This window comes from Streptomyces sp. MST-110588, from assembly GCF_022695595.1.
In the GTDB taxonomy this organism is placed as follows: domain Bacteria; phylum Actinomycetota; class Actinomycetes; order Streptomycetales; family Streptomycetaceae; genus Streptomyces.
In genome coordinates, this window is record NZ_CP074380.1 from 1,193,754 (window position 1) to 1,309,096 (window position 115,343).

Annotated in this window: 86 protein-coding genes, 1 tRNA gene and 5 pseudogenes (2 of these 92 cut by a window edge); 44 read left to right on the top strand and 48 right to left on the bottom strand. The window is 72.0% G+C overall.

The features are described 5' to 3' along the window. Nucleotides 1-18 carry the beginning of a methionine synthase gene (gene metH, locus KGS77_RS05410; RefSeq protein WP_242579012.1) on the bottom strand. It extends 3,492 nt beyond the left edge of the window, so the window shows 18 of its 3,510 coding nt (coding positions 1-18); it begins with the start codon at nt 16-18; the stop codon falls past the left edge of the window. A gap of 346 nt (nt 19-364) precedes the next feature. On the opposite strand from metH, the gene KGS77_RS05415 reads away from it, so the two are divergent. From KGS77_RS05415 to KGS77_RS05435, 5 genes are all read left to right on the top strand, one after another. Then, on the top strand, nt 365-1,129 hold the full coding sequence (locus tag KGS77_RS05415) for an IclR family transcriptional regulator (protein ID WP_242579014.1): 765 nt from the start codon (nt 365-367) through the stop codon (nt 1,127-1,129). 227 nt (nt 1,130-1,356) lie between these two features. Beyond that, a complete protein-coding gene (locus KGS77_RS05420) occupies nt 1,357-2,145 on the top strand; it encodes an MIP/aquaporin family protein (RefSeq protein WP_242579016.1) in 789 nt (262 codons plus the stop codon). 50 nt (nt 2,146-2,195) lie between these two features. Next, nucleotides 2,196-3,758 (top strand): glycerol kinase GlpK, encoded by a 1,563-nt coding sequence (gene glpK / locus KGS77_RS05425; RefSeq protein ID WP_242579018.1) that lies wholly within the window; start codon nt 2,196-2,198, stop codon nt 3,756-3,758. Between the two features lie 14 nt (nt 3,759-3,772). Then, nucleotides 3,773-5,401 carry a glycerol-3-phosphate dehydrogenase/oxidase gene (locus KGS77_RS05430; protein WP_242579026.1) on the top strand — a complete coding sequence of 543 codons (1,629 nt, stop codon included), beginning with the start codon at nt 3,773-3,775 and terminating at the stop codon, nt 5,399-5,401. 831 nt (nt 5,402-6,232) lie between these two features. After that, entirely contained in the window at nt 6,233-7,471 is a 1,239-nt protein-coding gene (locus tag KGS77_RS05435; RefSeq protein ID WP_242587303.1) for a PAC2 family protein, read from the top strand. A gap of 125 nt (nt 7,472-7,596) precedes the next feature. Here KGS77_RS05435 and KGS77_RS05440 read toward each other — a convergent pair whose 3' ends face one another. From KGS77_RS05440 to KGS77_RS05460, 5 genes are all read right to left on the bottom strand, one after another. Further along, nucleotides 7,597-8,637 (bottom strand): superoxide dismutase, encoded by a 1,041-nt coding sequence (locus KGS77_RS05440; protein WP_242579028.1) that lies wholly within the window; start codon nt 8,635-8,637, stop codon nt 7,597-7,599. Nucleotides 8,638-8,930: 293 nt separating this feature from the next. Next, nucleotides 8,931-10,160, bottom strand: coding sequence for a cysteine--1-D-myo-inosityl 2-amino-2-deoxy-alpha-D-glucopyranoside ligase (gene mshC / locus KGS77_RS05445; RefSeq protein WP_242579030.1), 1,230 nt, complete (start codon nt 10,158-10,160; stop codon nt 8,931-8,933). 134 nt (nt 10,161-10,294) lie between these two features. Continuing rightward, the gene (locus KGS77_RS05450; RefSeq protein ID WP_347404440.1) at nt 10,295-11,206 is read right to left on the bottom strand and encodes an SCO1664 family protein; all 912 of its coding nucleotides are present in this window, start codon (nt 11,204-11,206) and stop codon (nt 10,295-10,297) included. Next, nucleotides 11,206-11,796: a DUF3090 domain-containing protein gene (locus KGS77_RS05455; protein ID WP_242579034.1), complete on the bottom strand. Its 591-nt coding sequence runs from the start codon at nt 11,794-11,796 to the stop codon at nt 11,206-11,208. The genes KGS77_RS05450 and KGS77_RS05455 overlap by 1 nt, the downstream gene beginning before the upstream one ends. 173 nt (nt 11,797-11,969) lie before the next feature. Further along, a complete protein-coding gene (locus tag KGS77_RS05460) occupies nt 11,970-12,668 on the bottom strand; it encodes a histidine phosphatase family protein (protein ID WP_242579036.1) in 699 nt (232 codons plus the stop codon). A gap of 97 nt (nt 12,669-12,765) precedes the next feature. Between KGS77_RS05460 and corA the strand changes: the two are divergent. Continuing rightward, a pseudogene (gene corA / locus KGS77_RS05465) lies at nt 12,766-13,778 on the top strand (magnesium/cobalt transporter CorA). A gap of 120 nt (nt 13,779-13,898) precedes the next feature. Here the strand turns inward: corA and KGS77_RS05470 are convergent. Both KGS77_RS05470 and KGS77_RS05475 read right to left on the bottom strand, forming a co-directional pair. Next, nucleotides 13,899-14,687, bottom strand: a complete 789-nt coding sequence (locus KGS77_RS05470) for a ferritin-like domain-containing protein (RefSeq protein WP_242579038.1) — start codon at nt 14,685-14,687, stop codon at nt 13,899-13,901. A 280-nt stretch (nt 14,688-14,967) separates the two neighbouring features. Then, nucleotides 14,968-16,017 carry an LLM class F420-dependent oxidoreductase gene (locus tag KGS77_RS05475; RefSeq protein WP_242579040.1) on the bottom strand — a complete coding sequence of 350 codons (1,050 nt, stop codon included), beginning with the start codon at nt 16,015-16,017 and terminating at the stop codon, nt 14,968-14,970. Nucleotides 16,018-16,144: 127 nt separating this feature from the next. Between KGS77_RS05475 and KGS77_RS05480 the strand changes: the two genes are divergently transcribed. After that, complete coding sequence (locus KGS77_RS05480; protein WP_242579042.1) at nt 16,145-17,128, top strand: aldo/keto reductase; 984 nt, start codon at nt 16,145-16,147, stop codon at nt 17,126-17,128. A 314-nt stretch (nt 17,129-17,442) separates the two neighbouring features. Further along, nucleotides 17,443-19,944 carry a helix-hairpin-helix domain-containing protein gene (locus tag KGS77_RS05485; RefSeq protein WP_242587304.1) on the top strand — a complete coding sequence of 834 codons (2,502 nt, stop codon included), beginning with the start codon at nt 17,443-17,445 and terminating at the stop codon, nt 19,942-19,944. Between the two features lie 187 nt (nt 19,945-20,131). Here KGS77_RS05485 and KGS77_RS05490 read toward each other — a convergent pair whose 3' ends face one another. Then, entirely contained in the window at nt 20,132-20,866 is a 735-nt protein-coding gene (locus KGS77_RS05490) for a hypothetical protein (RefSeq protein WP_242579044.1), read from the bottom strand. A 47-nt stretch (nt 20,867-20,913) separates the two neighbouring features. Between KGS77_RS05490 and KGS77_RS05495 the strand changes: the two genes are divergently transcribed. Continuing rightward, nucleotides 20,914-21,102, top strand: coding sequence for a DUF5703 family protein (locus KGS77_RS05495; protein WP_030252120.1), 189 nt, complete (start codon nt 20,914-20,916; stop codon nt 21,100-21,102). A 214-nt stretch (nt 21,103-21,316) separates the two neighbouring features. On the opposite strand, the gene KGS77_RS05500 is transcribed toward KGS77_RS05495, so the two are convergent. The 4 genes and pseudogenes from KGS77_RS05500 to KGS77_RS05510 form a co-directional block, all read right to left on the bottom strand. Beyond that, on the bottom strand, nt 21,317-21,988 hold the full coding sequence (locus KGS77_RS05500; protein WP_347404441.1) for a chaplin: 672 nt from the start codon (nt 21,986-21,988) through the stop codon (nt 21,317-21,319). A gap of 50 nt (nt 21,989-22,038) precedes the next feature. Then, nucleotides 22,039-22,215 (bottom strand): annotated as a pseudogene (locus KGS77_RS34890) (chaplin); the annotation flags it as partial. Between the two features lie 148 nt (nt 22,216-22,363). After that, complete coding sequence (locus KGS77_RS05505) at nt 22,364-22,597, bottom strand: chaplin (RefSeq protein WP_242579046.1); 234 nt, start codon at nt 22,595-22,597, stop codon at nt 22,364-22,366. 153 nt (nt 22,598-22,750) lie between these two features. Beyond that, entirely contained in the window at nt 22,751-24,085 is a 1,335-nt protein-coding gene (locus tag KGS77_RS05510) for a M20/M25/M40 family metallo-hydrolase (RefSeq protein ID WP_242579047.1), read from the bottom strand. Nucleotides 24,086-24,321: 236 nt separating this feature from the next. On the opposite strand from KGS77_RS05510, the gene KGS77_RS05515 reads away from it, so the two are divergent. Next, nucleotides 24,322-24,409: transfer RNA gene (locus KGS77_RS05515), tRNA-Leu, on the top strand. A gap of 845 nt (nt 24,410-25,254) precedes the next feature. On the opposite strand, the gene KGS77_RS05520 is transcribed toward KGS77_RS05515, so the two are convergent. The 3 genes from KGS77_RS05520 to KGS77_RS05530 all read right to left on the bottom strand — a co-directional run bounded on the left by KGS77_RS05520 (nt 25,255) and on the right by KGS77_RS05530 (nt 27,917). Then, a complete protein-coding gene (locus KGS77_RS05520) occupies nt 25,255-25,902 on the bottom strand; it encodes a hypothetical protein (RefSeq protein ID WP_242579049.1) in 648 nt (215 codons plus the stop codon). Continuing rightward, nucleotides 25,895-27,148: a hypothetical protein gene (locus tag KGS77_RS05525; RefSeq protein WP_242579051.1), complete on the bottom strand. Its 1,254-nt coding sequence runs from the start codon at nt 27,146-27,148 to the stop codon at nt 25,895-25,897. Before KGS77_RS05525 ends, KGS77_RS05520 begins: the two co-directional genes overlap by 8 nt. A gap of 64 nt (nt 27,149-27,212) precedes the next feature. Further along, nucleotides 27,213-27,917, bottom strand: coding sequence for an HAD-IA family hydrolase (locus KGS77_RS05530; protein ID WP_242579052.1), 705 nt, complete (start codon nt 27,915-27,917; stop codon nt 27,213-27,215). Nucleotides 27,918-28,517: 600 nt separating this feature from the next. On the opposite strand from KGS77_RS05530, the gene KGS77_RS05535 reads away from it, so the two are divergent. Further along, a complete protein-coding gene (locus KGS77_RS05535) occupies nt 28,518-29,267 on the top strand; it encodes an ROK family protein (protein ID WP_277994313.1) in 750 nt (249 codons plus the stop codon). Between the two features lie 206 nt (nt 29,268-29,473). On the opposite strand, the gene KGS77_RS05540 is transcribed toward KGS77_RS05535, so the two are convergent. The 8 genes from KGS77_RS05540 to KGS77_RS05575 all read right to left on the bottom strand — a co-directional run bounded on the left by KGS77_RS05540 (nt 29,474) and on the right by KGS77_RS05575 (nt 37,302). Further along, nucleotides 29,474-30,967 (bottom strand): glycoside hydrolase family 3 N-terminal domain-containing protein, encoded by a 1,494-nt coding sequence (locus KGS77_RS05540; protein WP_242579056.1) that lies wholly within the window; start codon nt 30,965-30,967, stop codon nt 29,474-29,476. Continuing rightward, a complete protein-coding gene (locus KGS77_RS05545) occupies nt 30,960-31,829 on the bottom strand; it encodes an HAD-IIB family hydrolase (RefSeq protein ID WP_242579058.1) in 870 nt (289 codons plus the stop codon). Before KGS77_RS05545 ends, KGS77_RS05540 begins: the two co-directional genes overlap by 8 nt. 127 nt (nt 31,830-31,956) lie before the next feature. Next, complete coding sequence (locus tag KGS77_RS05550) at nt 31,957-33,099, bottom strand: glycosyltransferase family 4 protein (RefSeq protein WP_242579060.1); 1,143 nt, start codon at nt 33,097-33,099, stop codon at nt 31,957-31,959. Continuing rightward, nucleotides 33,096-33,620: a deoxycytidine triphosphate deaminase gene (locus tag KGS77_RS05555; protein WP_242579062.1), complete on the bottom strand. Its 525-nt coding sequence runs from the start codon at nt 33,618-33,620 to the stop codon at nt 33,096-33,098. Before KGS77_RS05555 ends, KGS77_RS05550 begins: the two co-directional genes overlap by 4 nt. Then, nucleotides 33,617-34,144: a dCTP deaminase gene (dcd, locus tag KGS77_RS05560; protein ID WP_242579064.1), complete on the bottom strand. Its 528-nt coding sequence runs from the start codon at nt 34,142-34,144 to the stop codon at nt 33,617-33,619. The genes KGS77_RS05555 and dcd overlap by 4 nt, the downstream gene beginning before the upstream one ends. Then, nucleotides 34,141-35,145: a diiron oxygenase gene (locus KGS77_RS05565; protein WP_242579065.1), complete on the bottom strand. Its 1,005-nt coding sequence runs from the start codon at nt 35,143-35,145 to the stop codon at nt 34,141-34,143. Before KGS77_RS05565 ends, dcd begins: the two co-directional genes overlap by 4 nt. Nucleotides 35,146-35,260: 115 nt before the next feature. Continuing rightward, nucleotides 35,261-36,319: a polysaccharide deacetylase family protein gene (locus tag KGS77_RS05570; RefSeq protein ID WP_242579067.1), complete on the bottom strand. Its 1,059-nt coding sequence runs from the start codon at nt 36,317-36,319 to the stop codon at nt 35,261-35,263. A 467-nt stretch (nt 36,320-36,786) separates the two neighbouring features. Continuing rightward, complete coding sequence (locus tag KGS77_RS05575; RefSeq protein ID WP_242579076.1) at nt 36,787-37,302, bottom strand: HIT domain-containing protein; 516 nt, start codon at nt 37,300-37,302, stop codon at nt 36,787-36,789. Between the two features lie 110 nt (nt 37,303-37,412). Between KGS77_RS05575 and KGS77_RS05580 the strand changes: the two genes are divergently transcribed. The 7 genes from KGS77_RS05580 to KGS77_RS05610 all read left to right on the top strand — a co-directional run bounded on the left by KGS77_RS05580 (nt 37,413) and on the right by KGS77_RS05610 (nt 47,816). After that, on the top strand, nt 37,413-38,768 hold the full coding sequence (locus KGS77_RS05580) for an MFS transporter (RefSeq protein ID WP_277994187.1): 1,356 nt from the start codon (nt 37,413-37,415) through the stop codon (nt 38,766-38,768). A 331-nt stretch (nt 38,769-39,099) separates the two neighbouring features. Next, nucleotides 39,100-40,521, top strand: a complete 1,422-nt coding sequence (gene murC / locus KGS77_RS05585) for a UDP-N-acetylmuramate--L-alanine ligase (protein WP_242579080.1) — start codon at nt 39,100-39,102, stop codon at nt 40,519-40,521. A 79-nt stretch (nt 40,522-40,600) separates the two neighbouring features. Next, the gene (locus tag KGS77_RS05590; protein WP_242579082.1) at nt 40,601-41,815 is read left to right on the top strand and encodes an MFS transporter; all 1,215 of its coding nucleotides are present in this window, start codon (nt 40,601-40,603) and stop codon (nt 41,813-41,815) included. A gap of 529 nt (nt 41,816-42,344) precedes the next feature. Further along, nucleotides 42,345-44,363, top strand: coding sequence for a non-ribosomal peptide synthetase (locus KGS77_RS05595; RefSeq protein WP_242579084.1), 2,019 nt, complete (start codon nt 42,345-42,347; stop codon nt 44,361-44,363). A 74-nt stretch (nt 44,364-44,437) separates the two neighbouring features. Next, complete coding sequence (locus KGS77_RS05600; RefSeq protein WP_242579086.1) at nt 44,438-45,193, top strand: alpha/beta fold hydrolase; 756 nt, start codon at nt 44,438-44,440, stop codon at nt 45,191-45,193. Between the two features lie 118 nt (nt 45,194-45,311). Then, a complete protein-coding gene (locus tag KGS77_RS05605; protein ID WP_242579088.1) occupies nt 45,312-46,358 on the top strand; it encodes an alpha/beta hydrolase in 1,047 nt (348 codons plus the stop codon). Between the two features lie 273 nt (nt 46,359-46,631). Further along, entirely contained in the window at nt 46,632-47,816 is a 1,185-nt protein-coding gene (locus tag KGS77_RS05610; protein WP_242579090.1) for a glycosyltransferase family 2 protein, read from the top strand. Nucleotides 47,817-49,186: 1,370 nt separating this feature from the next. Here KGS77_RS05610 and KGS77_RS05615 read toward each other — a convergent pair. The 4 genes from KGS77_RS05615 to KGS77_RS05630 all read right to left on the bottom strand — a co-directional run bounded on the left by KGS77_RS05615 (nt 49,187) and on the right by KGS77_RS05630 (nt 57,217). Continuing rightward, complete coding sequence (locus KGS77_RS05615; RefSeq protein ID WP_242579092.1) at nt 49,187-50,983, bottom strand: ABC transporter ATP-binding protein; 1,797 nt, start codon at nt 50,981-50,983, stop codon at nt 49,187-49,189. Then, nucleotides 50,980-52,878 (bottom strand): ABC transporter ATP-binding protein, encoded by a 1,899-nt coding sequence (locus KGS77_RS05620; protein ID WP_242579100.1) that lies wholly within the window; start codon nt 52,876-52,878, stop codon nt 50,980-50,982. Before KGS77_RS05620 ends, KGS77_RS05615 begins: the two co-directional genes overlap by 4 nt. Before the next feature lie 161 nt (nt 52,879-53,039). Then, nucleotides 53,040-54,053 (bottom strand): hypothetical protein, encoded by a 1,014-nt coding sequence (locus KGS77_RS05625; RefSeq protein ID WP_242579102.1) that lies wholly within the window; start codon nt 54,051-54,053, stop codon nt 53,040-53,042. Nucleotides 54,054-54,133: 80 nt separating this feature from the next. Then, nucleotides 54,134-57,217 (bottom strand): type I polyketide synthase, encoded by a 3,084-nt coding sequence (locus tag KGS77_RS05630; RefSeq protein ID WP_242579104.1) that lies wholly within the window; start codon nt 57,215-57,217, stop codon nt 54,134-54,136. Nucleotides 57,218-57,413: 196 nt separating this feature from the next. Here KGS77_RS05630 and KGS77_RS05635 point away from each other — a divergent pair, with 196 nt between their 5' ends. The 4 genes and pseudogenes from KGS77_RS05635 (at nt 57,414) to KGS77_RS05650 (ending at nt 65,181) form a co-directional block, all read left to right on the top strand. Beyond that, nucleotides 57,414-60,578 carry an amino acid adenylation domain-containing protein gene (locus KGS77_RS05635; protein WP_242579106.1) on the top strand — a complete coding sequence of 1,055 codons (3,165 nt, stop codon included), beginning with the start codon at nt 57,414-57,416 and terminating at the stop codon, nt 60,576-60,578. Then, complete coding sequence (locus KGS77_RS05640; RefSeq protein ID WP_242579108.1) at nt 60,575-61,777, top strand: cytochrome P450; 1,203 nt, start codon at nt 60,575-60,577, stop codon at nt 61,775-61,777. Before KGS77_RS05635 ends, KGS77_RS05640 begins: the two co-directional genes overlap by 4 nt. Nucleotides 61,778-62,077: 300 nt before the next feature. Further along, on the top strand, nt 62,078-63,007 hold the full coding sequence (locus KGS77_RS05645) for a TauD/TfdA family dioxygenase (protein ID WP_242579110.1): 930 nt from the start codon (nt 62,078-62,080) through the stop codon (nt 63,005-63,007). A 163-nt stretch (nt 63,008-63,170) separates the two neighbouring features. Continuing rightward, nucleotides 63,171-65,181: pseudogene (locus KGS77_RS05650) on the top strand (prolyl oligopeptidase family serine peptidase). Nucleotides 65,182-65,349: 168 nt separating this feature from the next. Here KGS77_RS05650 and KGS77_RS05655 read toward each other — a convergent pair. Continuing rightward, nucleotides 65,350-66,525 carry a beta-L-arabinofuranosidase domain-containing protein gene (locus KGS77_RS05655; protein ID WP_242579112.1) on the bottom strand — a complete coding sequence of 392 codons (1,176 nt, stop codon included), beginning with the start codon at nt 66,523-66,525 and terminating at the stop codon, nt 65,350-65,352. A 941-nt stretch (nt 66,526-67,466) separates the two neighbouring features. On the opposite strand from KGS77_RS05655, the gene KGS77_RS05660 reads away from it, so the two are divergent. From KGS77_RS05660 to KGS77_RS05690, 7 genes and pseudogenes are all read left to right on the top strand, one after another. Continuing rightward, a complete protein-coding gene (locus KGS77_RS05660; protein WP_242579114.1) occupies nt 67,467-68,702 on the top strand; it encodes a helix-turn-helix domain-containing protein in 1,236 nt (411 codons plus the stop codon). Nucleotides 68,703-69,106: 404 nt separating this feature from the next. Then, nucleotides 69,107-69,897 (top strand): annotated as a pseudogene (locus KGS77_RS05665) (aminoglycoside phosphotransferase family protein). 597 nt (nt 69,898-70,494) lie between these two features. Next, entirely contained in the window at nt 70,495-71,337 is an 843-nt protein-coding gene (locus KGS77_RS05670) for a phytanoyl-CoA dioxygenase family protein (RefSeq protein WP_242579116.1), read from the top strand. Nucleotides 71,338-71,426: 89 nt separating this feature from the next. Next, nucleotides 71,427-72,461, top strand: coding sequence for a polysaccharide deacetylase family protein (locus KGS77_RS05675; RefSeq protein ID WP_242579119.1), 1,035 nt, complete (start codon nt 71,427-71,429; stop codon nt 72,459-72,461). Nucleotides 72,462-72,692: 231 nt separating this feature from the next. Next, entirely contained in the window at nt 72,693-73,967 is a 1,275-nt protein-coding gene (locus tag KGS77_RS05680; protein WP_242579121.1) for a D-arabinono-1,4-lactone oxidase, read from the top strand. A 148-nt stretch (nt 73,968-74,115) separates the two neighbouring features. After that, on the top strand, nt 74,116-75,144 hold the full coding sequence (locus KGS77_RS05685) for an aldo/keto reductase (RefSeq protein ID WP_242579123.1): 1,029 nt from the start codon (nt 74,116-74,118) through the stop codon (nt 75,142-75,144). 168 nt (nt 75,145-75,312) lie between these two features. Continuing rightward, nucleotides 75,313-76,104, top strand: coding sequence for an SDR family NAD(P)-dependent oxidoreductase (locus tag KGS77_RS05690; protein ID WP_242579125.1), 792 nt, complete (start codon nt 75,313-75,315; stop codon nt 76,102-76,104). Between the two features lie 16 nt (nt 76,105-76,120). On the opposite strand, the gene KGS77_RS05695 is transcribed toward KGS77_RS05690, so the two are convergent. Both KGS77_RS05695 and KGS77_RS05700 read right to left on the bottom strand, forming a co-directional pair. Then, the gene (locus KGS77_RS05695) at nt 76,121-77,050 is read right to left on the bottom strand and encodes a polysaccharide deacetylase family protein (RefSeq protein WP_242579127.1); all 930 of its coding nucleotides are present in this window, start codon (nt 77,048-77,050) and stop codon (nt 76,121-76,123) included. Between the two features lie 462 nt (nt 77,051-77,512). Continuing rightward, entirely contained in the window at nt 77,513-78,133 is a 621-nt protein-coding gene (locus KGS77_RS05700) for a DUF6314 family protein (protein ID WP_242579129.1), read from the bottom strand. Between the two features lie 232 nt (nt 78,134-78,365). Here KGS77_RS05700 and KGS77_RS05705 point away from each other — a divergent pair, with 232 nt between their 5' ends. After that, the gene (locus tag KGS77_RS05705; RefSeq protein ID WP_242579131.1) at nt 78,366-79,058 is read left to right on the top strand and encodes an HAD family hydrolase; all 693 of its coding nucleotides are present in this window, start codon (nt 78,366-78,368) and stop codon (nt 79,056-79,058) included. A gap of 250 nt (nt 79,059-79,308) precedes the next feature. Here KGS77_RS05705 and KGS77_RS05710 read toward each other — a convergent pair whose 3' ends face one another. The 3 genes from KGS77_RS05710 to KGS77_RS05720 form a co-directional block, all read right to left on the bottom strand. Further along, nucleotides 79,309-80,655, bottom strand: a complete 1,347-nt coding sequence (locus KGS77_RS05710) for a hypothetical protein (protein ID WP_242579133.1) — start codon at nt 80,653-80,655, stop codon at nt 79,309-79,311. Nucleotides 80,656-81,251: 596 nt separating this feature from the next. Continuing rightward, the gene (locus tag KGS77_RS05715) at nt 81,252-82,895 is read right to left on the bottom strand and encodes an ABC-F family ATP-binding cassette domain-containing protein (protein WP_242579136.1); all 1,644 of its coding nucleotides are present in this window, start codon (nt 82,893-82,895) and stop codon (nt 81,252-81,254) included. Nucleotides 82,896-83,401: 506 nt separating this feature from the next. Next, a complete protein-coding gene (locus KGS77_RS05720; RefSeq protein ID WP_277994314.1) occupies nt 83,402-84,808 on the bottom strand; it encodes a cytochrome P450 in 1,407 nt (468 codons plus the stop codon). A gap of 167 nt (nt 84,809-84,975) precedes the next feature. Here KGS77_RS05720 and KGS77_RS05725 point away from each other — a divergent pair, with 167 nt between their 5' ends. Genes KGS77_RS05725 through KGS77_RS05735 form a run of 3 tightly spaced genes read left to right on the top strand, consistent with a single transcriptional unit; the run spans nt 84,976 to nt 87,314 of the window. After that, nucleotides 84,976-85,377, top strand: a complete 402-nt coding sequence (locus tag KGS77_RS05725) for a (2Fe-2S) ferredoxin domain-containing protein (RefSeq protein WP_242579146.1) — start codon at nt 84,976-84,978, stop codon at nt 85,375-85,377. A gap of 55 nt (nt 85,378-85,432) precedes the next feature. Then, nucleotides 85,433-86,437, top strand: a complete 1,005-nt coding sequence (locus KGS77_RS34565) for an aminoglycoside phosphotransferase family protein (protein WP_277994190.1) — start codon at nt 85,433-85,435, stop codon at nt 86,435-86,437. A gap of 43 nt (nt 86,438-86,480) precedes the next feature. Further along, nucleotides 86,481-87,314, top strand: coding sequence for an aldo/keto reductase (locus KGS77_RS05735; RefSeq protein ID WP_277994191.1), 834 nt, complete (start codon nt 86,481-86,483; stop codon nt 87,312-87,314). 191 nt (nt 87,315-87,505) lie between these two features. Here the strand turns inward: KGS77_RS05735 and KGS77_RS05740 are convergent, their stop codons facing one another. The 5 genes from KGS77_RS05740 to KGS77_RS05760 all read right to left on the bottom strand — a co-directional run bounded on the left by KGS77_RS05740 (nt 87,506) and on the right by KGS77_RS05760 (nt 92,874). Then, nucleotides 87,506-88,657: a macrolide family glycosyltransferase gene (locus KGS77_RS05740; protein WP_242587306.1), complete on the bottom strand. Its 1,152-nt coding sequence runs from the start codon at nt 88,655-88,657 to the stop codon at nt 87,506-87,508. Nucleotides 88,658-88,969: 312 nt separating this feature from the next. Beyond that, the gene (locus tag KGS77_RS05745) at nt 88,970-89,755 is read right to left on the bottom strand and encodes an SDR family oxidoreductase (protein WP_242579147.1); all 786 of its coding nucleotides are present in this window, start codon (nt 89,753-89,755) and stop codon (nt 88,970-88,972) included. Nucleotides 89,756-89,993: 238 nt separating this feature from the next. After that, entirely contained in the window at nt 89,994-90,998 is a 1,005-nt protein-coding gene (locus tag KGS77_RS05750; protein ID WP_242579149.1) for a class I SAM-dependent methyltransferase, read from the bottom strand. Between the two features lie 127 nt (nt 90,999-91,125). Continuing rightward, complete coding sequence (locus KGS77_RS05755) at nt 91,126-91,767, bottom strand: NAD(P)H-binding protein (protein ID WP_242579151.1); 642 nt, start codon at nt 91,765-91,767, stop codon at nt 91,126-91,128. Nucleotides 91,768-91,890: 123 nt separating this feature from the next. After that, nucleotides 91,891-92,874, bottom strand: coding sequence for an EamA family transporter (locus tag KGS77_RS05760; RefSeq protein ID WP_242579152.1), 984 nt, complete (start codon nt 92,872-92,874; stop codon nt 91,891-91,893). A 142-nt stretch (nt 92,875-93,016) separates the two neighbouring features. On the opposite strand from KGS77_RS05760, the gene KGS77_RS05765 reads away from it, so the two are divergent. Then, nucleotides 93,017-93,517 carry a MarR family transcriptional regulator gene (locus KGS77_RS05765; RefSeq protein WP_242587307.1) on the top strand — a complete coding sequence of 167 codons (501 nt, stop codon included), beginning with the start codon at nt 93,017-93,019 and terminating at the stop codon, nt 93,515-93,517. Nucleotides 93,518-93,621: 104 nt separating this feature from the next. Here the strand turns inward: KGS77_RS05765 and KGS77_RS05770 are convergent, their stop codons facing one another. After that, the gene (locus KGS77_RS05770) at nt 93,622-94,260 is read right to left on the bottom strand and encodes a hypothetical protein (RefSeq protein ID WP_242579153.1); all 639 of its coding nucleotides are present in this window, start codon (nt 94,258-94,260) and stop codon (nt 93,622-93,624) included. A gap of 446 nt (nt 94,261-94,706) precedes the next feature. Here KGS77_RS05770 and KGS77_RS05775 point away from each other — a divergent pair, with 446 nt between their 5' ends. From KGS77_RS05775 to KGS77_RS05790, 4 genes are all read left to right on the top strand, one after another. Beyond that, on the top strand, nt 94,707-95,960 hold the full coding sequence (locus KGS77_RS05775; RefSeq protein ID WP_242579154.1) for a DUF1266 domain-containing protein: 1,254 nt from the start codon (nt 94,707-94,709) through the stop codon (nt 95,958-95,960). Nucleotides 95,961-96,094: 134 nt separating this feature from the next. Beyond that, a complete protein-coding gene (locus tag KGS77_RS05780) occupies nt 96,095-97,552 on the top strand; it encodes a deoxyribodipyrimidine photo-lyase (RefSeq protein WP_242579155.1) in 1,458 nt (485 codons plus the stop codon). Between the two features lie 525 nt (nt 97,553-98,077). After that, the gene (locus KGS77_RS05785) at nt 98,078-98,692 is read left to right on the top strand and encodes an Asp23/Gls24 family envelope stress response protein (protein WP_242579156.1); all 615 of its coding nucleotides are present in this window, start codon (nt 98,078-98,080) and stop codon (nt 98,690-98,692) included. Between the two features lie 1,457 nt (nt 98,693-100,149). Continuing rightward, on the top strand, nt 100,150-101,241 hold the full coding sequence (locus tag KGS77_RS05790; RefSeq protein ID WP_242579157.1) for a YhjD/YihY/BrkB family envelope integrity protein: 1,092 nt from the start codon (nt 100,150-100,152) through the stop codon (nt 101,239-101,241). A gap of 57 nt (nt 101,242-101,298) precedes the next feature. Here the strand turns inward: KGS77_RS05790 and KGS77_RS05795 are convergent, their stop codons facing one another. After that, nucleotides 101,299-101,610, bottom strand: coding sequence for a 4a-hydroxytetrahydrobiopterin dehydratase (locus KGS77_RS05795; RefSeq protein WP_242579158.1), 312 nt, complete (start codon nt 101,608-101,610; stop codon nt 101,299-101,301). A 582-nt stretch (nt 101,611-102,192) separates the two neighbouring features. Between KGS77_RS05795 and KGS77_RS05800 the strand changes: the two genes are divergently transcribed. Further along, nucleotides 102,193-103,848: an FAD-dependent oxidoreductase gene (locus KGS77_RS05800; protein ID WP_242579159.1), complete on the top strand. Its 1,656-nt coding sequence runs from the start codon at nt 102,193-102,195 to the stop codon at nt 103,846-103,848. Nucleotides 103,849-103,975: 127 nt separating this feature from the next. Beyond that, nucleotides 103,976-104,788, top strand: coding sequence for a helix-turn-helix transcriptional regulator (locus KGS77_RS05805; protein WP_242579161.1), 813 nt, complete (start codon nt 103,976-103,978; stop codon nt 104,786-104,788). Nucleotides 104,789-104,890: 102 nt separating this feature from the next. Here KGS77_RS05805 and KGS77_RS05810 read toward each other — a convergent pair whose 3' ends face one another. Beyond that, nucleotides 104,891-105,310, bottom strand: coding sequence for a nuclear transport factor 2 family protein (locus KGS77_RS05810; protein WP_242579163.1), 420 nt, complete (start codon nt 105,308-105,310; stop codon nt 104,891-104,893). 219 nt (nt 105,311-105,529) lie between these two features. Between KGS77_RS05810 and KGS77_RS05815 the strand changes: the two genes are divergently transcribed. After that, nucleotides 105,530-106,660, top strand: coding sequence for a DUF72 domain-containing protein (locus tag KGS77_RS05815; protein WP_347404442.1), 1,131 nt, complete (start codon nt 105,530-105,532; stop codon nt 106,658-106,660). Between the two features lie 153 nt (nt 106,661-106,813). Here the strand turns inward: KGS77_RS05815 and KGS77_RS05820 are convergent, their stop codons facing one another. Next, nucleotides 106,814-108,262, bottom strand: a complete 1,449-nt coding sequence (locus KGS77_RS05820; protein WP_242579164.1) for an amino acid permease — start codon at nt 108,260-108,262, stop codon at nt 106,814-106,816. A 323-nt stretch (nt 108,263-108,585) separates the two neighbouring features. Between KGS77_RS05820 and KGS77_RS05825 the strand changes: the two genes are divergently transcribed. Continuing rightward, nucleotides 108,586-109,029 (top strand): cupin domain-containing protein, encoded by a 444-nt coding sequence (locus KGS77_RS05825; protein ID WP_242579166.1) that lies wholly within the window; start codon nt 108,586-108,588, stop codon nt 109,027-109,029. A gap of 14 nt (nt 109,030-109,043) precedes the next feature. Here the strand turns inward: KGS77_RS05825 and KGS77_RS05830 are convergent, their stop codons facing one another. Beyond that, nucleotides 109,044-109,493: a DUF3224 domain-containing protein gene (locus KGS77_RS05830; protein ID WP_242579167.1), complete on the bottom strand. Its 450-nt coding sequence runs from the start codon at nt 109,491-109,493 to the stop codon at nt 109,044-109,046. Between the two features lie 141 nt (nt 109,494-109,634). Between KGS77_RS05830 and KGS77_RS05835 the strand changes: the two genes are divergently transcribed. After that, complete coding sequence (locus KGS77_RS05835; protein ID WP_242579168.1) at nt 109,635-110,702, top strand: WYL domain-containing protein; 1,068 nt, start codon at nt 109,635-109,637, stop codon at nt 110,700-110,702. Between the two features lie 108 nt (nt 110,703-110,810). Here KGS77_RS05835 and KGS77_RS05840 read toward each other — a convergent pair. From KGS77_RS05840 to KGS77_RS05850, 3 genes and pseudogenes are all read right to left on the bottom strand, one after another. Continuing rightward, nucleotides 110,811-111,099, bottom strand: a pseudogene (locus tag KGS77_RS05840) (MBL fold metallo-hydrolase); the annotation flags it as partial. A 21-nt stretch (nt 111,100-111,120) separates the two neighbouring features. Beyond that, nucleotides 111,121-112,455 carry an aminotransferase class I/II-fold pyridoxal phosphate-dependent enzyme gene (locus tag KGS77_RS05845; RefSeq protein WP_242579169.1) on the bottom strand — a complete coding sequence of 445 codons (1,335 nt, stop codon included), beginning with the start codon at nt 112,453-112,455 and terminating at the stop codon, nt 111,121-111,123. Between the two features lie 281 nt (nt 112,456-112,736). Beyond that, nucleotides 112,737-113,516 carry an ANTAR domain-containing protein gene (locus tag KGS77_RS05850; protein WP_242579170.1) on the bottom strand — a complete coding sequence of 260 codons (780 nt, stop codon included), beginning with the start codon at nt 113,514-113,516 and terminating at the stop codon, nt 112,737-112,739. Between the two features lie 307 nt (nt 113,517-113,823). Here KGS77_RS05850 and KGS77_RS05855 point away from each other — a divergent pair, with 307 nt between their 5' ends. Continuing rightward, a complete protein-coding gene (locus tag KGS77_RS05855; protein WP_242579171.1) occupies nt 113,824-115,221 on the top strand; it encodes a PAS domain-containing protein in 1,398 nt (465 codons plus the stop codon). Between the two features lie 111 nt (nt 115,222-115,332). Here the strand turns inward: KGS77_RS05855 and KGS77_RS05860 are convergent, their stop codons facing one another. Further along, nucleotides 115,333-115,343 carry the end of an RNA polymerase sigma factor SigF gene (locus KGS77_RS05860; protein ID WP_242587308.1) on the bottom strand. Its footprint extends 808 nt past the window's final position, so only the last 11 of its 819 coding nucleotides appear in the window; its start codon lies off the right edge, out of view; the stop codon is at nt 115,333-115,335.

Here is a 115,343-nt window from a genome sequence, read left to right on the forward strand (position 1 = left end):
TGGCGTGTACGAGGCCATGGAGGTGCTCCCCTGGTTGCGACGGCTGTCGGCTTTGCGTCTTCCGGCGGAAGGCGCACCGGGCCAGGGTAACCGGCGTCACTCGAGGACCGGTCGACGTTCCGGCGTGTGGACAGGCCGGGGCGGCGGGGACCGGCACGGGGCGCGGGTGGTGCGGCGGGAACGCGGGCGCGGGCACGTACGGGTACGAGCACAGGCACGCGCCCGGGTACGAGCACGGGCACGCGCCCGGGTACGAGCACGGGCACGCGTACAAGATCATTGACAGGCCCGGCCCACTCCCCCAGGGTCGGCATCGACCGATATCGTTCAGCATTGTCGAACCGCTCATTACGGAGGTTGCCCGATGGCACGGAACATCCAGTCGCTGGAGCGTGCCGCCGCGATGCTGCGGCTGCTCGCCGGCGGGGAGCGGCGGCTGGGGCTCTCCGACATCGCCTCCTCCCTGGGCCTGGCCAAGGGCACCGCGCACGGCATCCTGCGCACCCTCCAGCAGGAGGGCTTCGTGGAGCAGGACCCGGCGTCCGGCCGCTACCAGCTCGGCGCCGAGCTGCTGCGGCTGGGCAACAGCTATCTGGACGTGCACGAACTGCGGGCCCGCGCGCTGGTGTGGACGGACGACCTGGCCCGCTCCAGCGGGGAGAGCGTCTACCTCGGGGTCCTGCACCAGCAGGGCGTACTGATCGTCCACCACGTCTTCCGGCCCGACGACAGCCGCCAGGTGCTGGAGGTGGGCGCCATGCACCCGCTGCACAGCACGGCGCTGGGCAAGGTGCTGTGCGCGTACGACCCGGTGGCGCACAGCGAGGCGGCCGAGGCCGAGCGCACCGCGTTCACGCCGCGCACGCTGACCGGCATGGAGGACTTCGAGGGCGTGCTGGACCTGACGCGGGCCCGGGGCTGGGCGGCGGACGTGGAGGAGACCTGGGAGGGCGTGGCGTCGGTGGCCGCACCCATCCATGACCGGCGGCGGATGCCGGTGGGCGCGGTGGGCGTGACGGGCGCCGTGGAGCGGGTGTGCCAGGAGGGCGGGCTGCGGCCCGAAATCGTCGCCGCGGTACGGGATTGCGCCCGGGCCGTGTCCCGGGATCTCGGCGCCGGGCGATTCTGACCCCATTTGCACCATATGTTCACTTAGGTTTTCAGTCACAGAACCCTTGACGAGGTCTCGCGTGTAAAGAAAACTGCCGTTCGTCGGTCGGCATTGTCGAACACCAAACGACAATATTCGCTATGGTGGACACTGCCGCGGGCCGACCAACGCCCTCTCGGAGGGCGCGGACCACCGGAGGGACCCGGGGTTCGCCTTCCCCTGGACGAAGGACAAAGGAGTCGCGGGTGTCCAGCTCCGACATCTTCATCAGCGAGACCATCGGTACCGCTGTTCTGATCCTGCTGGGCGGCGGTGTCTGCGCCGCCGTCACACTCAAGCGCTCCAAGGCGCAGAACGCGGGATGGCTCGCCATCACCTTCGGGTGGGGCTTCGCGGTACTGACCGGCGCGTACATCGCCGCCAAGTCCGGCGCCCACCTGAATCCGGCGGTCACCGTCGGCATCGCCATCAAGGGCGGCATCCCCTGGAGCGACGTACCGGTCTACTTCGCCGGTGAGCTGCTGGGCGCGATGATCGGCGCGGTGCTCGTGTGGATCACGTACTACGGCCACTTCCGGGCCCATCTGACCGACCCGGAGATCGTCGGACAGCAGAGCGGCCAGGAAGGCATGGTCGACCAGTCCTCTGCGCCGAAGGCCGGCCCGGTCCTCGGCATCTTCTCCACCGGCCCGGAGATCCGCAACGTCGTACAGAACCTGGCCACCGAGATCATCGCCACCATCGTGCTCGTGCTGGCGATCCTCACCCTGGGCCTGAGCGACAACGGCAAGGGCGTCGGCCCCATAGGCACGCTGCTGGTCGCCCTGGTCGTCGTCGGCATCGGTCTGTCCCTGGGCGGCCCGACCGGATACGCCATCAACCCCGTCCGCGACCTGGGGCCCCGCATCGTCCACGCGCTGCTGCCGCTGCCCAACAAGGGCGGATCGGACTGGGGTTACGCCTGGATCCCGGTGGTCGGCCCGCTGATCGGCGGCGCCCTCGCCGGCGGTCTCTACCAGATCGCGTTCGCCTGACCCCGGTCATGTTCCCGTCCTCGCCCTCACAGACTTCCCAGGAGCACACCATGAGCGACACCCACAACACCTCCTCCCACGGACACGGTGCTTCCTCCCACGGGCACGGCCCGTTCATTGCCGCCATCGACCAGGGCACCACCTCCAGCCGCTGCATCGTCTTCGACAAGGACGGCCGGATCGTCTCGGTCGACCAGAAGGAGCACGAGCAGATCTTCCCCAAGCCCGGCTGGGTCGAGCACGACGCGGCCGAGATCTGGGAGAACGTCCAGCAGGTGGTGGCCGGCGCCGTCGAGAAGGCCGGCATCACCGCCAAGGACGTCAAGGCCATCGGCATCACCAACCAGCGCGAGACCACGCTCCTGTGGGACAAGAACACCGGTGAGCCCGTCCACAACGCCATCGTCTGGCAGGACACCCGTACCGACGCGCTCTGCCGGGAACTGGGCCGCAACGTCGGCCAGGACCGCTTCCGCCGCGAGACCGGCCTGCCGCTGGCCTCGTACTTCGCCGGTCCCAAGATCCGCTGGCTGCTGGACAACGTCGAGGGCCTGCGCGAGCGTGCCGAGGCCGGCGAGATCCTCTTCGGCACCATGGACTCCTGGGTCATCTGGAACCTCACCGGCGGTGTGAACGGCGGTGTGCACGTCACCGACGTCACCAACGCCTCCCGCACGATGCTGATGAACCTGCGCACGCTCCAGTGGGACGAGAAGATCCTGTCCTCCATGGGCGTGCCGGCCGCCGTCCTCCCGGAGATCCGCTCCTCCGCCGAGGTGTACGGCGACGCCAAGGGCGGCGCGCTGGACGGCGTGCCCGTCGCCTCCGCGCTCGGTGACCAGCAGGCGGCCCTGTTCGGCCAGACCTGCTTCTCCCAGGGCGAGGCGAAGTCCACGTACGGCACCGGAACGTTCATGCTGATGAACACCGGCGACGAGCCCGTCAACTCCTACAACGGCCTGCTGACCACGGTCGGCTACCGCATCGGCGACCAGAAGCCGGTCTACGCCCTGGAAGGCTCCATCGCCGTCACCGGCTCGCTGGTGCAGTGGATGCGCGACCAGATGGGCCTGATCAAGTCGGCGGCCGAGATCGAGACGCTGGCCAGCTCGGTGGAGGACAACGGCGGCGCGTACTTCGTCCCGGCCTTCTCCGGCCTGTTCGCCCCCTACTGGCGCTCGGACGCGCGCGGTGTGATCGCCGGCCTGACCCGGTACGTCACCAAGGCGCACATCGCCCGCGCCGTCCTTGAGGCCACCGCCTGGCAGACCCGCGAGATCACCGACGCCATGACCAAGGACTCCGGCGTCGACCTGACCGCTTTGAAGGTCGACGGCGGAATGACCTCCAACAACCTGCTGATGCAGACCATCTCGGACTTCCTGGACGCGCCGGTGGTGCGCCCCATGGTGGCCGAGACGACCTGCCTCGGCGCCGCCTACGCCGCCGGTCTCGCCGTCGGCTTCTGGCCGGACACCGACGCGCTGCGCGCCAACTGGCGCCGGGCCGCCGAGTGGACCCCCCGCATGGACGCGGACACCCGCGACCGCGAGTACAAGAACTGGCTCAAGGCCGTCGAGCGGACCATGGGCTGGATCGAAGACGAGAGCTGACGAGGAGCAAGACCATGAGCACCCTGCAGAGCGTCCCGGCCTCCGGGACGCACCCGGCCGACGGTTCCCGCACTTCGTACGGAGTGGCGAGCCGCGCCGAGACCCGGGAGCGGCTTTCCAAGGCGACGTACGACCTCCTGGTGATCGGCGGCGGCATCCTGGGCATCTCCACCGCCTGGCACGCCGCGCAGTCCGGGCTGCGGGTGGCCCTGGTGGACGCCGGCGACTTCGCCGGCGCCACCTCCTCCGCCTCCTCCAAGCTGCTCCACGGCGGTCTGCGCTACCTGCAGACCGGCGCGGTCAAGCTGGTGGCGGAGAACCACTTCGAGCGGCGCGCGGTCTCCCGCCAGGTGGCCCCCCACCTGTCCAACCCGCTCACCTTTTACCTGCCGGTCTACAAGGGCGGCCCGCACGGCGCCGCCAAACTCGGCGCGGGCGTCTTCGCCTACTCCGCGCTGTCCGCCTTCGGTGACGGCGTGGGCCACGTCATCAGCCCCGCCAAGGCGCAGCGGGACGTCCCCGAGCTGCGTACGGACAACCTCAAGGCCGTGGCCGTGTACGGCGACGACCAGATGAACGACTCCCGCATGGCGCTGATGACGGTCCGCGCGGCGGTCGCCGCGGGCGCCACCGTCCTGAACCACGCCGAGGTCACCGGCCTGCGCTTCACCCAGGGCCGGGTCACCGGCGCGGACCTCAGGGACCGCATGGACGGTACGGAGTTCGGCGTCGACGCCCGGCTGGTGCTCAACGCCACCGGCCCGTGGGTGGACCACCTGCGCAAGATGGAGGACCCGAACGCGGCGCCGTCCATCCGCCTGTCCAAGGGCGCCCACCTGGTCCTCAAGCGCACCTCCCCCTGGAAGGCCGCGCTGGCCACGCCGATCGACAAGTACCGCATCACCTTCGCCCTCCCCTGGGAGGACATGCTGCTGCTGGGCACCACGGACGAGGAGTACGAGGGCGACCCGGCCGACGTCGCCGTCAACGACAAGGACATCACGCAGATCCTGGACGAGGCCGCGTTCTCCATCCGCGACCAGCAGCTCTCCCGCGACCTGATCACGTACTCCTTCGCGGGCCTGCGGGTGCTGCCGGGCGGTCCCGGTGACACCTCCAAGGCCAAGCGTGAGACGGTCGTCACCGAGGGCAGCGGCGGCATGCTGTCGGTCGCCGGCGGCAAGTGGACGACGTTCCGGCACATCGGCCGTACGGTCATGAACAAGCTGGCGGCCCTCCCCGGCCACCCGCTGGGCCAGGACATGGAACCGATCTCCCAGTTGCCCAAGAAGCTCCCGCTGCCGGGCATCGCCAACCCCAACGCGGTCACCCACCGCCTGCTGAGCGACGGCGCCGCGCCGGGCGTGCCGATGGCGCCGGAGACCGCCCGTCACCTCGCCACCCACTACGGCTCGCTGTCCTTCGACATCGCCCGCCTGGCGGGCGAGGACGCGGCGCTGGCCGAGCGCATCCACCCGGACGCGCCGGAGATCTGGGCGCAGGTCGCCTACGCCCGTGACCACGAGTGGGCCCAGACGGTGGACGACGTGCTGCGCCGCCGTACGACGCTGACGATCCGCGGCCTGGACACCGAGGATGTCCGCGCCAAGGTGAAGGACATGCTGGAGAACCGGGGCCGGTAACCACTCCCCGTACCGCGGCCCGGCCCGCGCGCCCCGAGGGGGCGGCACCTGTACGAGCCACCCGAGCCGTACGTGGATGCCGCCCCCTCGGCGCGTGGACGGCGATGTCATGATGCCGGCTTCGGCCAGGACCGACGGGGGCCGACGGGAACGCACACGGTCTCGGCGGCCGTGACGGGCCACCGCAAGTGGATATCCCAGGAGTACTTCGGTCGGACAGCCCGCCGCGTCGACCAGATCGCGCTGATGTCCTACGACACGGCGCTGCCGACGGAGAGCCTGTACGGCGGCTGTCTCGCCCGGCAGACCCGACTGGCCCTGGAGGCGACCGGTCCGGAGACGGACCTGCTGATGGGGCTGCCCTTCTACCACACCGACGACATCGGGCACCATGCCGCGGCCGGGACGGTACGGGCCGCGGTACGCGGCATCCGGCTGGGGCTCTCCCGCGAGGACCGGCGGCGGCAGCGGTTCGGGACGGCCCTGTACATGGACTTCGCGGCCACGGAGGAGGACCGGGCCGCGTACCGGAGCCACTGGTGCGCGCCGGACGCGGAGATTCCGGCCGGGCGGGCGCCTCCACGAAAGGTCATGGAGGAGCATCGGACCTTTGGCGGTCATCCCGTGCACGGCGCCGCGCACGGGCCAACGTACAGGGCGCGTAGGGAAGTTGGACGGACAGGCGTCCCGGACAGATCGGATGAATGGGTACTCGTTCGTGCACAGGGGCTGCGGACGGGTGCCACGGACGCCGTAGGCTTGGCTCGCACGCAACGGAACTGCTGCCGGGGCGGCCCAAGCGGGGCCGTTCCGGTCGGAAGGAGGCGCTGGGTGATCGAGCTCGAGGGGGTTCCCGAGCTGGTCGACCCGGTCATGGTGGCCGCGTTCGAAGGCTGGAACGACGCCGGTGACGCCGCCTCCGCCGCGGTCGCGCACCTGGACCGGGAGTGGAAGGGCGAGGTCTTCGCCGCGCTGGACGCCGAGGACTACTACGACTTCCAGGTGAACCGGCCGACCGTCTGGCTGGACGGCGGGGTACGGAAGATCACCTGGCCCACGACCCGGCTCTCCGTCGTCCGCGTGGGCGGCGAGTCACCCCGTGACCTGGTCCTGGTGCGGGGAATCGAGCCCAGCATGCGCTGGCGGTCGTTCTGCAACGAGATCCTGGGTTTCGCCCACGAGCTGGGCGTGGAGATGCTGGTGATCCTGGGCTCGCTGCTCGGTGACACCCCGCACACCCGGCCGGTGCCGGTCAGCGGCGTCACCTCCGACCCGGACCTCGCCCGCACGATGGACCTGGAGGAGACCCGGTACGAAGGCCCCACCGGCATCGTCGGCATCCTCCAGGAGGCGTGTACCCACGCGGGGGTGCCGGCGGTGAGCCTGTGGGCGGCGGTGCCGCACTACGTCTCCCAGCCGCCCAACCCCAAGGCCACCCTCGCCCTCCTCAACCGCCTGGAGGACCTGCTCAACCTGCGGATTCCGCTGGGTGAGCTGAGCGAGGACGCCCGCGCCTGGCAGTTGGGCGTGGACCAGCTCGCGGCCGAGGACAGCGAGGTCGCCGAGTACGTGCAGTCCCTGGAGGAGGCGCGGGACACCGCGGAGCTTCCGGAGGCGTCCGGCGAGGCGATCGCCCGCGAGTTCGAGCGCTATCTGCGGCGCCGGGACCCGCAGGCCGGGCCGGGCGGCGCGGCCGAGGGGCAGATCGCCGACGGCCGCGACGGCTCGTACCTCCGTGACACCTCCAGCGGCCGTACGCGGCCTTCCAAGGCGACCTCCAAGGACGCGAAGGACGGCAAGGACGGCAAGGACGGCGGCAGGGACGGCAAGGGGCCGCACGACTCCCGGGAGTCCCGCGATGCGCGGGACGTCCCGGAAGCGTCCGCCGACGCCGCTGACGGCGGGCCGGAGGGCACGGCGGAACCACAGGAGCAGGCGGCGGAGCCGAAGGGCACCCGCAAGCCCCGGGGTGCCGCCAGGGAACCGAGGAAGAGCGGCGGCCACCCCCGGGGCAAGGACTCCGGCGGCACCGACGGCTCCGACGGCCCCCGGGACGCCGCCGAGGAGTGACCCGGCCGAATGGTCTGTCTGCCCCGGGAGGCGTGATCCGGGGCCTCGGCGGGGAGCCCGCGGGCCGGCGCCGTCCTGCTACTCGCCGCCCCGCCACTCGCCGCCCCGTCGCCCCGTCTACCCGCCTACGCGTCGCAGTACTGGGGCACCGACACCGCCGTGTACGTCGTCGTGGGCAGCGGCGGGTCCACGTCGAAGCGGGCGTTGGGCAGGTAGAGCCGGTCACCGAAGGCCGCCGCCGTGGTGGGTATCTGAAAGCGTGGGTCGGTGATCCTCGCGACGGCCCGGCCCCGCGTCCCCTGCCGGTCCAGCCGCAGCACGTCCACGGCGTTCTGCCACTGCTGCACCACGTACATCGTCCGGTCCAGCAGGAGCAGCCCGTCGCCGTTGACCAGCGCGGGGCCGGTGTGTGGCACCTTGCGGGCGTGCCCCGTCCGCGGATCGACCCGGAAGAGCGCCCCGGCCACCGTGTTGACCACCAGCAGGGCGCGGCCGTCCGGGGTGCGCTCGATGCCGTTGGCGGTGAAGTCGGGGCCCTGTACCCACTCCCCCGTCAGCGGGAGGGTGACGATCTCCCCGGGGCCGGGCAGGGCGCCGTCCGGGCCGAGCGGCAGCACGTACAGCCGCGGCGCGTAGGAGTCGGTGAAGTACGCCGCGGTGGGCGTCAGGATCACGTCGTTGACCATGGTCCGCGCGTCACCGACCGGGTACGTGGCCAGGATCCGGCCGTGGCGCGTACCGACGACCCGCAGTTCGCGGCTGTCGCCGCCGGCGATGAACAGCCGCCCGTGCCCGTCCGTCTTGAGCCCCACGGACGCCCGGCCGGTGCCCTCGCTGATGATCTCGCCCCGGCCGCTGACCAGGTTCGCGCGGTAGACCGCGCCGTTGGCGAGCGACCCGAAGTAGGCGACCGGGTAGGACGGCTCGATGGTGATGCCCTCGGGCCGGAACCCGTCAGGGAGGTGGATGGTGGTGGGCCAGGAGCGGGCGGTGGAGCGTGAACGGCCCCCGGCGCCGGAACGGGCCGTGGCCCCGGTCCGGGTGGCGGCGCCGGCCGTTTCGGCGCCGAGCGGTCCCAGCGCCGCGCCCGCGCCCAGCGCGGCTCCGGCGGCGAGCAGTCTTCGGCGGTTGACGGTACGGGACGGGGCGCAGCGGTCCGTGTCCATTGCAGGCGTCCTTCCGACGAGCGGTCAGCCGATCCCTTTACCCCAGCACGCCTGCGCCTCTCGCACACCGCACAACGACACGTCTTCACAAGCGAAACGGGGCGCTCCCACACCGTGGAGGGAGCGCCCCGCAGGACGGATGCGCAGCCGCAGGCCGCAGCGGCCGACGTCGCCCGGCCACCGTCACCCGGCTGCGGTCACCTGGCCGAAGCCGTACGTCCACGACCGCGGTCGCCCGGCCGAAGCCGTACGCCTACGGTCACGGTTGGCCGCCGCAGCCGTACGGCCGAAGCTCACAGCGCCACGCCGAGCAGCGCGTCCACCGCCCGGGAGACCAGGCCCGGCGCCCCCTCGTCCGTACCGCCGCCGGCCTGCTGCGCCGCGGCCCAGCGGTCGACCGCGGCGAGCGCGGAGGGCGAGTCCAGGTCGTCGGCCAGCGCCGCGCGGATCTCCTCCAGGAGGGCGTCGGCGGACGGGCCGTCGGGCCGGGAGACCGCGGCCCGCCAGCGGGCGAGCCGCTCGACCGCCTCCTCCAGCACCGCGTCGGTCCACTCCCAGTCGGCGCGGTAGTGGTGGGCGAGCAGGGCCAGGCGGATGGCGGCCGGGTCGGTGCCGTCGTGGCGCACCTTGGAGACGAAGACGAGGTTGCCCTTGGACTTGGACATCTTCTCGCCGTTCAGGGCGACCATCCCGGCGTGCACGTACGCCTTGGCGAAGGGGTGTTCGCCGGTGAGGGCCTGGGCGTGCGAGGCACCCATCTCGTGGTGCGGGAAGGCCAGGTCGGAGCCGCCGCCCTGCACGTCGAAGCCCATGCCCAGGTGTTCCAGGGCGATGGCGACGCACTCGATGTGCCAGCCGGGCCGGCCCCGGCCCAGCGTGCCGCCGTCCCAGCTCGGCTCGCCGTCGCGGGCGGCCATCCACAGCATCGGGTCGAGGGGGTTCTTCTTGCCCGGCCGCTCCGGGTCGCCGCCGCGCTCGGCGGACAGCAGCCGCATCGCCTCCGCGTCCAGGTGCGAGACCTCGCCGAAGTGGGGGTCGGACTCGACGGAGAAGTAGACGTCGCCGTCAAGTTCGTACGCCGCGCCCGCGTCCCGCAGCCGCTCCACCAGCGGCACGATCCCGGGTATGGCTTCGACGGCGCCGACGTACTGGCGCGGCGGGAGCATCCGCAGGGCGGTCATGTCCTCGCGGAAGAGGGCGGTTTCGCGTTCGGCGAGTGCCGTCCAGTCGTCCCCCGTGTCGTTGGCCCGCTTCAGGAGGGGGTCGTCGACGTCGGTGACGTTCTGCACGTAGTGCACCTGGCGCTTCGTGTCGAGCCACACGCGCTGAACCAGGTCGAACGCGTTGTAGGTCGCCGCGTGCCCCATATGGGTCGCGTCGTACGGCGTGATGCCGCAGACGTAGATGCGGGCGACGGGACCGGGGGCGAGGGTCACCCGTCCGCCGGTCGCGGTGTCGTGGATCCTCAGATCGCGGCCCTGGCCAGGCAGGGCGGGGACCTCAGAAGCGGGCCATGCATGCATGCCATGAGCCTAACCGGATGCATGTTCCGTATACGAACCGGATCGGGGATCTTGGCCGAAGAGACGGTCTTGCGCTGCTCGTAGGAGAGGTGTAAACGGCCGTTCCGATGCGGTCAGCCGTCACGGACGGTGGATCACACAGGGGGCCAGGGGATCGGCGGCCAGTCGCCGCCGGGCACCGGGTGGGTGCCGGTCCGTATCAGGCCGGCGACCCGCTCCCGCAGCGCGTCCAGCTCGGCCGCGGTGATCAGCTCGGCCAATCGGGCGGCGAGCGGCGCCCCGGCCGCCAGCTCCCGCGCCAGATGCCCCAGCACCTCCACGGCCTCCGAGGTCAGCGGCTCGCCCGCCCACCCCCACAGGAGCGTCCGCAGCTTGTCCTCGGCGTTGAAGGTGACGCCGTGGTCGATGGCGAAGAGCCGGCCGTCGGCGGTGGGCAGCAGGTGGCCGCCCTTGCGGTCACCGTTGTTGATCACCGCGTCGAGGACCGCCAGCCGCCGCAGCCGGGCGTCGTCGGCGTGCACGAGCAGCGCCGTACGGCCCTGGCCGACCTCGGCGAAACCGACCGCCTTCCAGCCGGGGGCGGGCTCCTCCTCGTCGGTCAGCGCCAGCAGCTCGGCGCCCTCGCCCGGGGGCGCGGCCTCGATCCACTCCTGGACCATGCCCTGCCCGTACGGGCCGTCCCGCAGCACCGTCGTGGGGATCAGCCCCCAGCCGGTGGCCCGGGAGACCTCGTACGCGGCGACCTCCCGCTGGGCCAGGGTGCCGTCGGGGAAGTCCCACAGGGGGCGCTCGCCGGCGACCGGCTTGTAGACGCAAGGGCCCGAGGCGCCCTCATGGGCGACCGTGCAGTACAGCACGGCGTTGGACGCCTCGCGCACCTGGCCGCGCACCGTCAGCTCGCCGTGCGCCAGCAGCTCGGCGGACAGCCCGCCGGCACCGTCGGAAAGGCTGCCGGCCGGCTGCTGCGCGGCCCGCTCCGTGGTCTGATCCGCTGTTTGGCCGGTGGCCTGGTCGGTGGCCTGGTCGGTGGCCTGGTCGGTGGACATCACGCGTCCCGGCGGTATCCGTTCTGGCGCGGACATACGTGTCCCTCCGGGTCGAGCGGCAGGCTGCACAGCGGGCACGGCGGGCGGCCGGCGTTGACGACTTCCAGGGCCCGCTTGGCGAACGCCCTGGCCATGGTGCCGGTGAGGCGGACCCGCAGCATCGGCGGGCCGTTCTCGTCGTCCTGGAGGAGCCGTTCCTCGGCCTCGGCGAGGTCCTCGTCCGTATCGGCGTCCAGTTCGACCAGCGCCTGGGCCTCGACGATCATGCGCTGCTCCTCGCCGTCCCAGGCGAGTGCCATCGTGCCGACCCGGAACTCCTCCTCGACCGGGGACTCCAGCGGCGCGGTGTCGGACAGTTCGGTGGGGGCGACGGCCGGGACGGGCGCGTTGCCGCCGCTGCGGCGCACCACCTCGTCCAGCAGCTCGTCGATGCGCTCGGCGAGCGCCGCGACCTGGGTCTTCTCCAGCGCGACGCTCGTCGTGCGACCGGAGGCGGTGGCCTGAAGGAAGAAGCTGCGACGGCCAGGCAACCCGACCGTACCGGCCACGAAGCGGTCCGGCGCGTCGTAAAAGAACACCTGACGGGACAACGTCCTGCTCCGTTTGCTCGACTGCGGGGTCACTGCGGGGATTGCTGTTGCAAAGACTGCTACTGCCTGCTACTGCGGGAACTGCTGCGGTCGCTGCGGCTCCTGCGAATGGTGCGCGGACCGCAGGGGGCGTGACGGGCAGCGCCGTCGCACCACCCTACTGCGCCCGCTGATCACGGTGCTCCCGCGCCACCGCCGACGGCCGCGTCGCGTGCGTCGGCCGCCGAGCTCCCGTCCTCGCGGGGCGCCAGGCCGGCGAAGTCGCCGGTGTCCCCGAGCCGCAGGAGATAGGGCCGCAGTCTGGTGTAACGGATCGCGGTGAGCGAGCAGGGCTCGACCGAGATCCGCTGGAAGTGGTCCAGGTGCAGCCCCAGGGCGTCGGCGACCAGCGACTTGATGACATCGCCGTGCGAGCAGATCACGTACACCGCCTCGGCGCCGTGCTCCTCCTCGATCCGGGCGTTCCAGTCGCGTACCGCGTCCACGGCCCGGGCCTGCATGCCCCGCATCGACTCGCCCCCGGGGAAGGCCGCCGCGGACGGATGCTGCTGGACGACCTCCATCAGCGGCTCGTCGTTCAGTTCGGTGAGCTTGCGGCCCGACCACAGACCGTAGTCGCACTCGTTGACGCGTTCCTCGATGTGCAGCGGCAGGCCCGGCCGGGAGTCCAGGAGCGGGCGGACCGTCTCCCGGCAGCGCTCCAGCGGGCTGCTGACCACGGCGGCCAGCGGCAGTTCCGCCAGCCGGCCGGGCAGCGCCCCGGCCTGGGTCAGGCCCCGCTCGTCGAGCGCCACATTGGGCATCCGGCCCGCCAGCAGGCCGGAGGTGTTCGCGGTGGAGCGGCCGTGCCGCACCAGGATCAGCGTGGGCATGGCTGCCACCCTACGTGTCCGGTACGCGTTCCCGGCGCCCGGATCCCCCGGCCCCGGCCGCACGCATTCCTGGCACGAGCCGGGGCAGCGGGTGAGAATGCGCAATGTGATCGTGGACTGTGCCATCTACCGCGACGGCCGCCGCACGGAGGGGCCGCACAACTTCTCGGCAGCGCTCCGCGAGGCGCGCGCGGAGGGCCACTCCTTCCTGTGGCTCGGTATGCACGAGCCGACGCGGGAGGAGTTCGACCGGGTCAGCAGCGAGTTCGGGCTGCACCCACTGGCGGTGGAGGACGCCCTGAAGGCCCACCAGCGGCCGAAGCTGGAGGTGTACGACGACTCGCTGTTCATGGTGCTCAAGCCCATCAGTTACGACGACGCGGCGGAGACCGTCACCGCCACCGAGCTGATGCTCTTCCTCGGCGACTCCTTCGTCGTCACGGTCCGGCACGGCGACGCCAGCCCGCTCACCGCCGTACGACAGCGCCTGGAGCACGAGCCGGAGGTGCTGCGGCACGGCCCGACGGCGGTGCTGTACGCGGTCAGCGACGCGGTCGTGGACCACTACATCGAGGTGGCCGCCGAACTCCAGGTGGACCTGGAGGAGTTGGAGACGGACGTGTTCGCCCCGGACCGCACGGACAGCAGGAACACCGCCGCCGAGATCTACGCCTTCAAGCGCGAGGTGCTGGCGTTCAGGCGGGCCACCGGGCCGCTGGTCGAGCCGATGGCGCGGCTGCAGAGCGCGGGGTGCCGTTCGTGCACGACCAGGCCCGGCCGTTCTTCCGGGACGTGGGTGATCACCTGGCGCGGGCGAACGACTCGGTGGAGGGGCTGGACCGGCTGCTCTCGGACATTCTCTCCGCCCACCTGGCGCAGATGGGGGTGCGCCAGAACGACGACATGCGCAAGATCTCCGCGTGGGCGGCGCTGGCGGCCGTACCGACGCTGATCGCCGGGGTCTACGGCATGAACTTCGAGAACATGCCGGAGCTGAAATGGCACTACGGCTATTTCGCGGTGCTGCTGGCGATGGTGGCCATCGAACTGGGGCTGTACCGGCTCTTCAAACGGCGGGGTGGCTGTGAAGGTGCGGCTGTGAAGCCGTAGCTGTGAAGGCTGGCCCGCTCGGGGTACGTGGCGGTTGAGGGCGGGCCATGGGGTACGCGTACGGCCTTCGATGCGCGCCCGACGCCGGCCGGCCTTACCCGCGCACTCCCCCTGCGGCCGTTACGCGAACTCCGCCGCCGATGTGGCCGGTCCGCCCAGCGCGTCCCGCCGTTGGGGCATCCGCAGTGTGACCAGCCGCCGCCAGCCGCCCAGCCGTTCGTAGACGTACATCGCGCGGATGCCGGCGGCGAGCACGGCGGACTTGGCGCGCGACCAGCCCAGGATCCGGCCCATCCGTTCCATCACGGCCAGACTCACGTCCCGGTAGACCTCGATCTCCACGAGCGCGCTCTCGCGCAGCGCGCCGCGTATCAGCGGACCGTGCCCCTGCGCGGACAGCCGCAGCAGTTCCTCGTGGCAGTAGGCGAGGTGGTTCTCCTCGTCCTGGGCGATCATCCGGATCGCCCTTCCCAGCTCGGGGTGGTCGCCGAAGTGGGCCTTGAGCATCCCCATCTGGGCGGCGGCCCGCTGCTCGGTGACCCGGCTGTGGGCGAGGTAGAGGACGATGTCCCGCTCGGTGAGCGGTTCGTCGCGGCGGAGTTTGTCGTGTGCCAGGCCGATGCCCCGGCGCTCCAGGAGCAGGGTGTAGTCGGTCGCTTCGGGGACCTCTGTCTCCTCCAGGCCGCGCTTGCGCAGCAGCGCGCGGAATATGCGGCCGTGCTTGTCCTCGTCGGCGCCGTGCCGTGCCACTTTGGGGGCCAGCGCGCGCTGGGACTCCGGCACCAGCGCGGCGATCCGGCCGTTCTCCCATCCGCCCTGTGCCTCGCCGCTGGCGGCGATGGAGCAGAAGAGCCGGTAGGACTCGTCATGTCCGACGATCTCCTGGAAGAGACCTCTGGCTGAGAGCATCCGCGCCACCTCACTTCCACACCCACACAGCCGCACCGATACAGCCATACGGAGACGGCCGCACCGAACAGCCGCAAAGAAAAAGTAAAGTGCGAGGGGGCGCCGAGGGCAACCGCTGGGTCGGCCAACTCCCTCGAACGGATGACGTACGGGCGTGCGTGGTACGTAACCCCATGGGCGGCCGGGGCGTTGTGCTGGACGACGGCCGTGGCGGGGAGACCCCCGAGCCCCCACCACGGCCGGAGACTTCGCCCGCCCGCGGCCCGTACGGCAGCCTGTATCACGCCAGACCGGCGCGCTCCAGGGCCTCGGTGCCGGCGCGCAGCGAGGCGAGCCGGTCCTCCAGCGTGAGCCCCGCGGGGGCCAGCGTCAGCGTGTTGACGCCGGCCGCCGCGTACGCCTGCATCCGCTCCGCGATCCGCTCGACCGGGCCCAGCAGGGTGGTGGAGTCGATCAGCTCGTGCGGGATCGCGGCAGCCGCGCCCTGCTTGTCGCCGGACAGGTACTTGTCCTGGATCTCGGCGGCTTCCTTCTCGTACCCCATGCGCCGCGCGAGCTGGTTGTAGAAGTTCTGCTTGCGGCTGCCCATACCGCCGACGTACAGGGCCGTGTACGGACGGAACATGTCGGCCAGCGCGCGCACGTCCTCCCCGACGGCCAGCGGCAGCGTCGGACAGACGTCGAAGCCGTCCATGGTCTTCCCGGCCTTCTCCCGGCCCGCCCGGATGTGGCGGACCGCCGTCTCCTCCAGGTGGTCGGCGGAGGGGAAGATCAGCAGCGCGCCGTCCGCGATCTCACCGGTCTGCTCCAGGTTCTTGGGGCCGATCGCGGCAATGTAGAGCGGGATGTGTTCGCGCTGGGGGTGAACAGTGAGCTTCAGCGGCTTGCCGGGACCGTCGGGCAGCGGCAGCGTCCAGTGCTGCCCCTGGTAGGACAGCCGCTCGCGGGTCATCGCCCGGCGGACGATCTCCACGTACTCACGGGTCCTGGCCAGCGGCTTGTCGAACTTCACGCCGTACCAGCCCTCGGACACCTGCGGCCCCGAGACGCCCAGGCCCAGCCGGAAGCGCCCGCCGGAGAGCGAGTCCAGGGTGGCCGCGGTCATCGCGGTCATCGCCGGCGTACGGGCCGGGATCTGGAAGATCGCCGAGCCGACGTCGATCCGCTCGGTGTGCGCGGCGACCCACGAAAGCACGGTCGCGGCGTCGGAGCCGTACGCCTCCGCGGCCCAGCAGACCGCGTAGCCGAGCCGGTCCGCCTCCTTCGCCACCGCGAGGTTGTCCGCGTCCATGCCGGCACCCCAGTAGCCGAGATTGATCCCGAGCCTCATGCCGCTCCCCTTACCGATCAGTAACGTCGCTGTCGCGGGGACTCTAGCGCGCGAGGTCGCGGGGCGTCACCGTCAAGTTGTCCACAGGCACCCTTCGCCCGGTGGCCCGGCCACTAATCTCGGGCGCATGGAGCAAAGGCACCTCGGCCGCACCGGCCTGCGCGTGTCCCGCATCGGCCTGGGCACGCTCACCTGGGCCCGGGACACCGACGAGCGTGACGCCGCCGACCAGCTCAAGACGTTCTGGGAGGCCGGCGGCACCCTCGTGGACACCGCGGACGTGTACGCCGACGGGGGCGCCGAATACCTCCTGGGCCGGCTGACCGAGGGGCTGGTCCCACGTCGCGACCTGGTCATCGCCACCAAGGCCGGCAGCGTCCTGGACGCCCGCCGGCGCTGCGACGGCTCCCGCCGCCATCTGCTCTCGGCCCTGGACGCCTCACTGGAGCGGCTGGGCACGGACTACGTCGACCTGTGGCAGCTCCACACCTTCGATCCGTACACACCGCTGGAAGAGACGCTGCAGGCCGTGGACACCGCCGTCGCCAGCGGGCGGGCCCGCTACGCGGGCGTGGCGGACTTCTCCGGGTGGCAGCTCGCCAAGGCCGCCACGTGGCAGCTCGCCGCTCCCGACATACGGACCCGGCTGGCCGGCACCCAGATGGAGTACTCCCTGCTCCAGCGCGGCATCGAGCGCGAGGTGCTGCCCGCCGCCCTCGACCTGGGCATCGGGGTGCTCCCCTGCTCGCCGCTGGGCCGCGGCGTCCTCACCGGCAAGTACCGCCACGCCACCCCCGCCGACTCCCGGGGCGCCTCCGAGGACCTCGCGCCATTCGTCGCCCCGTACCTGGACGAGGCGGCGAGGCGCATCGTGGACGCGGTGGCCATCGCCGCCGACGGCCTCGCCGTCACCCCGCTCCACGTCGCCCTCGCCTGGGTCCGCGACCGGCCGGGAGTCACCGCCCCGATCGTCGGCGCGCGCACGGCGCAGCAGCTCAGAGCCTCGTTGTCAGTGGAGACCCTTAGTCTTCCTGACGAGATCCGCCGGGCGCTGGACGATGTGTCGGCCCCGGTGCACCACTATCCCGATCACGACTGGAGCACGCTGTGAGTACCGACCGCCTCGCCGGCGAAGCCGCGCCCGACCATGAGGCCGGGGCCGGCGTTCCGCAGGACCGGTCCGCGGGCGAGCCGTCCGGCGCTCCGAACGGCACGGCGTCCGGCGCCGCGTCCGGCAGTCCGTCGTCGGCCGACGCCTCGGAGGTCAGCGGGCAGGGCGCGGCGCCGGACGCTTCGCAGGGAGCGGAAGCGGTTTCGCGGGAGACGGCTTCGGCGGGGACGGATTCGGCGGAGACAGATTCGGCGGGGACGGCTCCGGACGGGGAGACGGCTGACGCGACGGGTTCGGGGGAGGCAGCTTCGGACGTGGCGGCTTCGGGAGAGGGACCTTCGGACGTGGCGGCTTCGGGGGAAGCGCCTGACGCGCAGGCTTCCGAGGGGGCGGCTTCGGACGAGGCGGTTCCGGGCCAAGGTGCTCCGGAGCGGGCGGACGGCCAGAAGCCCGGGGCCGGGGCCGGTGCCGCGGCGACGGCGGCGCTGGTCGCCGCGGTACGGGCCGTGGAGCGCGGCGAGCGGTCGGCGGACTCCTTCTTCAACGACCGTGCACGGCCCGCCGCCCGGCGCCCGCGGGACCCCCAGGCCGCGCACGCCGCGCAGGCTCCGCACGCCGCGCAGACCCCGTACCCCCGACAGGCTGCGGACGCCCCGCAGGCTCCGGGCGGCGCCCCGGCGGGCCCCGCGCCGCACACCGTACGGCCGCGCGCGGAGGGCGGCGCTCCGGAGCAGGACCGCCCCGCGCCTCCCGCAGCCACCGGCGCCGGTGCCGCGGGCGCCACCGCCGCGTACGCGACCGGCCCCATGGGACAGGCCCCCGCGCACCCGGACGGGGCGGGGCCGCTGGCACCGGGCATCGACGGCGTACGGCAGGTCCTCGCGGCGGGCGGCGCGCCGGAGTCGCTGGCCGGGAAGACCGCCGAGGTGCTCGGTGAGCGGGCGGCGCAGGCGCTGCGCGAGGACCCCTGGCAGTTGCTGGCCGTGCCCGGCGTGCGTCCTGAACAGGCCGACGGGTTCGCCCGGGCGCTGCTCGGCCCCGCGTGCGGGCCCGCCGACGAGCGGCGCGCGCAGGCGCTGGTCGGCTGGCTGCTGGAGCAGGCCGCGGTGGCGGGCCACTCCGCCCTGGAGGCCCCCGCGTTGCGTGCCGCGCTCGCCCAGCGCTCCGTACCGGACCCGGACCAGGCCCTTCAGCTCGCCATCGCCGACGGCGCCGTACTGGTCTTCCAGGACGCCATCGAGACGCCCTCGGGAGCCCGGCCGGCGGCGCCGGAGGACACCGACGAGGCGGACGAGCCGCCGGTACGGGTCCTGCTCGGGCTGGACCGGTTCGCGATGGCCGAGGAGAGCGTCGCCGACGGCCTCGCACGGCTGCTGAACACCTTCGACGAGGCGGACGCCGGAGCGGCCCCGGCCACCGGGGCCAAGAGCGACGACGGGAGTGACGGTGGCGGAGCCGGGGACACGGCGGCTGACGGCGTCGATGCCGCGCCCGGCACCGCCTCCGGGCCCGCTCGTCCCGGCGCGGAGGACTGGGAAGCGGCGGCTGCCGCCGCTCCCTCCCCGTCCGCGGCCGAGCTGATCCGTGCGGCGGCCCGCGCCGGTCTCGTGACACACACCGGTGCGCAGGCGGCGCGCGCCGAGCCCGCGGCGCTGGTCGCCGCGGCGCGTGCGATGGGCCTGCGGGCCTACGGTGCCACGCACAGCGCGGACGGCCGCCGCCGGCTCGGCCGCCTGATCGCCGAGGCGGCGGGCCCCGAGGGCACCGGCCACACCGACACCGCCACCGACACCGACACCGACACCACCACTGATACCGACACCGATGCCGACGGGGCGGCCGTCACCCTCGCCGGGCTGCTGGCCGGACGCGAAGGGCCGGGACGGGATGCGGACGGGGCGCTCGCGCTCGACCTGCTGGTCGTGCTGGACGCGCCCCAGTTGGACCTGGAGACCGCGGCGGCCCTGGTGGAGTCGCTCGCGGACGGCACCCGGCTCGTACTCAGCGGCGACCCCGGTGTGCTGTGGTCGGCCGGGCCCGGCAAGCTGTTCGCGGATCTCCTGGCCGCGCGCTTCTGCCCGCACGTCGCCTCCCGTACGCCCGACTTCGGCCCGATCGGCGAGCTGGTGTCCGGCGTGGGGATCGGTGAGCTGAACCAGGTCGAGGCGCCCGGCAAGGAGGTGGTGATCGTCCCGGTGCGCGACGCGGGCGAGGCGGTGCACCGTACCGTCCAGCTCGTCGCCGACTCCGTGCCGCGCGCGATCGGCGTACCGCCGGAGCACACACGGGTCATCACGGTCGGGCACGGCGGCTCGGCGGGCACCCGGGCGCTCAACGCCGCCCTCAAGGAGCGGCTCAACCCCGGACCGGGCCGCTTCGGCGGCTTCGACCCGGGTGACCGGGTCGCGTACTCCCCCGCGCCCGGCCGCACCGTGGAGGCCACGGTCACCGGCGCGGACGCCGCCGGTCTGCACCTGGACTGCGGTGGCTCCGCGCTCGTCGTACCGCGCGAGCGGGTCACCGGCGGCGCGGTACGGCACGGCTGGGCGCTCACCGCCCACCAGGCGGCCGGGATGCGCTGGCCCGCCGTCGTGGCGGTGCTGCCCGGCGACGCCGCCAAGGGCCTGACCCGCGCCTGGGTCTACACCGCCTTCAGCCGTGCCGAGCGCCATCTGTCCGTCGTCCAGGGCGTGGACCAGGCACTGGCGCGCGCGGTCGCCGAGATTCCCGTCAAGGACCGTACGACCCGGCTGCGGACGCTCCTGAGCCTGCACGGCGACCAGCCCGCCGGGAGCCCCATGTCGGCCACCGGCTGAACCGTACGGAGCCGGGCCGCCCCGCGCGGCCCGGCTCCGCCCTTCACCACACCCACGGACACGCGGTCAGGCGGTCACGCGGTTCCCGCGGGCAGGACCACGTGACCACACCGGCGCCACGGCACCGACGCACCACCTGCCTGCTTCCGCGGTCCCGCCCGCGCCCTGCCGCCGGAACCCGGCGCTCTCAGCGCTCCCTGTCGAGGACCTCCAGCGCGTCCTCGTCCTCGACATCCTCCTCCTCGACATCGTCGTCCTCGTCGTCATCGTCCACGCCCAGCTCCTCGTCGAAGACGGAGCTGACGTCGAAGCGGCACACCACGCGCTGCGGATCGGCCTGGTCGAAGGGGGCGGACAGCCACTCCCCCGGCTCCGGGGGCTCGTCGGCCGCCGTCACCCAGAGCGTGGAATCACCCTCCTCCAGCCCGAATTCCTTGTGCCGGGAGGCGATCTCGTCGGGTTCGTACTCCCCGAAGAGCACACCCAGCGCGGCGTGCACGCTGCCACCCACCACTCCCGCCGCGGCCCCGTTGCCGACGCCGGTGTCCGGCGGGGCGCCGACGGCCGAGTCCGGGTCGAGGTCGGCGATGCGCTGCGCCTGCGTCAGCAGCCGCTGCGGTTCGACCACGGCGTAGTCGCGCCGGATCAGCACGCTCAGCGCACTCGGTTCCTCCGGCCCCGCGTACGCGGGCAGCGTGTCGTTCCCCGGGATCTCGAAGGGGGTGACCTCGTCATAGGTGTCGTACAGCAGCTCGTCGTACGCCTCTGCCGCCGCGGCGAGTTCGTCGAACGCGGCATAGACCGCCGGATCGTCCTGCCCTGAACGGCGTTCGACCGCATCGAGGTGACGGTCCAGCGCGGCTTTGACCGCCTCGGCGGCGGCACGTACCTCGGCAGCGGAGGGCTGCGCAGCATCAGACATAGTGCAGACGCTATCCGTACCGGGGCGTGTCCCGCACAATAGATGCGATGCCGGAATACGAATTCTGCGATGTGTACGTGCCTCGGGGGGTCTCCCGCAAGGCCGCCACACGCCTGCTGACCGACCATGCCGAGTACGGACACTGGGAGTTGGACCGACTTCGACTCAATCCCGACGGCAGCCGCAAGGTGCGGCTGCGCCGCCGGATCATCCGACAGATCCGCGCCACATGGTGACGGTGCACCGGCGCGCTCAAATGATCATGCCTGGAATCGGTCAGGGACCGATCAGGGCCGGACGGAGCGGGCCCGCGGTCGCGGGACCCGCTCCGCCTGTACCGAACCGGTCATGACGGCACCGGCTGCCGGATGACGGCACCGGGCGCCGACCCCTTCGACATCTTCAGGGATACGTCCGGTTCCTCAGGAATGCATCCTCGTACGCGCCGTCTCAGACGCCGGGCGTGCGGGCCGTACGAGACGTACGGGCGCGCCGGTAGAGCACCGCGCCGCCGAGCAGCAGGCCCGTGCCCGTCGACAGGGCGAGGCCGAGCTGTCCCGCGCCCGTCTGCGCGAGCTGTCCGATGCCGGTGAGCGGGGTCAGGCCGGAGCTGCCTGCCGCCTCGACATCATCGGCCGACGCATGCCGCCCCGGCCCGCTCCGCGCATCCGGCGAGCCCGGTGCGGCGCGATGCCGCCCCACACCTGCGTCATCGGTTGTGCCCGTGTGGCTCTTTTTGCCCGAGTCCTGAGCGTCCCCGGGCCCGCCCGGATGATCCGAGGCCGGCGGATGATGCGGCCCTGGCCCCTGCGGATGACTCGGACCGTCCGAGTGCCCCGGGCTGCCCGGCCCGTGCGGATGCTGTGGGCCGGACGGCGGTGTCGCCGAGCCGTTGGAGCAGTGGTTGCCGCTCGTGGAGTTGCCGGCCCCGATGACCGTGACGGTGTTCCCGCAGGCGTTGACCGGCGCGTCGACCGTCGCCTGGATGCTGTTGCCCGACAGGATGCCGGGCGAGTTCTGCGTCTGTCCCCCGGCCCGGGTGGAGCCGTGCCCGCCCCTGTCGGTGAACCGCCGCTGCCGCCCCCACTGCCGCCGTGCGACGCGCCGGACCCGTTGCCACACGAATTGCCCGTGGCGGGGTTGAACAGCCCGACGACGTCGACGGTGTTCCCGCAGGCGTTGACCGGTGCCTCGACGGGAATTTGTACCGTGTTTCCGGACAGCACTCCTGGTGAGTGCGCCGTGGCGCTCTGCGCGCCGGATTCTGCGTGCGCGTAGCCGCCTGCTATGGCAAACATACCGCTCGCGGCTGCCACTGTGAGCAGCCCTTTCTTCGCAACCTGTCGCATAGATCGCTCCCCTGCCTTCTACCTTCAGGAATGCGCGCGGGAAATTCTTTGGTCCCCCGCCCGCCAAAATACCCAGCGGCCCCGGAGCGAAAAGAAAAAACGCTCCGGAGCCGACCGGGGTTACACCCTCACGGGTTGAGACGCAACGTCAGTCGTTGACGCAGGTGTTGCCGAAGGCGGGGTTCAGCAGCCCGATGATGTCGATGGTGTTGCCGCACAGGTTGATCGGCACGTGAATCGGCACCTGGAGCATGTTGGCGGTGAGAACACCCGGGGAGTTGACGGCGGCAGCCTGGCCACCGGCGTCGGCCACAGCCAGTCCCGCACCGGCGAGCACAAGGCCCCCCGTGACTGCCGCAGCAGCGACGACCTTCTTGATCATTGTTCCTCCTCGTTGACAATGCGATCCCAGCCGCGAACCGCACTCCCTGCAACGAGAAGGGAGCGTTGAAGCTACGAGAGTATCGCTCCGTTCACTCCATTCAGTTAAATACGCACGCCCGAACGATTATCTCCCGGCATGTCGCTCGACACGTCAGCTCTGGTCGATGAAACGGTCCAACACCCGTGCGCCGAACTTCAGCCCTTCCACCGGAACCCGCTCGTCCACACCGTGGAACATGCCGGCGAAGTCCAGCTCCGGCGGCAGCTTGAGCGGCGCGAATCCGAAGCAGCGGATTCCCAGGTCGTCGAAGGACTTGGCGTCCGTACCACCGGAGAGCATGTACGGCACGGCCCGCGCGATCGGGTCCTCCGCCTGGAGCGCCGACTGCATCGCGTCCACCAGTGCCCCGTCGAAGCTGGTCTCCAGTGCCTTGTCGGCGTGGATGTCCTCCCGCTTGACGCGCGGCCCCAGAACGCGGTCCAGGTCGGCCAGGAACTCCTCCTCGTACCCCGGCAGGAAGCGCCCGTCCACGTGCGCGGTCGCCTGCCCCGGGATGACATTGACCTTGTAGCCCGCGCCCAGTTGCGTCGGCGCGGCGGTGTTCTGCAGCGTAGCCCCGATGATCTTCGCGATGCCGCCCAGCTTGGCGAGCGTCTCCTCCATGTTCTCGGGGTCCAGCTCGGTGCCCAGCGCATCGGACAGCTCGTCCAGGAAGGACCGTACGGTCTTGGTCACCCGCACCGGGAACTTGTGCCGCCCCAGCCGCCCGACCGCCTCGCACAGCTCCGTGATCGCGTTGTCGTCGTTCGTCATCGAGCCGTGGCCGGCGGTGCCGTCGACCGTCAGCCTCATCCAGTGCATGCCCTTCTGGGCCGTCTCCACCAGATAGAGCCGCAGTTTCTCGTTGACGGTGAAGGAGAACCCGCCGACCTCACCGATGGCCTCCGTCACCCCCTCGAAGAGACCGGGATGCTTGTCGACGAGGTGACGGGCGCCATACGTACCCCCCGCCTCCTCGTCGGCCAGGAAGGCCAGCACGATGTCGCGCGGGGGTTTGCGCCCGGAGCGCATGCGGTCACGTACGACCGCCAGCGTCATGGCGTCCATGTCCTTCATGTCGACCGCCCCGCGCCCCCACACGCACCCGTCGGCGATCTCCCCGGAGAACGGGTGGTGCGTCCAGTCCTCGGCGTTCGCCGGTACGACATCGGTGTGCCCGTGGATGAGCAGCGCGGGCCGCGAGGGATCGGCGCCCTCGATACGGGCCACCGTCGACGCCCGTCCTTTGTGGGACTCGAAGATCTGCGGCTCCAGCCCCACCTCGGCGAGCTTCTCCGCCACGTATTCGGCGGCGGCCCGCTCCCCCGGGCCCGAGTGGTCGCCGTAATTGCTGGTGTCGATCCGGATCAGGTCGCGGCACAGATCCACGACCTCGTCCTCGCCACCGACCGTACGGCCCGGCTGGCCCGGCTGTGACTCGCTCACACTGCCTCCTCATGGTTCACGGCCGCGCCGCACCCCCGAAAGGGCACGGTCCACGGCGGGGTCCACCGCCATCCTCCACCCCGCCGCCGCCGCACCCAAGGCCGTAATCCCCCCGACACACGCAGGCCACAGCCCCGCACCCCCTCCCCCGCCGCACCCCGCCGTGATCGACCACCCCCGAACGTTTGCTATTGTTTTCCTCGTCGGAACGGCCCAGGCCGCGAAGACAACACCTGGTCCGGGTGGCGGAATGGCAGACGCGCTAGCTTGAGGTGCTAGTGCCCTTTATCGGGCGTGGGGGTTCAAGTCCCCCCTCGGACACCAGCAGAGACCCCACTTCGTGTGGGGTTTTTCTTTGTCCCGGTCTGTGGCGTGACCGGCCACGTGACCAACAGCCGAGCGATTCTCCTGGTCAGACCAGTAATGCGTGCCGTCGCCGGCGGGCGGAGACCTTCTCCAGGTCCTGGGGGCCGCCTGCCTCGCCCGTACCCGCCCGAACAGCACGAAGCCAGTTCGCGGAGGAGCCACCCGTTCGGAACCGACACGAATGGGCCCGCAGAGGGAGAGCCTGTCCGCAAGAAAGAGGGCTGCCCGCCCGCAAGGACCTCGCACTGCCCGCTCTCAGACAGTGCTGCCGACGTCGATTCCTGAGCAATCGTTCAGCGGCGATCAATTTCGTTGTTTGCGGTGACGAGCGCTATGTGGCGAAGTCGTGCCGCCAGGGGCATTGCTTACCGGAGCACCCGCCGCTTCCTCCAAGACATCCGATGCCTCCCGGGCTTCAGCAGCTTCAGCAACTTCCGATGTGTCAATGCCGTGGCTGGTTTGGGGCGCGGCCACCGCTGGCGCCATCGGTGTCGGCGTGGTGACGGGGTACGGCGTGTTCCGCCGTCGCCGCGACACCGCACGCTGACCGATACCCCCAAGACCTCCGCAGACATCCCTCTCGGGCACCGGTTGGAGCCCTACGGTCTTTCGCGGACCGTAGGGATCTTTTTGGCATGCGGTGATTGCGGCGATGGTGGTGGTCCCGGTGTTCCGTGGCGTGTGCGGGCCGCGTGGTGGAGGCGTTCAGGTGTGGGCGTACAGGCTGTTGCGTACTTCGGATATCAGGGTTCGGCGGTAGAGGCGTTGCCAGGGGGACCAGTGGGGGTGGTCTCCGTGTGAGGTCAGGAAATGGGGTTCTTCGGTTCTGCGTGCGGTGTGGCCGGGGGTGCACAGGGGGTTTCGGCGGGTGGAGGCCGGGAGGATCGGGGTTGGTGGGTGGGGTCGTGGGGGTGGGGAGGGGCAGGGGGTGTGGGGTGGGGGGCTGGGAGGTTCAGGTTGGTGGCGGTCGATCGTTCGTCGTGGTCGATGCGGAGGATCAGATCGTCCGGTCGGAGGGCCGTGGCCGGCTGTTGCCGCGTTGTCAGTTCGGCGAGAGCGAGCGCGCGGGTCTTGATGTGGAGGGCGGAGCCGTTCTCGCGTCCGGCGAGGGCGGCACACAGGAAACCGCGGACGGACAGCACCTCGCAGCCGAGCATGCTCAGCACGTTGTCCCTGCCCTCGCCCGGCGGCTGCTCATCCCCGTGGAGCAGGGAGGCGAAGCGTCCGGGTACGGCGGGGGCGTACGCGCGCAGCGTCTCCTGATCCGCGCCGCAGTCCCGGCAGGGCACGGCCTTGAGAAAGAGGTGCGGGTGGCGGGGGCCGACGGGAGGGGCGGGCAGGAGCTGGGCGGCGGCCTCCCGGCGTGCCAGGCCGCGCAGCGCCGAGTCGACCGGCCCGGCCGACTGGGTGGGCCGATCCGGCCCGGGCGAGGGCAGTGAGTGGTCAGACATAGGATTCCTGCCTCGGTTGGGGGCGTTCGGCGTACTCGGCCCGGTACGGGGTCCGGTTCCGGGCGTACGAGATGCCTTGGTGTACCGCCGCCACGGCGATGTCGGTCAGGTGCCGGACGCCGTCGGCGCCGGGGGTGCCCGGACCGCGCGGCGGCAGGCCGGATCTGACCCAGGTGTCCAGACAGGCCCGGAGCATGGCCGGGGCGGCGGGGTGCGGCGGTACCTCGCCGTACGGCGGGTCGAAGAGGTGGGCCGCATCCGCTCCGAGGAGAAAACCGGCCGCCCAGGTCTCGAAGGCGAATTCGCGGTATGTGGCGTATGCGGCGTGGTTGGTGTGTTGGGCCTGTTCTCCCTGTTCTGTGCGCTTGGTGTGCGGCGGGAGCGTGGCATGCTGCCACGCTTCGGTGATCTCGGACGGGGCGATGCCGAGCAGTTCCAGCCAGTCCTGCCAGTACCAGCCGAACAAGTGGTCAATGGCCTCACCGGTCTCCGGCCGCTCGAACCGGATCAGACAGCCGGCCGGGGCGAGTTCGACCGAGAAATCCACAGGAAATCGCCGGTGCGGGGGCGGGGCATGCCGGTTCGCGGGTATGTCGGTCCGCCACTGTCCGGGCACCGGTTCGCATGTTCCGGCGAACAGGACGGAATTCCTGGCGCCGTGGCTGTCGTTGCCGGCCAGGCTCTGGTCGCCGCCGTGTTCCAGCAGGGTGGGGAGCGGAGCCCATACCTCGATTCCCCGTTCGCGGCAGAAACGCGTCACCAGTTCGTCGTCATCGACGAAGGAGTCCGGGAAGCCGGCGAGGAACGCGGCCAGTTCTTCGGCGTGCCGGGCGGGGAGCACCAGTCCGAGCGTCGGGGTGTACTCCCTGGACGAGAGCCGCACCCAGGAACCGCCCGCCACGATCGCGCGGCGGGCCAGGTAGGAATTGCGCGGACTGTTCCAGTTCACGTACAGGGCGATGGCGCAGTCGGGGCGGCTCGTCACGGCCTCGTGAAGGAGTGCGGCGAATTGCGGGCAGGGCAGTACGTCGTCCTGGAGGACCACGTGGTGGGTGGATCGCGCGTCCACGGCCGCCCAGGCCCTTTTCGCCGTACGCAAGGGGCTGGGCGGCCCGGTCGGGCGGGGGTCGCACACGACGTCGACAGCCAGCGGAGCACATCTCTCCACCAGGCCGGGAATCCGTTCTTTTCTTGACGGGTGGTGCATGACAGCCAGACCGATGCGCAGGGAACTGTCGCGTCCCATGAGCGTCCCCCTTCAATGGATGGTTTCGGGTGCTTCTGCTGATATGGGTGGTCGGCCGAATCAGTCATTCGGCGAACGAGAGGTGAAGAGGGGACCGGTATCTGGAAACGTTACCGATGTGAGCGCCGGGGACGGCGACCGGGCCGGTGTCCATTTCCGTACGGACGGGGCGGACGCCCAGGAAACTCGGGATGCGTGTGACGCCGTAGCCGGCCGGTTCCGCCATGCCCACCATGACGGCTTCCATGCCGGCCTTCACGGCGGCTCGCACGCCGGAGTCGGCGTCCTCGAACACCAGGCACCCTGACGGCGCGACCCCCAGCATGTCCGCCGCCAGGAGAAAGCCTTCCGGGTCGGGTTTGCCCTGGTCGACGTCTTCCGCCGCCACCAGGACCGCGGGGACCGGAAAGCCGGCGGCGGCCAGTCGCCGCTCGACCACGTCGCGTTCCCCGGAGGTGACCAGGCCCCATCTGCCGGGCGGGAGTTCCCTCACCAGTTCCAGGCTGCCGGGGGTGGCCGCGATGCCTTCGACGTCGGTCAGCGAGCGCTCCCGCATCCACGCCAATTCACCCTCGACCGCATCGCGGGACACCCACTCGGCGATGATGTCACTGTCCCGGCGGCCGTGCCAGGAATCCAGCACTTCGTCTTCCGGCAGGCCGTTGCGGACCGCCCATAACCGGGTGTGCCGCTCGATGACTCCCATCGAGTCGACCAGCGTTCCGTCGATGTCGAAGAGAATCGCATCGCCCCGCCAGGACCAACTCACAACAAACACCTTCTTCATGAGGGAATACCAGGAAACACGAAAGAACGGGGAAAATATTGCGACGGTGGGCACGGGCCCGTCCCACGTACCCGGCACCTGTAAAATGTCGTGACGTCACAGATGTCGTCGGGGAGGGTCCGCAGTGCTTGAAGTCGCACCGGATACACCAGATAAGGCGTCACCCGTCACCGGAACACCGCAATTGGCGCGTTCCGTCAATGACCGGGCCGTTTTGAAGCTCTTTCTCGCGCACGGCTCCCTCAACGGGGCCCAGCTCGCGAAGCTGACCGGCCTTTCCAAGCCGACCGTCTACCAGTCGATCGCCCGGCTGTCGGCGGCCGGACTGGTCGAGCAGACCGGTGTCAGGAAGGACCTTCCGGGTCCCAATTCCAAGACGTACTGCATCGTCCCGAACCTCTCGCACGTGGCCGGTTTCCATCTGACGCCGCAGCTCGCGCGGGTGCGGATCGCGGACATCACCGGCACCGTGGTGGCGGACCGTTCGGTTCCGCTGCCCGACCGGTCGGCTGTGGCCCTGCGTACGGCGGCGGGCGACGCGTTCGACGAGGCCCTGCGGGGGCCGGTCTGCACGCCTCGCACATCGACCGCTCGGTCGCCGGGGTTCCCAGCGTGGTCGACCCGCACACCGGCGGGCTCTCGCGCACCCCCGGCCTGCCCGGCTGGGAGGAGCCCGGTGTGCGCACGGCCCTGGCCGAGCGCCTGGGCACGGACATCTGCTTCCTCAACGACGCCAACCTCGCCGCCCACGCGGAGCTGCACCACGGAGCGGCCGTGGGCGTCGACAATTTCGTCCTCCTGTGGGTGGACGAGGGCGTGGGCGCCGCGATCGTCACCCAGGGCGTGGTGCACACGGGAGCCAGTGGCCAGGCGGGTGAGGTGTACGGGATCGCCATGCCCGGATCGCGTGGCGGGAAGCCGCTGCACTTCCATGAAACCGTGGACGCGGAAGCCCTGCTGGCGCTGGCCGCGGCCCATGGCATCACCGCGGATGACGCGGTGGCGGCGATGGGCGTCGCCCGCTCCGGCGCTGCCGGTGCCCCCGGTGTGCGGCTCCTGTCCGAGTACGCCGAGCGCCTGGCCGCCGGGCTGGCCGTCCTCGTCTCCGTACTGGACCCCGAACTGGTCGTGCTGTCCGGTGAGCTGCTCGCCGCCGGCGGCGAGCGGCTGCGGGCGCTGACCGGGGAAGCGCTGCCGCACCTGGTCCCGCGCCGACCGCGGCTGGCACTGTCCCACGTCCCCGATGACCCGGTGGTCGCGGGCGCGCTCTCCGTCGCCCTCCAGGACGTACGGTCCGCGGTCCTCCGGCTGGGGCATCCGGAGCACTGGTGACGTCCTGGATCCGGCGAGTCCGTCCAAGGCGCGGCGGGCGGCCGGATTCCGCACGGCCTTGGACCGTATGACCCGGTGTCGTACGGCTTGGATCCGTACGGCTTGAATCCGTACGAACGGCGTGCGCGCGGCCCGTGCCCGTACGGCTGGTGTCCGTACGGCCCGTGCCGCCACCGTCGCCCCCGTCGTCGTACGTACGGCGGCCGTCACCGGTCCTGTCCCCCGTGCCCCGCGAGCAGTTCAGCCGCCGCCCTGGTGTTCACCGCGCCGGCACCGTAGGCGCGGATGGCCGCGCCGGCGGTGAGCGGTACGTCGTCCGGCATGCCGACCGCCACCACGATCGCGTCGGGCCGGGCCGCGAGCGCCTCGGCCAGCCACTCCCGCTGCCACGGGGTGCGGCAGGCGTCCCGTACGGCCAGGACAAGGGGGCGGCCCGCGGCCTCGGCGAGGATCTGTACCGGTCTGCGCCCGGCGTCCTGAACCCGGACGGCCCGGGCGAGGAGGCCGAGTGCGGCCAGCGGCTCGGTCAGGCTCCAGTGGGCCGCGCCGGCCATCACGCCGGCCGGGGCACGGAGCTCGACGACGGTGGCCGGCGCGGTGAGCCGGACGGGCCCGGTGGCGCGTACCGCGCGGCGCGCCGCCTCCATGCCGACCGCGCGACTCCCTTCCACGGTGGTGGGGCGGGCGGCCCAGGTGCGCAGGGCGTGGACGCGCTCCGCGGCGGCTTCCAGCCCGGCGGTGTCCAGGTCGCCGACGCGGATCGCCTCGGCGACGGCGGCCCGGACCGCCGCGCACCGCGCAGCGCCGTCACCCGGCCCCAGGAGCAGCAGGTCGGCGCCCGCCCGCAGGGTGGCGACCGCGGTGCGTGCCAGGTGACCGGGCCCCGAGCCGGCTTCCATCGCCACCGCCGTACTGATCAGCACGCCGTCGTAGCCGAGTTCGGTGCGCAGCAGGTCGTGCAGCAGACGGCGGCTGAGCGTCGCCGGGCGCCGGGGATCGAGCGCGGGGAACATCACGTGTGCGGCCATGATGCTGCGGGCTCCGGCCTCGATGGCGGCCAGGAACGGAGCCAGTTCGCGGGCGCGGAACGTGGCCTCGTCGCAGTCGACGACCGGCAGCGCATGGTGGGAATCGGTGACCGTGGCCCCGTGCCCGGGGAAATGCTTGGCGGACGCGGCCACGCCGGCGCTCTGTAGCCCCCGGACGAAGGCCGCGCCGTGCCGGCTCACCTTCTCGGGGGTGGCGCCGAAGGACCGTACACCGATGACGGGATTCTCAGGGACGCTGTTGACGTCGACCGAAGGCGCCAGGTTGAGGTTGACGCCGGCGGCGGCCAGCTCGGCGCCGATCGAGCCGGCGAGCGTGGCGGTGAGATCCGGATCATCGATCTCCCCGAGCGCGAGGTTGCCCGGGTAGGCGCTGCCGGTCGCGAGGTCCAGCCGGGTGATGTCGCCGCCTTCCTCGTCCAGCGCCACGAGGGCGTCGGGGCGGGCCGACCGTACGGAGCGGGCGATCTCCGCGATCTTCCCGGCCCCGGACCTGGACCCGGCCCCGGACCCGGCCCCGGACATGAGGTTGTCCGGGAAGATCACCACGCCCGCGAGGTCCTGCTCCAGGGCGTCGAGCACCCATGGAGGTGTCTGTCCACCGGTGAATCCGGGGAGCAGGCACGCGTTCACCAGCCGGTCGAGTTCAGTCATGGTCCGCTGCCTCCTCGGAGAGGGACTCGGGAAGGATGTCGGGAAAGATCTCGGGAAAGATCTCCGGGAACAGCCGCTCGACGGTCTGCGCGACGCCGTCCTCGTCGTTGGCGGGGACGATGTGGTCGACGGCGTCCAGCACCGCCGGGTGGGCGTTGGCGACTCCGTAGGACGTGCCGGCCCAGGCCAGCATCGGCAGGTCGTTGGGCATGTCGCCGAAGGCCGCCACATCGGACTGCCGTACGTCCAGGCGCGCCGCGAGGTCCGCGAGGGCGGAGGCCTTGCTCACTCCGCTCGCGATGGCCTCGACCAGCCGTTCGCCGTTGGAGTGGTAGACGGTGACGAGTCCGTCCATGGCGGGTGCGGCCAGGCGGACGAGTTCGTCGGCCGACAGCCGGGGGTGGCGGCCGATGAGTTTGGGTGCCGGGCGCGACCACAGGCGGTCCTCCGGCAGGCGTTGTACGGTCACGTCCACATCCCAGGCGCCCGGCTCGTACAGTTCGTCCCCGGCCAGGGTGTCGGCGTACTCGATCGCGAGTCCGATGCCGGGGGCCGCTGCACGCAGCCGCCGGGCCGCCTCCGCCAGGGCGGCGGGCTCGATGGCCCGTTCCGCGCCGACGGTCCGGGAGTGCATGTCGAACAGCAGCGCTCCGTTGGAGCAGATCGCGATTCCCTGGCTGCCGAAGGCCGCGGTGATGTCCGCCATCAGCCGTGGCGGTCTGCCGGTGACGAAGACGACGTGCGTCCCGGCCTTTTCGACGCGGGTCAGGGCCGTGACCGTACGGGCGGAGACCGTCTTGTCAGCGCGGACGATCGTGCCGTCCAGGTCGGTGGCGATCAGGGCCGGGGGAAGGACTCTCATACGGGGGTTCTTTCGTGGGCCGGGGTGGGGGGCAGGGCCGGGGGCCGGGCACCGCGGGGCGTGGGAACGGGGCCGGGAGGTGTGGGAACGGAGCCGGGAGGTGTGGGCGCGGCGGCGCCTGGTGTTGTCACCGTGCCGTGGCGTGGGGGCCGTCCTGGATCGCCTCCGAGAGTTCGCGCAGGTGGCGCGCGGTCGCGGAGAGCGGGTGGCGCCTGGCGTTGGCGAGGCCGGCCGTACGCAGGTCCTCCAGCGCCGCGGGATCCTTGCGCAGCGTCAGCACACTGTCCACGAGGGTGTCCGGGAGGCCGTCCGCACCGATCCGTGCCGCGGATCCGCCCAGGACCTCGACCAGGCCCGACACCGGCTGGTAGAGCACGGGCAGGCCGCGGGCCTGTGCTTCCACGGCGACCAGTCCGAAGGCCTCGACCCGGTTGGAGGGGACGACGAGGAGATCGTGGTTGCCGAACTCCTCCCAGAGTTCCGGACGGCTCAGCCAGCCCAGGTAGCGCGGGTCCGCGCCGGGCATCCGCCGGGTCAGCGCGGCGAATTCGGCGGGCGGTGCCGCCACCGTGAGCCGTACGCCCTCCGCGCCGGCCAGGGACCGGATCAGTTCGTCCGCGCCCTTCTCCGCGGTGAGCCGGCCCGCGTACAGGACGCGGAACTCCCCGTCGTCGGGGCGGCGTTCCTTGAGCGGGGCGGTCAGCAGCTCGTCGGGGACGCCCCAGGGCAGGCGGATCACCCGGCGCGGGTCGGCGGGGGCCAGCCGGGTCAGCAGGTCGGCCATGGCGCTGGTGGGGACGACGATGGCCTGCGCCGCTCGGACGGCTTGGTGCAGCACGTCGGCCTGGGTGGGGTGGTCGGCGGCGAACAGCAGGTCGGTGCCGTGGACCAGGGCCAGCCGCGGGTGGTCGGGGAAGGCGCGCAGCAGGGCCGGGGTGGCACCGAAGGCGAGGTGCTGGAGGTGGAGGACTGCGTGGTCCGCCGCGCGGAACCGCCGTCGGATCGCGGCGGCCAGGTCGGTGACATAGGACCAGAAGCCGGGGCCGTCGAGCTGTTTTCCCGGTACGGAGAGCAGGGCGGGGCCGTAGGGGGTGGCGGGAGCGCCGGGGGTGGCAGGGCTGTGCGGGCCGGCATCCGGGCCGTCCGGTGGTGCCAGCATGAAGACGCCGCCGGGAAGGTGCGGAGCCGGCCCGAGGTAGAGGTCGTGGAGGAGTTCGACGCTGCCGCCCGGGCTGCCCACCGGCAGGTCGACTCCGGTCAGGGTGTTCACACCAGCTCCTCGTAAAGACGTGAGATGTCGATACCGCCGGTGCTTGTGTATTTCTGGCCCAGGTGCTGGTAGCTGGACTGCGATCCGAAGACGTCGAGGAATACGATCTTTCCGAACGTCATGTACGGGTAGATCCGGACGGTTCGCGCCACCCGGATCTCCAAGGTCCAGCGAATGGCGTGCCCTACATGCCCCAGAGGGGCGGAGACATGCACCCATATTCCGAGTCCGCCCACGGTGTGGTCACCGTTGATCATCTGCGCGTACCGCTCGGAATGTGTACGCTCGTGCGTCACACCCAAATACAGCACACCGGGCCGCAGAACCATCCCTTCGGCCGGGATCACCTTTTCCGTGAAAGGCGTCGGCGCCGCCGCGTCGAGATCGGTGTCGCACACCCGGATGCGGTCGCCGAGCCGCCAGTCGTAGGCGTTGGGCGAGATCCTGCCGGATTCGAAGGGCTCGATGACGATGTCGCCGTCGGCCACCGCCGAGGCGATCTTCTCCCCGGTGAGAATCATACGGCCGCCATCCGGTCCTGCCAGTAACGGGACTGCTGCGGGCCCACCGCCGCCTGGTATTTGCCGCGGTACAGGTCGACTTCGCCGCACGAGACGAAGAACATGATCTGGCCGATCTTCATGCCGGGATAAACGCGCAGGGGCCGCACCGGTGAGAGCATCAGCGTCCACTGGCCGTGAAAGCCTATGTCGCCGATGGGGGCGGTGATTTCGACGAAGAGGCCGAGCCGTCCGACCGACGACCGTCCGAAGAGCAGGGGCACGTAGGTGTCCGAGCCGACGCTCTCCTCGGTATGTCCGAGATAGAGCTCGTTCGGCTGGAGCACATATCCCTCCTCACCGATGACGATCTTCTCGGTCGGATTGGGCTCGTACGCGTCGATGACGTCGCCGGAGTAGACCAGGAGCGTGTCCCCCAGCCGTACGTTGTAGCTGTTGGGGTTGACCTGCCGGGTGTCGAAGTCGGAAATGACGATCCGCCCGTCCTCGACCGACCGGCTGATCTCCGGTCCGGTCAGGATCACCGGGACCCACCCGCCCGCAGCACCCGGAAGTCGAAGTCCACCCGGTCCTCGATCTCCAGTTCCTGCACCAGACGGTGCACGGTGCGGAAGTCGGTCAGCATCAGGTCACCGCCCGGTTGTCTCCGGGTGTCCTCGATGATCTCCGTCACCCGGGGGATGCCGGCGAAACGCAGGATCTGCGGCCAGAGTTCATAGTCCTCGGCTCCGAAAGTGGTCACCGCCGTGGGCAGGTGCTGTATGAAGAACTCCTGCTGCCGCTTGTTCAGACGGGGATAGATCTCTTTCATCAGTTCCGCCAGGATCGGCCCGTGGGCCGCCTCGTCGCGCGCGTGCAGCCTGGCGATGAGAGTGTGCAGGGGCTGGATGGTCCGGTCGTCGCCCAGCAGGTCGAGGAACGCGTTGATGCTGATTTCTCCGACGGCGGTCCACAGCAGGTACAGCAGGTCCTTTTCCCACTGTTCGCTCGCCTGCCCCGCCAGTTCGTAAAGGGCCCGGTTGGTCACCGGCTGTACATAGTCCGGCTCGCTCCCGATGGCGCGTGCCTCGCGGGTGCGCTGCATCGCGATCATGTGCATGTAGGTGTGCCACACCTCGTCCACGTGGGACTGCTGGACCGCTTCCTTGACCTCGTACCGGTCGACGCCGGGGAACACGCCGTGCGCGAGTTTCTCGAAGGTGGGGTTCGCGACGTATTCCTCGGCCGCGATCACCCGTTCGTTGTACGCGATCCACGCCAGGGTGTTCACCTGGCGGCGCTTCTCCTCGCTCGCGGCAAGGAAAGCGGGGTGTTCGGCGAACGGCAGTAAGTGCACCGGATAGTCCAGCAGTTCCGGATCGTACGCCTCGGGAGAGGAGACGCGGTTCATGTCCGTACGGATCGTGGCGCGCCGGGGCCAGGAGGCCGCCAGGCGCTTGAGCACGCCGGGGCCCACGCTCGGCTCCGCCGGCCCGGTCTCTTCCGTGGGACGTTCATCGGCGGCCTTCACCGGTGAGACGGTCATGTGTCTTCCTCCCGAGTCCTTGATGTCTGCTGGGATCTGCCGGAGTTCTCGCCCGTACGGTTCCGGCGCGTCATGGCGGCCCCTGCACGGCACGACGCGCTTGTCGCGACGGCTCTTATGCGGAATGCGGCAACCGGTGGCGGGCCGCGGTCAGTGCGTCGATCCGGACGAACCGGAATTCCCGCTCCAGCAGCCCTTCGATGATCGCGGGCAGTGCGGCGACGGTCTGGGAACGGTCCCCGCCACCGTCGTGCAGCAGGATCACGGAGCCGGGCCGGGCCTGTTCCAAGGTGATGCGCGCGATGGTGTCCGCACCGGGAAGCGCCCAGTCGAACGGCTCGACGTCCCACAGGACGACGGTGGACTGCCGCCGGCTCAGCCAGTCCATCACTTCGGGGGTCCGCGATCCGTACGGCGGTCTGAAGAGGCCGGGAGCCGGCAGACCGGTCGTCGCCGCGATGATCTCGTCGGTGCGTTCGAGCTGTTCCTCCAGCCTGCCCCGGGACAGATCCGGGAGATAGGCGTGGGACCAGGTGTGGTTGCCCAGTTGATGGCCCGCTTCGGCCATCCGCGCGAGGTCCTCCCGGTGGGCCCCGACGTGCAGGCCGACGCAGAAGAACGTCGCGGGGATCCCGTACCGGTCCAGGGTGTCCAGGACCTGGCCCGTGTACGGCGGATTCGGCCCGTCGTCGAAGGTCAGCGCGATCACGCGCTCGGCCGTGTCGACCCGGCCGATACAGCGCCCCGCCCGGCTCAGCTCCTGGACCGCCCGCTCACTGCTGCGGATCCCGGCGTCCAGTTCCTCCAGGCGTCCGGTCAGGGTGCCGGTCCGCACCTCCAGACGGGCCAGGCGTGCGGTGTCACGCCGGGCGCTGTGCGCCAGTTCCACCGCCGGTACGGAGCCGAACCCGGGTGGCGGCGGCAGCACCCAGGGGTCGGCGCGGTACATGTCCAGGCCGGCCACCATCATGCCGCCGTCGAGCATGCCGTTGGTGCTGTCGACGACGGTGACCAGCGGCGCGTCGGGGGAACGGGTCAGACCGGTCAGGTATGCGGTCATGGCGCCCACCTGGCCCGGCCCGAAGGTGACCGGCGCGGATATCAGGCCGCCACCCTCGTCGACCACGGCCACTTCGTAGCCGGCAGCCGTCCAGCCTATTCCCGAGTACAGCATGAGCGTCTTCCCCTCGTGTGCGGCGCGCTATCGGTTCGTCCTGCGGCACGGTGCGTGGCATGGCAATGGGGGTGGTGAAACGGTGGAGCCGTGAAAACGCGGTCGGTATGCGGGTCGTGCGGCCCGGCCGTTTCCCGGACGGTACGCGCGCACGTACGCCGGGGCCGTCAGGCGGGTCGGGTGGGTGATTCCGTACCGGCGGTGGAAAGAGATACCGACGGATACCGGCGAACTCATCGGAATTGCCGGGCCGCTCGTCCGGCCGGGCACCGGCCATGAAAAAACAGTCGGGAAACCGGAGGGTTCAGCAGAAGTGTCTGCCGACGCGGCGCCGTGGGCCGCGCACCCTCACCATTTTTCTTCCGTACGAACCGTATGGACAACAGCGAAGCTCTGTGGGGCCGCCGGGTGATCTCCGCCGGGCGACGCAAACGATTCCGGACGACATCCTCCGGCGTCAAGGGGTTTCAAGTGGAGCGCCATGTTCCGTACGGGCCCGTGGGCGTGTGCGCCGGGCCCGTCACCGCGAGCCGCTCGCGCATCTCCCGGAGCGATTCCAGGTCCACGGGGGATGCCGTCCACGGACGCGTCAAGTGGTCCCCGTCGCGTCGGGGAACGAGATGAACGTGCAGGTGGAACTGGTCCTGCCAGCCGGCTTCCCGGTTCGCCTGGAAGAGCGTCAGGCCGTCCGGCGCGAGCACGTCACGGATGCGCGCCGCCATCCGGTGTACGGTGCGCATCACCGCGGCGGCGTCCTCCTGCGGGATCTCCCAGAGGTCGGCCGCGTGCCGTTTCGGTATGACTAGAGTGTGTCCTCCCATCACCGCTGTGATGTCGAGAAAAGCGACCGTCGAGTCGTCTTCGTAGAGAACCGCCGCGGCAAGGCGCCCGGCGACTATCTTGCAGAAGTCGCATGCTTTTGATGCGCCGTTCAAATCCCCGTTGTCAACACCGCGTAAACCCGTGGGCATCGTCTCGTTCACGTGCCCGACGCTAGTCCTCCGGGCGCCACCGGGCAACGCCTTCCGGGCGCCGGATGCCCGCCGGACCGTTGCGCACATTCCGTATCCGACCGCCGAAAGCCGGGGTTCGCATGGCCTTTTCTCCAACAGCTTCGACGGGTCCGACGGTTCCGGCCGATACGGCCGGTTCTGCCGGTTGTACAGGTTTTACGGCGCCGTCGGTCCCACCGGCCGATCGGCGCCGGTACTTCCGTGCCGCCGTCGCGTCGTTCTTCTGCAGCGGATTGTTACTTTCTTCGTGGATGGCCAGGATTCCGGCCGTAAAAGAGAACACCGGCATACCGGCGGGCCTCTTCGGCACCGTACTCACCGTGTGCGTCGTGGGCACCCTGCTCTCGATGCAGGTCGCGGGGCCGCTCATCGCACGGCTGGGCAGCCGGACCGTCATCCGCTGGGGCGTCCCCCTGATGGCCGCCGGGCTGTGGGGCGTCTCATCGGCCAAGGGCGCGGTCCAACTCGGGGCGACACTGCTCCTCTTCGGGCTCGCCGACGGCCTGGTCACCGTGGGAATCAATGTGCAGGGCGTCACCGTGGAGAAGCTGACCGGGCGCCCGTGCCTGAATTCCTGTCATGCGTCCTGGAGCGTGGGGGCGCTGGTCGGCGCGCTGCTCGGCGGGGGTGCCACCTGGGCCGGCTGGGGAACGGGCGCACACTTCCTGGCGGTCGGCGCGCTGACCACGCTCGCCTCGTACCCGGTTCTGCGCGGCCTGGCGGCGCCCGGCGCCCCGGCCGCCGCTTCCATGCCGGCCTCCGGGCCCGTCTCCGCCCGTCGGGGCGGGTGGAGCGGGCGCGTCCTGGCGCTGGGCGGACTGGGACTGTGCTGCCTGGTCGCCCAAGGAGCGCTACAGGACTGGGGCGCGCTGTTCCTGCGGGAGGAGCGGGGCGCGTCCCCGTTCGCCGCGACACTGGGGTACCTCGCCTTCTGTACGACGCTCACCCTCGGCCGGATGGCCGGTGACCGGCTGCGGGCACGGTTCCGGCCCGCCACCGTGGTCCGCCTGTTCGCCCTCACTGCCGTACTCGGCCTCGCCGTCTCCCTCACCGCTTCGTCGCAGGCGTCCACGATCGGGGGCTTCGCGGTCTTCGGGTGGGGGCTGTCCATTCTCGACCCGGTCATCAACAGTGCCGCCGGTCACGGCGCGGGGGACGGCGGACGGGAGGAGACGACCAGCACGGCCATCGCACATGTGGCCACCCTCGGCCACGTCGGTCTGCTGCTCGGCCCGCCCTTGATCGGCTGGCTGACGGAGCTGGTGGGCATCGGGTGGGCGCTCGTCCTGCCGGGTGTGGCGGTGTGCGCCGTCGGCCTGGCCGCCGCCTACATCGCCCGGGCCTTCGCCCCGTCTGCGGTGGAAGGTTCCGCCTCCCTGGAGGATTCTGCTCGCGCGGATGGCACTCCTCCCGTGGGCGACTCTCCTTCCGTTTGACTCCGCGTGCCGCCCGTAACGGCCCGGGACGCCCGGAACGGTCCGAGCCGATCGCCCCGGACCGGCCGTTTGCCGGAACCGGTCGTTTGCCAGGATCGGCAGAACCGGAACAACACCGTTGCCACGTTCGGCAAACAGAGGCAAGATGCATTCACCGGCGACCGACGGCCCGCTCATGCGGGGCTCGGCGCAAGGGACGTGCCGGTTCACCGGCCACACACGCGCGGTTCCGGTACGTCGGCACCGGTACGTCAGCCGGCACACACGGTACTGCCCGGGACGGTCCGCGCCTTTGGGCCGGACGGCCAACGACAGACGCAGGGAGCGGATCATGAAGGAGTCCGTACCGACCACAGCCGGTGACGCCCCGCTCGACCGGGTGCACTTCATCGGTGCCGGCGGGATCGGCATGAGCGGCATCGCGCGCATCCTGCTCGCCCGTGGTGCCACAGTCTCCGGGAGCGACGCCAAGGAGAACGCCAACATCACCGCGTTACGCGCGCTCGGCGCCCGGGTGCACATCGGCCATGCCGCGGCGAACCTCGGCCAGGCGCGTACGGTCGTGGTTTCCAACGCCATTCCGGAGCACAATCCCGAGCTGCGCGAGGCCCGGCGGCGCGGGCTGGCGGTGGTTCACCGCGCCACGGCGCTGGCGTCCGTCATGGCGGGCCGGCGCGGTGTCGCGGTGGCCGGCACGGTCGGCAAGACCTCGACCACCTCGATGCTGACCGTCCTCGCGCGCGGCTGCGGTACGGATCCCTCGTACGTGATCGGCGGCAACCTCAACGAGTCGGAACCGTCCAACGCCCGCCAGGGCGGCGGGGAGCTGTTCATCGTCGAGGCGGACGAGAGCGACAGCTCGTTCCTGCGGCTCTCCCCGGACGCCGCGGTGGTCACCAACATCGGCGCCGAGGACCATCTCGACCTGCACGGCTCCGCCGAGAACTACGCCCGGGCGTTCGAGCGCTTCGCCGACCGGATCGCGGCCACGGGATTCCTGGTGGCCGGCGCCGACGATGCCGGTGCGAACCGGCTGGTCCGCTACGCCCGCGACAAGGTGCGGGTGCGGACCTTCGGCGAGTCCCCCACCGCCGACCTGCGGCTGTCCGATGTCGCCGTCACTCCCGACGGCACCACGTACAAGGCGTTCCTGGACGGTGTGCCGCTGCCGCCGGTACGGATCGGCGTACCGGGCCGGCACATGGCGCTGAACTCCGCCGCCGCGCTGCTGACCGCCCTCGAACTGGGGCTGCCCGCCGACCGTGCCGTCGAGGGCCTGGCGTCCTACCGCGGAGTGCACCGGCGCTTCGAGTACAAGGGGGAGGCCGGCGGTGTACGGGTCTACGACGACTACGCCAACTTCCCCACCAAGGTGCGCGAACAGCTCCGGGCCGCGCGCGTCGTGGCCGGCCCGGGACGGCTGATCGTGGCGTTCCAGCCCTCCTTGTTCAGCAGCACGCAGCGGTTCGCCGCCGAGTTCGGCGCCGCGCTGGGAGCCGCCGACGAGGTGCTGGTCCTGGACGTCTCCAGGGCCCGGGAGAAGCCGGTCCCCGGGGTGAGCGGTGCGCTGGTGGCCGATGCGGTACCGCTGCCCGCCGGACGGGTGCGCTACGTGCCCGCCACATCCGAAGTGGCGCCCGCGCTCGCGGAACTGGCCTTGCCCGACGACCTCGTACTGACGATGGGCAGCGGCGATGTCACCCTGGTGGGGCCCGAACTGCTCGCCCTGCTCGGCGGGCGCGGGCGCCCATGAGACCGGCCGGGCCGCGAGCGGCGGGCATGCGGTGACGAGCGGGACCAGCCGCGGTGGTACGCGGCCCGCCGACACCGCCGTGCCGGATCCCGGGGCCCCGTTGTGGGAGCGCGAGTTCGCACTCTTCTTCATCGCCCGGAGCGTGGCCAAGTTCGGTGACGGCATGGTGCCTGTCGCCCTGTCGGCCGGGCTGGTGCTGGCGGGGCGCGGGGCCACCTCCGTATCGTTCGCGCTGGGCGCCTGGACCGCCTGCTTCGGCGGCTTCGTGCTCTTCGGCGGGGTGCTGGCCGACCGCTTCTCGCCCCGCCGGATGATGGTCTTCGCCGATCTGATGAGGCTTGCCGCCATCGCGGTGCTCGCGGTGGCGTTCGCCGCCGGCGACCCGGCACTGTGGCTGGTGTACGCGCTGAGCGCGCTCAGCGGCGTCGGTGCCGCGCTGTTCCAGCCCGGTATAGCCAGCACGATCCCGGCGATCGTCGCCGATGTGCAGCGTGCCAATGCCGTCATAAGGGTCTCGGAGTCGCTGATGACCATGGCGGGGCCGGCCGCCGCCGGAGCACTCGTCGGCGTGATCGGTCCGGCCGGCCTGTACGGGGTCAACGCGGCCACCTTCGGGGTGAGCGGGCTGTGCCTGGCGCTGATGCGCCGGGGGCCCGCCGCCCTGGGCAGCCGCACGCAGTCGATGCTGGGCGACCTCGTCGAGGGCTGGCGGGAGTTCCGGTCCCGCGGCTGGCTGTGGGGCGTCATCGCGGTCTGGACGGGGTATTCGCTCCTGGTGCTGGGGCCGATGGTCCCGCTGCAGACCGTACTGATCACCGAGGAGCACGGCGCCACGGCGCTGGGCGTGATGATGGCGGTGTTCGGCGCGGGCAACGCGGCCGGCGCGCTGCTGGCGATGCGGATACGCCCCCGCCGCCCGCTGGCCTCCGGCGCCGTGGCGCTGTCCGGTGTGTCCGTCCATGTCTTCGCGCTGGCGGTGGGCGCGCCGCCGCCGCTGCTCGGCGCGGCGTTCTTCGCCGGGGGTGCGGCGGTGGCGTACTGGGTCGTGATGTGGTCCACCGCGGTCCAGACGCATCTGCCGCCGCGGGTGCTCAACCGGCTGCACGCCTATGACGTCGCCGGGTCCGTGCTCACCCTCGCCGCGGGCCGGACGCTGGCGGGCCCGGCGGCCGATTGGCTGTCCCCGCGCGCCCTCCTGCTGGGCGGTGCGGTGGTCAACGTCCTGGTCATCGCGGTGCTGCTGCTCGCGCCCGCGATCCGCCGGCTGCCGCGCGCGCAGGCGTCCGGAAGGTGAGGACGGCGCACAGAGAGCAGGGCGGGATACAAGGGGAGGGCTCGGCAGACACCGGCGGCAGCCGGCGTGCGGCGGGTGAAGGCGGCGTACGGCCACGCGCCTGAGAACGGCGTCCCGTGGCAGGGCACGGCGAACGAGGTGCTGCCCGAGCGCATCAGCTTGCCGGTCAGAGGGGTCACGGCGGGTCCGCCGCCGTCCGGTCGGTGCACTCGTCCGTCAAGGTTGCCTCTTGTACTCCGGAATATGGGTAACGACATTGCCAGCTCTGGCAACTTCAGGCAACAATGCATGCGAGAAATGGCCGTGCTGGTGCGTCCGTTGCCGCCGCCGAGTCGCCGTCCCTCACCGGAAACCGTTTCGCGGCAGGCCGGCGCGCCATTGCCTGCCCTTGCCACGCGCCTCACGGACCGGGCCGGCGCACCGGGTGATCCCGCGCGGTGCGGCCGGGTCGGCGGCTCGCCGGGGCGGCCCGGCCCCACGCCCGGCCCTCCCGGGCCGCCCAACAACCTACGGAGTCCTGATGTCCCTGATGTCATCGTCGACAGACGCCGGTACGCCGCCCGGCCGGCCGGCCATCGGTGACGGCGGCCCTGACGCGCTGCCGGCGTACGGGCGCGGCACGCCGCTGCCCCGTCCAGAGCCCGCGCCGGTGCACGAACTGGTGGCCCGCTTCGCCCGTACGACACCGGCCCGCACCGCCGTACGCGCCGGGAGCAGCGCGATCACCTACCGGGAACTGGACCTGTGGGCCGGGCGGATCGCGGCCCGGCTCACCGCGGCGGGGGTGTGCCGCGGCGACCGGGTCGGCATCCTGGTCAGGCCCTCGACCACCATGGTCGCCGCGGTGCTGGGCACGTTGCGGGCCCAGGCGGCATACGTACCGGTGGACCTCGCGCACCCGGACCGGCGGATCGCCGACGTCCTCGCCGACGCGCGAGTCACCGTGGCCCTGGCCGACGAGACGGCCCGCCCCCGGCTGCGCGGTGCCGCGGTGCCTCTCGTACGGGCCGAGGAGACCGCGGAAGAGGACGACGACCCCGGCCACCGGGCCGCCGCCGCGCCCGCGGACGGCGCGTCCCCGGCCCCCGTCGGCGCCGCCGACCCCGCCTACCTCATCTACACCTCGGGCAGCACCGGCGAGCCGAAGGGCGTCCTGGTCGAGCACGGGCAACTGACCGCCTCGACCCACGCCCGGCGTCTGGTGTACCCGGGAGTGCCGGTGTTCCTGCTGGTCTCACCGCTCGCCTTCGACTCCTCCGTGGCCGGCCTGTGGGGGACGCTCACCGCCGGGGGCCGGCTGATCGTGGCCTCGCCCGAGGAAGTACGCGACCCGGAGCGGCTGGTGGGGCTCGTGGAGCGGCACCGGGTGACGCGGCTGCTGTGCGTGCCCCCGCTCTACGGCGTGCTGCTCGACGCCGCCGAGCGGCTCGGCATGGAACGGCTGCGCACCCTGGAGTCCGTGACCGTGGCCGGGGAACCGCTGCCGCGGACCCTGATGGAGCGCCATTTCGCGCTGCATCCCCGGCAGGTCGCCCTGGTCAACGAGTACGGGCCCACCGAGGCCACCGTATGGGCCAGTTACCGCCGCTACGACACTCCGGGCCCGGTGTCCATCGGCGGACCCGTCCCCGGCACCCGGCTCCACGTGCTGGACGAGAACCTCCGGCCGGTGCCGCCCGGCACGGAGGGCGAGCTGTTCATCGGCGGTTCCGGGGTCGCACGCGGCTACTTCGGCCGCCCGGAAGCCACGGCCCAAGCCTTCCTGGACGATCCGTACGCGGACGAGGACGGCGCCCGCATGTACCGTACGGGCGACCGCGTGCGCTGGAACGCCGAAGGCACGCTGGACTACCTGGGCCGCCTCGATCACCAGGTCAAGATCCGCGGACACCGGGTGGAACTCGGCGCCGTGGAGGAAGAGCTGCGGGCCCTGGAGGGCGTCCGCGACGCCGTCGTCCTGCCCGACGGCTCCGGGGCCCGGCTGACCGGCTTCGTCCTCGCCCCGGTCGGCACCGACACCGAGTCCCTGCGCCGGCGCCTCGGCGAGAGGCTGCCGGCGGCCATGGTCCCCAGCCGGATCGATGTGCTCGACGGTTTCCCGGTCACCGTCAACGGCAAGGTGGACCGCGCCGGGCTGCGCCGTCGCGCGGACCTTGCGGCGACGGCCCCGGCCGTCCGTACGGACGGCGGCCCCGCCCCGGCGAACGGCGCCCCCGCCACCGACCGGGGGAACATCACCGCGCGGGTGGCCGCCGCCTGGGCGGAAGTCCTGACCACCCGCGACATCCCCCAGGACGTCAACTTCTTCGACCTCGGCGGCCACTCGCTCACCATGTTCCAGCTCCAGGACGCCCTGGAGCGCCACACCGGGTCACGGCCGTCGGTCGTCTCGCTCTTCCGGCACACCACCGTGCTGGCCCAGGCCGCCCTGATCAGCGGCGAGGGCGGTACGCAGGGAGCGCCGCGCGACCGGCGGCAGGCCGCCGCCCGGCAAGCCCAGGCGGTACGCGCCAGGCGCCGCCGTGAGACCCAGGAGCCCGCACAGTGACATCACACCGAACTCCCTCCGGCCAAGCGGCACCGCGGGAAGCGGCTGCGCACGAGATGACACCGCATGACGTCATGCCGCACGATGTCATGCCGCGCCCCGATCCCACGGTCTGGTTCCAGCGCCTCACCGCGCGGCCCGGCGGCCGGCAGCGGCTCATCTGCTTCCCGCACGCCGGCGGATCGGCCCCCTTCTTCCGTGACTGGGGGGAGCGGCTGCCCGGTACCGAGGTGCACAGCGTCCGCTACCCGGGGCGCGGCGAGCGGCTCGCCGAGCCTTCCCCCACCGACCTGGGCGAGCTGGGGCGGGAGATCGCCGAGGCGCTCACCCCTCTGGCGGACCTGCCGCTCGCCCTGTTCGGGCACAGCATGGGCGCGGTGGTGGCCCTGGAAACGGCCCGGGCCCTGGAGGAGCGCGGCATCCGCCCCGCCCACCTGTTCGCCTCCGGTTCGCGCAACGCGCCGCTGCCGGCCCCCGAGGAGCTGGACACGGAGGACGACGCCGACGCCGTGTGCGAACGGCTGGTCGCCCTGGGGGGCACCGACGCCGAAATGGCGGCGGACCCCGCCTTCCGGGAGCTGGTCCTCCCCTACATCCTCAGTGACAGCCGCATGTTCACCTCGTACGCCCATCGGCCCGGACCGGTCCTGCGGTGTCCGGTGACGACGATCGTCGGGGACCGGGACGAGGACGCCGACCGCCGGCCCTGGCCGGAGCTGACCGACGGCGGCTTCTGCGAGCACATCGTCCGGGGCGATCACTTCTACCTGATCCAGGAACCGCCCTTCGCGCTGCTGCGCACGGCCCTGGACGCCACGCCGATCCCGTAGCCCTCACCGGACGACGACACACAGGAGCCCTCACCGGGCGACGACGCACAGGAGAGTCATGACCAGCAGGCCCACCACCGATACGTCCCCTACCGATACGCCCGTCACCGGGAGACCCATGACCGGCGCATACGTGACCGGCGCCGGACGAAGCGACGGGGACGGCGAGAGGAGTGAGGGGGGTGAGGCCGTCCCGGCCGGCCCGCCGCCGCCCTTGGACCGCGAGCTGGCGGAGCCGCTGCGCGCCATCCTCGCCGGCCTGCCGGGACCGCTGACGTTGGAACTCGTGGCAGACCGCCGGGCCCGTACGGCCGCCGGCTCCCTGTCGGACGACGCGATCCGCCGCGGCGGGGCCTTCGAGCTGGAGGAGCGAGTGGTACCGGGGGCCGCCGGCTCCCCCGGGCTCCCGCTGCTCATCTGCCGGCCGACAGCCACGCCCGGCCCGCACCCGGTCATCTACAACACCCACGGCGGCGGCATGGTGGCGGGCGGCCCCCGCACCGCGGAGCTGTCGGGCGAGCTGGACCGGGCGCAGGAGCTGCAACTGGCCGTGGTGGCCGTGGACTACCGGCTCGCCCCCGAACACCCCGACCCGGCACCGGTGGAGGACTGCTACGCCGGTCTGCGCTGGGTGGCGGCGCACGCCGCCGGGCTGGGCCTGGACGGGGAACGGATCGTCATCAGCGGCAACAGCGCGGGCGGCTGCCTGGCCGCCGGCGTCTCGCTGCTCGCCCGGGACCGGGGCGGCCCCCGGCTACTGGGCCAGATGCTCCAGTGCCCCATGCTCGACGACCGGTGCGAGACGCCCTCGATGGCCCAGATGGCGCGGGTCGGGATGTGGGACGGGCTCTCCAACCGGGCGGGCTGGACCGCCCTGCTGGGTGACCGGCGGGGCACCGGCGAGGTGTCCTGCTACACGGCCCCTGGCCGGGCCACCGACCTGGCGGGCCTGCCGCCCGCGTTCATCGACGTCGGTTCCGTCGAGGCCCTGCGGGACGAGGCCATCGCCTTCGCGACCCGTATCTGGCAGGCCGGCGGCGAGGCCGAACTGCACGTCTGGTCAGGCGCCTTCCACAGCTTCGACGAATGGGTGCCGCAGGCCGTGGTCTCGCGCGGCGCGCAGCGCGCGCGGGCCGACTGGCTGCGCCGGCTGCTGCACCGCTGAGCCCGGGCCCCGGGCCCCGTACTTCACGGAGGTCGGCCACGTCCTGCCTGCCGGTCTGCCCGAGGACACCCGCCGTGCGATCGAGGAGCGGGTCACCGCGGCGCAGGCCCGTGAACCCGCCCTGGAGCGTGCCGCGTCGGTCGGCTTCGTCATCGAGTGATCCGTCTCCGATCCCGTACGAGACGTCAGTGATCCCGTACGTGACGTCAGTGATCCGAGTGATTCCAGTGGCTTGAGTGGTCCAAGTGATCAGAGTGACCTCAAGGAGCAGCAGTGAGCGACGACCTGAAGCTGAGCATCGTGATCCCGTACAAGCAGCGTCTGGACAACATCCGGGCCGTCTTCACCTCGCTGGTGGACCAGACGATGGACCGCGCACGGTTCGAAGTCGTGGTCGGCGTGATGGAGTACGCCCCGGAATACGTCGCGCTGTGCCGGGAGTTCACCGACCGGCTGAGCATCGTCTCGGTGCTCACCACCGGGGAGTGGAACACCAGCCGGGCCCGGAACCTGGGCATCCGGCACGCGTCCGGCCAGATCGTCATGGTGCTCGACGCGGATGTCGTGCTCGCCCCCGTGGCGCTGGAGAACCTCTACGAACGGCACTTCCGGCACGGGCAGAACGTCTGCGTCCTCGGGCAGGTCTTCGGGTACGACGAGGTCGTCGGCTCCGACGTGGAGACGGTCCAGGTCCAGCCGTACGACCACTACCGCAAGCTCCTGGCGGACCTGGAGACGGCGGACCGCGCGCGACTGGACCCCCGCTGGTCGGCGGAGTACGCCCCGGCGCTGGCCCGCTTCCCGTGGGCCTTCGCCCGCACCGGACTGATGGCCCTGCCGACGGCGACGGTCCGCGCGCACGGCCTGCTGCTGGACGAGGACTTCCCCGGGTGGGGGCCCGAGGACCAGGAATGGGGCCTGCGGATCTCCCGGACCGGCACGCCGCTGGTGCTGGGTCAGGACGTGTACGGGCTGCACCTGCCGCACCGGCGGGACTTCGCGGCCCAGGACCGGTCGGCGACCCTGAGCAACCGCTACTACCTGGCCAAGTGGCCGCGTCTGGACCTGGAACTGGCCCTGGCCTTCGGCGGCTGGCTGGAGGCGGACCGGCTCTGCCCGGACGCCGAACGCGAACTGGCCCGGGCGTCCGGGGGCCGCTCGCTGGGAGTGGTACGGGCCACCGTCGGCGAGCGGTCCGTCCTGTTCGTCGGGGCGGTTCTCGACGCGTCGGGCGAGGCCGCCGACCCCGAGGTCAGGGCGCTGCTCGGCGGCGGGGCCCGCGCCGAGGTGCTGCCGCTGGCCGGCTTCGCCCTGCCCTTCGCGGACCGCAGCGTGGACGAGTGCCGCGTCCTGGCGCCGGTCGCACGGCTGAGCGAGCGGTACCGGGACGCCGTCCACCGTGAGGCCGAGCGCGTCGCGTGCCGGCTCCTGGTGCCGGCCGGCGCCGCTGACCGCTGACCGCTGACCGGGGTCGGTGCCCGCCCCGACCGGGCCCCGTACTCCCCTGCCCGGGATTCCGCACGCCGTTCCCTCATCACCCGCCTCCGGAGCTGACTGTGACCTCATCTACCTCGATTGCCTCTGCGACCTCCCTTCCCTCTCCGATCTCGACAACCTCGCCGACCTCGCCGACTTCACCTTCCTTCCGGCTCTCCGCCGCTGTGATGTCCCACCCCAGACGGGCCGAGGCGGCCCACGCACTGGCCGGCCGCTTCCCGGAGCTCGACATGCGGGTCGTGCTCGACCCGGAGCCCGACGGCCCGCCGTCCGCACTGCGCAGCGCACGTCTGGCCTGGTCCGCGGTGGCCCCCGGCGCCACCCACCACCTGGTGATCCAGGACGACGCGCTGCCGGTCGAGGACTTCCCCGGCCGGCTCGACGCGCTGGTGGCGGCGCGGCCCGAGGCGGCCCTGAGCCTGTTCACCGAGTGGGGCTCGCGCACCTCCCATACGATCCGGCTCGCGGCGATGCACGGGCACACGCTGGCCCCGGTCGTCGACGACTACATCCCCTGCGTGGCGCTGGTACTGCCGGCGGAGGTGGCACGCGGCTTCGAGGAGTACGCGCGGACCAAGGTGGACCAGGGCGCGCCGGATGACATCGCGCTGCTCAACTACCTGGCCGACCGCGGCGTCCAGACGGTGATCCCGGTGGCCAACCTGGTCGACCACCACAATGAGAGGAGTCTGGTCGGCAACCACGTCATGGGCCACCGCTCGGCGGCCTGCCTCCCGCCGGCCGATGCCGTGCCGCGCGGCCCGCACTCGCTGCTCACCGGGCTGGACACCATCCCGTACTACGACTTCTGGGGGCAGTACGCCGACGCATGTCTGCCGGACGACTCCACGGTGGACGGCTGGGTGCGCACCTCGGCCCGTACCGCGCTGCTCGGCCGGGGCATCACCCAGGACGACCTCGTGAGCGCGTTGCGCGCGGCCCTGGCCAGGCGGCCGGAGAGCGAGTTCCTGCTCGACCGGCTCAGCGAGATCGTGCTCACCGACGTATGGATCGTCTCGTTCCTGCTCGGAGTCGTGGCCGCCGAACTGGACGAGCACCACGGCGAGTCGCTGGATCTGACCGGTCCGGTGGCCCGTGCGGCACTGGCGACGCTGGGGCCGGGCGCGGTGCGCCGGGTCGTGCCGGCCCGCTGGCTGCCGACGGTCGGCGCGCTGCTCACCCCCTGCTCCTGGACGGTGTACGGGCGGGTGTGGCGTCGGTGGCGGCCGGCCGCGGCTGACCCGTTCGCGTACGAGTACGAGGGCGCGGCAGGCCGGAGCGGACCTGCCGCGCCTTGTGTGCGGTGCCGGCGCACGGTGCGCGCGGCCGGCTCACCGGTAGCTGCGCGCCTGGAGGGCGAAGAGGTCCGCGTACAGCCCCTGGCGGGCGACCAGCTCGTCGTGGTCCCCGCTCTCCAGGACGGTGCCGCCGTCCAGGACCACGATCCGGTCGGCCATCCGTACGGTGGAGAAGCGGTGTGAGACGAACAGCGTGACGCCTCCCTGGTCACCCACTTCGCCGGCCGATCCGGCGTACCGCTGGAAGACGGCGTGCTCGGCCGCCGCGTCCAGGGCCGCGGCCGGTTCGTCGAGCACGAGCAGCAGCGGCCGGCGGCGCAGCGCGGTGCGGGCGAGCCCGAGGGACTGCCACTGTCCGCCGGAGAGTTCCGCGCCGTCGGTGTAGCCGCGTCCCAGCGGGCCGTCCAGCCCGCCCGGCACCCGCTCGACGACGGCGTCGGCGCCACCCGCCCGCACCGCCGCCAGCAGCGCTTGATCGTCGTGCATCCGGTCCAGGGCGCCCGCCCCCACGTTCTCCCGGAGGGTGAACTCCAGCCGTGCGAAGTCCTGGAAGAGTGCGCAGACGCGGGCCTTCCACCGCTGTGGCGGGACCTCGCGCAGGTCGACGCCGTCGACCAGGATCCGGCCGTGGGTGGGCTCGTACAGTCCGCACAGCAGCTTGACGAGCGTGCTCTTGCCGGCGCCGTTCTCACCGACCAGTGCGACGGTGCGGCCGGCCGGCAGGTCCAGGGTGACATCGCGCAGTACGGGACGGTCGGTGCCCGGATAGGTGAAACCGACGTTCTCCAGGCGGATGCCGCGCCGCAGCCGGGACGGGACGGCCGCCACCGTACGGCCTTCCCCGCGGGGCGGCCGGGCCGGGCGGGTCGGCCAGGTGCGCAGGGTCTCCAGGCGCTGGACGGTGTAGCTCGCCGCCTGCAGGGCGGACAGCATGCTCAGTGCGGCGGCGACCTGGACGTTGACCTGCACGGCCAGCGTGATGGCCAGGACGACGTCACCGAGCGACACCGTGCCGCGGACCGCCTGCCGGATCACCAGGTAGATCGCGGCGTAGCAGGCGAGGGCGAAGGCGATCTGGCCCAGGGCGCGCAGTGCCGCACCGGTCATCTGGCCGCGCCACAGCCGCCGGGTGGCCCGCTCCCAGCTCTGGTCGTGCAGGCGCAGCAGGGCCGGTTCGGCGCCGGATATCCGCGCTTCCTTGGCCGATGACGGCGTGGTCGCCACGTGCAGCAGGTGGCGGGCCCGCCGGTTGTCCTGTGCCGAGTCCGTACGCGAGCGGTCGATGAAGCGCTGCGCGTAGCGGCCCATGAGGACCGGTGGGAGGGCGGCGACGGGCAGCAACAGCAGCCAGGGCTCCAGCGATCCGAGGATCGCGGTGGTCAGCAGCAACTGTACGGCGAGCGCGCCGAGCTGGAGCAGCGCCTCGATGTGGGCGCGCAGTTTCTGCAGCTCCTCGCGTACGAGTGCGACGGTGTCGGCGAACTCGGAGCTGTCCAGGTGTTCCACGCCGGGGGTCGCGTTGGCGTAGCCGATCAGCTCCGAGTTGATCCGCGACTCCGCCTGCTCGCCCACTTCGAAGTAGTAGAGGTGGGCGAAGTGCCCCATGGACAGCTCGATGACCAGGGCGGCGGCGATGCCGATCCCGATGGTCAGCGTGACCGCCAGGCCGCCGGACAGGAGGTGGTCGGTGAAGGCGCGCAGGGCGAGTGCGACGGCCGGGGTGGCCAGGTAGCCCAGGGCCAGCAGGGCGATTGCTTTGAGCAGTCGGCTGCGGTCGGTGCTCCAGGCGAGGGCGAACAGCCGGCGGGCGGTGTGCGCGAGGTTCTTCATGAGGCGACGTCCGTGGTGGATCGGGGTGCCGGCGGCTGCGCCCGCTCGGCGAACCGTTCGGCCTGGAGGCGGAACAAGGTGGCGTACCGGCCGCCCGCCGCGACGAGTTCGTCGTGGGTGCCGCGCTCGGCGACCCGGCCGTGTTCCAGGACGACGATCTGGTCGGCGCGGCGGACGGTCGAGAAGCGGTGCGAGATGATCACGGTGGTCAGGCCACGGGTGATGTCCAGGAACCGGTCGAAGAACGCGACCTCGGCCCGGACGTCGAGCTGGGCGGTGGGCTCGTCCAGGACCATCACCGAGGCTCCGCAGTGCACCGCGTGCAGGGCGCGGGCCAGCCCGATGCGCTGCCACTGCCCGCCGGACAGGTCCCGTCCGCCCCGGTACTGGCGCGAGAGCACGGTCGCCGGGCCCTGGGGCAGCGAGTGAAGGATGTCCTCGGCGCCGGCGCGCCGGGCGGCGGCGCGCAGGGCCTGGTCCGTGGCCCGGTCCTGTGGGGCTCCCATGGCGATGTTGTCGGCGGCGCTGAGTTCGTAGCGGACGTAGTCCTGGAAGATCACGGCGAGCCGGCGGTGCCAGTCGGGCGCGTCGATGTCGGTGAGGTCGCGGCCGTCGACCGTGATCCGGCCCCCGGTCGGGTCGTAGAGCCGGGTCAGCAGCTTGACCAGGGTGGTCTTGCCGGCGCCGTTGAGCCCGACCACGGCCGTGGAGGTGCCGGCGGGCAGTTCCAGGTCGAGTCCGTCCAGGACCGCCCGGTCCTGGGGCCGGTAGCGGAAGCTCACGTCGTGGAAGCGGATGGCCTGCCGCGGCAGGTCCTCGGCGGGCAGGGAGCGGCCCGGCGCCAGGGCCGGCAGGGTCCGGGCGCCGTCGCGGAAGGCCAGCAGCGACCGGTAGGCGAGGGAGCCGTACTGGGTCTGTACGTCGCACTCGGGGAAGTAGACCCCGAAGCGCATGAGGATCAGTACGGCCTGGAGTGCGATGCCCAGTTGGAGCAGGCTCAGCTCGTCGTGGGTGCCGGCGATCGCCAGCAGGCTCATGACGGTGGCCGCGCCGATGAGCCCGACCGTGGAGACCACGGCGAACGGCCGTCCCAGCAGCCGTCGCCGGCCGCGCCACATGGTGGTCAGGTACCGCATGTCCTCGGCGCGGTGCCGGTCGCGCAGCCAGTCGATCAGCCCGAGGAGGCGGATCTCCTTGGCCGCGTGCGGGCCGGAGGCGAGGTGTTTGACGTAGTTCACCTTTCGCTTCTCACCGGCGAGGCTGTCGTAGAAGTCACCGAACGCCCCCAGTGAGCCGCGCTGGCCGAAGCGGATCACCAGGGCCGTCGTACCGATCACGGCGGCGGCCAGGGGGGAGAGCGCGCAGCCCACCAGGGCGACGGCGCCGGTCAGTTGGCAGTACCGGGCGACCAGGGCCAGGGCTCCGGCCGCGGCGTCGCCGGGCGAGGCGGAGGTACGGTCGAAGGCTTCCCGGGCGGCGTCCAGACGGTCCAGCAGCCGCTGGTCGTCCAGCGCCCGCGCGGGCGCGTCCGTCAGCGCGGCGTGCATCAGCAGGCCCCGGCAGTTCCGGTCGACGTGCCGCATGACCAGCTCACCGGCGGCGGCCTGGAAGGGGACCAGGGCCTGCTGGGCGCCGAAGGCCGCGCCCGCCACGGCCAGTACGGCCAGCAGGGACGTCCAGGCGGCGCCGCCCTGGCCGCCGACCGCGGCGGGCACCCGCTGGAGCAGGACGCTCATGGCGACGACGAAGCCCAGGGGCAGCAGTCCGAGCAGCACGTTGAGCAGCAGGGTCGGCATCAGCGTGCGCGCGGGCACGTGACGCAGCAGTTTCATGATGGTCAGCCAGCGTTGCGAGCGCCGCCGCAGCTCGCGGGTCACGCGGGTCACGCCGGTCACGGCCGGCTCCCGGTACACACGCGCGTACGGCCGTCCACGGTGGACGTAGCGGTTCCGGTCACAGGTGCATCCCTATTCCTTAGACGTCACGGGGGTGTGGTGCCGGCCTGCCGGTGTGCTGGCTGCCCACGGGATACGGGCAGGCCGGCATCAGGCCGCCATCAGGCCGGCTGCCCGGCCAGGACGAGTCGGTACAACGCGCGGATGGTGGAGCGCACTTCGAGCAGGTACTCGGTGGCGGTGAAGCGGCGAGCGAGCGCGGGCGGCACGGACCGCGGCAGGTTCCCGACGGTGTCCACCACGGCTCCGTGCGGCAGGGCCAGCATCCGCAGGGCCGCCACGTGCTGCGCCGGTACGTTGATGGACGCGGTCACCAGCAGCAGCCGGGTGCCCGGACGCAGCCCGGCCAGCCGTTCGGAGAAGAAGGCGTAGGTGTCGGCGGTGTCGGCGCGGCGCTCGGCGGGGGCGCTGGAGGGGGCCGCCACCACGTGAACCGGCGGGATGCCGGCCGCGCGGTAGCGGCGGACGCTCCAGGCGCCGCCGGGCAGCGGCGAGGTCTCCCCCTCGGTGCTCTCGGGCTCGCCCAGGGCGAAGGCCCGGCGGGTGCCGTGGTCCAGGGCAGCGAACTCTTCGGTCAGCCAGGGCACGCCCGCCGCCGCGGCCAGGGCGGACTCGTCGCCCACGAAGGGGCGGTGACCGCCGAGCGCGGTGATGTGCCCGGCCAGCACCCGCCGGGAGCGGATGAGGTGTGCGGCGTGGGCGGGGCGCGCCAGGCAGCCCCTGATCGACCCGCCGAGGATCAGTACGTGGTCGTAGTGGCGCAGCCGCGGCCCGGGATCGTCGCACATGCCCAGGGCCTTGGCCGCCGCGTGGACCAGTGCCCGTTGCGCGGGGGTGAGGTCGAGTTGGCCCGCCTGGTTGCGTTCGCGGCCCTGCCGGGTGTCCCAGCGCTCGGAGAAGCGGTCCAGGCGGGCCAGCCGCTCGGCCGTACTGCCTGCTCCGGCGTCCAGGTCGTTCAGCAGGGCCCGGTCCCGGCCGTCCTCGGCGAACGCCTCGATGAGGGCCCGTACCGGAGGGGAGAGGGTCCAGGCCGCCGCGTCGGCGGCCGGTGTGCCGTGCGTACCGGCCGCGTCTCCGGTGCCGATCAGTGGTATGCGCTGGAAGCCGTGGCTCATCGCGTGGTGTTCTCCTTGCGTGGTTGTCCCGGGCCCGCCGCCGACGCCGCCGCCCCGTTCCGCGCGGTGGTACGGCCGTCTCACGCGTCGGCCGGCACCGGCGTACGGCCCGTCCGTGCCGACTCCGGCCCTGCCGGGTCCTGCCCTGTCGGCTCCGGCCCTGCCGATTCCGGCCCTGTCGGCTCCGTCTGGGCCAACAGCCCTGCGACGATGGCGGTCTGCCGGCCCAGCGTCCGGGCGAGCAGCATGTCACGTACCGGGACCTGGACCCCCGATGCCGTACGGATTCTGCGGGCGAGGTGGGTGATGAGCAGGGAGTCCCCGCCCAGCGCGAAGAAGTCGGCGTCCTCGGTGAGTTCGCCGTGGCCCAGGAGTTCCGCCCACAGGCCCGCCACCAGGGACGGTGCGTCGGGCGGGGGTGCCGGGGCAGCCGTGGGAGCGTCCGCCGCGGGCCGGTCTTCGGCCCCGGCCGAAACGGCGGCGGCTTCGCGGGTGGCGGCGCCGGCCGTCCCGGCCGCCTCCGGCGCCAGCCACCGGGGCCCGGCGAAGGCGTAACCCGGCAGATGCGTCCGCCGCCCCGGGCCGCTGAGTGCCGTCGGCTCGACGGGCTGTCCGTGCGTCCACAACGCCCCCAGCGCGGTCAGCAGTTCACCGGCGGGGTGCGCGGTACGGGACGGGGACAGTGGTACGGCGGTCAGGCCGGCGGCGTCGGCCATCGCCGTCAGCGCCCGGCCCGGCCCGATCTCGACGGCCAGGGCGCCCGGGAAGTGCTCGGCGAGGGCCCGGGCGGCTTCGAGGAAGCGCACCGTGCCGCGGGCCTGCTCGACGAACATCTCCGTGGCCACGGGCGTGCCGGCCGGCACGATCCGGCCCGTGGTGTTCGCCGCGAACGGCAGTACGGGGCGGCTCGTGACCGTCCCGGCCAGGGCCGCGGCCAGAGCCGGCAGGGCGGGTTCGACGAGCGCCGAGTGGAAGGCCCGGTCGCCGCGCATCCGGCGGGTGTGGACCCGGTTGCCGACCCGCTCCCGGAACGCCTCGACGGCGTCGGCCGTCCCGGCCGCCACACAACTGTCCGGGGTGTTGACGGCGGCCAGTTCGAGGCCGGGGCCGAAGGCGGCCAGCAGCTCCCGGGCGTGGTCCTCCGCACAGCCCAGTACGAGCATGGCGCCGGGCGGGCAGTCCTGCATGGCGCGCCCCCGGGCCACGACGAACCGTGCCGCGTCGGGGAGGGCGAGGACCCCCGCGGCACAGGCGGCGGTGATCTCACCGAGGCTGTGCCCCGCCACGGCGGCGGGGGCGACACCCAGCGCGGACAGGGCACCGGCCGCCGCGTACTCCAGGGCGAACAGGGCAGGCTGGGCCAGTTCGGTCGCCGTCAGTTCCGCCTCGGGGAAGGCGGGGTCCAACAGCGCGGCACGCAGCCGTACGGCCATGGCGGGTCCGAAGGCACCGAGGCAGCTTTCCAGGGCGTCGGCGAAACCGGGCAGGGCCTGGGCGAAAGGCAGGCCCATGCCGGGGAACTGCGTGCCCTGGCCGGGGAAGAGGAAGAGGGCGGGCGCCGGTCCCGCGGCGGGCCGGCTCGCGCGTACCACGCCGGACCCGGTCGCGAGACGGTCGGCCACCTCGGCGGTGGTCCGCCCGCTGACGGCCAGACGTTCGGGCAGTTCGGCCCGCCCGGCGGCGAGGGTGAAGGCGACGTCGGCGAGCGGGGCCGGCCGCTGCGCCAGGTGGGCGCTCAGCCGGGCGGCGGCGCGCGTGAGGGCTTCGGGGCCGGCGGCGGACAGCAGGACGGTACGGCCGACGGGCTCCCGGCCGTCGTACGCGGCGTCGTGCCCGCCGGCGTCCGTCCGGGCGCCGGGCCCGGTACCGGCCGGCGGCTGTTCGAGGACCACATGCGCGTTGGTGCCGCCGATGCCGAAGGAGCTGACACCCGCCCGCCGGGGTCCGGGGCCGGTCCACGGCTGCTCGCGGGTGGGGACGTACAGCGGCGAACCGTCCGTCTCCAGCAGCGGGTTGCTGCGGGTGAAGGCGGCCACCGGCGGAATCACCCCGTCCCGCACCACCAGCAGCGTCTTGATCAGGGCCGCCAGTCCCGCGGCATTGTCCAGGTGGCCGACGTTGGCCTTGACCGCTCCCACCGCCACCTGTCCCGGCCGGGCGCCGGTACCGGCCAGCGCGGCCGAGGCCGCGGACCATTCGATGGGGTCCCCGACCCGGGTTCCGGTGCCGTGCGTCTCCAGGTAGCCGATGCTCTCGCCGGTGACGTCCGCGGCCCGCAGCGCCGCCCGGATCACGGCCTCCTGCCCGCCGACGGACGGGGCGTAGTAACCGGCCTTGGCCGCGCCGTCGTTGTTGACCGCGGTGCCCAGGATGACACCGTACGGCTCGGGGCCGTCGGCCAGGGCGTCCTCCAGGCGCCGCAGTACCACGCATGCCGCACCGGACCCGGCGACCACGCCGTCGGCGCGCTCGTCGAACGGGCGGCAGTGGCCCGAGGCGGAGTGCACACCGCCCGGCACGTGGAGGTGCCCCGCCTGGGGGAAGGCCATGCCCGCGGCGACGACGACCGCCTGGTCGCAGTCGCCGTTCAGCAGTGCCTGGACCGCGGTGTGGACGGCGACCAGGGAGGAGGAGCAGGCGGTCTGCACGGCCACGGCGGGCCCGGTCAGCCCGATCTTGTACGACACCAGGCCGGCCATGAAGTCCGGTTCGGCGCCGTGCAGCGCGTCTTCGAGGGTCAGCGGGTCCAGCCCGCCGTTGGCCAGCATGGCGCGCAGATAGCCGCTGCCGCTGGCCGAGGCGTACACACCGGTGACGGGTGCGGGGCCCAGCGGCGGGATTCCGGCGTCCTCCAGGGCGGACCAGGTGACCTCCAGCATCAGCCGGTGCTGCGGGTCCATCATCTCCGCGTCGCGGGGGCTGACCCGGAAGAGGGTGTTGTCGAACCGGTCGGCGTCCGCCAGGTGCCCGTGCACGGGCACGAAATCGGGGTCGTCCAGCAGGCTCGCGGCCACTCCCGCGTCGGCCAGCTCCCGCCGTTCGTACCGTCTGGTCAGCACGCGTCCGGCCTTGAGGGCCGACCACCACGCGCTGAGGTCGCCGGCGCCGGGGAACCGGGCGGCGACGCCGGTGACGGCGACGTCCAGAGATCGATCACGGGTCATGGAACCACCTTTGACTAGAACGCTGTGCCGTCCCGGCTACCGCCCGCGTCGCACAGGGGGCTCGGCCGTATCCGTACCCCGGGCCCCGTCCGGCATGGAACCCCCACAGGTTGTCTGATGGAACCACCGCGTGGCAACCTGTTGCCACGGATTGGCAATTACTTGTCTGTGATACCTCCCGGAGGGACGGCAAGCCGTGCGACCAGAACCGAGTTGGACCGCGCAAGGACCGTGCACGCCGCTCGACGAAGGGCTGCACGAGACGGTCGCACGGACGGCACGGGCCCGCCCCGGTGCCCCCGCCCTCATAGCGGACCGTCAGGTGACGACGTACGCCGAGCTGGACGCCACCGCCGACGCCTGGGCCGCTGACCTCGCCGCGCGCGGAGTGCGCCCCGGCGACTTCGTACCGGTCCTGCTGCCCAGGAGCACCGAGCTGGTCACCGCGCTGCTGGCGGTGCTCAAGACCGGCGCCGCCTACGCCCTGTTGGACCCCGCCTGGCCCGCCCGCCGCCTCCACGAGGTGATCCAGGACCTCGCCCCGCCCCTGCTGGTCACCGGCGCGCCCGCCGCACCTTTCCCGGCATCCGGGGCACAGGGTTCCACGGGTCCGCGACCGCCGGTGTGGACTCCCCCGGCCAAGACGGCCACCGCGCCCCCTCACTTCCGGCCCGTCGGCGTCAGCGGCACCGATCCCGCCTGTGTCTTCTTCACCTCCGGCACCACCGGCCGGCCCAAGGGCGTGGTGAGTCCCCACCGGGCGACAGCACGCCTGTTCCCGCCGGACGGCCCGGACGGCTTCGTGCCGTTCGGCGCCGGCACCGTCATGCCGCTGGCCGCGCCCGTCCCCTGGGACGCCTTCTCGCTGGAACTGTGGGCCGTGCTGCTCCACGGCGGCACCTCACTGATCGTCCAGGAGCCCTACCTGACCCCCCAGTTCCTGCGCGAGGGGGTGCGCCGGTACGGGGCGAACACGGCCTGGCTCACCAGCAGCCTGTTCAACATGACCGTGGACGAGGACGTGGCCGCCTTCGACGGCCTGCGGCACGTCGTCATCGGCGGCGAACGGGTCTCACCCGCCCACGCCGGCCGCTTTCTGCGCCGGCACCCCCGAACCGCGCTCATCAACGGCTACGGTCCGGTCGAGAGCACCGTCTTCGCCACCACCCACCGCATCACCCCCGCCGACTGCGCCCACCCCGACGGCATCCCGCTGGGCCGGCCGGTCGCCCGCACCCAGGTGTACGTCCTGGACGGCGACCGCCCGTGCGCGGTGGACGAGCCCGGGGAGATCTGCGTCGCCGGCGACGGGCTGGCCCTGCGCTATCTGGGGGACGCGGCCCTCACGGACGCGAAGTTCGTCACCGTACGCGTGGACGGCAAGGACCGGCGCGTCTACCGGACCGGCGACCTGGGCCATTGGGGGGCGGACGGTCTGCTGCGTTTCCGGGGCCGCGCCGACCGGCAGGTCAAGATCCGCGGGCACCGGATCGAGCCCGCCGAGGTCGAGCGCCAGGTGGTGCGGCTGCTGCCCGCCGTACGGGACTGCCGGGTGCTGGCCCGTCGTGACGCGGAAGGAACCGCCCAGGAGCTGGTCGCCTTCTGCGTACCGGTCCGGCGGCAGGACCCGCTGCGCGACGCGCTGCCCGCGCTGTGCGACGCCCTGGTCCCCTACCAGCGTCCCGCCGCACTGGTCAGCGTGGACGCCTTCCCCGTCACCGCGCAGGGCAAGCTGGACGAGCGTGCCCTGCTCGCCCTGGCACCGCCCGCCGCGCCCGGCCCGCGTCCCGCCGGGACACCGCCGGTCCAAGGCGCCCGGGAAGAGCTGGGCGGCCTGGACCGGACCACCCGGGCGGTGGCGGAGACCTTCGCCGCGGTGCTCGGCCGTACCGCTGTCCCGCTCGACGCCCCCTTCGACCGGCTCGGCGGCGGCTCGCTCGCGGCGGGCCGGGTCTGTGCCCGGCTCGCCGCCCGGCTCGGCCGGCCCGTACCGGTCTCCCGGCTGTACGCGCACCCGACGGTCACCGCACTCGCCGGCTGGCTGCGGACCACCGGCCGCCCGGCCGCCCGCCGCCCCGCCCCCCTCGCCGACGTACCGCTGACGTCCATGCAACTGGTGTACCTCACCCGGCATCTGCTCGACCCCGCCGACCCGGCCTCGCACTGCCTGCTTACCTGGGTCATCGAGGGCCGGCCGGACCGGGCGGCGCTCCAGGCGGCGATCAGCGCGGTCCACCGCCGGCACGAACCGCTGCGCGCCGCCTACGTCCCCGACCCGCGCCCGGTCGCCTTCACCGTGGACATCGAGCCTCCCCCGTTGGAAGTCCTGGGCGCCCGCCCGACGGTGGAGGCGGCCCTCCAGGCGCTCCGGGCCGAACTGGCCGGCCCCCTGGAGCCGACCGCGGGCGAGGTGTGGCGTACGGCGCTGGTCCCCGTCGGCACCTCGGACGTCACCGTCCTGGGCTGCGTGGTGCACCACATCGCCTTCGACGGCTGGTCGGAGTCCGTTCTAGCCGAGGACCTCGCGGCGGCCTACAACTCCGCCTCGGGCGGGCCGCGCACCACACCGCCGCCGCCTCCCACACTGGCGCAGGCGCATCTGATCCGTACCGAGCACCTGGAACAGGCCGGCCTCGACGGTCATCGCGAGCACCTGCGCGGCGAGCTCACCGGCGTACCCGCCCTGCGCTGGCCGGCGGGGCCGGACCGGCCGGCGCGGCAGCCGGCCGGCGCCACCGACCGGGTCGAGGTGATCCTCACGCCGGCCGCCGTGGCCGCGGCCGACGCGCTGGCCGCCGAAGCGGGGGTGACCCGGTTCACCGTCCTGCTGACCCACTGGGCGCGCAGCCTGGCCGAGGCCACCGGACAACGGGATTTCGCGCTGGGCGTGCCGGTGGCGCAGCGCTTCGGCACCGGCCTGGAGCGGGCCGTGGGCTGCCACATCACCATGGTCTGCGTCCGGTTGCGCGGCCCGGCCCTGGAAGGCGGCGTCCGCGGCGTACGGGAGACCGGCCGCCTGGTCGCCCGGGCCTTCGCCGCCCAGGACGTGCCCTTCGGCGAGGTCCTGGACCTGGCGGACGCGCCGCGCACCCACCGGCCGCCGCTCTTCCAGGCGCTCTTCGCCCTCCAGGACAACGCGCCGCCACGGCTGGCTCTCACCGGGCTGCGGACCACCTTCCTGCGCCGGCCCTATCTCGGTCTGCCGCTGGAGCTGCACGCCGAGCTGTGGCCCGAAGAGGGCGGCGGGCTGCGGCTGGAGGTCGCCTTCAGGACACAGGCCGTCTCCCGTACCACCGCCGAGGAGTGCGCCAAACGCTTCGCGGACCATCTGCACACCACCCTGTCAGGAGTCCCCTCATGACGGCACCCGCCGTGCTGCCCACCCGCCTCACCGATCCCGAACTGCACGCCACCGGTGACCCGCACGCGCTGTGGCGCCGGATGCGCCGGCACGATCCGGTGTCCTGGCAGCCGCCCACCGAACTGCCCGGATTCTGGTCGCTGACCCGCTACGAGGACATCCGTGCCGTCTACCGCGACCCCGGGACGTTCAGCTCCGCGCGCGGGGTGCTGCTGCGCCCGTCCAAGCTCGGCGAGGACCCCGGCGGCGGCCTCACCCTCGCGCTGAGCGACCCGCCGCGCCACAAACAGCTCCGCGCACTGATGGCGGACTGGTTCAGCACCCGTGCCGTCCGCGGCCTGGAGGAGTACATCGGTGCCGCCACGCGTACGGTGCTGCGGCGGGCGGTCGAGCGCGGTGAGTGCGAGGCGGTGCACGACATCGCGGGCCGGCTGTCCATGTACGTCATCGGGCACATCATCGGCCTGCCGCCGCAAGACCACGAACTGCTCTTCCGGTGGACCGACGAGGCGTTCGAGGCCGGTGTCTCGCTGGCCGCCCACCAGGACCTGATGCGGTACTTCATCGACCTGATGGACCGGCGGACGGCACAACCCACGGACGACCTGCTCAGTTCCCTGGTGACCGGCACCGCGGACGGTGAGCCGCTGACCGAGGAGGAGATCCTTTTCAACCTGGAGAACCTGGTCGGCGCCACGGAGAACGGGCGGCTGGCGCTGGCCGGCGGGCTGCTCGCCTTCCTGGAGCACCCCGCCCAGTGGCAGCGGCTGCGCCGGGAGCGGGACCTGATGCCCTCGGCGGTGGAGGAGGTCCTGCGCTGGACGTCCAGCGCCACGCACAGCATGCGGACCGCCACCCGGCCCACGGTCATCCGGGGCCGGCGCATCGAGGCGGGTGACCGGGTGGTGCTGTGGGTGCCCTCGGGCAACCGTGACGAGGACGTCTTCCAGGACCCGTACCGGTTCGACATCGCCCGGCAGCCCAACCGGCACCTGGCGCTCGCCTCCGGTGAGCACTTCTGCATCGGCAGCACGCTGGCCCGCGCCGAGATGCGGATCCTGTTCGGCCAGCTCCTGGACGAGGTGGGCGCCGTCGAGCGCAGCGGCCCCGTCGTACGGCTGCGCTCCATCGCCGTCGGCGGTCCGCACACCCTGCCGATCCGTATCGGGGCGCGCCGGACGCCGGCCACCCGCGGTTAACCGGCAGCCGCCAAAGAGCCATCACGGGTTGCCAAAGTTTGCCAACTCAGGCAAGCTGCTGCCGGACGCTGGGCGCTTCCCGGATGCGGCTACGGAGCACCGGGACCGCACCGTCCGGCCGCACCGTCCGCCTTCCCGGCCGGCCCGCTTCACCGGAGGGCCCCAGGGCGCGGGGCCCCGTCGCTCACCGTCGCCCCTGTTCCTTCCCGCCGTTCCCGCCGCTCCCCTGCATCCGCCGTATCCGCTGCCCGCCTGCTCGTCCCGTTCCCGTTCCGCCCACCACTTGGAAAGGCACGCATCATGGCCCATTCCCTCACGGCCGACGTCAAGGTCACCCGGCTGACCGGCACCATCGGTGCCGAGATCGGCGGTGTGGACGCCGGCGGCCCGCTCGGCGACGAGACCGTCGCCCGCATCCGGCAGGCCCTGAACGAGCACAAGGTGGTGTTCCTGCGCGGCCAGGACCTCGACTATCAGCGTCAGGTCGCCTTCGCCCGGAACTTCGGTGACCTCACGCTCGGACACCCCATCTACGACGCGCCGTCCGACCAGCCGCACCTACGCGAGATGGACTCGCGCCACGGCACCCGCGCGAACCACTGGCACACCGACCTGACGTTCATCCAACGGCCGCCGGCCTACGCGTTCCTGCACGGCAAGGTCATCCCCCCGGTGGGCGGCGACACCATCTGGGCGAACACCGTGACCGCCTACCAGTCCCTGCCCGAGGAGCTGCGGGACCTGGCCGACCGGCTGCGCATCGTGCACAGCAACGACTGCGACTTCACCGACGACACCTATGCGCACCGCGCGGAGAACGGCGACCAGGACGACTACATCTCCACCCCCTACGAGACGGCGCACCCCGCCGTCCGCGTACATCCGCAGACCGGCGAACGGGCGCTGATGCTGGGCGGCTTCGCCCGCCGGGTGGTGGGTTACGGACCGCAGGCCTCCCGCGACCTGATCCGGGTGCTCCAGGAGTACGTGACCCGGCCGGAGCAGACCGTGCGCTGGAAGTGGCGGGCCGGCGACCTGGTGATCTGGGACAACCAGGCGACCCAGCACTACGCGGTCTACGACTACGGGAGCGAGTACCGCCGCGGCGAGCGGGTCACGGTCGCCGGCCCGGTCCCGGTCGGCGTCGACGGCCGCCCGAGCACGGTGCTGCGCGGCGACACCTCGTCGTACAGCACCGGGTCCGCACCGGACAGCGGCGAGGCCGCCTGAGCGGGCCCGGGCCCGGACCGGGTGCGGGCCCATGGGCGCCGCACCGCAGACGGCCGGTGCCGGCCGGAGGGCATCCCCCGTGGCCCCCGCCGGCACCGGCTACCCGCCGGGCACGCCGAGCGCCACGGCGTTGCCCGGACCATCCGCCCAGAAGTGGAAAGGTGTGGATATACCCGTGCAGACCGCTCCCTACGGCACATGGGTCTCCCCGGTCACCGCGGCCGACGTGGCCGCCGGCCAGGCGCTCGTCGAATGGGTGGATTTCGTCGGTGACGAGGTGTGGTGGACCGAGGCCCGGCCCTGGGAGGCCGGACGTGCTGCCCTGGTCCGCCGCCGCTCGGACGGAACGGTCCAGGACGCCCTCGGCGACGGCTGGGACGTACGCTCCAAGGTCATCGAATACGGCGGCCGGCCGTGGCTGCCGCTCGGCGACGGCCCGTCCGCGGGCGTCGTCTTCACCCACTGGGACGACCAGCGGGTGTACCGGGCGGTGCCGGGCGGTGCCGGGCGGCCGGCCACGGCCGCTCAGCCCCGGGCCCGCACGTCCGGGCGGCCTGCGGTACTGCGACTTCGCCCGGGTGGGTGAGGAAGTCTGGTGCGTACGCGAGGAGATGACCGGACCGGCTCCGACGGACCTGCGCCGGGACCTGGTCGCGCTGCCCCTGGACGGCACCGCGGCCCAGGACCCGGCAGCGGTACGGGTGCTCGGCGCCGGCCATCACTTTCTGACCGGCCCCAAGCCGTCGCCGGACGGCAGCCGCGTGGCGTGGATCGGCTGGGACCATCCGGCGATGCCGTGGGACGGCACGGACGTGATGTGCGCGCCGGTCGGCCCCGGCGGGACGCTGGGGCCCGCCCGGCGGGTCGCGGGCGGCCCCGGCATCTCCGTCGGCCAGATCGAGTGGGCCCCCGACAGGCCGGACACCCTGTACGCACTCGCGGACACCAACGGCTGGTGGAACCTTTACGAGTTCGGCCCGGACGGGGCCGGCCGTGCCCTGTGCCCGCGCGCCGAGGAGTTCGGCGACGCACTGTGGCGCATCGGGAGCCGCTGGTTCCTCCCGGCCGGCGACGGACGGCTGTTCGTCGTGCACGGCACGGGCGAGCAGCGGCTGGCCGTCCTGGAGGCGGACGGCTCGCTGCGGGACATCGGCGCCCCGTACACCGAGTACGCCGCGCCGGCCACCGACGGGAAGCGGATCGCCGCGACCGCCGCAGGCCCGCGGCACGGCCGCCGCGTGGTCCTTCTCGACCCCGGGGAAGCACGCCCCCAGGTGCTGCGCGCCGCGGAACTCAAGCACGCGGCGTACCTGCCGCGGGGGCACCGCCGGACCTTCCGGGGCGACGGCGGCGAGGAGGTGCACGCGTACGTGTATCCGCCGTACAACCCCGGTTTCACCGCGCCCGAGGGGGAACTGCCACCCTTTCTGGTTCATGTGCACGGCGGGCCCACCAGCCGTACCCGGCTGATCGCCAATCAGGAGTTCGCCTACTTCACCAGCCGGGGCATCGGGGTCGTCGACGTCCAGCACGGCGGCTCCACCGGATTCGGCCGGCGCTACCGGGAACGGCTGCGGGGGAACTGGGGCGTGGTCGACGTACAGGACTGTGCCACGGTCGTCCGCGGCCTGATCGCCGGCCGTGAGGCCGACCCGGACCGCATCGGCATCCGCGGAGGGAGCGCGGGCGGCTGGACCGCGGCGGTGTCCCTGACCGCGGAGCCGGACCTGTACCGCGTCGCCGGCATCTACTTCCCGCTCCTGGACCCCGAGGAGTGGCGGGTGCGCGGCACTCACGACTTAGAGTCGCACTACCTTCACAGCCTCATCGGGCCGTGGCCGCAGGAGAGGGCCCGGTACGCCGCCCGCTCGCCGCTGCGCCGGGCACACCGCATCCGGGCGTCCTTCGTCCTCATGCAGGGCCTTGAAGACCCGGTCTGCCCGCCCGAGCAGGCGGTCAGGCTGCTGGACCGGCTGCGCGGCGGGGGCGTGCCGCACGCGTATCTGGCCTTCGAGAACGAGCAGCACGGCTTCCGCAGGGCCCAGAGCGTCATCCGCTGTCTGCACGCCGAACTCTCCGTGTACGCGCAGTCCTTCGGGTTCCAGGTCCCAGGCATTCCGCGGACCGTCCTGAGCACGCCGCCGCGCCCGCCGCGGCACCACACGACGCGATAGACGGAAAACAGGGGGGACGCACGGCGGAACACCGACCGCCGACCGTCGTGCTGGGGTTCGGTGGCTCGCGGCGCTCCTGCCCGCCGGAAGGGCCCGGCGGGCCGGGGCGCCGCGCGGCTGTGTACGTCGCCGCGGCGTGGCGGGGGCCCGGGGCGTTGCCGGCTCCGGTCAGCCGGCGTGCCCGGCCCGTGCCTGGTCCGCCGCCAGGTTGAGCACGGCGTCGGCGAGGAACTTGGCCGCCCAGTTGGGGAAGGCCAGCGGTTCGAATCCGCCGGTGAGCGGCCAGGAGCCGGGCAGTGCGCCGACGGCCGCCGGTTCCAGCGGCTGCCGTACCTGGAGTTCCGCCAGCCGGTACACGACCCGTACGCACCGGGCCCGCAGTGCGGGATCCGCGCGGCGGACCGCCACGTCGAGCCAGACCGTCACCATCTGCGCGTCCCCGGTCAGACACGCGTAGTCGGCCCGCGGGGTGAATCCCGCGCCGATCTCCCCCGGCAGAAGGGGGTACAGGGGAGTGCCGAGCCGGGCCAGGCGCAGGGCGCAGGTGGTGGCCGCGTCCGCGCACCGCTCCCCCAGTTCGCCACCGACCAGGTCCGCGCCGCGCAGCAGTCCGCGCAGGGCGTACCCGATGGTGTGGGTCCACGGCTTCCGGCCCGCGTCGAACGCCATCCGCTCGATCCAGCCGTCCGGCCGCACCTGCCCCAGCATCCAGCGCAGCGAACGCTCGGCGCAGGCCAGCAGGGCCGTGTCACCGGTGGCCCGCCAGACTTCCGCGACCGCCCATGTCACGCGCGCGGAGTAGGTGTTGGGGTAGCCGAAGTGCGACAGCCAGGCGCCGGAGGGCTGCTGGGCGGCGACGAGCCAGTGTGCCGCGCGTACGGCGGCGTCCAGGGTGGACTGCTCACGCGTCGCCCGCCACAGCTCCACCAGGCCCAGCACGATCTGTCCGACGTCGAACACCACAGGAGGGCCGTCGGTGCCCGTGCCCCCGGGGAACGCGCCGTCGGACGACTGGAGCCCTTGGAGCCAGTCGCCCACCTCGTGTGCCCGGTCGGCCAGTTGCGGCTGGTGCAGGGCCTGCGCGGCCCGCAGGAGCGTGGGTATCAGGTAGCCGCTGGTCTCCGGGTACGGAGGCTGCCAGCCATGATTGAGGTCGTAACCGGCCGAGATCCCCTTGCGGCCGGTGGCGTCGTGGGCGCTCTCGATCCACCGCATCGCATCTGCGAGCGTCCGCAGGTGCGGTGCCTTCACCGTCACGGTTCCCATGGGTACGGCTTTCATGGGTACGGCCTTCATGGGTACGGCCTTCATGGGTACGGCCTTCGCCTCGCTCCCGTCCGTCATGACGCACCACCCCGGCGGGCGCCACGTGCGGACGCCCTCCCCCAGCCGGACCACTTGTCAGGCAACACGTTGCCACCCTCCTGCACTGCATGTCATTCCTGAGGCAGAATCAGACACATGGAGACACGCCGCAAGCCACGAACGGCACCGCCGGCCTGCCTCGATTCCCCTGTGACCGCGGGGTGTCCGCGCAGGCCGGCGGCGCCGTTCAAGGATTTGTGCGGGAAATTGCCGTCATGTCTCCCGATCAGGGCACATCCGGTATGGCGCGACTGCTCACGGTACGTGCCGACCCGCGGTCTTCCGCAGGTTCACGGATAGTGCTAAGTATGTGAACGGCCGCCCGCCCTGCGGGAAACACCCGCGGCCGGAGATCTTGTCGATCAAGAATGAATGATCAACGATCTCACGTATACGGCCAGTCGATCTCGGGGCCGTCTTTGGCTGTGACCGTAGGATTTCGGGACTGTGGCGCGTCCGCCGCGGCGGGGACGGCCGGATCTTGTATGAGTAATAGGACCGTCAGGGCAAAAGCACCGAGGGTGCTGGCGTATGCGACAACGGTACGCTCGCGCATGGCTTCTCCTGTCGAAGGCTGTACAGAGACGAAGGCACCGTCGGTGCCCCCGTTAAACGATTCCAAAGTAACGAGCCAACACGATTTTTGACAAGGGTTACCTCGAGCATTGACAACGCCTTGCCAAACTTGAGTCACATTCTTACTTCCAAGCCATCGGAGACAACGATCAACTGCGGCGATCCAGGCAACAGGCTTGCCAACCGCCGTGAAGGGGCAGTACATTGAAGGCGCGGAAGCTGTCAGCCCATTTTGCCTGCGCCACCATCCCGCAGACAGGAGTCGTGGATCTCCCCCCAGGCCAGGCGAAAGCGCACCACGGCTGACAGGGGAAGCATCCGAGCACGCGATTTCCGGGATTCCTATGATTGAACAGCCGTTCTTTGGGCGACGTCTCAAAGAGTTGAGGCGGGAGCGTGGTCTCTCGCAGTCTGCTTTGGCGGGAAAGCAGATCTCCACCGGGTATTTGTCGCGTCTTGAGTCGGGCGCCCGACAGCCCACCGACCGGGTCGTCTCGTATCTCGCCGAGCAGCTCCAACTGGACCGTTCGGCGTTCGAGGTACCGCCGAACGGCAGTTCACTGGCCCAGGCGCTGAGCATCGCGACGTCCGCGGACTGCGACGACGCGACCGAGAACCTCATCTCCGTACTCGCCAGGGCCCAGCACGAGGACCCGCTCCTGCGGTGGCAGGCGCTCTGGGTGATCGCCCTCTACCGGCAGCGGCGCGGTGAACTGGCCGAGGAACAGCAGTGCTGGGAGAAGCTCGTCCAGATCGCCGACGAACTCGCCCTGCCCGAGCTGCGGTGCCGGGCGTGGACGCAGTACGCCCGGTGCCTGCGCACGGCGGGCGAGGTCGTACGCGCCGCCGACTTCGCGACCCGCGCCTACGAACTGGCCCGGGACAGCAGTCTCTCCCTGGGCGACACCGGCAACGCGCTGCTCACCCTGGTCTCCGCCGAGGCCGAGGCCGGCCGGCTCCCGGACGCCAGGGCGCACGTCGACACCCTGGTCTCCCTCGTGGAGGACAGGTCCGACGCCCTGCGGGCCGAGGCCCTGTGGTCGGCCGCCACCGTACGCCTGCGCCAGGGCGATCACGAGGCCGCCCAGCAGTTCCTTGAGCATGCCATCGCGGGGCTGGACAGCCGCGTCGACCTGCTCCTGTGGGTACGGCTCCGGCTCGCCGGCGCTTCCTTCTCCCTACAGGTGACCCCGGCCCGGGTGAGCCGGGCCCGCGTCTACCTGGAAGAGGCCCGGACCGCACTGTCGCTCGTCGGCACCCCGGTGCTGCGTCAGGAACTGCTCACCCTCCAGGCGCACCTCGCCTTCCAGGAAGGCAGGTACGAGGACGCCCGTGCCGCGCACGACGAACTCAGCGGCGAGGAACTGCGTCTGACGTACCGGGACCGCATCAGGCTGAGCATCCTGGACAGTCGGCTCCTCATCCTGGAGGGACACCAGGAAGAGGGGATCGACCGGCTCAAGGAGCTGGGGGAGGAAGCCCGCCAGGCCCTGAACATCGACCTGGTGGCGGAGATCTGGCGGGTGCTCGCCGAGACCCTGGCCACCGCGCGGCTTCCAGGCGCCGCGCCCCGCGGCTGACGGACGGCCACCGGCCGGCCGGTGGTGACGTCCGCCCCGCCCGCGACGTCACCGCCGGCCGGCCCGGCACAGGCTCCCGCGCACCGGCCCGGGCTGCCCTTCTCCCGCTGACCGACGTTCCCCGACCGGCCTTTCCCGGTCGACGTCTGCTGTTCGACGCTTGCTGATCGGCCTTCTGTTTCTGATCACCCTGTCCGTGCCCGACGGCGCCGACCCGAGTCGAGGAGACCTCATTGTCCGCTGGTGACTGGTTGGGAAGCGAACTGCGTCCCGAAGATCTGCACATCGATGAAGCGCTCGTACGCCGGCTGATCGCCGCGCAGTTCCCGCAGTGGGCGGACTTACCCGTCAAGTCGGTCGATGCCCAGGGCATGGACAACGCCACGTACCGGCTGGGCGAGAAGATGTCCGTACGGCTTCCCCGTTACCCCCGGTGGGAGGGGCAGGTGGAGCGGGAACAGCGGTGGGTGCCCCGGCTCGCCCCGCACCTTCCCCTGCCTGTCTCCGTCCCGCTGGCCAAGGGCGCTCCCGGAGAGGGCTACCCCTTCGCCTGGTCCGTCTACCGGTGGCTCGACGGCGAGACGGCGGTCCCCGAAGACCTGGCCGACCTCGGGGGACGGCGACCGCCCTCGCGGAGTTCCTGACCGCCCTGCAGGGCATCGATGCCGCCGGCGGTCCGCCGCCCGAGTGGAGCAACGGGTTCCGCGGCGTGCCCTTGACCGACGAGCGTGACTCGCCAGTCGTGGCGGCACGTCTGCGCGCCAGGATCCAGGCCCTGGAAGGTCTGGTCGACACCGAGGCGGTGACCGCGGTGTGGGAATCGGGCCTTGCCGCCCCCGCTTGGGACGGGCCGCCCGTGTGGATCCACGGCGACCCGGCCCCCGGCAACCTGCTGGCCGTCGACGGCAGGCTCAGCGCCGTCATCGACTTCGGCACCCTGGCCGTGGGCGACCCCGCGTGTGACCTGATCGCCGCCTGGACGGTCCTGGACGCCGACTCCCGCAAGGTCTTCCGTGCGGCTTTCCCGGTCGACGACGCGACCTGGGCCCGTGGCCGCGTATGGGGCCTGTCCGGCGTGCTGCCCTCCCCGGACGAACTCACCGGTGACGACCCCGAGCGGGTCGCCTCGGCCCGCCGCCGCCTCGACGAACTCGTGGCCGACCACCGCGAGGAGAACTCCACACCGGCCGGCTGACCCGGCAACGGTTCCGGGCCGGTCGGCCGACCGACCGGCGAGGGCTCCGCGACCATCGGCCGTCGGTCGGCCTCACGACAGTCGCACGACCACCGGCTGCCCCACCGCGGCGGCCACGGACGGCCCCGGCAGCACCCACCGCTGCCGGGGCCGTTCCACGTCTGCGTACACGCCCTGTTCCGCGGCCTTCGTACGCGCCCACGTGAGCGCCCTCGTACGCGCCCGCCTGCCCACGCACCCGGGCCCGCTCCCCTCCTGCGGCTTCGAGTCCCCTCGCCGCGTAGCAGCAGGTCGGCGAAACACTTACTTGCCAGCTTATGTCAAAAGGTTGCCAATCCTGTGCCAGCTCAGGCAGACTGACTCGTCGCCGACTCGACAGCGAAAAGCACGGTCCGGTCGGCCGCCCGCATCATGGCCGGAAACCGCGGCACCGGCTCAGCGCACTCACCTCTCCCCAGGTCCCGTTCGGCCTCCCGCGACCACCGGTTCGTGGCACCCGCGGACGCGGTTTTGCTCCTCAGGGCCGGCGCCGCCGTGACATCCCGGCTCGGCGTACGAGACACGCAATTGCCGAGAACGCAGAACGGAGTCCCCCTCATGACGACATCAGCATCCGCCCTCCGCGAGGACACGACGCGCCTGGACGGCAGCCAGAGCGACCGGTTCGCCCGGCTCGGCTATCTGGTCCTGCCCGGCATCCTTCCCGACGACCTGGTCTCCCGCCTCAAACCCGAGGTCGACAGGTGGGTCGACGACGGCCTGCGGGCGCGATCGATCGCCTCGTGCACCGATCCGGACACCTACGGCACGCCCCCCGTACTGGAACTCGAACTGGCCGCGCACGGCGAGCTGGTCGGCCACCCGCCCCTGATGAACCTGCTCGGCCGGCTGCTGGGCCCGCGCTTCGTCTTCCACCACCTGCACAGCGACCGGCAGGAGCCCTCCCGCCCCGGCAAGCCCTGGCACCACGACTACGAACAGAACCCGCAGACCGACCGCGCGCACAGCATGATCCACACGCTGCACTACCTGGACGGCCTGGACGAGAGCACGGCCGCCCTCGCCGTCCTCCCCGGCTCGCACCGGACGGTCGCCGAGAAGACCGCGCGAGCCCACCTCGGCACGGAGGAGATACCGGGCGAACTCGTCATCGACCGTCTGCCGCGCGGGTCGACGGTCGTTCTGCACTCGGCCCTGTTCCACACCCGCCGCCCCGTCACGGGTGCCGACCGGCCCCGGTACATGATCGACGCGTCGTACTGCCAGGCGGGGGTCCGCTGGCCGCCGGTCAAGCCGTACTGGAGGTACATGCTGCGGCGGGGCCGGGAGCTCGGCCTGGACCACGGCACCTGGCCCGAGCTCTTCGCGGAGCGGCATTTCAGCGAGTACAGCAAGGAATACAGCCGGCCTGCCAACAGGCCCGCCGCACAGTCCGCCTGACGCCAAAACACGCCGGAACGCGCCGGGCACGCGGGACCGCCCGTGCCCGGCGTGCGTACCGCTCCCCCTTCCACCACAGGAGGAACCAGTTGCTGTACTCGGGAATTTCTTGGAGTGCCACCGGCTACGAGATCGACGTGGTCGACGAGGACGGCCGCCGGGCGGCATCCGCGCTGCGTTTCGCCCCGGGCCGCACCGAGGACATGATCGAGCACCTGCGGGACATCGGGCGCACGGGTCCGCTGGTCACGGTCGTGGAGAGCACCAACGGCATCCTCGACGGCCGCATGATGGCCGCGGGGCTGAAGGTCTACCGCGCGGACCCGGATCTGCTGCCCGAGCGCCCGCTGTTCGGGTCGGTGGCGGCCGGCGTCCTGGCGGATCTCGCCCGGCGGGATCTGTCAGCGCTGGCCGAGCTGGAACGGAACAGGGGCACCCAGACCGGCCGGGAGGCCGACCTGGAGTCGGGCATCGCGGCGAGTACGGCGCAGGTGGCGGCACTGACCGGCGCCGGACGCTGCCTGGACCACGGGACACGGGACCGCAAGGAGATCGCCCTCACCTTCGACGACGGCCCGCTCCCGCCCTACACCGGTCAGGTCCTGGACGTACTGGAGCGCTACGGCGTTCCCGCGACCTTCTTCTGCGTCGGCATGAACGCGGGCGCCCACGCCGAGGACCTGGTACGGATGCGGGAGCAGCGGCACTCAATGGGCAACCACACCTGGTCGCACCCCTTCCTTCCCGAACTGTCCCGTGCGCAGTTGCACGAACAGATCGACCGCACCGGGGACGCCATCGCCCGGGCCGGCGGTGGCGCCGCGCCGACGCTGTTCCGGCCGCCGTACGGTTCGCGTACCCCCGAAGTGATGGGCTGGCTGGCCGACCGCGCGTCGACGGTCGTGCTGTGGGACGTCGCGCCGGACGACTGGGCCATGCCCGGCGCGCAGACCATCGCCCGGACGGTGCTGGAGCAGGCCCGGCCGGGCTCCGTCGTCCTGCTGCACGACGGTGGCGGGGACCGCTCGCAGACCGTCGCCGCCCTTCCTCCGATCATCGAGGGCCTGTTGGCGCGCGGATTCCGTTTCGTGCGGGTCGAGGACCTGATGACGGTCGCCGCCTGACCGGCCCGCCCCGGCCCGCCGCCGTATCCGCGCCCGCTCCGCCCTGGCCGGATCTTTTCTCCCGGAACGCGTACGGAACCGGCTCCGCCAAGGGTTCGACAGAGTATCCGTCACCGCCCGGCGACCGGAGCAGACGCAACTCACCATCGACATTTGTGCCAAGACATTGCCACCTGTGACAACCTCGTGCCAGGCTGTCGACGACAGCTTGCTCCATCGATCGGAGTGTTCATGCCGACGACGTGCGTCGCCAACGTGAACTGGGCCAGCAACGTCACCTACGGAGCCACACGGATCCACCGTCCCCGTACGCTCGACCAAGTACGCCGCACCGTCGGAAGGAGCGAGCGGATACGGGCCCTGGGCAGCGGCCACTCCTTCAGCCTCGTCGCCGACACCACCGGTGAACTGATGCGTCTGGACGGCCTGCCGCGCACCGTGCGCATTGACCCGGCCCGCTCGACCGTGACCCTGTCCGCCGGTCTGCGCTACGCCGAGCTCGCCGGCATCCTGCACCGCGCCGGCTACGCGCTGGCCAACCTCGCCTCGCTGCCGCACATCTCGGTCGCCGGATCCTGTGCGACCGGCACCCACGGCTCCGGCGACACCCAGCGCTGCCTCGCCGCCTCGGTCGCCGGTCTGCGCCTGGTCGGCCCGGAAGGGGACCTGACCGAGCTGCGCCGGGACACCGACCCGCACACCTTCGCGGGGTCGGTCGTGGCGCTCGGCGCGCTCGGCATCGTCACCGAACTGACCTTGGACATCGAGCCCGCCTACGAGATGACGCAGCGGGTCCGCGTCGCCGTGCCCCTGGACGAGGTCGCGGACCGGCCGGACGCCGTCTTCGGCGCCGCCTACAGCGTCAGCGTCTTCACCGACTGGCGCAGCGGCACGGCGCAGGTCTGGCTCAAGGCCCGGACCGACGACGGGAGCGGGGCCGGAGCAGTCACCGGGTGGAACGGCGGCCGGGCCGCGGCGCGGCCGGTCCATCCGGTCCCCGGCATGCCCCCGGAATTCAGCACCGAGCAGTTGGGGACCGCCGGCCCCTGGTACGCACGGCTGCCTCACTTCCGGCCCGAGCTCACGCCGGGTGCGGGCGAGGAGCTGCAGTCCGAGTACTTCCTGCCGCGCGACGCGGCTCCGGCCGCCTTCGCCGCGATCCGCGCCCTCGCCGGCCGGGTGGCGCCGGTGCTGCACATCGCCGAGGTCCGTACGGTGCGCGCCGACGACCTGTGGCTGAGCCCCGCGTACGGCCGTGACACCGTCACGTTCCACTTCACCTGGATCAAGGAACTGCCGGCCGTGCTGCCGGTGATCAGCGCGGTCGAGGAGGCGCTGATGCCGCTGGGCGCCCGGCCGCACTGGGCCAAACTGACCACGGTGCCCGCCTCTCGGGTCGTCCCGCTCTACGAACGGTCCCCGGAGTTCGAACAGTTGCTGCGCAAGTACGACCCGGCCGGGAAGTTCCGCAACGCCTTCGTGGACAGCCTCTTCCCCACCGGATGAACCACGGCGACAACCACGGAAGCCCTCACTTCATCCCCGTACCTCCGCCCGCCCCATGACTCGCCACCGTCACCCACCCCTACCGCGCAGTCCTGGCGCTCATCCCTACCACTCACCCCCACCCCCTGCGACAGCTTAGGAAGCCTCAGTGGAAAAGCGAACATTCGACAAAGCGGGACGGCAGGCATCGGTCGTCGGCCTCGGCACCTGGCAGCTAGGAGCGGACTGGGGCACGGTGGACGAGGACGAGGCCCTGGCGATCCTCCGCGCCGCGGTGGAATCCGGCGTGACGTTCCTGGACACGGCGGACGTCTACGGCGACGGCCGCAGCGAGCGGCTGATCGGCCGGTTCCTCCGCGAGTTCCGGGGCGGACTTCAGGACCAATCCCCGGGCGGGTCCAGGATCGGCGACGCCCCCGACATCCTCGTCGCCACCAAGATGGGCCGCCGGGGCGCACAGGATCCGGCCGAGTTCACCTTGGACAACTTCCGCGCCTGGACGGACCGTTCACGGGACCATCTCGGGGTCGACACCCTGGATTTGGTGCAGCTCCACTGTCCGCCGACCCCGGTGTTCGGCTCGGACGCGGTGTACGACGCGCTGGACACCCTGGTCGAGGAGAAACGTATCGCCGCATACGGAGTGAGCGTGGAGACATGTGACGAGGCACTCACCGCGCTGACCCGGCCCCACGTCGTGAGCGTACAGATCATCCTCAACGCGTTCCGCCGCAAGCCACTGGAACGGGTCCTGCCCGCGGCCCGGGCGGCCGGTGTGGGCATCATCGCCCGTGTCCCGCTGGCATCCGGTCTGCTGTCGGGGAAGTACCGGCACGACTCGGCCTTCGGCGCCGACGACCACCGCTCCTACAACCGGCACGGCGAGGCGTTCGACGCCGGTGAGACGTTCTCCGGCGTGGACTACGACAGCGGGGTGCGGGCGGCGCGGGAGTTCGCCCAGCTCGCGCCCCAGGGCATGACACCGGCGCAGGCGGCACTGCGCTGGGTGATCCAGCAGCCCGGTGTGACCACGGTGATTCCGGGCGCGCGTACGGTCGAGCAGGCCCGGGCCAACGCCGCCGCCGCGACACTGCCACCGCTGCCCGGACCCACCTTGGGGGCGATCGAGGCCCTGTACGACCGGGAGATCCGCGCCCAGGTACATCACCGCTGGTGACACGGCGCGCCTGCGCCGAACAACCCCTGTCAGACAGCCTCTGCCAGACAGCCTCTGCCAGACAGCCCCTGTCAGCCTGAACCAGGCATCTGCCCCTGAATCCCCTGGGTCACTCGCAAAGACCCCACAGTTCTCCGGTCGCCCCGCCACCCCTGAAAGGCCGTGCTGATGCGCATCGCTGGATCCACCGTCCTGCTCACCGGTGTGACGGGCGGCATCGGCCGCGTCCTCGCCCGCCGCCTCGCCGCGGCGGGCGCCGAACTGATCGTGACGGGCCGTCGCGCGGAAGTGCTGCGGCCCTTGGCGGACGAACTCGGTGCCCGCTGCGTCGTCGCGGACCTCGCGGATCCGCAGCAGGTGGCCCGGCTCGCCGAGGAGTGCGCAGGTACCGAGATCCTGGTGGCCAACGCGGCCCTCCCGGCCAGCGGCGACCTTCTCGACTACACCTGCGCGCAGGTTGACCGCGCCCTCGCCGTGAACCTGCACGCCCCTGTCATGCTCGCCCGTCTCCTGGCCCCGGACATGGTCGCGGCCGGACGCGGACACCTCGCCTTCGTCGGGTCGATGTCGGGGAAGGCCGCCACTGCGGCCTCGTCCCTCTACACCGCGACCAAGTTCGGGCTGCGCGGCTTCGCTCTCAGCCTCCGGCAGGACCTGCGGAAGGCCGGCGTCGGCGTCTCCGTCGTCCAGCCCGGCTTCGTCAGCGAGGCCGGCATGTTCGCCGCCACCGGCGCCACCCCGCCGGGCGGGGTGCGCACCGTCACCCCGGCGCAGGTGGCCGACTCCGTCCTCCGTGCCGTCGTACGGGACGAGTGCGAGGTCAACATCGCACCGATGACATTGCGGCTGCGGTGCGCCGTCGCCTCGCAGTTCCCCGCTTTCGCCGAGCGGGCGCGGCGGCGCGCCGACACGGACGACGTGACCCGGCAGATCGTCGAGGCCCAGCGCGCCTCGCGCTGACACGGCCACGGATGGTTCAGCCGTCCGCCGCCGGCCGGTCGGCCGCCGTCAGCCGGTCGACCGTCACGAGTTCGTAATCGTCCTCGATGAGCGCCTCGATGATGCGCGGGAGGGCCGCCACGGTCTGCGACCGGTCCCCGCCACCGTCGTGCATGAGGACGACCGAGCCGTTGGTGATGCCGTCCAGGGCGTTGTCGACGATGGAATCCACGCCCGGCATCGCCCAGTCACACGAATCCCGGTCCCACAGAACCGTGGTCATCCCCTGGTCCGCGAGCCAGGTCAGCGATTCGGGGGTACGGGAACCGTACGGCGGCCGGAGGAATTCCACGGGCGCGCCGGTCACTTTCTCGATCGCCTTGTTCGTCGACTCCAGTTGGAAGAGCACCTCGTCACGCCGCAGATCGGGCAGGAAGGGATGTGACCAGGTGTGGTTTCCTATGCCGTGTCCGGCTTCCGCGATACGCACGATCGAATCCGGGTCGGTGTGGGCGTGCAGACCGACACAGAAGAAGGTGGCCGGTACGCGGTATTCCCGCAGGATGTCCAGGACGCGATGGGTGTAGGGCGGAGTCGGTCCGTCGTCGAATGTCAGGGCCACCTGCCGCCGTACGCCGGGTCCGCGTTCCAGGAATTTCCCGCGGCCGGCGAGTTCCGCGGCCACATCGGCGCTGGCCGCTATCCCGGCCCGGAGTTCGTCCAGGCGGCCCGTGAGCGTACCGGAATCGTCGTTGGTCTCCACCAGGCCATCCCCGCCGGACAGGCCGCGCCGCGCCATCTCCAGCGCCTCGCTGAATCCCTGCGCCGAACGTGGCGGCAGATCCCAGGGGTCCAGGCGGAAGACGCGCAGTCCGGCCGCGCGCAGGGTACCGTCGAGCAGCCCGTTCGTGCTGTCCACCATGACGACGACATCGTCACCGAATTGCTCCGCGATATGGCGCACCATACCGCTCACGTCATCGGCGCGGAACCTTCGCGCCGGTAAGGTACGGCCGTCCTCGTGCGCACCCGCCAATTCGTAACCATCAGCATTCCAGGAAATTCCGGCTGACCACATCACGGCACCTCTCACGATATCGCTGACTCGAAAGGAATGACCGAACAGCACTTCTTCGACGGCGTGCCTTCTCGCCCGGGCGCCCCTCAACACGACGGGCCCGACGACCGGTTGAGCATGGCACACCCAAGAGGGCGCTTCAAGAGTGATCACAAAGTCGACCATCCGCAATGTGTCAATGTTTGCCGAACTCGGCAAAGAGTCACCATGCCGCAAGTGCATTTCTCTGCGAACGGGACCGGGGACGATCACGATCCTTTGTGGCTGAAAGACGTGCGGGGGGCGGCATGAAGAACGAGTTCTCCGCGCCGACAACGAGTTCTCCGCGCTCTGCGGCGACGTAGACAAGGATCAGTCGGCGGGACGGTGGACGCGCCGGTAGACCGACCGCAGAAGCTGGGTCTTGGCCGGTCCGTTCACCTGCCACCGCAGATGCCACTCGTCGGCCGAGCGGACGGTGAAGGTTCCGCCGTACAGGTCCTGGGCGCAGGGATGGCGGGTCGTCCAGTGGCCGGTGCGCAGGTCCAGGTCGTGGAAGGGGCGGCCGTCGGCGAAGGTGACGTCGGCGGTGCCGTCCGGGCGTGGGCACAGGCGCAGCGTACGGCTCGCCCGGGTGACCGTCGCGCCCCAGGTCAGCTCGCCTTCCTCCGCATGCAGCAGGACCGCTCCGGTGCCGAACGGGGCGGTGGGGCCGGCTGGGGCGGCGGGGTCGGGGTCGGCCGGGCCGGCAGGGGCGGTGGGTTGCACGGGGCGGAAGTCGGCGGTGCCGCGGAAACTGCCGCAGGCGCCCGTACGGACGTCGAGGAGGCTGCGTTCGACCGTCCACCGGCCGGCCAGGAACGCGGCGGCGTCGGGGACGGGGTGGAGGCGGGTGGGGTCGGGCTCAGGGTCGGCGTCAGGGTCGGGTAGGGGGCGCGGATCAGGGGTGAGTCCGGGTCCGGGACGCGGGTCGGGGCCGAGCTCTGTGGGCATGTCTCCATTGTCGCTGGTGGAAGGCCGGTGACGGCGGATCGGTGGTCGCTGGAGCGGGGGGAATATGTGGTGTGGGGGCGGGACGTGGTCAGTAGGGTGCGCGGGGCACATCCAGCGTGCCGGCAACGACGACGGTGATCACGACGGTCTCAGTGATGATCACGGCGACGGACGCGGACACGGACGCGCTGATGCGCAACGGAACAGGCGCGGCGGCGGCAAAGGGAGCGGTGTGGTGCGGGCGGAGCAGGTACTGATCTTCGACGCGGATGACACGTTGTGGGAGAACAACGTCATCTTCGAGCGGGTCATCGATGAGTTCCTGGACTGGATGGAGCACCCCGAGCTGGGACGTACCGGCGTGCGGTCCGTGCTGGACGAGATCGAGGCGGCCAACGCCACGGTGCACGGCTATGGAAGCAAGGTCTTCCTGCAGAGCCTGGGCGAGTGCGTCGAGCGGGTGCGGCGGCGGGTGGCGACCGCGGAGGAAATGGCGCGGATCGCCGCGTGGGCGCGGGCCTTCGAAGGCCATGAGGTGGAGCTGATCCCGGGGGTGGCCGAGACACTCACGGAGCTGGCGGGCCGGCATGAGCTCCTCATGCTCACCAAGGGCGACGTGCAGGAGCAGCGACGCAAGGTGGACGCCTCATGTCTCGCGCACCACTTCCGGGACGTCCACATCGTGGCGGAGAAGGACGTCCGTACGTACGAGGAACTGGTACGAGCCTGCGCACTGGCACCGGCGAGCACGTGGATGATCGGCAACTCCCCGAAGTCGGACATCCTGCCCGCCCGAGCGGCGGGGCTGAACGCGGTGTTCATACCCAACGCCCACACCTGGGTACTGGAGCACGACGTACTCGACCCCACGGACGAGCAGGTGCTGCACCTGAAGGCGTTCGCGGAGCTGCTCGATCACTTCTGAGACGACGTGCCGGCACATCGGTCCCTACGATCCGGCCGGGGTGACGAATCGGCGAGCCTCATACGTTCTTCGCGCTGGGCTGGTCCACGCCGGACAAGCTGCCCGCGGACAAGCTGCCCGCGCCGCTGCATACGCAGTGCGCGGTCAGCCTGAGACCGCGGCGGACAGCCTGAGGCCGGTAGCGGTCAGCCTGGCGGTGGGTCGGAGGGGCAGCGAACAGAGGGGGTGTGGTGGCTGGGCCGGGTTCGGGTCACAAGAAGCGGGAGCTGCGGACGGGGCCGGCGGAGGGGCTCTGCTCGCGGGGGCCGGTGAGCCAGTGGTCGCGGACGGTTCGTACGAAGCCGGTCAGGGACTCGTCGGGGTCGGCCGGGGTGTCACCGTCGCCCGGGTCGGGAGTCGGCTCGGCACGCAGGAGTTCGTTGGCGACGCTCTCGGCAGGACGGTCGTCGGCGCGTTGTTCCGGCATGCCGGGCCCGGTCGGGCCGATGCCCTTGTCCCACGGGGCGAGTACGAACTGACCGAGCAGGGTGGTGATGTCGGCGGCCACCTCCAGCGGGCTGGTCCAGCAGGTGGCGTGCTCGTAGAGGACCTGGCCCGGGGCGCGCTCTCGTAGATGCGCGAGCGTCTGCGGCTCGGCGACGCCGAGGGAATAGGAGATGACGACCGTGTCCGGGCGGCCGGGGGCAAAGGGCTCGGCGGGGAGGCCGAGGAACCGGGACGCGGCCAGGCCGAGGATACGACTCGAACGGTCGGGGAGGAGGGAAACCGTGCGCGGGCTGACGCCTGCCGCGTCCAGGACCAGGCGCAGCCGGAACAGCCCGTAAAGAGACTGCTCCGGGGATTCCTTGAGGAGACCGTAACGGCCGGTCATGCCGGAGGTGAAGCCGTACGGGGAGAAGGAGGTCAGGATGCCGCCGGTGAGGGCGAAGTGCCAGCCCCGGAGGTCTTGGGCGCCCAAGGGTGCTAGGGAGGTGCTGGGGGCGGCCGTGGATACGGATGTGGCGCGCCGGAGCATCGAGCGCAGCCGGGTGTGGGCCGGTGCCCAGTCCGCGTCCTCGGGCGCCGGCAGTGTGGCGAGGTGGGTCCGGGCGCGGTCCAGATCGCCGGCCATCAGGCTGTTGTACGTGAGGAGGTAGCGGTCGGGCCAGGGGCGCAGGGCGGCTTGGTGTTCCTCCAGTACGGCTGCCGCCTCGGCGTGACGTTCCTCGCGCTCCAGGGCGAGCGCCAGTTGCATCCAGGCACCACGGGCGTCGGGCACCTGCCGCAGGACCTCTCGGAGCATCGGCACGGCGAGAAAGGAGACACCACGCCCTATGCAGGCAGAGCCGAAGTCGTAGAGGAACTCGGGGCTTTCGGGGGCGGCGGCGAGGGCGGTGGCGGCCTGGACGAGGTCGTCGAAGTCCATGGCGGCGGCGAGTCGTCCCACGATGGCGGCGAGTTCATGGGTGGGCAGACCAGGGCCTGGGCCGGTGGTGTGACCGGCCCCTGAGTCCGGGCCTGTCGCGACGGCGCTTCGCAGGACGCGAAGCGCACCAGAGACATCGCCGGACTCGGCGAGGCGGTGCAGTTCCTGGAGGTCCGGGGGTGTGGTCGACATGGTGTGCTGGTGCTCCTTGTGAGGTGGTTCGGGGTGTATGGGCAGAGGAGGGAAGGAATGGAGCGGTGAGGAAGGCGCGTACGTGTAAGGGACGGGGCGGACAGCGTCGTACGTGGTGTGCCGGTCGGCGCGGGACGGCCTCAGCCGGCGGTCGCCAGGAGTCAGCCTCAGCCGTCAGCCGTCAGCCGCGATCTCTATGTGGTCGGCACGCGGCGGTACCAGCCGGTGGGGGGCGAATACGAGGCGTCGCGGAGGTGAGGGCGCGGTCGTCGGCGTAGGGCGGCGCGTGGGGCGGGAGCCGAGCTTCGGGGGCCGGCGCGTTCCGCAGGGCCGGGTGACGGGAGTGCCGGGAGGTGCTGCGGAAGATGAGCGGCGAGGGCGGAGGGGAGGGACGGGGCGGCGGAGGCCGGATCGTTGTCCGGCGTCCGCGCGATCACCGCGTGGGGCGGTGGCCGCCCTTCCGGTTCGCCGTGCGGGACACGGAGGTCACGTAGATCATGTGCAGGATCATGACCCAGCCGTCCTCGGGCCGGCAACTCCATAAGCCGGCCGTCAGCCATCGGCGGTGTGCCGCCGCCCTCGCCCCTCCCCCGCCGTCACTGCGGGTCGGTGTCCCGCAGCTTCCCGTCCAGGGCCAGCCAGCGTGTGATGCCGATCTCCCGCAGGAAGCGCACGTCGTGGCTGACCACGATCAGGGCTCCCTCGTACGACTCCAGCGCGGTGACCAGTTGTCGGACCGAGGACATGTCGAGGTTGTTGGTCGGCTCGTCGAGCAGGAGGAGTTGCGGCGCGGGTTCGGCGAGCATCAGGGCTGCCAGCGAGGCCCGGAAGCGCTCGCCTCCCGAGAGGGTGCCGGCCTGCTGGTCGGCGCGGGCGCCCTTGAACAGGAAACGTGCGAGGCGGGCCCGGACGCGGTTGTTGGTGGCGTCGGGGGCGAAGCGGGCCACGTTCTCGGCGACGCTCAGGCTGTCGTCCAGGACGTCGAGCCGCTGGGGCAGGAACCGGTACGGCACATGGATCCGTGCCTCCCCCGCCACCGGCTCGATCTCGCCCGCGACCGTACGCAGCAGGGTGGTCTTGCCCGCCCCGTTGCGTCCGGTCAGCGCGACCCGCTCGGGCCCGCGCAGTTCGATGTCGGCGGACGCGCCGTACCGTGCCCGCAGTGCGCGCAGCGTCAGTACGGTGCGGCCCGGCGGGACGGCGGTGTGCGGCAGGTCGACGCGTATCTCGTCGTCGTCGCGGACCGCCTCGACGGCCTCGTCGAGGCGGTCCCTGGCCTCCTTCAGTTTCTCGGTGTGCATGATGCGGTGCTTGCCCGCCGACACCTGCGCCTGCCGCTTGCGCTCATTCATGATGATCTTCGGCTCGCGCTTGTTCGCGGACATCTTGTTCCCGTAGCGGACCCGGCGCGCCAGCTTGACCTGAGCGTCGGCCAGTTCGCGTTTCTGCCGCTGCACATCGGCCTCGGCGACCCGCACCATGCGCTCGGCCGCTTCCTGCTCGACGGCCAGCGCGCGTTCGTACGCGGTGAAGTTGCCGCCGTACCAGTGGACCTCACCGCCGCGCAGATCGGCGATCCGGTCGACGAGGTCGAGCAGTTCACGGTCATGACTGACCACGATCATGGCGCTCGGCCAGTTGGCGACGGCCTCGTAGAGTCTGCCGCGCGCCTGGCGGTCGAGGTTGTTGGTCGGCTCGTCGAGCAGGAGGACGTCCGGCCGGCTCAGCAGCAGCCCGGCCAGGCGCAGCAGGACGGACTCACCGCCGGAGACCTCGCCGATGGTGCGGTCGAGGTCGATGGTGTGCAGTCCGAGCTGGTCGAGGGTGGCGCGGGTGCGCTCCTCGATGTCCCAGTCGTCGCCGACGGCGGTGAAATTCTCCTCGCTGACGTCACCGTTCTCGATGGCGCGTACGGCCGCGCGGGTCCCGGCGACACCGAGCGCGGCGTCGACCCGCAGCTCCGTGTCGAAGGAGACGGTCTGCGGCAGATAGCCGACCTCGCCCGCGACCTTCACGCTGCCCCCGGTCGGGGACAGTTCGCCGGCGATGAGTTTCAACAGGGTCGACTTCCCCGCGCCGTTGAGGCCGATGAGGCCGGTACGTCCCTGGCCCACGACGAACTGGAAGCCCTCCAGCACCGGGGTCCCGTCGGGCCAGGTGAAGTCCAGGCCCGTACAGACCACGGAGGGGGTGGACGCGGAGGCGGAGGAGGAAGAGAAATAGGGGGAGGAAGATGACATATGCAGGTCTCCTGGTGCGCGTGGCGGGCGGGATGAGCGGCGCGGGAGACACCGGGGATCTGCGGAGGGGTTCGGGGCCTCATGCCCGAGAGCCTGGGCCGGAAGCCGAAGCTGGATGCCGGAATCCGGGCCGGGAGGGCACGCCGAGGTCGCAGACCGGGCCACACGGAGGGGCGCACCACGCAGGCATGTGACGACATGGCTGCGTACGGTCGCACCAACGCACCGCGGGCGGTGTCTCAGGACCTCAGACGAGCAACGGCCTTCTCCAATCGGCGAAAACACGGCCCGGAAGCAGGGCCGGGAAGGACGTTACGGGGAGCGCCGCGAAAAAGCAAACGCAATTTATGTTGCGTTTGAGGAGTGAGGGCGAGGGAAGGGGGGAGGCGGAACCTGTACGGCAGGCAGGCGTGCGCGGCTGCGCGCCTCGCCGTGAGCGTCGTACCCGTGCGGATCCCGCACACCCGCGCGGACCCTCGTACCGGTTCCTCGTACCCGCGCGGGACTTACGTGCGCTGCCGCAGCCGCACCCGTGCCGGTCCCTTCGCCTGAAGCGTGATCCCGGCGGCGACCGGGACGTGGGCGTCGACCGCCTCGAACTCGTACGCGCGCAGCAGTACGGCGATCGCCGACAGCGATTCCAGCATCGAGAAGTACTGTCCGATGCAGGCTCGCGGGCCGCCGCCGAAGGGGAACCAGGTGTACCGGTGCCGGGCCGCCTCCTGCTCGGCCGTGAAGCGCTCCGGGTCGAAACGTTCCGGCTCCGGCCACAGCTCCGGGTTCCGCTGGGTCACCCACGGCGAGACGATCACATCCGCGCCGGCCGGAACGCGGAACCCGCCGATCCGGGCGGCCTCGACGGACCTGCGGCTGATCACCGGGGCCGCCGGATACAGCCGCATGGCTTCCTTGAGCACCCTCGTCAGGTACGGAAGGCGGCCGAGGTCGTCGGCGGTCGGTGCCCGGCCGCCCAGCACCCGGTCGACCTCCTCCCGCGCCCGCCGCTGCTCCTGCGGGTGGCGGGAGAGCAGGTGGAGGGTGAAGGCCATGGAGGTGGCGGTGGTCTCGTGCCCCGCCAGCAGGAAGATCAGTACCTGTTCGCGCATCTCGGTCGCGTCCAGGCGGCCGTCCTCCTCGTTGCCGGCCCGGGCGAGGAGCGTCAGCAGGTCCTCGCCCTCCTGTGCCGCCGCGGCCGGCACCCCGTTCGTACGCCGCCGCCGGGCGATGATGCGGTCGCAGACCTCGAACATGCGGGCCGTGGCGTCCGCGGCCCGCCGGTTGCCGGGCGTGGGCCAGTGCCGGGGCGGGCGCAGCGGCGAGAAGCCGCGCCGCACCACGTACGTGTTGATGACCGGGAGGCAGCGGTGCACGACTTCCACGGCCGCCTCCACATCCGTACCGAAGAGGACACGGGAGACCGTGCGCAGCGCGAGGCGGTTCATCTCCGTGACGAGGTCCACGGTGGCCCAGGCGCCGGCAGTACCTCCGGCCGGGGCTTCGGCAGGGGTGGAGGGGGCGAGGGCGGCGCGCCAGCGGTCGGCGACGGCGGCGGCTTCCTCGGCGACGGTTCCGGCGTACCCGTCGACCCGGCGCTTGGTGAACAGCGGTTGCACCAGCCGCCGTTGGCGGAGGTAGTCGGCGTCCTGACTGGTGAGGAGGCCGTTGCCCAAGGACTGCCGGACTTCTTCGTAGAAGGGGTGGTCCTTGCGGAAGACCGTGGACCCGGTGGCCAGGACCTGTTGGGCGCCCGCGGGCGAGAAGACCGCGTAGAAGACGCTACGGAGGCCGGGCGGGCCGGCGACGAGACGGACCACGTCGCCATGTTCGCGCCGCGCGCGTTCGAAGGTGCCGAGGGTGTCGCGCCGCAGGTCGATCATGGACGCCAGTAAGGGGAGGCCTTTGGGGCCCGGTATCGAAGGGGACGTGGGCGCGGGTTCGGAAGCGGGCGCGGGCTCGGAAGCGGGCGCGGGTGTGGATTCGGAGTTGGTCATGAGGGTGATACCTACCCCGACGACGCCCGCTGCTACGGCGGTTGTGGCGACCGGTCCGGGAGCCGTGCGGGCCACGTAGCATGGGGCGAATGATCAGCAAGCGTTCCGGCCGGCCGGCCGTCGAGTCCTCCTGCCGGATCACCGTGTGCCGTGGCTGCTGCTGTGGTGATCCGCGCAAGGTTCCTGGCGTCGATCATGCCGGTCAGATCCCGCGGCTGCGGGCGGCGCTGGCCGGGGTGGCGCAGGTGCGCGCGTCGGACTGTCTGGATGTCTGCGATCAGGCCAATGTGGTGGTGGTCCAGCCGTCACCGGCCGGGCGGGCCGCGGGCGGACGACCCGTGTGGCTGGGGCTGGTCAACGACGACGAGGCGCTGGAGGACATCGCGGCCTGGATACGCGCCGGCGGACCGGGCGTCGCGGAACCGCCCGGGGTGCTGGACCTGTACGCCTTCACCGTGTCGCGGCGGGTGCGCGAGGCGCTGGAGGGCTGAGGGAAAAAGACGGGCGGGGGTGCCGGGCGGTACGGCAGCATGGCGCGCATGGGTGATGAGCATGCGTGAGGAGCGGCGTCCGTCGGCGGAAGTGGTGGCCCGGCTGATGGCGGAAGCCGCCGCGGCCCGGAGCGGGCCGCCCGGTACACGGGACGGCCTCGGCGACCAGGTCGGCAGCGGCACTGGTGACGGTGACGGCACCGGTGGCGACGACACCTATGGCGGCGGTGGCGGCGGTCGGATTGCTGTTCGGCCCATTGAGGAGGGTGGGGATCATTCTTCCTGGTGGGTCGGCTCGGCGTACGTGGCACGTTGTGTACTCGATGAGGACGGGTCCGAACTGCTGCGGCGGGAGATCGCGCTGCGGGACCTGATCCGGGCGGATCTCGGCGTACCCGTACCCCGCAGTGTCGCAAGCGGCGAGTGGGCGCCCGGGTACGCGTACACCCTCGACACCCGTATGACCGGGGTGTCCGGCGAGGAGCGCCCGGTCTCCCCGGCGGGCGAGGCGGATCTCGCCCGGATGCTCCGCGCTCTGGCGGCGGTGCCGGTGGAGGCCGCGCGGGCGGTGGGTGTTCCGGTGGCGGCCACGTACGCGTCCGGCTCGCTCGTGCACAACGACCTCAAGGGCGAGCATCTGCTCGTCACCGAGGACGGCCGGATCGGCGGGGTACTGGACTGGACGGACGCGGTGATCGGTGACCCCGCCCAGGACATCGCGGGGCTGGCGATCTCGATCGGTGCCGCCGCGGCCGTACGGACGGGTCTGGCGGCCGGTTACGGGGCCGGGCTGTGTGCGCGGGGCGTACGGATCGCCCGCCGGGACACCGTGACGCGGCTCTCGGAGCGGCGGCGCGGGCTGGACGACAGTCCGCTGCCCCTGCTGCGGCGGCAGCTCGCCCGCGCCTGGGAGGCCACCGGGACCGTCCGGGAGGCCGGACCCGGGGACGGACCCGGAGCCGGGAGCGAGGCCGGAGCCGGAGCCGGGGCGTCCCGCCCCGACGGGCTTTCCGCCCGTAGCGGACATGCGGGGGAATGCGTACCGGCGGATGATCGTTGAAGAACGTGAACGTGTACGACAAGACCCAAGGATCGATCAGCTCGTGAGCAAGATCCCCAGCATTACCCTCAACAACGGCGTCGCGATGCCCCAGCTCGGCTTCGGTGTCTGGCAGGTCCCGGACGACGAGGCGTTCACCGCCGTCGGCCTGGCCCTGGAGGCCGGTTACCGCAGCATCGACACCGCCGCCATCTACGGCAACGAGGAGGGCACGGGGAAGGCGCTCGCCGCTTCGGGCATCGCGCGTGACGAGCTCTTCGTCACCACGAAGCTCTGGAACAGCGACCAGGGGTACGACTCCACCCTGCGCGCCTTCGACACCTCCTTGGCCAAGCTCGGCCTGGAGTACGTGGACCTCTATCTGATCCACTGGCCGCTGCCCGCCCGCGACACGTACGTGGACACGTACAAGGCGCTGGAGAAGATCTACGCGGACGGCCGTGCCAAGGCGATCGGCGTGTCCAATTTCCAGCCGCCGCACCTGACCCGCCTGCTGGGTGAGACCTCGGTCGTCCCGGCCGTCAACCAGATCGAACTGCACCCCCAGCTCCAGCAGGCCGAGACCCGCGCCGTGCACGCCGAGCACGGCATCGCCACCGAAGCCTGGTCACCGCTGGGCCAGGGCAAGGGCCTCCTGGAGAACGCGACGATCCGCGAGATCGCCGGGAAGCACGGCAGGACCCCCGCGCAGGTGGTGCTGCGCTGGCACCTCCAGGTCGGCAACGTCGTCATCCCGAAGTCCGTGACGCCCTCCCGCATCAAGGAGAACATCGACGTTCTCGGCTTCGAACTGGACACCGAGGACCTCGCCGCGGTCGCGGGCCTGGACGAGGGCAAGCGCCTGGGCCCGGACCCGGCCACCTTCGACGTGGACTGAGCCGGCGGGCGGCCACGGATGTGGGCGCCGCGACGGACGGGCCGCTCGCCGCGCTCCGGGAGGTAACCCCCTCGGGAGCGCGGCGAGCGGCTGCGCCGATACCGACATCAACGGCAGCGGGAGCGTCAGCTCAACGGCAACCCCGGTAACAAACGTCAGCTCAACGGCAACCCCGGCAACAGCGGCGTCCGTCAGCGCGGCAGCATCGCCTCGATGAGGTCGGCGGCCCTGGATGTGCCGCCCTCCGCGAGCGCCTCGGCCTTCAGCCGCGCCGAACGACGGGCGACCTCCGGGTCGCTGGTCAGTTCCGTCAAAGCGGTGCGCAGGGCGTCGGCCGTGGCGTCGGCGGTGTCGATCCGGCGGGCCACGCCCAGTTCCACGAGCCGGTCGGCGTTGGTGAACTGCTCCGCGCCCTGCGGAACGGCGATCATCGGTACGCCGGTGAGCAGCCCCTCGCTGCAGCTCCCCATCCCGGCGTGGGTGACGAAGGCGTCCGCCTGCCGCAGGATCGCCAACTGCGGCACCCACGTGCGCACTTCGACGTTGGAGGGGACCGGGCCGAGCTGCGCCGGGTCGGTGTACTTCCCTATCTGCAGGACGACATGCCATCCCGGCAGCCCGCCGAAGGCGGCCAGGCACTGCCGGTAGAACTCCGGCTGCCGGGTGTAGGCCGAGCCGAGTGACACCAGCAGCACCTTTTCGGCGCCGTCCGGGCGGCTCCAGCTCCCCTGGTCCGTACGGTCCCCCAGGCAGGGCCCGACGAAGGTGACGGCCCCGGTGTCGACCTGGTTCACGTACGGCTGCATGGCACTGGAGATCAGCGCCAGAGCCCGGCGGGGCAGGCCGGAGAAGGCGTCCACGTCCGTGGTGGTGGCTCCACACCTGGCGAGCCAGGACGCGAACTTCTCTTTGTACGCCGAGTAGCCCGGCAGTTGTGCGAACTGCGCCCCGATCTCCTCCTGCATTCCCTTCCAGGCCACGAAGGTGGGCGAGAGCTGTACGGCGGGCCGGCCCTGCGCCTCGGCGAGCACCCGGCCCGGGTAGCCGGCGATGTCGTACAGATAGAGATCGGCGGGGTCCCGCTCATAGGCGGCGCGGAGGACCGGCAGGACGCGGATCGCCTCGTCGAGGAAGAGGCTCGCGGCGGCCACGGGGTCCTCGGGCCAGGTGTTGTCGACGAACGGCAGGCCGGACTCGTACGGGAGGAGCTCCGCACCTGTGGGGGCGATCACCTCGGCCATGGCCGGGTCGTTGGCGTACGTCACCCGGTGCCCGCGCGCCACCAGTTCGCGGATGATGTCGCGGCCGGGCAGGATGTGGCTGACCAAGGGACCGGCCACCATGGCGATATGGGCGGGCCTGCGGGCCGGCAGCCGCCGGGCGGTGGGGGCACGGCGAGAAGACACAACAGACGTGGAGGGCGCGGAAGACGCAGAAGTCGCGGACGACATGAGGAAACACTCGTTTCAGATCTACGGCATACGGGCGGAACGCGTCGCACCCGGCGGCCCTGTGGGCGGCGCGGGTGCGCACGTGAGCTGCGGGGCGGCGGGACCGCCCGCGTCCGCGTCAGCCGTAGATCTGATAGAGGTACATGCCCGGGACGGTAGTCGGCGTCCGGGGCCGGTGTCATCCGATTTCCGCGGTGGCGGTCGTCAGCGCAGCGCGTAGCCGCCGTCGGGGTAGAGGGTGGAGCCGGTGGTGTAGCCGTTGGTGAAGAGGTAGAGCACGCTCTCGGCCACCTCCCCTTCCGTGCCGAGCCGGTCCAGCAGCGTGTCCTTGCGGTACTTGGCCGCGTTCGGCTCACGGACCTCGGCCGGGCGGTTCGCCCAGAGATTGCCGTCGATCATGCCGGGGGCGACGACATTGACGCGTACGGGTGCCAGTTCCACGGCCAGGCCGCGGCCCAGCCCCTCGATCGCCGCGTTGCAGGCGACGTACGCGGGAGCGACGCCCGCCGGCCGTACGCTCGCGGCGCCGGACATCAGGACGATCGAGCCGTCGGCGGCGAGCTTGGGCGCAGCGTACTTCGCCGCGTAGTACTGGCCCCAGAACTTGGAGACGAAGGGGCTTTCGGCGGCGCTGTCGCTCAGCTCCAGCATGGGGCCGGTCTCGTACGACGCGGCGGGCGTAAAGAGGTGGTCCACACGATCCAGGCCGGCGAAGAAAGCGGCGAGGGACTCCTTGTCGGTGTTGTCGACGGTCCGCCAACTCGCCGCGGGGCCGAGCTCGTCCGCGGCTGCGGCGAGTTTGTCGCGGCTCCGGCCGCCGAGTACGACGGCGGCGCCGGCGGCCACCGCTCGACGGGCCACTTCCAGGCCGATGCCGGAACCGCCGCCGATGATGACGACGGTCCGGCCGGCCAAGCGGTGGCCGGCGGGGACGGCGGGGGCGGCGGGGCTGGTGGAGGTGGCGGGAGTGGCGGGCGATTCGGCGGGCATACGGCCTCCTTGGGACGTGGGCGCGGCTGCCGTTGGCGCCCGGCCGGCCGTGTGCGTACGGCGTTCACCGGCGTACGTATGGGTGCTCCCCGGCATCGCCTTCACCGGATGGCGTGGCCGGGCGGGGCGGCAGGTCGGCAACGGTTGATCATGAGCGGCAACCGGCGGCCCGCGCTGATCATTCCCGCGCCGACAGCCGGACACCCGCCATGGCGCCGCCGTGCCCACGCACCTGACCTCAGGCTGCGCGCGCCGTGTGGACCGTCTGCGCCGACAGCAGGAACACATCGGGCCGGCGGGCGATCCCGGCCTCGTCGTCGGGGTCGACGAGCCGGGCGAGGGTGGCCCGGTCCTCCTCGTCCAGGTGCTCGCCGCACAGTCCGGCGAGGTGGCTGAGCTGGGCGATGATGTGCTCGCGCGCGGCGGTGGACAGCGGGGCCGGCAGGTCCAGCAGGAAGCTGCGGGTACGGGGCGTGTGCAGTCCCGCGTCGGTGAGGAAGGAGGGCCAGTCCTCGACGGTCCCGGTGACGCCCGGCAGCGCGGCCCGTATCCGCGTGAACGCGTCCTCGTGGGCGGCGTCGAGACGCGCCTGGAGTCCCGGGCGGCCGATACCGAAGTCGCGGGGCAGTACACGGCGCTCCAGCCCGCCTTCGGCCGCCGCGAGCAGGCCGTGGGGCCGAAGGTGCCGGGCGAGAGCGGCGACGGCGGCCCGCTGGTCACCGACGTGGTGCAGCGCCTTGCTGGACCAGATGAGGTCGGCTTCCCCGATTCCGAGGCCGGTCGCGGTGCGCAGCTCCTGCGCCGTGTGCGGGAGTTCGGCCCGGAGCGTACGGACCCGGTCGGCGAGCCCGAGCCGGGCAGCACGGTCCCGGGCGCGTTCGAGCAGTGCCTCGGTCGGGTCCACCGCCACGATCTCGGCGTCCGGGAACACCTCCGCCAGCAGACAGGTCATGACACCCGGTCCGCTGCCGACGTCGAGAACCCGACGTACACGACGAACCGCGTCCTCGTCCGTTCCCTTGTCCGTTCCCTTGTTCTCGCCCTCGCCCCCGTTCGCGTCCGTGTCCGGGCTCCGGTCCGTCCCGTCCGTGGCGGTGAGCAGCTCGCGCAGCCAGTCCGCCGCCTGCCGCAGGAGCGGGGTCTGTACCTCCGCGCCCTGTTCGAGGACGGGGCCCATGACGGCCCAGTCGATGTGCACGCCGTCGTCGTGGTCGTGGTGGTGGTGTTCCGAAACGGGGCTCATGGCGCGAGGGTCGGGCATCGGCCCGCGGGAGGCAACCCTTGTTGCTGTCTCGGCAACACCGAAAGGAGTGAGAAGGAGTCAGAAGGAGTCGGGAGGCCGAGGAGTGAGGAGGCCGGAGTCGGGGCGGTCAGTAGGCCACCGTGAATCTGGTGCGGTGGTGCTTGGGCCGCTCGGCCTCGTCCAGCAGGGCCACCGCGAGGTCCTCCATGGAGATCGCCGACCGGCCCTCGGCGTCGACCAGGAGTTCGTCGCCGCCCAGCCGGTAGTGGCCGGTGCGCTCGCCCGGTTCCAGGATCGCGGGCGGGCTCAGGTAGGCCCAGTCCGCCCGTGTCCCGGCCTGGCACACGGCGTGCTGGGCAGCGCAGGCCAGCGCGATGTCCCGCCAGGCGGCGGGCAGGAATCCCGGGGTGTCCAGCACGGTCGTGCCGCCGGAGCCGGGCACGGTCAAGGTGGCGGCGCCCCCGACGAGCAGCAGCCGTACGCCGGTCCGGGCGACCCCGTCCAGCAGCGCCTCGGTGGTGGTGACGAGCTGCCGCTCCCCGCCGGGCGCCGGACGGGTCGCGCTGATCACGACGTCCTGTCCGGCGCTCAGCCCGGCGACGTCCTCGGCATCGGCCGCGTCACCGGTCCGTGGCACGGCGGTGGCGGGCAGTTCACGGAAGCGGGCCGGGTCCCGTACGACTGCGGTGACCTCATGCCCCCGGGACAGTGCCTCGGCCACCACGCGGCTGCCCACGTTCCCGGCCGCTCCGAAGACCACGATGCGCATGCTGTCGCTCCTCTTCACTGATGTCGCTGATGTTTGCGCTGATGCCGCTGATGCTGGCGCCGGGGCCGCTGATGCTGGCGCCGGTGCTGCTGATTTCGCTGATGCCGCTGATGTCACTGCCGACTACCGGAACGGGGTGGCTTCAGAGGCCGGTGAGCTGGACGGTTCTGTGGCGGGCGGAGACGTCGCGATGGGCGGCGGGGGAACAGATCCTCCTGCCTCGGCTGCCGCGGTACGGCGCGACGTCCGGACGGTACGGCGCGACGTCTGGGCCGCGACGAGGGAGGCCAGGACGACGAGGCCGCCCAGGGCCTGGACCGGGCCGAGTCCCTGACCGAGCACCAGCCAGCCGAGCGCGGTGGCGACCAGGGGACTGAGCAGCCCGAGGAAGGCGACGTGGGTGGGCGACAGGGCCCGGATCCCCCGGAACCACAGCGTGTAGGCGAGGGCGGAGCCGATGACCGCGAGGTAGGCGTAGCCGGCCAGGTTGGCGGCGGTCGGTGCCGCGGGCGGCAGCCCCTCCACGAGGAGGGCGACCGGGAGCAGCAGCAGTCCGCCGGCGACGAGTTGCCAGCCGGTGGTCGCCAGGAGCGGCGCCGTGGAGGACCACCGCTTGCTCAGGACGACCCCGGTGGCCATGACGGCCGCGCCGCCCGCCGCGGCGGCCACGCCCATTCCGTCCAGGCGGGCGTCGGCACGCAGGACGAGCAGGCTGACCCCGGCCACGCCCGTGACGGCAGCGATGGCGGTGCGCGGGGTCAGCCGCTCGCCGAGGAATCCGGAGGCCAGCACGGCGACCAGCAGGGGCTGGATCGCGCCAACGGTCGCGGCGACCCCGCCCGGGAGCCGGTAGGCGGCGATGAACAGCAGGGCGAAGAACGCCCCGATGTTCAGGGCGCCGAGCACCAGCGCCCGCCACCACCAGATGCCGCGCGGCAGGCACCGGGTGACGAGGACGAGTACGAGGCCCGCCGGGAGGGCGCGTACGACCGCGGCCAGCAGAGGGCGGCCCGGCGGCAGCAGTTCGGTGGTGACGAGGTAGGTGGTTCCCCAGATCGCGGGCGCCAGCGCGGACAGCGCGAGGATCCCTGCGCGGCGGCCCGGCACATGCGAGTTGCCCGGTTCTGAAACGTTTGCACTGCTCCGATTGCTTAGCACTAAGCCAATGTACCTCACTCCTAAGACAATTACCTCACCTCTAAGGCAACTACCTCAGCACTAAGCCGTCGACTAGGCTGAGGCGATGAGCATGACCGATCACGTGGACCGCGTACTGGAGCAGTGGGCCGCTCAGCGCCCCGACCTGGACGTGTCACCGATGGCGGTGTTCGGGCGCCTGAAGCGGGCCTCGCGGCTGGTCGACGCCGAACTGCGCCGCGTCTTCGCCGCCCACGACCTCGACGCCGCGTCCTTCGACGTACTCGCCACCCTGCGCCGCAGCGGCCCCCCGTACCGCCTGACCCCCGCCGCGCTGATGCGGGCCGCGATGGTCACCTCCGGCGCCATCACCCAGCGCCTGGACCGCCTGGAGGCACGCGGCCTGGTGGCCCGCGCCTCCAGCGCGTCGGACGGCCGCAGCGTGCACGTACTGCTCACGGACCAGGGCCGTACGGTCATCGACCAGGCTCTGCCCGACCACGTCGAGAATGAACACCGCCTGCTGGCCGCCCTCTCGGAGACCGAACGCGAGGCGCTGGCCCACTCGCTCCGCCGCCTCCTGGAGTCCCTCGGGGACACGACCGCGCGCTGATGGTGGTGGCGGGATCCGCATGGGGGCGGCGAGCGGGACGACGGACGGGCCGGCGGACGAGCGGGCCGGCGGACGAGCGCGGATTCTCCGCTGCCCCTCCCTCCCTACCGCTCGCCCTCCACGGCGTCCTCCCCGTTCCCGTTCCCGTTCCCGTTCCTCAGCTCCGCCTCGCGCAGCAGAACCGCTTCCCGGTAGGCCGTGATGACCGGCTGGTGGCGCTCTCGGATTTCCCCGCGCGTCCGCTTCCCTTGCTTGATCCAGTACGGGCCGAGGAACAGGCAGCCCGCCACGACGGCGTGCGCCAGCGCGTACGCCATCCAGTCATCCCCCGTGAAGCCGCCCGGGAGTTCGTGGTTGATCCAGGCAGCGCCGACGGCGACCGTGGCGAATGCGCCGACGAGAAAAGCGAAAAACGTGCCCACGACGAGTCGGTCTCTTTTGGCGCGCAATTTCCGTATGCCGCTTTCCGCCGCCTTCAGGGTCGCCTCGTCCAGCGGGTCGAAGCCGTCCTGTTCGCGGTACCAGTCCGCCACCCGGGCCGCCGCGGCGCTCCGCCGCAATTCTTCCGGGTCCGGGCCTCCCCGGACGTCCACGTCCATCACCGATCCAGGCTGGGTGCCCTCCCGGTAGAAAAGCCATGGCCCGCCCGTTCCGTGCGTCTGCCGGGCGAACCCCAGCTCCTGTGCGAGCTGGTCGGCTTCGGCCGTGGTGATGGCGGGGTATTCGCCCGGAGCGACGCGCACATGTCCACGGAGATTCGGTACCCCCGTCCGCAGCGTACGGCTGAACTCTTCCACTTGTTCGGCCCGCGGAATCTTCGCCCGTTGCCGCCGGGTATCCCATACGGTGTAGAGAGCGAATGCGGCGTACAGACCGGCGATGAGCCATACCCACCACGGAAAGCCCCACCCGACGTCAGCGCCTGATGGAGCTGCCACAGTGCACAATACGTCTTCCCCCGGTCGGCAGTGGACGGTCTGCGGTTGATGGACAGGGCTCTGTCCCATCGCCGACCAGGCTTCCCGGCACACCGTCGCCAAACATACACATCGGCTCGTCAGCCTCGTCAACAAGGCATTCCCCCACCCGCCATCGTGCGTACGGCGGTCAGGAATGTGCCTACGAAGGCCGAGGGTGTACGCGATACCCCGATTCCGCCGATGCGACGGGTCCGCCGTATGGTCTGAGCGTGGCAACTCCGGGATGGGTACCGCCGACCGAAACCGAACGGCGGCTGTGTGAAGCGACGGCTCGTGGCGACTGGGAAGGGCAGATCGCGGCGATCGCCGGTGAGGACCTCTACCTGGCGGCACCCCAGCCGGGCCAGGATCCGCTACCCGTGTACGACGACCCCGTCGCGGGCGGCAGGTGCATCCCGGTCCTCACGCGCGGCATGCTGCCGCCCTGGCATCCGCAGCAGTTCTTCGACCGCGTCTCGGTCGAAGAACTGGCGCAGGACTGGCCCAACAACAAGTGGAAGCTGGCGATCAATCCGGGTACGCCCTGTGGCGCGTACCTGCCCGCCTCCGACGCGCACCGCGCCATGTGGCTGCGGGCCCGCGCACAGGGCGGCGTACGGCCCGGCGGGCTGCTGACCACGCACTTCGGCGGTCCGCTGCACGGCCCGCTCGCGCACGGGCTGGCGTGCGGCGCACCGATCGCCGTGCACCACAGCGTGCCGTGGAACGAACTGGGCACCGTTTTCGTCGACCATGCCGCGGACGCCCAACTGCTGTACGAACAGTGGTCGGTCGTGGATCCCGCGTCCTGGCGGCAGCGGCTGGAGCAGTTGCTGAACGGGCAGTACGTACCGGCCGAGACCGAAGCGGCGCTGCGCGCCCGCGCCGCGAACGGCCCGGCGGCGGAGGCCGGGACGGAGGAGGCCGAGGAGTCCGCGGGGGCCGCGGGGGTCGCGGGGGCCGCGGAAACGGCTGGGGCTGAGGAAGGGGGCACGGCGCCGGAGGACGCGGAGAAGGACTCCAGTGGTACCGCGGGTGCCGGTGCTGCCGCGGATGCCATCGCAAGTCCCGCCGACTCCTCCGGCTCTGCTGGTTCCACCGACTCCTCCGGTCGCCCCGGACTTCCCGCGCTCGTCGGCACGTACGAGGACCGCTTCCGTACGGACGGAGTGCTGCCCGCCGAGGGCCGGGTGGTCTCCATCGTCGCGCTCGACCTCGTGCACGCCGTGAACCTCGTCCGCTGGGGCCTGGGCGCCCGTTTCTGCGCTCCCCCGGAGGCCGAAGAAGCGGTGCTGCGCGCGGGGGCGCAGGCCAGGGAGGTCTACTCCTCCTGGGAGGAGTTCTCCGCCGGCTACGTACTGGGGCGCATGCTCGCCTTCGACAACGGCTGGTTCGGTTCGCACTACGCCGAGGCGCTGCACATCCACCGCGTGCTCACCCAGGACCCGTCCTCGCCCTGGAAGGGCCTCCCCTTCAACGCCTGACCGCCTGACCGCCTGACCGCCTGACCGTCTGATCGCCTGACCGCCTGACACGGGCACCCATACCGACGCAGGCACCAACACCAGCACCGGCATGCCGTCCGTCCTCGGCCTCCTCCTGGGTGTAGGGCAGTGCCATGGAGACAACGATCTGCCTGTTCACCTCCGACCTGCGGCTGCGCGATCAGCCGGTGCTGCACGCCGCCGTACGGTCCGGTGCCCGGGTCGTACCGCTGTTCGTCGTGGATTGCGGGATCGCGGACGCCGGGTTCGCGGCCCCCAACCGGGCGGCGTTCCTGGCCGAAGCGCTGGCCGATCTCGATGCCGGACTGCGTGCCCGGGGTGGCCGACTGGTGGTCCGTACGGGTGAGAGCACCGCCGTGACCTGCGAGGTCGCCGCCGAGGCCGGGGCGGCGCGGGTGCACATCGCGGCGGGCGTGAGCGGTTACGCGCTGCGCAGGGAACGCCGACTGCGCCAAGCCCTGGGACGTGCGGGGCGCGAACTGGTGGTGCACGACGCCGTGATCACGGTGGTGCCGCCGGGCGAGGTGGTGCCATCGGGCCGCGGCCGGGACCACTTCGCGGTGTTCACTCCGTACTTCCGGCAGTGGCAGCGCGCCGGACTGCGGACCGTGCTGCCCGCGCCGCGCGCCGTACGGGTACCGGAGGAGATCGCCTCCGAGCCGCTGCCGACGGCGCAGGCGTTCGCCCCTGGCGGGCGGCCGTCCCCGGGCATCCCACGGGGTGGCGAGGGGGCGGGGCGCCGGCGCCTCAGCGCCTGGATGCGCTCCGGGGTGGCCGGGTACGAGGAGCAGCAGGACGACCTGTCGGGCGACGCCACCTCGCGGCTCTCCCCGTACCTGCATTTCGGCTGTCTGTCCCCCGTCGAGGTGGTCCGTCTGGCGGGGGACCGGGAGGACGCGGGGGCCGAGGCGTTCGTACGGCAGCTCGCCTGGCGGGACTTCCACCACCAGGTGCTGGCCGCCCGCCCGGACGCGGCACACACCGACTACCGGACGCGGCACGACCGGTGGCGGCAGGACGCGGCGGAAGCCGCTTCGGAGGCCGCCGCAGAGGGCGATCCGGAGGCCACGGCAGGTGTCGCGCGGGAGATCGCGGCATGGAAGGAGGGCCGGACCGGCTATCCGGTGGTGGACGCGGCGATGCGGCAGCTCCTGTACGAGGGGTGGATGCACAACCGGGCCCGGATGCTGGTGGCGAGTTTCCTGACCAAGACGCTGTACGTGGACTGGCGGGTGGGCGCGCGGCACTTCCTGGACCTGCTGGTGGACGGCGACCTGGCGAACAACCAGCTCAACTGGCAGTGGATGGCGGGCACCGGCACCGACTCCCGCCCCCACCGCGTCCTCAACCCGCTGATCCAGGCCAAACGTTTTGACCCGTACGGAGAGTACGTACGCCGCTGGGTGCCGGAGCTGGCCGGAGCCAGGGAGCTGCTGCCGGGCGCGGCGGTGCACCAGCCGTGGAAACTGCCCGACGCGGCCCGCGCGAGGCTGGACTATCCCGAGCCCGTCGTCGACCTGGCCACGGGACTGGCACGGTTCCGGCATGCCAGGGGGCTGGACCGGGCGTAGGCGGCGGAGGACCGATCCGTACGCCTGCCGTCCGGCCCGCCCGGCGCATCCGTACGCCCGGCGCATCCGTACGGTGGCGGTACGCCCCATACGGTGGCCGGTCGCCCCGTACGACGGGGAGCGGCGTCGGCCGCTGAACGCCAGCCAACGAGCGTATGGCCGCGTCATACGACACATACGACATGAGAACGCCGGTCACCGACGCGCCCCCACCAGCTCCCCACGTCCCGTATCGCCGTCGTTCCAACTCACCACCCGGCCTCATCTCGACCGGGAACGACACACTGAGGACGACACGCGCACGGCACATGGACGCCACGTGGACGGATGACCGGCCGGCTGCTGTTCGTCCGGGTCCGGACAGCACCCGGCAGCAGGGCCGGCCGCGTTCCGGACCTGACGCGAATCCGTTTCCGGCCGGGGTTCCGTGTCACTCGTGACGTAGCACGGTGGAGGCATGGCACCAAAGAGGAACAACCCGGAACGACCAGGAGACAACGACCAGGAGACGAGGAGCTGGACCGTATGACGACCAACGCGGATGTGACCACGGCAGGCGAGCCCCGGGCGACTTCCGGACAGCCCGCTGAAATGTCCACCGGCACGGCCACGGGCGCGAGGACGAGTACGGGCGTGGCCACCGGTGGCACCCCGCGCACGGATGCGGGTACGACGGTCGCGAAGAGTGGGAGGACGACGGTGGACGCCGGCTCGCCGGGCCACGGCACGCCCGCCGCGCTCCGCGGACGGACCACCATCGCCGATGGGGTGGTCGAGAAGATCGCGGGCATGGCGGCCCGCGAGGTACCGGGCGTGTACGCCTTGGGCGGCGGACTGGCCCGTCGGCTGGGGGCGGTACGCGGTCGGGTCCCGGGCGGCGGCCGGTCCGCGGCCGGCCTCGGCGTCAAGGTCGAGGTCGGCGAGCGGCAGACCGCGGTGGATCTGGACATCGTCGTGGAGTACGGCGTGCCCATCACCGAGGTCGCGGGCGACATCCGGGAGAGCGTGATCTCCGCGGTGGAGCGGATGACGGGCCTTGAGGTGGTCGAGGTGAACGTCGCGGTCGTCGATGTACGGCTGCCCGGCGACGAGACGGAGGCCGACGACGAGGGCGACGGCTCCCAGTCCCGCGTCCGGTGACGACCCGGCGGCGGACGCTGACTCGGCACCCGGTGAGGATTCCGGCGGCGGGCGGTGACTTGCCGACGGGTGAGAATTCCGGCGGCCGGCGCTGACTCGCCGACGGGTGAGGATCCGGTGTCCGGGTGACGCCCGTCCGCCGGGTGATCATCCTCCGTATGGTGACCAGCCGACGCGCGGTGACGGCACGACGTAGGGGGATGGTGCGACGTACGGTCTCGGCGCGGCATACGGTGACGGCGCGACGTACGGTGTCGGCTCGGCGCACAGCGACGACCGCCACCCGCCGGAAACGGCCCGCGGGCGGACGAGGGATTGCCGTACCGCCTACGGGGCAAATCGAACGTGACCGCTCCCCCAACTGGGGGTTACCCGAAGGCGCGTAACCGGAACCCTGGCTCAGCACGTAGATCGACGAAGCGGACCGGCCACCACCACGACGCACCGGGCCACCTACTGGGCAAATCGAACGCGCCCATCCCCCAGCCGGGGGTTACCCGAAAGCGGGTGGCCAGAACCCCGGCTCAGAACACGAACGGCCGCCGCGAACGGCCCTCGCGAACGGAGGCCGCTCAGCCACCACTACAAGGCGGCCGACCACACCTACTGGGCAAATCGAACGCGGGTCTCCCCCCAACAAGGGGTTACCCGAAGGGAGGCGGCCAGAACCCTGGTCCGGGACTTGGCCCTTGTCCACGGCGCGGCGCGGTTCGGGTACGCGGCGCGGCGCGGGTGCGGTACTGGGCTTGGCGCTGGGCTCGGCCCAGATTCGAGGCTCGCCCTTGGTGCGAGCTCGGCCCAGGTGGGCGGAGCTGACGCAGCGGGGACGAGGCGCAGGCCCAGGCGCGAGGCACAGGCCCAGCGGGTACGGGTCGGGGGCGGGCCGGCGTGGCTGCGTGGGGTAGCCGCCTACGGGGCAAATCGAACGCGGGTGTTCCCCCAGGTAGGGGTTACCCGGAGGGGGGTGGCCGGAATCCTGGTTCGGGGCGCGGCCTCATGGCGGGGCGGCATGTTCGTGGCGGGGGGCGGCATGTTCGTAGCGGGGGCGGCGTGTTCGTAGCAGGGGGACATGTCCCTAGCGAGGGGGCGGCATCTTCGTGGCAGAGGGGCGGCATGTTCGTGGCGGGGGTGGGCATGTCCGCGGCGGGGCCGGTGATCCGTACTGCGTGGGGACCGGCCCGGCGGTCGCGGAGAGGGCCGAGGGCATGGCCATGGTCCCGGGCCGGGGTCCGGACCAGGCACGATGGTCTCCTGACAGCGGAATGGAAGCACGGAGAGGACGGGACACCAGATGGGCGGGGACGGTGTGCGCCGCGGGCTGGAACGGGTGCCTGGGAGAACGGCGTCGGGAGGAGCGGGGAAGTGGGAACGTACGGGGGTGAGGGCGCATGTACGGTCATTGGCCTCTGCTGTCGTGCCGACGCCGTGTGTCCGGTCCGGGATGGGCCAGGTGGGCCATGAGTGCTGATGCCACCCCTATGGGTCCTATGGGTGCGGCGGCCGGTGCCTCCGCCGTTCCGTCCACCGCACCTTCCGCCGATTCGGACAGCACGCCGGACACCGCGTCGAAGACCGGATCGGGCAGCGCGCCGCAGAGCGTGCCTGAGACCGGCTCGGGCGAGGCGTCGGACGGTGCTTCCGTCTCCACCACTGCGGACGCCGCCCGCCCGTGTGGGCCGAAGTCCCTGCCCAGTCTGGCCGAGTGCCGCCTCGCGGCCCGCCGTACGCCCGTCTCCGTATGGAATGACGACGTGTCGGACTGGGCGGCCAGTCTGACCTACTACTCGGTGCTGGCCCTGCTGCCCTCGGTGATCGTCACCGTCTCGCTGGTCAGCCTGACGGACCCGGCGTCGACCGAGGACCTCATCAACCACCTCAGCTCTCTGGCACCGGCCGGGTCCGGCGCCACGGTCCGCCGCGCCCTGGTGGGCATGGCGCACCAGCGCACCGCCGCCTGGATGCTCGTCGGTGGCGCCACCGTCAGCGCGCTGTGGTCCTCGTGCAGTTACCTGGCGGTGTTCCGGCGGGCCCTGCACGCCATGCACCGGGTCAAGGACGACCGGCCGCCGTGGCACAAGGCGCCTCGTATCCTCGCCACGGCGCTGTTGCTTCTGGCGCTGCTCATCAGCAGCGCGGTGGCCCTGGTGGTCAGCGGCCCGGTCGCGCGCACACTCAGCAGGGTGCTGGACCTCGGCGCGGCGGGCGAGGCGATGTGGGGTCTGTTGAAGTGGCCGCTGCTGTTGCTCCTGGGGACCGTGCTGGCGATGGTGCTGTTCCGTTCGGGACCGCCCTGCTCGCGCGGGGTACGGCGGGCGGCGCCCGGTGGGGTGCTCGCGGTGCTGCTGTGGCTGGTGTCCTCGGCGGGCTTCGCGGTGTACGTCTCCTATGTCGGTACGTTCAACCGGCTGTACGGTTCCCTCGCCGGGCCCGTCGTCTTCCTGGTGTGGCTGTGGTTCTCCCACCTGTCGCTGCTGAGCGGCGCGCAGTTCAACGTCGAGCTGATACGGGCCCGTACGGGCCAGGTGCCGGCTCCTCGCCGAACCTCCTGAATCACCCGTATTTCCTGAACCATCTGCACCGCTGGAACCACCGGTCGGGCTGGTCCGTCAGCGTGCCCCGTGGCCGGCCGAGACGGCTTCGATCCTGCGCGCCAGTTCGAAGTCGCGCTCGGTGATCCTGTCGCCCGCGCTGTGTGTGCTCAGGGACACGGTGAGCGTGTTGTACCCCAGCCGCAGATCGGAGTGGTGGTTCAGCTCCTCCTGCAACTGGGCGACGTGGACGACCATCGCGGCGGCCGGTACGTGCTTGTCGAAGCCGTACGTACGCGTCAGCCGGCCGTCGCCCACCGACCAGCCGGGCAGTTCCGCGAGGCGGTCCTCGATCTCCTTGTCCGTGAGGGGATCCATCTGATCGTTCATCTCGCTCCGCCTGTCTCTCGGTCCCGTCCGGCGCTCGTGCCCGTGGTCTTGCGTTCATCGCGTTCACGTTCGTGGTCTTGATTGCAGCAGCTCCAGCCTGGCACGCCGAGGACGCTTTCGCGCCAATGTACGCACGGTCCCGCCGTGGCCTTCCGTGGTGATTGAGGCACTTCTAAGCTCCTGCGCCTGACGTGGCCGTTACCGACGACGGCGGTAGTAGGCGGTGGAGCAGCGATGGACGCAGCCAGGCGAAACGCGGACGGCGGGGACCGTAGGGGTCCTACGGATGGCGGAGATCCCACGGGTCGCACGGATCGCACGGATCGCGCGGGTGGCACGGGTCGTACCGGGCGTACGGATCGCGCTGGCGGAACGGGCAGTGGCGCGGGCGCCGCCGGGTCGCGCAGGAGCTTTCTCGGTGGCGCGGCGGCGCTCGGCGGTGCCCTTGCCCTCGGTGCCACCGCCCCCGGTACCGCCTCCGCCTCCGCGACCGGTCGCTCCACCGCCGCCGCGGCCGTTCCCGGTCCCGCCGCGCGCCGTACGGCCCGCCGTACCGGGCAGAACGCACGGAACGGACAGACCGTGGCCGTCCTCGGCGGAGGTGTGGCCGGGCTGACCGCCGCGCACGAACTGGCCGAACGCGGCTTCCAGGTCACCGTCTACGAGCGCAAACCCGACGGACTCGGCGGCAAGGCCCGCAGCATGGACGTCCCCGGCAGCGCGCGGGGTGGCCGCAAGCCGCTGCCCGGCGAGCACGGCTTCCGCTTCATCCCGGGCATCTACCACAACCTCCCGGACACCCTGCGCCGCATCCCCTTCCCCGGGAACGCGCACGGCTGCCACGACAACCTGGTCGCCTCGACCGAGGTGATGCTGGCCCGTACCGGAGGCCGGGAGGACATCCGTATCCCCTTCTCCTCGCTCGGCACTCCCCCGCCGGTGCTGACGCCCGACGCGTTCCTGCGCATGCTGACGGGGCTGCTGGAGACCTTCACCAACCTGCCCGCCCATGAGATCGCCTACTTCGCCAACCGCCTCCTGGTCTTCTTCACCAGTTGTGAGCGGCGCCGGCTGGAGGTGTGGGAGCGCACGCCGTGGTGGAGCTTTCTGCGGGCGGCGTCGATGTCCGCCAACTACCAGCGGCTGCTGGCCATCGGGCTGACCCGTAACATCGTCGCCACCAAGGCGGAGATCGCCTCCACCAAAACCGTCGCGACCTGCGCCGAGGCGTTCATCTTCAACGTTCTGGGGCGGGGTGCGGACGGTGAGCCGGACCGCGTACTGAATCTGCCCACCAACGAGGCGTGGATCACCCCGTGGGTGAACCACCTGCGGTCGCTGGGCGTCGAGTTCCGGGTGGGCTGGACCGTACGGGATCTGACGCTCGCGGGCGGACGGATCACCGAGGCCGTCGTCGACGATCCGCGGGGCGCGCGGCGGTCCGTCCAGGCCGACCACTTCGTCCAGGCGATGCCGGTCGAGCACGCCCGGCGTACGTGGAACGCGTCCGTACGGGCCGCCGACCCGCAACTGGCGCGCTGCGACAAACTGGAGACGGACTGGATGACCGGCATCCAGTTCTATCTGACCGAACCGACGCCCATCATCCACGGGCACGTCAACCACATCGACTCGCCCTGGTCGCTGACGGCGGTCGGGCAGGCGCAGTACTGGAAGAACCGTGACTTCCGCGCGGACTACGGGGACGGGGTGGCGGCGGACTGCCTGTCCGTGGACATCTCCGAGTGGGACAGACCGGGCATCCTGTACGGCCGGACGGCCAAGCAGTGCACCCGCGAAGAGGTGGCGCGCGAGGTGTGGGCGCAGATGAAGGCCGGACTGAACGACACGGGGAAGACGGTCCTGCGGGACTCCACGCTCCACTCGTGGTTCCTGGACCCGGCGGTGGACGGCCTGGGGACGCCCCGGCCCACCAACGACGAGCAGTTGCTGATCCACCCGACGGGCACCTGGTTCAACCGGCCCTCCCCCAGGACCGCGATCCCCAATCTCTTCCTCGCCGGGGACTACGTCGCCGTGGACATCGACCTGGCGACGATGGAGGGCGCCAACGCCTCGGCGCGGCAGGCGGTGAACGCGCTGCTGGACGCGGCCGGGTCCGGCGCCGGCCGGTGCGAGGTCAAGCGGCTCTACCGGGCGCCGGAGTTCGAGGCGCTGAAGAAGCACGACGAGACACGTCTGCGGTGGGGGCTGCCGAACGCTTTCGATCTGGGGTGATGAGCCTGTACGTGGCCCCCGTACGTGGCCCTTGTACGTAGTTCCTGTCCGTAGTTCCTGTCCGTAGTTCCTGGGCGTCGCTTCTCTGTGTGCTGGTGTTACGACCGGCATCGGTTACCGTCACCGCATGACAACTGTTGCGGTCTCCCCGCAGATCACGGGCGTGGGCGCGTTGTTGCGCGAGTGGCGGGACCGGCGCCGGATCAGTCAGTTGGAGCTGGCGATCCGCGCCGACTCCTCCGCGCGGCACATCAGCTTCATAGAGACGGGCCGCTCGCGGCCCAGCCAGGAGATGGTGCTGCGGCTCGCCGAGCACCTCGACGTCCCCGTACGGGAGCGCAACGCGCTGCTCGTGGCGGCCGGTTACGCGCCGCGGTTCCCGGAGACGTCGATGGACGCCCCCTCCATGAAGGCGCTGCGCTCGTGCATGGACCGGCTGCTGACGGGGTACGAGCCGTTCCCGGCGCTGGTGCTGGACGGGATGTACAACGTACAGGCGGCCAACCGGGGCATCATGATGCTGATGGAGGGCGTCGACGAGGAGCTGCTGCGCCCGCCGTTGAACGCCATGCGCATCACCCTCCATCCGGGCGGTCTGGCCCCGCGCATCCGTAACTTCCTGGAGTGGCGCCAGGATCTGTTCACGCAGATGAACCGGCAGTTGGCGGTGGTGCGCTCGGCACCGCTGCGCGCGCTGTACGAGGAGGTGAGCGGCTATCCGCTGCCGAAGGGAGGGCGGGAGGTGTCGGCCGTGGCCGGGAACCGCGCGTCGTTCGCACTGCCGATGATCATCGAGCACGGCGGACGGGTGCTGTCCTTCATCTCCACGATCGCCACCTTCAACACCCCTATGGACGTCACGGTCTCCGAGCTGGCGCTGGAGACCTTTCTGCCTGCCGACCCGGAGACCGCCGAGTATCTGAAAACAGCGCTCGGTTGAGTACGGTGCTCGGCCAAGTACCGTGCTCGGCTGAGTACGGCGCTGTCTCAGGCGTCGGGGCCGGGGCGGCAGGCGGCCAGGCGATCTGCTCCCGTGGTGCTCTCAGGCGGCGGGTACGCGGTCCAGGAAGCCGTGGACGGAGGCGATCCGGCCGTCCGCGGCGAGGGTGATGACGTCGGAGCCGGCGACCGGTGCCGAGCCGTCGGCGGGGGAGACCAGCTCCCAGCCGAAGCGGGCGATGTGGTGGTGCCCGTCCACGGCGCCGAGCTGCCGGAAGCGGAACCCGGGGAACTGCTCGTGCACCGCGCCGATGACGGCGGCGAGCTGGTCGTGGCCCGCGACGTCGGCCAGCGGGTCGGTGTAGCTGCCGTCCTCGGTGAAGGCGGCGGCCACGGCCTTGGCCCGGTCGGCCGGGTCGGTGGCGTTCCACGCCTCCAGGTAGCGGGTCACGGCGGCCTCGTACTCCTGCGGCTGGAACTGGGCAGCGGCCTGGGTCTGGGTCTGGGTCTGGGGCTGCGTCATGTCGGGTCTGCTCCATATACGGGTCGGTACGGCGGCGTCGGATGTCGCGCCGATCGATGGGACGGTCCGCGGGCCGGAGTGCGCCGGCCCGTGAACCGATGCCTCTACCCTGCCGGGAGCCGCGGGAGGGGTCGATTACGTCCGGGGTAATGGAGGCGGCGCGGGAGCGGGAACGGTGGGGTGGTGGTACCACCGCCGGGTCCGGGTACGCGCGTGACCATGGCGGACATTTTGGTGGGCACCTGCTCGTGGACCGATCCGGCGCTGGTGGCTTCCGGCTGGTATCCGGCGGACTGCCGGGACCCGGCGGGGCGGCTGCGGTACTACGCCTCCCGGCTGCCGGTCGTCGAGGTGGACTCGACGTACTACGGGCTGCCCAGCACCCGCAACAGCGCGCTGTGGGCGGGGCGCACGCCCGGCGGCTTCGTCTTCGACGTCAAGGCGTTCGCGCCGTTGACCGGCCATATGACGCGGGCCGGGTCGCTGCCCAAGGACCTGCGGCCCGCCGGTCCCCCGCAGCGTCCGGTGCCCGCTTCCGCGCTCCCGCCCGACGTCCTGGACGAACTGTGGTCGCGCTACCTGGGCGCGCTGCGCCCGCTGGCGGACGCGGGGCGGCTGGGGGCGCTGCTGTTCCAGTACCCGCCGTGGTTCGGGCCGGGGCCCGGTGCCGAGGAGCAGCTCGTACGGTGCCGGGAGCGGACGGCCGGGCTGCGCGTCGCGGTGGAGTTCCGGCACCGGGACTGGCTGGCGCCCGGGAACCTGGAGCGGACCACGGGGTTCCTGCGCGAGCGGGACATGGCGCTGGTGGCCGTGGACACCGCGCAGGGGCTGCGGACCTCGATGCCGCCGGTCGCCGTCGCCACCTCGCCCGCGCTGTCGGTCCTGCGGTTCCACGGCCGCAGCCCGGCCTGGTCCTCGGGCGGCAAGGAGGACCGGTACCGGCATCGCTACGCCCCCGGCGAACTCGCCTCCTGGGTACCGCGCGTCCGTACGCTCGCCCGGCACAGCGCGGAGGTCCATGTGCTGTTCAACAACTGCTGCGGTGATGCGGCGGTGCGCGCCGCCGAGATGATGACGGACCTCTTGGAGGAGGCCGGGCTCTCTCCCCGCCCCGGCCTGTCCACCGGGCCGCGGGCGTCGTCCGTCCCGACGCAGCTCAGTCTGCCGGCCGAACAGGGACCGGAGGAGGCGGGGCCGGGTCCGGGCGCCGGGGCCGGTTCGGATCCGGGCGTCGGCTCCGGTACGAGTGCCGGGGCCGGTTCGGGTGCCGGGTACGGGGCGGATGCCCGGTCCGGGCCGGACGCCAGGTCCCGGCCGGATGCTCGGCGGGCGTCCGGTGGGCCTCGCTGACCGGTCGGCCGCAGCCTTTCTGCCCGGCTGTGGCTTTTGTGTGCCGCCACGGCCCTGTGCCCGGCCACGGCATCCGTACGCGGTCCCGGTACGCGTACGGCGGTCCCGGCACGCGTACGCGTACGGCGCGCCGGAACCGCGGTCGCGGGCGTGTTACCGGGCCGAGGCTCCGGCCTGGGCCTCGTCATGAGCGTCTGCCCCGCCACCGGCTCCGGTCCCGGCGTCGGCGTCGGCGTCGGCGTCGGCGTCGGCGTCGGCGTCGGCGATCGTGGCCGGGTCGGATGTCTGGTGCCGGCCGGTGCGCCGGGCCGCCATCCAGGCGTAGACGAGGATGCCCGCGAAGAGGAACAGGACGCCCTGGTAGATCGCGGCGTAACCGGCGCCCGCGACCAGCCAGAAGGTGAAGCCGAAGGCGACCAGGGCGAGCACCAGGTCCCGTACGAACCGGCCCGTACGGACCTTGTCGCGCCGGCCCGTCAGCAGGAAGTAGATCTGCGCGCCCGCCGCGAGCAGATAGGGGACGGTCGCCGAGAAGGTCGTGATCAGCACCAGGATCTCGAAGACACCGGCCGCGCCGATCACGTAGTTGATCACGGTCAGGGCGGTGGCCAGGAGGGCGGCGGCCAGCACGCCGACGGTCGGCACCCCGCGCCGCTTCTTGAGGAAGGCGGAGGGGAACAGCCCGTCCTTGGCCGCGGCGTACGGCGACTGGGCGCTCATCAGCGTCCAGCCGTTGAGCGCGCCGATGATCGAGATCACGGCCGCGGCGGCGATGACCGTACCGCCCCACTGCCCGCCGAACATCGCGTTGACGGCGTCCGAGAACGGGGCCTTGGACTGCACCAGCTTGTCGTGGGCGACGGTTCCGAAGACGGCGACCGTGCCGAGGAGGTAGACGACAGCGGCACCGATCGTGCCCAGCACGGTCGCCCGGCCCACGTTGCGCTCCGGGTCGCGGACCTCGCCCGCGCTCATCGCCGCGGACTCCACGCCCACGTAGCTGTAGAGCAGGATGGCGGCTGCCGCCGACAGGCCGCCGACCGCGGAGCCGCCGCCGGCGTTGAACGAGCCGAGGTTGTCGGGGTCGAAGAAGAACAGTCCGACGACGGCGATGAAGAGCAGCGGCACGAACTTCAGCACCGTCGAGACGAGCTGGACCGCGCCGACGTAGCGGGTGCCGGCGAAGTTGGCCAGCGCCGGCAGCCACAGCGCGGCCAGCGCCACCACCAGGTCCATGCCCTTGGACTCGTGTCCGGGGAACAGGACGTGGATGTAGCCGACGGCGGCGACCGCGAGCGCCGCGTTGCTCACCCAGGTCATGGTCCAGTACGACCAGGCGGACAGGAAGCCCGCGAAGTCGCCGAACGCCTCGCGTGCGTAGACGTACGGGCCTCCGGTGTCCGGGTGGCGCTCGGCCAGCCGTCCGAAGACCAGGGCGAGCGCGATGGCACCGATGGTCAGGACGCCGAAGGCGGCCAGGCTCACGGTTCCGTACGGGGCCACCGAGGCCGGCAGCAGGAAGATGCCGCCGCCGATGATGTTCCCCATCACGAGGCAGGTAGCGGTTCCCAATCCGAAGCGGCGGGTGTGCCGGTCGTGCATGGCGTGGTGGGCCTCTCGTCGTTCTGTGCGGCCCGGAGGCACCGGGCGAGTGCATATGTTCTTCGACCGGCCATCCACCTCCAAATCAGCGGGTTTCGTTCGGTGCGGCGTGGTGGGCGGGCGGACATCTTGCGGGATCGCCCGCCCCCGCCGCAGTTCGTCCGCCACCACACATGGTCACAGAATGTCACAGGGCACTGACAATGCGGTGACACCACGGCTGACGTGCGCAGACATCGGCCGGTCCGGCCGCGTCACGGTCGCGGCGGCAGCCGCACGCACGTACAAGAACTGGCGCACCCTGCCGCCGCAGAATCGGGGCCATGGAAAGCAGCACGAAAACCAGCACGAAAAGCAGCGCGGAAAACAGCGCGGAGATCCGGCCTGTCAATTTGTTCGAGGCCCTGACGACCTTCGACGAGGTCTACAGCCCCCGCATCGCGGCCCGCATGAACGATTACGACGTACGGATCGCGCACACCAAGGGCGACCACATATGGCACGTGCACGAGGACACCGACGAGTTCTTCCTCGTCCTGGACGGACGGTTCGACATCGCCCTGCGCGACGCCGACGGCGCGCAGCGCACGGTCTCGCTGCACCGGGGCGACGTCTTCGTCGTCCCCAAGGGCACCGAGCACAAGCCGTCGTCCCCGGGGGCCTCGATCCTCATGTTCGAGCCGTCGGGGACCTCCTCGACGGGTGACCGTCCCCTGGAGGAGGTCCCGGACCACGTGGACAGCACCACCGGTCACGAACTCGTGTGACGCGGGCGACCGCCTCAGCCGAGGCGGTACTCGAAGGTGTACGGCACGGATGTCATGCCGTGCTCATGGGTGAAGCCGCCGGTGCCGGTCAGACCCGCCAGTTCCCCGGTGCCGGAACCCGGCACGACCTCGAAGGTGCAGACGGTGCCGTTCTCGCCGAAGGTACCCCGCTCCTCCAGGACGAAGCTGCCCTTGCGCCCGTCGAGGCTGCCGGTCAGCATCTCGTGGCCGACAAAGGTGCCGGTGGTCGCGGTGAGGTACGCGATGGTGTACGCGCAGGCGGTGCCGGCGGCTTCCATGGAGCCGGTGAAGGCGTTGGTGACGGTGGCGCGGGCGAGCCGGGGTCCGCCCGCGCCCGCCTGCCCGCGCACCTCGTGCTCCTCCCAGTTCTCGAAGGTGAACGTGCCGGTGGCGCGCGTGGTCCTGCTGTCGGCGGACTGGGTGTCGGTGGATTCGGCGGTCATGGTGCGGGCTCCTCTTTGTCGTCGTCTCGAAGTCGTCCCGGTCGTCGGTCCGACGCCGCTGTGCGGCGCACGGCTCACTCTGGTGCCCGTACCTGACACCTCCTGTCAGGTACGGTTCCGGCCGCGGCGAGAATGGCGCCCATGCGTGCCGACCGCCTCCTGACGCTCCTCCTGCTGCTCCAGAACCGGGGCCGGATGACCGCCCCCGAACTGGCCGCGGAGCTGGAGGTCTCGGTGCGTACGGTCTACCGGGACATCGAGGCCCTCGGCGCGGCGGGCGTACCGGTCCTGGCCGACCGTGGGCCGCTCGGCGGCTACCGGCTGACGGACGGCTACCGCACCCGGCTGACCGGCCTGACCGACGCCGAGGCCGGGTCGCTCTTCCTCGCCGGTGTCCCGGGGCCGGCCGCCGAACTGGGCCTGGGCGCCGAACTGGCCACCGCCCGGCTGAAGATGACGGCGGCCCTCCCGCCCGGTCCGGGCGAGCGGGCGCGGCGCGTCCAGGAGCGCTTCCACCTCGACGCGTCGGGGTGGTTCCGGCAGGCCGACCCGGTGCCGCATCTGGCGCAGGTGGCGGAGGCGGTATGGGAACAGCGGACGCTGCGCGTGCGTTACCGGCGCTGGGGCGGTGAGGTACGGCGGGAGCTGCGCCCGCTGGGCCTCGTACTCAAGAGCGGCATCTGGTACGTGGTGGCGCGGGCACCGGAGGCCGCGGGCACCGACACCGACACCGGCACCGACACCGGCGGCGGTACCGGTACAGACACCGGTACCGGCCCCGGCACCATACGGACCTACCGGGTTTCGCGGTTCCTGGAACTGGAGATCACCCAGGAGACCTTCGAGCGGCCGGCGGGCTTCGACCTGGCCGCCTACTGGTCCCGGTCCGCGCGGCAACTGGAGGACCGGCTGTATCCGTGGGTGGCGCGGATCCGGGCGTCACCCCAGGCCCTGCGGCTGCTGCCGATGCGGTTCGGCGGCCCGGGCGCCCGGGCCGCCGCGGACGCCGGGCCGCCGGACGCCGAGGGCTGGCGGGAGGTCGAACTGCCGGTGGAGACGACGGCCGTGGCCGTCGGCGACCTGCTGAGGATGGGCACGGACGCGGAGGTGCTGGACCCGCCGGAGCTGCGCAAGGCCGTGGCGGCGGCGGTGGCCTCCCTGGCGCGGCGCTACGGGACGGAGACGGACTGCTCGAACGGCTCGGCGTAAGGGCGGGCGCCGGACCCGTACGGGCGGTGCCACGCGTGCCGATGCTTCCTGCCTTCGCCACCCCGCCGCCCCTCCTCCTTGATGTCACCGGTGTCACCGCGCGCCGAGGCGCAGCATCCACCGCGGGTCGTACGCGCCGATGGGCAGCAGCGCGAGGCCGACGCCGGGGAAGCGGCGGCCGATCTCCTCGAACCAGTGGCCCCGTGGCCCAGTGGCCGTACCCCGTGTCCCCCGCGAAGTACACCCGCCGCCCGTCGGGTGCCGTGATGACCCAGCCGCTCCACAGGGAGCGGCAGGTGTCCGTCAGGGTGCGCCGGCTCCAGTGGTGGACCGGTACGAAGTCCAGGCGTACGGGGCCCGCGGGGGCGGGCAGTTCGGCCCCTTCCCACCAGTCGAGGCGGGCAGGAGACGGGCAGGGTCAGTCGTCCGTGAGGGCGGCGAGGGCGGTGGACAGGGCGGACAGTGCTTCGGTGATGTGCGGCAGCGTCAGCGGGTCGTCCGTCGCCGGCACCCGCTGCCGGTGGCCGGCGTCCGGGCCGAGCAGCGCTTCGGTGCTCAGGCGGACCCGTAGCGCGTGCGGGTCGTCACCGAAGCGGTGACCGCCGCGCGCGGCCCAGGGTGCCAACTCCCGCTCCAGGGCCGCGGAGCCGTCGATGCCCCGGGCGGCGAGGGGGCGGCGCAGCGGGTCGAGGTCGGCGTACAGATGGCTGCCGGCGTGCGGGGGGCGGCAGACCGCGCCGGCGGCGGTCAGGACGTGGTGGACGGCGCCGGCGAGCGCGCCGTGGACCCGGGCGGTGGCGGCGGCTCTGGCGCGTACGGGGGCCGGTTCGCCCAGGGCGTGGGCCACGGCGGGCGCGAGCGGGCCGGGCAGCGGGGTGCGCAGGTCCGCCAGGGCGCCGAGCGTGCCGGCGTACAGCGTGGCGGCGCGGCCGGTGTCCGGGAAGCGGGCGAGGGCGGCGGGCCAGCACGCCGGGACGAGCGTGGCGCGCAGGTCGGCGAGGACGACGGCCTCGCCCGGCAGCATCTCGGCGGGGCTCAGGACGACCGTGTCGTGCGGGTCGTGGAGGGTGTCGCGGCGGGTCTCGTCACTGACGATCCACAGCCCCTCCCCCACCGCCACCTCGCACACCTCGTGCACGAGTTCGGGCGGCGGGCAGGTCCCGGTGGGGTCGTCGGCCACGGACAGCACCAGTACGCGGGGGTCCCCGCCCTCGTTCCGGGTCCGGCGTACGGTCTCCAGCAGCGCGAAGGCGTCCGGGACGCCGCCGGACTCGGCCGGTACGGGCACGAGGTGCACCGCCCGCCCCAGCAGCCGGGCCTGCGGCGCGTACCACTCGGCGCAGGGCCGGGGCAGCAGCACCTCGCCGCCGGCCGCGGCCAGCAGGGCGAGCAGGAGGGCGGGAGCTCCGGGCGCGGCCAGGACGCGGTCCGCGAGGGCCGGCAGGCCGCGGCGTTCCCAGTAGCCGCAGGCGGCGGTGCGCAGCGGCAGGGAGCCGCCGGGCGGTTCGGGGTCCGTACGGTCCGCCGCGGCGGACAGACAGGCCGCGAGCTCCGGCAGGACCGGCAGCCCGGCGGACTCGTCCGGTTCCCGGGGCGGCTCTCCGGCCGGCTCCCGGGCAGGCTCGTCCGGCCCCCGGGCCGCCGCGGGTCCCGGGCCCGTGGCCGGCGGTGAACCGGAGCCCGGTTCCGGGCCGGTGGCCGGGCCGGGTCCTGGGGCCGGGTCCGGACCGGGGCCCGGGGCGGGACGCTGCATCCGTACCTCCACACTCCAGCGCGGGGCGGTCGTGGGCCCATCACATGAGTGCGGCCTTGCACCACCTTCGCAGACGGCGGCGGTACGGGCGCGGGACGACACGTCCTCGGGCGGCCACACCGGGCCCTCCGGTGGCCACACCGGAGCCTCCGGGGGCGGCGCCGGGCTCCGTGGCAGCGGTGCCGGGTCCTCCGCCACCGGCGCCGGGGCGGTCGCCGTCGGTGCCGGCCTCGGGACGGCGGCTCGGGTTCAAGGGGTCGTCGCCGTGCCGGGGCGCTGCGTCAGCGGCCCTGCGAAGGGGCCCGGCCGCCGACGGCCGCCGAACGTACGTCGCCCTCCTTCTCCTCGCACAGGGTGCGCAGCTCCGGCTCCAGGCCGTGCCCCCGGGTACGGACGAGGGCGGCGGCCAGGTCGGACAGTTTGCGGTTGGTGCGCTGGGACAGACGGCGCAGCGCGTTGAATGCCGTGTCCGCGTCACACCCCAGCACGTACATGAGGATGCCGCATGCCTGGTCCACCACCGGCCGGGTGCGCAGTGCGGTGTCGAGCTGGTCCACCTCGACGAGCGCCTCACGGTAGCGGCGTTCGCGCGCCAGGGCGGTGGCGGCCAGTTCGCCCAGGACGTCGGTGGCGGTGCAGCCCTTCTCGACCGTCAGGCCGGGCCGGAATCCGTAGACGGTGATCGTCAGCGCGATCCCGTCGCGGTGGTACGGAAGAGTGGCGCTGGACCGTACGCCCGCTTCCAGGGCCCGTGCGCGGTAGGCGGGCCAGCGGTTCTCGTGCAGCAGGTCGTCGGCCGCGGTGGCGCGGCCGGTGTCCAGGGCGGCGGGAATGGGGCCCTCGCCCGATTCCCACTGGACGCTGACCAGAGCGGACAGGTCGGGGTGGGTCACGGCGGTGGGAACGTCGGCCGCTCCCCGGTCGGTGATCACGGTGGCCGCGGCGCCACAGCTCTCGGGGGTGCACCAGGCGGCCTGCTCGGCGAGGTGCGCCAGGCTGCGGGCGGACGAACCCTCCACCAGGTCCGGGTCACCGGTCGTGAATAAGCTGTGGGTGGTCATCACGGCTTCACTTCCTGGTCGGTCCTTCAGGGCCCGTGGACGGTCTTCTGGGCCCTGTACCAGGTCGGATGCCCGGCGCATGGGGGCAAAAACGCCGGTTTCCCGTCTTCTTGCGTGCGCCCCTCTCCCCGCCCCCGCCTCGCGCCTCCCTCCGCCTCTCGCCTCGCGCTTCCCTCCGCTCCGGTCCTCGTCCGGCCTGCGTTCCTTTCCCCGTCCGGCCGGTCCGGGTGCCGCCGGTGGGCGGTTGGTGCGGGCCGCTTCCGGTCCAAGGGGTACGGGGGAGGGACCCAACGGCTACGGTGTGGGCATGGCAGGGGCCGAGCAGATGGAAGCGGATCTCAAGGATTTCCGCAGACGCGTCGAGGAGTTGCGTGCCGCACGCGCTCTGCCCTCCCAAGAGCGGCTGTCCGTCCTGGACGCCGCTCTCTTTGAGCTGCAGCACGTCGTGGACGTGTTCCTGCCGCGCTTCGAGCGGCAGTTCGCGGCCGAGCGCGACAACGGCAGCCGGCGGGACGCCGAGGAGCAGCACCTGCTGCGGGCGCTCTTCCAGCGGATGCCGTTCGCGGTCGCGCTGCTGGGCCCCGACGCAGTGGTACGGCGTCTGAACTTCGCCGGCACCCGGCTGTTCGGCGTCCGCGCGGGGTACGCGGCAGGCCGTCCGCTGACCGCCTCGCTCGCCCCCGAGACCCGGGCCGCCTTCCGCTCACAGGTCGCGGCGGTGGCCCGTAACGAAGGCGACCGCAGCCTGGTGGTGCGGCTGCTGCCCGCGCCGGACGGCTCACGGCAGGAAGGCGAGTCGCTGCGCGTGACGATGACGGCCCTGCGGCCTCCGGGGGAGCCCGGCACGTCCGTGCTCACCGTCTTCCACACCGGAGCCGACGCCCTGACCCCGGGCCGCTCCGACGGCGTACGGCATGCGGCCGTGCCCCGCCCGGGTCTCGCCGAGGTCACCCGCAACGCCGAACTGATGGATCTGCTCGACGACATCACCTCGGCGCTGCTGGAGGCGCCGCGGGAGGCCACGGCGGCGCTGGACCGGGCCGCGCGGGTGCTGTACGGGCGGTTTGCGGACTGGGTGATAGCCGATGTGGTGACCCGGGGCGGGGGGCCGCTGCGCCGGGTGACGGTGCTCGGACCCGACGGCCTCGGGGCAGGGGGCGGATCCGGGACCGTCACCGGAGCGGGAGCCGGCACCGTGACCGGAGCCGGGGCCGGGGCGGGAGCCGGGGCCACCGGCACCGGGTCGGAAGCCGGTGGTGGGACCGGCCCGTCACAAGTCCCCTGCGGACCGGTCCGCGCAGGACTTCCTCCCGAGCGCGCCGGTCACCAGGGCCACGAGGACAGCGGGAAGGACCGGGCGCGCAGTCACCAGGAGCGGGAGCGTGTCAGGGCGCTGGCCGCCGTCCTGGCCGGCCAGGACCCGGCGCACTGCCCGCTGGTCACCGAGGCCGCCCGCTCGGGCAACGCCAATCTCCAGGTGCGCCCCGAGGACCTGGGCGTCTTCGGGTACGACCCGGACGGCGCCCCCATCCTGGCCGGCGCCGCGGTGACATCGCTGCTGTGTGTGCCGCTCCAGTCGAAGGCGGGTCCCGTACGGGGCGTGCTGACGCTCTTCCGTACGGGTGGCCGCCGCGCCTTCAGCATGGCCGAGGCCGGCACCGTGGACCGGATCTCCCGCCACCTCGGCCTGGCCCTGCGCCCTTGACCGCGGGCTCCCTTGGCCGCGGGCCGGCTCCGGCCGCAGTCACGGCATCCGCCTCCGCCTCCGCCTCGGCGGGGACCGTGAGCGCGGCCGGAACCACTTGACGGCAGGGGTCTACGCCGCTT

What these genes read in the sequence shown, in the direction of transcription:
- KGS77_RS05415 (WP_242579014.1), top strand. Translation starts at nt 365, where the DNA reads ATGGCACGGAACATCCAGTCGCTGGAGCGTGCCGCCGCGATGCTGCGG.
- glpK (WP_242579018.1), top strand. Translation starts at nt 2,196, where the DNA reads ATGAGCGACACCCACAACACCTCCTCCCACGGACACGGTGCTTCCTCC.
- KGS77_RS05430 (WP_242579026.1), top strand. Translation starts at nt 3,773, where the DNA reads ATGAGCACCCTGCAGAGCGTCCCGGCCTCCGGGACGCACCCGGCCGAC.
- KGS77_RS05440 (WP_242579028.1), bottom strand. Translation starts at nt 8,637, where the DNA reads ATGGACACGGACCGCTGCGCCCCGTCCCGTACCGTCAACCGCCGAAGA.
- mshC (WP_242579030.1), bottom strand. Translation starts at nt 10,160, where the DNA reads ATGCATGCATGGCCCGCTTCTGAGGTCCCCGCCCTGCCTGGCCAGGGC.
- KGS77_RS05450 (WP_347404440.1), bottom strand. Translation starts at nt 11,206, where the DNA reads ATGTCCACCGACCAGGCCACCGACCAGGCCACCGACCAGGCCACCGGC.
- KGS77_RS05460 (WP_242579036.1), bottom strand. Translation starts at nt 12,668, where the DNA reads ATGCCCACGCTGATCCTGGTGCGGCACGGCCGCTCCACCGCGAACACC.
- KGS77_RS05470 (WP_242579038.1), bottom strand. Translation starts at nt 14,687, where the DNA reads ATGCTCTCAGCCAGAGGTCTCTTCCAGGAGATCGTCGGACATGACGAG.
- KGS77_RS05475 (WP_242579040.1), bottom strand. Translation starts at nt 16,017, where the DNA reads ATGAGGCTCGGGATCAATCTCGGCTACTGGGGTGCCGGCATGGACGCG.
- KGS77_RS05480 (WP_242579042.1), top strand. Translation starts at nt 16,145, where the DNA reads ATGGAGCAAAGGCACCTCGGCCGCACCGGCCTGCGCGTGTCCCGCATC.
- KGS77_RS05490 (WP_242579044.1), bottom strand. Translation starts at nt 20,866, where the DNA reads ATGTCTGATGCTGCGCAGCCCTCCGCTGCCGAGGTACGTGCCGCCGCC.
- KGS77_RS05495 (WP_030252120.1), top strand. Translation starts at nt 20,914, where the DNA reads ATGCCGGAATACGAATTCTGCGATGTGTACGTGCCTCGGGGGGTCTCC.
- KGS77_RS05505 (WP_242579046.1), bottom strand. Translation starts at nt 22,597, where the DNA reads ATGATCAAGAAGGTCGTCGCTGCTGCGGCAGTCACGGGGGGCCTTGTG.
- KGS77_RS05520 (WP_242579049.1), bottom strand. Translation starts at nt 25,902, where the DNA reads ATGTCTGACCACTCACTGCCCTCGCCCGGGCCGGATCGGCCCACCCAG.
- KGS77_RS05525 (WP_242579051.1), bottom strand. Translation starts at nt 27,148, where the DNA reads ATGGGACGCGACAGTTCCCTGCGCATCGGTCTGGCTGTCATGCACCAC.
- KGS77_RS05540 (WP_242579056.1), bottom strand. Translation starts at nt 30,967, where the DNA reads ATGACTGAACTCGACCGGCTGGTGAACGCGTGCCTGCTCCCCGGATTC.
- KGS77_RS05545 (WP_242579058.1), bottom strand. Translation starts at nt 31,829, where the DNA reads ATGAGAGTCCTTCCCCCGGCCCTGATCGCCACCGACCTGGACGGCACG.
- KGS77_RS05555 (WP_242579062.1), bottom strand. Translation starts at nt 33,620, where the DNA reads ATGATTCTCACCGGGGAGAAGATCGCCTCGGCGGTGGCCGACGGCGAC.
- KGS77_RS05565 (WP_242579065.1), bottom strand. Translation starts at nt 35,145, where the DNA reads ATGACCGTCTCACCGGTGAAGGCCGCCGATGAACGTCCCACGGAAGAG.
- KGS77_RS05570 (WP_242579067.1), bottom strand. Translation starts at nt 36,319, where the DNA reads ATGCTGTACTCGGGAATAGGCTGGACGGCTGCCGGCTACGAAGTGGCC.
- KGS77_RS05580 (WP_277994187.1), top strand. Translation starts at nt 37,413, where the DNA reads ATGGCCTTTTCTCCAACAGCTTCGACGGGTCCGACGGTTCCGGCCGAT.
- murC (WP_242579080.1), top strand. Translation starts at nt 39,100, where the DNA reads ATGAAGGAGTCCGTACCGACCACAGCCGGTGACGCCCCGCTCGACCGG.
- KGS77_RS05595 (WP_242579084.1), top strand. Translation starts at nt 42,345, where the DNA reads ATGTCATCGTCGACAGACGCCGGTACGCCGCCCGGCCGGCCGGCCATC.
- KGS77_RS05600 (WP_242579086.1), top strand. Translation starts at nt 44,438, where the DNA reads ATGCCGCACGATGTCATGCCGCGCCCCGATCCCACGGTCTGGTTCCAG.
- KGS77_RS05605 (WP_242579088.1), top strand. Translation starts at nt 45,312, where the DNA reads ATGACCGGCGCATACGTGACCGGCGCCGGACGAAGCGACGGGGACGGC.
- KGS77_RS05615 (WP_242579092.1), bottom strand. Translation starts at nt 50,983, where the DNA reads ATGAAGAACCTCGCGCACACCGCCCGCCGGCTGTTCGCCCTCGCCTGG.
- KGS77_RS05625 (WP_242579102.1), bottom strand. Translation starts at nt 54,053, where the DNA reads ATGAGCCACGGCTTCCAGCGCATACCACTGATCGGCACCGGAGACGCG.
- KGS77_RS05630 (WP_242579104.1), bottom strand. Translation starts at nt 57,217, where the DNA reads ATGACCCGTGATCGATCTCTGGACGTCGCCGTCACCGGCGTCGCCGCC.
- KGS77_RS05640 (WP_242579108.1), top strand. Translation starts at nt 60,575, where the DNA reads ATGACGGCACCCGCCGTGCTGCCCACCCGCCTCACCGATCCCGAACTG.
- KGS77_RS05645 (WP_242579110.1), top strand. Translation starts at nt 62,078, where the DNA reads ATGGCCCATTCCCTCACGGCCGACGTCAAGGTCACCCGGCTGACCGGC.
- KGS77_RS05655 (WP_242579112.1), bottom strand. Translation starts at nt 66,525, where the DNA reads ATGACGGACGGGAGCGAGGCGAAGGCCGTACCCATGAAGGCCGTACCC.
- KGS77_RS05660 (WP_242579114.1), top strand. Translation starts at nt 67,467, where the DNA reads ATGATTGAACAGCCGTTCTTTGGGCGACGTCTCAAAGAGTTGAGGCGG.
- KGS77_RS05670 (WP_242579116.1), top strand. Translation starts at nt 70,495, where the DNA reads ATGACGACATCAGCATCCGCCCTCCGCGAGGACACGACGCGCCTGGAC.
- KGS77_RS05680 (WP_242579121.1), top strand. Translation starts at nt 72,693, where the DNA reads ATGCCGACGACGTGCGTCGCCAACGTGAACTGGGCCAGCAACGTCACC.
- KGS77_RS05690 (WP_242579125.1), top strand. Translation starts at nt 75,313, where the DNA reads ATGCGCATCGCTGGATCCACCGTCCTGCTCACCGGTGTGACGGGCGGC.
- KGS77_RS05695 (WP_242579127.1), bottom strand. Translation starts at nt 77,050, where the DNA reads ATGGTGCGCCATATCGCGGAGCAATTCGGTGACGATGTCGTCGTCATG.
- KGS77_RS05700 (WP_242579129.1), bottom strand. Translation starts at nt 78,133, where the DNA reads ATGCCCACAGAGCTCGGCCCCGACCCGCGTCCCGGACCCGGACTCACC.
- KGS77_RS05710 (WP_242579133.1), bottom strand. Translation starts at nt 80,655, where the DNA reads ATGTCGACCACACCCCCGGACCTCCAGGAACTGCACCGCCTCGCCGAG.
- KGS77_RS05715 (WP_242579136.1), bottom strand. Translation starts at nt 82,895, where the DNA reads ATGTCATCTTCCTCCCCCTATTTCTCTTCCTCCTCCGCCTCCGCGTCC.
- KGS77_RS05725 (WP_242579146.1), top strand. Translation starts at nt 84,976, where the DNA reads ATGATCAGCAAGCGTTCCGGCCGGCCGGCCGTCGAGTCCTCCTGCCGG.
- KGS77_RS34565 (WP_277994190.1), top strand. Translation starts at nt 85,433, where the DNA reads ATGAGCATGCGTGAGGAGCGGCGTCCGTCGGCGGAAGTGGTGGCCCGG.
- KGS77_RS05740 (WP_242587306.1), bottom strand. Translation starts at nt 88,657, where the DNA reads ATGGTGGCCGGTCCCTTGGTCAGCCACATCCTGCCCGGCCGCGACATC.
- KGS77_RS05745 (WP_242579147.1), bottom strand. Translation starts at nt 89,755, where the DNA reads ATGCCCGCCGAATCGCCCGCCACTCCCGCCACCTCCACCAGCCCCGCC.
- KGS77_RS05750 (WP_242579149.1), bottom strand. Translation starts at nt 90,998, where the DNA reads ATGAGCCCCGTTTCGGAACACCACCACCACGACCACGACGACGGCGTG.
- KGS77_RS05755 (WP_242579151.1), bottom strand. Translation starts at nt 91,767, where the DNA reads ATGCGCATCGTGGTCTTCGGAGCGGCCGGGAACGTGGGCAGCCGCGTG.
- KGS77_RS05765 (WP_242587307.1), top strand. Translation starts at nt 93,017, where the DNA reads ATGACCGATCACGTGGACCGCGTACTGGAGCAGTGGGCCGCTCAGCGC.
- KGS77_RS05780 (WP_242579155.1), top strand. Translation starts at nt 96,095, where the DNA reads ATGGAGACAACGATCTGCCTGTTCACCTCCGACCTGCGGCTGCGCGAT.
- KGS77_RS05785 (WP_242579156.1), top strand. Translation starts at nt 98,078, where the DNA reads ATGACGACCAACGCGGATGTGACCACGGCAGGCGAGCCCCGGGCGACT.
- KGS77_RS05790 (WP_242579157.1), top strand. Translation starts at nt 100,150, where the DNA reads ATGAGTGCTGATGCCACCCCTATGGGTCCTATGGGTGCGGCGGCCGGT.
- KGS77_RS05795 (WP_242579158.1), bottom strand. Translation starts at nt 101,610, where the DNA reads ATGAACGATCAGATGGATCCCCTCACGGACAAGGAGATCGAGGACCGC.
- KGS77_RS05805 (WP_242579161.1), top strand. Translation starts at nt 103,976, where the DNA reads ATGACAACTGTTGCGGTCTCCCCGCAGATCACGGGCGTGGGCGCGTTG.
- KGS77_RS05810 (WP_242579163.1), bottom strand. Translation starts at nt 105,310, where the DNA reads ATGACGCAGCCCCAGACCCAGACCCAGACCCAGGCCGCTGCCCAGTTC.
- KGS77_RS05815 (WP_347404442.1), top strand. Translation starts at nt 105,530, where the DNA reads ATGGCGGACATTTTGGTGGGCACCTGCTCGTGGACCGATCCGGCGCTG.
- KGS77_RS05820 (WP_242579164.1), bottom strand. Translation starts at nt 108,262, where the DNA reads ATGCACGACCGGCACACCCGCCGCTTCGGATTGGGAACCGCTACCTGC.
- KGS77_RS05825 (WP_242579166.1), top strand. Translation starts at nt 108,586, where the DNA reads ATGGAAAGCAGCACGAAAACCAGCACGAAAAGCAGCGCGGAAAACAGC.
- KGS77_RS05830 (WP_242579167.1), bottom strand. Translation starts at nt 109,493, where the DNA reads ATGACCGCCGAATCCACCGACACCCAGTCCGCCGACAGCAGGACCACG.
- KGS77_RS05835 (WP_242579168.1), top strand. Translation starts at nt 109,635, where the DNA reads ATGCGTGCCGACCGCCTCCTGACGCTCCTCCTGCTGCTCCAGAACCGG.
- KGS77_RS05845 (WP_242579169.1), bottom strand. Translation starts at nt 112,455, where the DNA reads ATGCAGCGTCCCGCCCCGGGCCCCGGTCCGGACCCGGCCCCAGGACCC.
- KGS77_RS05850 (WP_242579170.1), bottom strand. Translation starts at nt 113,516, where the DNA reads ATGACCACCCACAGCTTATTCACGACCGGTGACCCGGACCTGGTGGAG.
- KGS77_RS05855 (WP_242579171.1), top strand. Translation starts at nt 113,824, where the DNA reads ATGGCAGGGGCCGAGCAGATGGAAGCGGATCTCAAGGATTTCCGCAGA.